This window comes from Streptomyces sp. NPDC043896 (assembly GCF_056435605.1).
Genome location: NZ_JBWKEE010000029.1, coordinates 1 through 98174, shown reverse-complemented (window position 1 = coordinate 98174; position 98174 = coordinate 1). Strand labels below are relative to the sequence as shown.

Genomic DNA, 98174 nt, shown 5'->3' with positions numbered 1-98174 from the left:
CTTCGGGGCAGTGAACCGCCTCGCTGCGCTCGCCAGGGTTCGGCTTCGCCGAACCAGAGCCGGCCCTTCGGGCCGGGGTCCTGCGCTTCGCTCCGGACCTGTTCGGCTTTCGCTGCGCTCCAGCCGAACGGCCTGCCGCGCAGGCCTGAGTGACTCCGTTTCACGGAGTCCTGGCCTTCGGCCCGTTGGGCGGGTCCGCTCCGCTCCCCCACCCCGGGTCCTTCCGGCTTCGCCTTCAGGACCAGCCCGCTCCGCGGGCGCCGGCAGCAGTGTCCGTGGTGCCGGTTAGGTTCCCCTTTGACGGGGTCGGCAGCGAAGCCTCCAGCACTGGAAACCCAACGGCGGAAACCTCCCGGCCTGCACGGGGGCGGCCACGGCCTAACCGGCGACCGGGGACAAAGGGCCATTCAGACGCTTGCCGGCACCGGCCCCGTCACACTCAGAAGCCGCTTGAGGGCTGGCATAGGCTGTACAGGCCGCGGTGGGGGCAGGTAGCGCAGAGGTCGACGCTCCCCCTGCAAGGGGGATGACGTCGGTTCGAATCCGGCCCGCCCCACCGCGTGCTCTCAAGATGACACCGTTTCACCGGGTCAAAGCCTGCGGCCTGTTAGGCGGGCTTGCCCTCAGACCCAGTACCCGCCGCAGTTGGCGTCGCATTCGCAGGGTTGCGGTTCCACATCCGGTGCCAGGATCAGCGGGCCCAGCCTCCGTACGAGTTCCTCGTCGTTGAGGTGGCCTCCGAACCGGTCCCAGCTGGCGATGAACCGGCGGAGCCTGAGCCCGAGGTCGAAGACCGCTCCGAACGTCACGATCATGCAGAAGGAGATAGCGCCGTCACGGTCGACCGGATCACTGATACGGGTCTCCAGGTCGCCCTTCAGCCAGGTGAGCATCTCCAGCGTGGACGCGCCTGCGATCGCCTTCTGGCGCAGCGCCTGCTCGATCTCCCGCTGCTCGGCTCCGTAACCCATACCCCACCCCTTCGAAAGAACCAGCCCACAAAACAGTGATTCAAAATGGTGTTCGGCTTAAGACAGGAAAAGATGGCATGGTGCACCTCCGGTCCCGCGAGCGCGTGCCGGTGGACGTCACGTTCCAGGCAGGTTGACGAGGTACCCGTCGCGGGAGTTCCCACGCATGGTGCGCGCCAACTCGGAGATGTGTCGTGCCTGGGTGGCAGACAGTCGGCGCACCTCCCACAGCAGCGCCGCGGCGTCCACTGCCTCCGAGCTGGGAGGGCGTGGCACGTCGCTCAGAACAATGCCCGTCAGTGCGGCCAGTTCGTAGACATCGATCCCCAGTAGAGTGGCGAAGTCCGTCACCAAGTGGGGCGTCAGTTCCTTGCGCCCAGCCCCGATCACACCGTAAGTGGCCGCCGACAGGTACGTGGGCGTCACCACCGCCAGCGTCTTCGCCATGCCCATCCAGTCCAGATTCCGGTACTGGAGCATACGGATGGCCCAACTGCCCGGACCGTCGGCGAGCGGTGCGAGCCGCTTCGGGCGGAATCGGGAAAACCCTTCCTCCTGCGGCAGTGCACGGATGATCTTGAGGAGTTCACGTCGGCCCACCGCTGAAAGGTGCACCGCATCCGTCACGACGTACGGCACCCACCGGGCGGCTGCGGTGTCCAGCGGGGCCATGTCGTCCGGGACCTCCAGTCCCGCGAGGATGAACAGATCGACGGCATGGAAACCCAGCGCAGTCGCAAGGCACCGGAGCAGCCCCTCACCTGGGGTCTCCCCCGCGAGCACTGCGCGTACCTCGACGGTGGTAGACCCGGCCCGGTCGGCCAGCTCCTGCACAGTGAGCTTTCTACGGTCCAGCAGCCGCGCGAGCATCACGCCGAAACCAAGGTGCTCCGTCATCCCAACAGCCTACTCAGAAGCCCGTAATTCAGATACAAGGCGACCCGGCCGGCATACGCCCGCTCGGTATTGACCGACCGCCCTTGCTCCGCAGAGCGACAAGGAACGCAGTCGCCTCACTATGCAGCACCAAGGTGTCTGCCTCGGCAACCACCCACTGCTCTGAGCCCGTTGCCGGAGAGACCGACCGCTCCGCGATGAAGGGCTTCACGCGCCAAACACAACCACCACCCCCAGGACCCCCGCCCCGGCTTCAGACACAGACCGTCCCTGCAGGTGACAGCCGGAACAAACGTCCCTCACACCCAGCCACCTCTAGATAACCGACATCCAGACCGTGGACAGCGTGGCCCTGATCGACCCCAAGGGGTCCGCCGTTGACATCGTCCAGGCCATCGGCCGCGCCCTCCGGCAGAAACCCGGTGAAGGTAAGATGGCCACCCTGATCGTGCCGGTATTCCTGGCCGAGGATGAAGACCCGGAGGACATTCTTACCTCGAAGTCCTATGGCCCTCTCATTCGGGTATTGCAGGGGCTTCCGGCGCATGATGAACGCGCTGTGGAAATGCTCGCAACTCCACAGGAAGCACAGAAACGCACCGTAGCGCCGTCGCGTCCGATCGGCGACGCACCCAACGAGGGCACCGCAGAGGCCCGGCTGCTGCTCCGGTTCGCCGCCCCCCGCGACCCCGCGCTGATCGCGAAATGGATCAGCTACCAGGTCCTCGACACCGAACGCCAGGACTGACGCCGCGGCATCGAGGCCGCATGGCGGTACCGGGAACGGGAACAGCACCTGGAGGTGCCCTACGACCACGTCGAGGGTGCGCACCCGCTGGGGCGGTGGCTGTCCGACCAGCGCAGGGTGCTCCGCGCCGGGCAGATGACCGGTGAGCGCGCGGCCGAACTGAAGGAGTTGGGGATCGTGTGGGACACCGCCGACGCCGGCTTCGCGGAGAACCTCGCCGCCACGCGGGCCTACTACGAGCAGCACGGCACCCTGGCCGCGCCTCGACACGCGACCGCCCTGGACAAACCGGTCGGGCAGTGGCTGACCAACGTACGCCCGCCCGGCGGACTCGGCAAAGACCCCGTACGCGCCGAGCAGCGCGCCGCAGCCCTCGCCGCAATTGACAAGGACTGGAACCCGGGCGACGACGACCACGGGTGGACGGTGGACTGGCAGCGCCAGTACGCGGGCCTGCGCGCCCGCTCCTGGCGGGCGATGCACGCCTCGCGGGCATCGTTCCCCGGGTGACGGCACGGCGAGGACATCGGCCGGTGGCTCGCCACACAGCGCCGCGACTCCCACCGGCTCAACGAAGAACAGCAGCGCCGCCTCGCCGAACTCGGAGTGAAGCCCGCACGGGCCGCACGGGCCAGCACAGCGGCCGCGAAGAGCAACACGACCACAGGGTCCCGACGCGGCGCAGCCGCCTTCCATACCGGCATCCAGGCCCTCACCCAGTACCTCACGCGGGAAGGCAACGGGCTGCCCGGCCGCGCCCACGTCGAGCACCTCCCCGACGGAACCCAACACCGCACCGGAATCTGGATCGCCAACCAAAAACAACGCCGCAACCGACTCCACCCCGACCAACTCGAAGCGCTCGCCCACCTCGGGGTCCAGTGGGCGCAAAGCTGTCGTGAAGGCCGGGAGAACAGCCCGAGGACGGACCTTCCTCCCGGCTCCGGGACGTCATCACCCGGAGGTCGGTGAGGCGCTCCTTCCCGGAGGAGCGGGCTCCGGCTCGGGGGCGGATGCCGAGGAGCCGTCACCAAGGCCCAAGAGAAACGCCAGGACGCCCACTGAGCCCATTCCAACTTCGGGCAACTGCCGGTCAGGGCCCTGTCATGGGCATCTGATAGATCGTGCTCATGACGTTCATGGTGGTGGTCGAGGGGGATGCGGGCGGGTGGCACATCGATCGGAGTGCGCTGACCGAGGCGATCCGTGCGCGGTGGGCTGAGGTTGAGATCGATTCGTCGGCCCGTAGTGCAGTATGCAGTCTTGTCTGGGAGCTCGATACGGAGAACGGCCAGGGTGAGGCTTATCTCCACGAAGACGGAACCTGTCTGTACCTGGATGTGTGGGAGAAGGACGCGATCTGCTTGGCGATTGCCTTCCGCGCGCTGACCCCCATGCACCTTGACCTGGTGTTCTGCGATGAGGGCTACACCTTCGACGTGCGTGTGCTGGTCGGGACCACCGAGGCCGAGCTGACAGCCCTGGTGAATGCCGCCAGCTGAGCTCAGCCCACAGTAGCGAGGTGGAGGACCAGAACGGCCTTCACGGTGGCGGTACTACGGGTCGTGCTGCACCGGAGCTTCGCAGCAGGCGCCACTGCTTCAGGGCGGCTATGGCCTGCTCGCCCACCGCGCGAGTACGTGCATGGGACAGGTTGACGGCTCGTTGACCTGTAGAAAGCCGCTCCCACCGGCCGCGGAAGGGCACCCGGACCGTCCCGCCGGCGCCCTGGTAGCCCTTGCCTGCCCAGCAGGCCAAGCCCGCGCCGGTATGGGCGTCGATGATGCCGTGGGTACGGGCGGCCTTATGTCATGGACCGCGCCCGGGAGAGTGGGTGATGCCCACAGCAGCCGGCCATGCGGATCGGCGATGACCTGCACGTTTATGCCGTGCTTCTTGTGTTTCCCGGAATAGAACGGGCGGTCGGCGGCGATCCGGTCGATCGGCAGCAGCGTGCCGTCGAGGATCACGAACGCCTTGCGTGCCGCGGTCTTCATCGCGGCAGCCAGGTCCGGGGCGAGAGCAGCCAGAGCGTCGACGGCCTCGGCGACGTACCGGTAGGCGGTAGTGGTGCCGACACCGAACCCGGCCGCGAGCTGGGCATAGGTCTGCCCGCACCTCAGATGGGCCAGCGCCAGCAGAGCCTGACGGTCGGTGCTCAGATGTCGCCAGCGTGTGCCGCGACGCTGGCGGTGAGCCCGCAACTGAGCCGACAGGAAGCGCAGGGCGGAGGTAGATACGTCGATCCCGGACCGGTAGACAAGCATGCGAAGCCTCTGGTGGAGGTGGTTCTCTTGGTCGAAAACCCACCTACCAGGGGCTTCACTGCGCTGTCAGCCCAACCAACCATCCCGGGAGCGAGGTTGGAGAAGGCTCACTGGCACCAAGACACCAATTCACACCGGTAACGGCGCAGAGGCCATTCAAAGCCCCTGCGCCGTCAAGTTCAGTTCACCACAACATAGCCGTCCCAGGTGTCAATGAAGTTGCCCCCCATGCCCTTCGCCTCCAGGTAGACACCAACGTAGTAGCCAGGAGACAGGCTGACACCGACTCCGTCCTTATTCGGAATGTACCGTTCAGGACCGATGACGGCGCCGTTCGCACAGTTCTTGATACGGACGTACATGGGCGGCCCGTCGATCTTCTGCACGTCGTACCGACCGTGGGTCGTCACGCACTGCAAGGACTTGCGCCACGTGCCAACCTGCAGGACTGCGCCATCCACTCCCACGTAGGTGATAGCGGCCGCTGGTGATGCGGTCAGCAGTACCGCCCCGAGAGCGGCCGGCACAGCTCCCAGTACGAACCTCTTGAAGGCAGGCTTCATATCTCCCCTTTGGGTTGGTGGGTGCCGGACCCACTGTCGTGGAAGACCGGACAACATGAACAGTGGAGGTTCAAGACAAAAGCTGGCCGGATGGCACCTCGACTGGTTATTGAAGGAAGATCTGTGCGCGTTGAGGGTCAAGCACAGGAATGAAAAATCCAGAGCACCTGAGGTAGCGCCACGCTGGGTGGACGGTTTACCGAAAAGCAACGAAGATTCGATATCTGCTCACAGCAGAATCTCGCGATAGGCGGTGATTCCGGTAAGCTTGAGAGGCGAGAAAGTGCCGGAAATCCAACTTAAGGCGCACCAGATTGCCCAGCGTTCGGAATTCCGAAAGTGGGCGGGATTCTATTCAAGGTCATCTGTTCCCCCGCAGGGCGCCCGAGGCACGATCGTCTCCGCAACCGGCTCGGGAAAGACGATCACCGCCGCCTCGTGTGCACCGGAGTCCTTCCCCGGAGGCCGATTCCTCGTCACCCTCCCCACTCTGGACCTGCTCATGCAGACCGCCCAGGCGTGGCGCCTGGTGGGCCACCGGGCCCCGATGATCGCGGTGTGCTCGCTGGAGAACGACCCGGTCCTCAACGAGCTCGGGGTCCGCACCCCCACGAACCCGATCCAGCTGGCCCTGTGGGCCGCCTCCGGGCCGATCGTCGTCTTCGCCACGTACGCCTCCCTGGTCGACCTCAAGGACATCGACGCACCCGAGGGACAGCGGAAGGTTCGCGGCCCGCTGGAAGCCGCTCTGGCGGGCGGGGAGCGCCTCTACGGGCAGCAGACGGCGGGCTTCGACCTCGCCATCGTCGACGAGGCCCACGGCACCGCCGGCGACCTCGGACGCCCCTGGGCAGCCATCCACGACAACGCCCGCATCCCGGCAGACTTCCGGCTCTACCTGACCGCGACCCCACGGATCCTGGCCGCGGCCCGGCCGCAGAAGGGCACGGAGGGCCAGGAGCCGGAGATCGCGAGCATGGCCGACCACCCCGACGGCACCTACGGCGCGTGGCTGGCCGAGCTGGGGCTGAGCGACAGCATCGAGCGGGGGATCCTCGCCGGGTTCGAGATCGACGTCATGGAGATCCGGGATCCGTCGCCTGTTCTCGGGGAGTCCGAGAAGGCGCAGCGGTGCCCGCGCCTGGCCCTGCTGCAGGCCGCACTTCTGGAGCACGCCGCGGCGTACAACCTGCGTACGGTCATGACCTTCCACCAGAAGGTCGAGGAAGCCGCCGCGTTCGCCGAGAAGCTGCCGCAGACGGCCGCCGAGCTGTGCGCCACGGACGCCTCCGACGCCGACCTGGCCGCCGCCGAGCAGCTGCCGAAGTCCTCGATCGACGCCGAGTTCTACGAGCTGGAGGCCGGCCGTCACGTCCCGCCGGACCGGGTCTGGTCGGCATGGCTGTGCGGGGACCACCTCGTCACCGAGCGCCGCGAGGTCCTGCGCCAGTTCGCAGGCGGCATCAACGCGAACAACCAGAACATCGGCCGGGCCCTGCGGCTCAACGAGGACGGCTCCACGAAGATCGCCCGGATTATCGTGCCCATCTTCCTGGAGCCCGGCGAGGACCCGACCGACATGGCCGCCAGCGCCAGCTTCCGCCCTCTTGTATCCGTCCTCAAAGGCCTCCGCAACCATGACGACCGCCTCGTTGAACAGCTCGCTTCCCGCGCCCTGACGAGCGGCAAACGCAAGGCCCACCTCCGGCGCGACGAGGACGGGCGGATCATCGAGGCCGGCGGCGAAGGTGAGGGCGAGGACCAGGAGGGCGGCGCCGACGCGGCGGCCGAGCCGGCGCTGCTGCACTTCTCCAGCCCGCGGGACGCCGCCACCATCGCAGCGTTCCTGCGCACCCGCGTCTACCGACCCGAATCCCTGGTGTGGCTGGAGGGCTACCAGGCCCTCCTCCGGTGGCGGGCCGAGAACAAGATCGTCGGCCTGCACGCCGTCCCGTACGACACCGAGGTCGAGGTCGGCGTCACCAAGGCGTTCCCCCTCGGCCGGTGGGTGCACCAGCAGCGCAAGGCCCTGCGCACCGGCGAGCTCGAGGACCGGCGCAAGGAGCTGCTGGACGCCCCGGAGGCCGGGATGGTCTGGAGCCCGGCGAGGAGGCGTGGGAGGCCAAGCTCGCCGTGCTGAGGTCGTACCGGCGCACTACGGGGCACCTAGCGCCCCGGCAGGACGCCGTGTGGGGAGAGGACGACGAGATGGTGCCCATCGGCCAGAACATGGCCAACCTCCGCCGCAAGGGCACCAAGAACGGCCTCGGGAAGGACGAGGACACCGCCACGACCCGGGCCGCGCAACTCGCCGCGATCGACAAGGACTGGAACTGCCCCTGGCCACTCGACTGGCAACGCCACCAGCGCGTCCTGGCCGACCTGGTCGACGCCGACGGACAGCTGCCCGACATCGCCCCCGGCGTCCTGTGGGACGGCGACGACATCGGCCGCTGGCTCCAGCAGCAGAAGCAGCCCGCCACCTGGGCGCGGCTGCTGCCCGAGCAGCAGACACGGCTGACCGCACTGGGCGTCCAACCCGACCAGCCGCCGCCCCCGGCCCCGGCCGCCGGGCGCACGACGAAGGGGCCGAGCAAGGCGCAGCAGACGTTCCAGCGAGGCCTGGCGGCGCTCACGCAGTGGGTCGAGCGAGAAGGCGCCCACCGGCCGGTCCCCCGCGCCCACAGCGAGGAGATCGCGGTCGAAGGCGAAGTGGAGCCGGTGACCGTGAAGCTCGGCGTATGGATCTCCAACACCAAGAGCCGGCGCGACAAGCTCACCACCGTCCAACTCGCCGCCCTCACACAGCTAGGGGTGGACTGGGCGTGACAGGTTGAGCCGGCTCCTCGTTGAGCGGGCAGGTCAGCAAAATGGAGGCCCCGGGACACCGTCCGCGCGGGTAGGGCGCACGTGTTCAGGGACGGGTGGCCGTGCTCCGCTCAGTGAGCGAGTCGGGTTGCCCCGCTTGGGACTGAGCGTGGGACCGGGTGGGTGCGCCGAAGGGATGGTGAGATCAGGGTTGCGGGTGGGCACGCCAGGCGCGTGAGAGAGCTTCAAGATCGCTTTGGCGTTCAGCGAAGAGGTCCTGGGGGCGTTTGAGGTGGCAGTCCAGGAAGTGGGTGTCGTCGCGGAAGGGGGTGAAGCCGATGCGGGACCAGGTCTGCGCGAGCTTGACCTCAGCATCACGGCGTTCCGTCTTGGACAGCTTGCGGCCGTCGGCCGGTGCCGGCTGACAGACGACCGCCGCGCACCCTTCGGACAAGCGGCGGATGGCCGCCCCGGCGAGGGCCGGCCCGAGGCCGAACCCGCGCCAGGCCGGCTCCAGGACGACGCGGTCCATGACGAGTAGATCGCCAACCGGGTGCGCGAGCACTTCCTCGAAGTCGGGGTCCCACTCACCGGTGTCGCGGTCCAAAACCGCAAGGCCGATGTGGGCCAGGTCGCCGGTGTAGTCGTCCATGGCGTGCCAGGGATGGCCGGAATCGAACATCCGCACCCTCACGAACGACATCCGGCCCACCGGCACATCCTCGAACTCCTCGGACGCATCATCGTCGCCATCAACCCAGGCCTCCGCCTCAGCGGCCAGGGCGTCCGCGTCAATGCGCGCGTGGACCGTCCATACCTCCCGCGTCTCCTCGAAGTCGTACGGAACGGCGGGATGTTCGTGGTGATAGGTCAGGGTGATGAGCGACGGGTCGGCGGGAAGCAGGGAGACATCAGGCAGCACGGTCGTCACTCCGCGACCGTAGCGCCACGAACCGTCACCGCGCTAGAGAACAACGACACGGCTGACCCCACCGGCTGGGGTTCGCCCTCGAGGCGGACGTCGGATCGCGAGGTCGACCACCCCTCGGCCCTCGCAGGCTTAAGCAGCCAGGCAGCCGTCGCCTGCAAGCGCCGGCCTCCACCCGTACCCCTCGACCAGCGCGCGGGACCTGGCCGTCGAAGAAGGTCCCGCATCATCCGATCCCACCCCCAGGCGCATACCGCACCTGACCCCGCAGCCCGAGCCCGGCCTGCGAATCTGCACCAAGGCTCCACCCGGCAGGTCGCCGCCGTCCTGGGCGTGTCCCAGCGGACCGTCCAGCGCTGGGTGACCCCCAAGCCTGGAAGCCAAGGACGCCCGAACCCCGGCCACGAGCAGAAGATCGCGGAACTCGTACGGGCCCGCTGGCAGCCACTGATCCGTGCGTGCCGCCGGGCCGCAGCGGAGGCCGGTGGTGTGGTCGTCCATACCCGGGCCCGGTTCGGGTTCGAAGCCGGTGGCGGCAGCTCCGACGATCCGCGGTTGCGGCGTGTCACCGGGCGCCTGAACGGGGCGGTGACACAGCAGATCCTCGCCGCCATCGACTTCATCGAGTTCGCCCTCCAGTGACGTGTGGAGGCCGGGTCTGCGGCAGGTCGTCAGTGAGCCGAAGCACCAGAGTTGACACCAAGGCCGGTGTGTTGTCACTCGGGGACGTCTGCCGGCGATGGCAGCGGGTTGGGCCGGCGCCCGCCTGCGCAGGCCAGGACTTCTGTCGCCGAGGAGTTCAGGAAGATCGTGAACACCGACGACCTGTCCGCAGAGTCAATGACACCGGTACGGACAAGCTCTTCCCCAGCCTGCCGCAGGATGTCGACAGAGGCGGCAAGACCTCGATCGCGTGGCCGCGCCGGGCAGCTGAGCGGATCCGAAGCCCGAACACGCCCGCGGCTGCCGATACATGAGCCAACAAGGACAGCCCGTGAGCATGACCGCAGCCTCCGCGGCGGGAGGGATGGAGCATCTCGGCGTCCCGGGCCGACAACACGGCGGCGGCGCCTTGGCCCGCGTCAGCAGACCGGGCGCAGCCCAGGACCGGCCGCCTCGCCCGCTGCGGCGGGCCCGCCGGAGTCCATGCCCAGGTGGGTGCGCGCGTTGTACTGCGTGATGGATTCGCCGGCGTCGGCCGTCTGCGGGGAAGCAGACGGGGGGCACGATCTGGAGCACGTCGAGGTGCTCGCCGGGTGCTGGCTGCCAACGTGCCTGACGGCCCCAGGGAGGGCTTCCCTGCCCCGCCGGAAGGGTAGGCGGCTACAGGGGGCGGGCCGGCGTTGCCGCTGGGAGGTGATGGGGCGCAGGGTGGGAGGCGCCCGGTGGACCTCATGAAAGGTAGTGCGGGCGATGGCCAGACCCGTGTGGACGGGGTCTTGCGGTTCGGGGCTCGTCACTTCTGATACACCGCCTACCGCGAGCGCCTGCTCGCTGAGCACGGCGTTCGATGGGACGACAACGCCTCAGTCGGCCTCACCTGTCCTGTTGCCACTCGACACAGGCCAGTCGGAGTGGCACCACCATCGGGGTCGTGCCAGGATTGAGAGAATCGACCAGGCCCTCAACAGCGCGGCGGTGCCATATGCCCATAGGGGCGCTGCTCCCCATGTGAAACCGTCAGGCAGTGAATCCGAACCCCGAATCCCACACCATTGCTGTGCGCGTTTTCAGCAGCCCTGTGCGTAGGCACTTCGGCCTTGCTCACCGTTCTCGTCCTCCCGGGGAAGTTCTGCGCACGTTCAGATGCTCGATGAAATCGGCGCCCTGCTGACACCGCAGCCCCCCGTCCCAGCCCGCCGTACAGCAATGTGTCGCTTCGCGGCGAGTGTCGACGTATCAGGACACCTGGCCATGCGAGGTGGAGTGATGAAGATCCAACGCTCCCGTCCGGATTCGAACGGGATCACTCGGCATTTGGCGTCGCGAGCAGCGCACCGCCAAGGACGACGGAGGCGGTCGCACCCGATGGCGCTGGCCGCGACGCTTGTCGCGGGGCTGCTTGTCGCGGGGAGTACGTCCGCAGAAGGAGCGTCCTCGGGCCCTGGCGAGCAGGCCGCGCCTGCCGGCGCTCGGGCCGCTGTGATCGTGCCGGACAGCTTCAGCCCCGTAGTCGTCACACCGATCAGCAATCCGACGTCTCCCTGGCTGGGCAGCGACCAGAAGTACCACGTCTCGTACGACTTGCAGTTGACCAACGCCTCGCGGCTGCCGGCCACGCTCACCAAGATGCAGGTGGTCGACGCCAAACGACCTGACACTGTTGTCGCCACCCTCTCCACTCGCCAACTGGTCGATCCCGAATGCGAGTACGGAGCCTGCAATCTGCTGCGGACGCTGCCCTCGTCGAACGCGACCGACACCGTCATGCCTCCCGGCCAGTCCCGAGCCCTGATGGTGGACCTGACCTTCGACTCGCTGGACCAGGCGCCCGCCGAGGTCATGCACCGGCTGTTCCTGACCGGGCAGGCCGTGCCCCCGGCCACCAAGCCGAGCCCGGTCAACTACCTAGCCGCGCCGTACAACATCTCCTCCGGCAAGCCGCGGATCATCGCACCCCCGCTCAAGGGGGACGACTGGGTCGCCCTGAACAGTTGCTGCGGCACCGGCGGGTCGCACCGCATCGCGCTCAACTCTCTGAACGGCAAACTGGCCAACTCCCAGCGCTTCGCCATCGACTGGATGAAACTCACCGACGACGGCAAGTTCTACAGCGGCGACAAGACGAAGAACGAGAGCTACGCCAGCTACGGCGAGGCGGTGTACGCGGTCGCCGACGGCACCGTGAGTTCGACGCTCGACACGGTCGAGGCGGGCACCCCCGGCATCCTGCCCGCCAACGACCCCGTTCTCGGACCGAAGATCACCGTCCAGAACGTGGACGGCAACAACATCATCCAGGACCTCGGCGATGGCGTCTGGGCCATGTACGCGCACCTGATCAAGGGCAGTCTGCTGGTCAAGCCGGGGGATACGGTCAAGAAGGGCCAGAAGATCGCGGAGCTGGGCAACACCGGCAACTCCAACGCTCCTCACCTGCACTTCCAACTGATGGACGACCCGTCACTGCTGCAGGCCGACGCCGTCCCCTACGTCATCGACCGCTTCACTTACCTGGGCCAGATCCCCTTCACGACCTGGGTGGCCACTGACAACTACCTGAGCGGCACCTTCCTGCAGGGCAGGCTGCCCGAGGCACAGTCCCGCACCGATGAGCTACCGCTCGTGCTGGCAGTCGTCGACTTCCCCGATACGTGAGGACGCGCTGGGCCTCTGGGACTGTTCGATGATCAGGCGGCAAGATGATGGCGGAGGGAGAGCTCACCGAAGGTGGCGACAGCCAGTGATCGTTTTGACGTGTGGGTGAAGGGCCCGTCGTTCTTCGACGAGCCCTTCACCGTTCTGGTCACGAGTGTGGGGGGCGCCGAGTTGATTGTGCGGGTCGGTTCGCGATTGGCGGCTCGCGCTGCCTCAAAGCTCTTCAGTACGTTCATGCAGCTCATCTCGCAGGGTCACAAAGTCGTGCTCCAGCATCGTGATGCGTCGCTGTAGCCGGTCGATATCGCCCCGGGCGCCGAGCCCGGGCTCCGCGCAGACACTCTCGCCGAGCTGAGACGACAGGCATTTCTCCAGTTGCCGAACCCGTCGGTGAGACGTTTGTTGGCTTCGAGTGCGTTCGCGAGGTCGGTGCGGAGTGAGGTCCGGCTGACCGTGGCCATCCGTCCGTTCTCGGCGGGGACGCTTGGGGCGACGTGTATGCGTTCCGGCAGGTCGCGGTGACGACAGAGGAACGTCCGGTCGACCCGTTCCATGCTCGGCTGCATGCAGCGCGACGACGGGTGGGACTACAACGCCTCCGTCGGCCTTGTCTGGCCCTGCACAGCTCAGCCCCGGGTTCTTGAAGGGCTTGGCGCCCCTGTCCGCTCCGGCCAACGTGCAGCGCCACGTGCCCGGTCGGGAGGGTGAACGACGCGGGCGCGGGGCCTGGCCGGTGCGCTGGTCGTGCGCCCCCGTAACGTCCGCCTGGTCTCGCGCCCCCCTGAGTCCCCGGGCGGCCGCTTCCGCCAGGGCATGCGGTGGGTGCGGAGCGGGCTACTTCGCGGGAAGTGCGGCAGCGGCTTTCTGCCCCAGTTGCAGCCAGTCGTCCAGGACGTGGTCGTCGAGAACGGATGAATCCCGACGACGTCGCGGCCTCAGGCCGCCGGTGGAGCCGGTACCAGCTGCCGGGCCGTTCCTCGTCCACCCGCTCCACGACCATGTGGGCATTGCCCCGCCGCAGCCTGGTCAGCATCATTCCGATGGCGTGCTTGGTGGCGCGCTTCATCACGTGGCCGCTCTTGTTGGCCGCAATCAGCACGAGGGGATCATCCAACAGGAGACTGACACCGCCCGTGAGCCCCTGACCAGGGCGGTCAAGGTTCGATGGTACGAACCGTGCAGTGGTCAAACCTCCTGGCAATCAGTCAAGGATCGGTGGCACAGGACAGGATGACCTGTAGCAGCGAAGTCAGTCGGCCTGATCGTCCTGACCTGCGTGGACCATGTCCCGTAATGGGCGGTGCCCCCTTGCCGAGCCCGGATCGGACCGTGTCAGTGGCCGGTGACAGGATCGAGGGGTGCCGATCAAGGGACACGACGTCGGCCCGTTGGCGCTGGGCGAGTCACTGCTGGACCATCCGGGCTTCTGGTCGAACTACCTGCTGGCGATGTGCAGCGACGGGGGGTGTCCCGAGCGCCCGTTTCCAGAGTGGTTCGGGGGCGACGGCGCCGATGCCGATGCCCTGTCCGAGATCCTCTTCGATCCCGGACGCTGGCCGGTGTTCAGGGTGCTGGCAGAAGACGGCCCCGGAGCCGTGGTGATCTACCGCAACCTGGACGGCGACTACGGCACCGACTACCTCCTCACCCATCCGGGCAGAAGCTACGCCGAGCAGATCGCCAGCTGGGACGGAGACTTCTCGGGCACTGGGCTGACATGGCACGAACTGGACCGGATCGCCGACAGCGCGTCTGTTGCAACCGAAGGCGTCCAGGACGCGGCCACCCGCTTCCTGCTGCTGCTTCCCCTCCTCACCGACCCGGACGTGCCGGAAACAGTTCACGATGTCGAATCATCCTGGATAGCGCCGTTCTCCGGGCTGAGCCCTCGCGCCTTCGGCAGGCTGGTGACCGTTCTGCGGTACCAGGGTGCGGACGCGGCCCCCAGGGCCGGCCGTGGAGCCTGCCGCTGGAGGACCGGGTCCTGCTGGTCGCGGCCTGCCGGCGAACGAACCTCACCCTGAGGCAACTCGCCCCGCTGTTCGGGGTGTCGAAGTCGGCGGCGGACCGCATCATCGACCCCCTGGGGCCGATGCTTGCTCTCGGAACGGAGCAACCCCGGCGCCGGCGCCCGGGGGACGGCCGGGCGCGGTGTGGGGGACAAGGGCCCGGGGTGCGGCGGAGGCTGCGAGCGGCAGCCGACCGCAGCACAGCCGGACGCGGCGGGCGGGCCGCGCCACGCGAACCGGCGACGGGACACAACACCGGCCGGACACGGGAGCCGCCCAGCCCGGCATCCGCCACGGGGCAGTCCACAGCACGCGGCTGCGGCCTGGGAGCCGTGATGGCCCGGACGCGGCGGAGCGGAGGGCCGACGACCGCGACCACGCACCGCGCGGCGCAGCCCCGACGGCACGCGACGGAGCTCGCGAACAGGCGGACACGGCAGGGCGGTCGGCACCCTGATGGGCGCGGTACGGGACGACAAGGGCGAGATGACCCGCGCGACGGCCACCGCCGACCGCGAATCCGGGCGCCGCACTGAGCCTGGCCTGGGGCTTCAGCACCGACGGGTTCGGCACGTGGCTGTGGTGCCGCCTGGGCACGGTCGCCTGAGCCCGACGCGGGCGATCGACCGGAATCGGTCGGGTACCACCGGCGTTTCGGTCAACTACCGTAAGGGCTCGCTCGGTTGAGGTGACCTGCGGCACAATGACCGTCCGGTGACGACGCATGGGGGCTGCGTGACGTCTGCGAGGGGGAAACGCGGCAGTGACCGCAGGGTCGTCGCCGCCGTGCTCGTGTTCTGCGCGCTCGCCGCCGTGGCCCTGACCTCTCTGGGGCCGCCCCGCGACACCACGCTGCTGCGGTTGGACGCGAGCGCCGCCTGGCTGGTCACCGACGAGCAGGGCCTGCTCACCGCCGTGGACGGGGTCACCGCCCGGCCCGTCACCCAGATCCGCGTCCCGGACGCGGCCGGCAGCCGGATGGAGGTCGTACGCGGCGACACGGTCACCGTACTCGTGACACGCCGGCCCGAGGAGCTCACCGCGACCGCGACCGTGGTGGACGAGCCGCACCTCGCCCTCACGTCGGCACAGCGGCTGTACGCCACGACCTCCACCGTCCTGGTCTCCGGCACGGCCGCCTACACCGTCGACCACGCCAGGGGCGCGATGACCCCCTTGAAGGACACCGGACCCGAACCGGCGCGCGAGGGCGCCCTGAACCCCGGGGGCCCGATCGGGCAAGCGGCGCCGGACGGGCGGGGCGGGGCCTGGCTCCACCTGCCCGACGGCCACGAGGTGCTGCACGTCGACCGGGCCGGGCGCACCGTGCGGCGCATCGGCGTGCCGGGCACCGCCGAGGACGTCACGGTGGTGGCGCGCGAGGGGCGGGCCGTCGCCGTCAACCGCTCCGCGCCGTCCTTCGTCGTCCTGTCCGACGCGGGCGGGGCTCGGGAGGTGCCCGTCCCCGTCGAGGCCGGAGAGGCCGTCGCGGAGGCGGGTCTCGGTGCGGACGGCCGGCTGCACCTGGTGCTCTCGCCGACGAACACCCTGCTGACCCTGGACCCCGGGACCGGGCGGTCCCTGCACCGGGTCCGGCTCCTCGACGGCGCGGCCCGCCGCTGGGGTCCCCCGGTCGAGCAGGGCGGAACCGTGTGGGTTCCCGACCGGGACGGCGCACAGGTGCTGGCCCACGATCCCGCGTCGGGGCGCACCTCGGTCGAGGCCCGCCTCTCCCGCTCCCCCGCACCGGACCTGACGGTCTTCGTCCAGGGCGACCGGGTGTGGGCCGACGATCCGGGCGGGCCGCAGGCCGTGGTGTCGTACGCGGGCACCACCCGCGTCTTCCGCAAGTTCCCGGAACCGGAGCCGGAGCGGACCACGCCGGAGCCGTCGCCCACACCCACACCCAGCCCCAGCCCCACGCCCCGCCCCACGCCGAAGCCCACCCCCAGCATTCCGCCGAGCCCGAGCCCGAGTGCGACTCCCGAGGGCGACGTCCTGCGGCCGAGTCTGCTCACCACCCTGAAGACCCGGGCCCGGACAGTCCGGTTCTCCTCCGACGGCAACACGCTCGCCGTCTCCGACGGAACCCAGATCGGCCTGTGGCGCAGGCAGGGCGACACGTACCGCCTGCTGAGCAGCTTCCGGCCTTCGTCACCGGACGCGACGGCGGGCGAGACCTACGGCATGGACTTCTCCCGGGACTTCCGCTCCGTGCACGTCCTGAGCTCGATCGGCATGTCCCGCTACGACCTCACGGACCCCACGAAGCCCCGGCGCGCCTGGTACTCGTACCTCAACGGCGCGGCCGACGTGCCGTCCTCCAGCAGTCTGGACTCCACCGGGACCCTGTGGGCGGTCGCCACCTGGAACTCCTTCACCCGCGAGGGCAGCGATCTGAGGCTGTTCGACGTGAGCGATCCCGGCACCGCGCGCTACATCGAACACGGCCAGGACCTCGGCGGCAAGGACATCGCCCTGGGCTCGGTGGTCTTCAGCCCGAGGGCGCCCCTGCTCCTCGTACCCACCTGGCAGTTGGCGTCCGATTCCTGGTCGCTGCGGTTCGTGGACCTCACCGATCGGCGCAACGCGCGCGTGGTCAGCATTCCCGTGACGAGGACCCCGTCCCCGCAGTTCACCGCCGACGGGACGCGCGTCCTGGCGGCGGGCACGCGTACGTCCCTGTCCCTGTGGGACGTGCGCGACCCGGCCCATCCGAAGGAACGGGCACTGCCCGAGATCACGCCCGTCTCGGCCGCCGCCCTGTCCCCCGACGGGCACACGGTGGCCGTGTCGTCGAACGGTTCCGTCACCCTGTGGCGGCTCGACGAATCCACCGGCACGCGCAAGGTCGGCTCCCTGCCGGGCGACGACGTCACCCTGCTCGGATTCGGCCCGGACGGGCGGACCCTGGCCGTACGCGAAGAGGGGAACGTGCAACTGTGGAGGATCGGTTGACCGGGTCGGTGCCGGGTGGCGGCGCCGAGGACTTCCGGGGGTTCCGGGGCCGCTTCGAGCTCGTCGCGCAGGCCGTGGACCAGACACTGAGCGGGAAGCGCGAGGTCGTCCGGCTGGCGCTGGCCTGCCTGCTGGCCGAGGGCCACCTGCTGATCGAGGACGTGCCCGGCGTGGGAAAGACCTCGCTCGCGCGAGCCCTCGCGACGGCGTTCGGCGTGTCCAGCAGCAGGATCCAGTTCACACCGGACCTGATGCCGTCCGACGTCACGGGCGTCGAGGTCCACCAGGGCGGCGGCAGCTTCGTGTTCCGTCCCGGCCCGGTCTTCGCCCACGTCGTGGTCTGCGACGAGATCAACCGGGCCTCGCCCAAGGCACAGGCGGCGCTGCTGGAGGTGATGCAGGAACAGCAGGTCTCGGTGGCCGGGCAGGCCCGCCCCGTACCGCGTCCCTTCATGGTGGTGGCCACGCAGAACCCGATCGATTTCGAGGGCACCTACCCGCTGCCCGAGGCCCAGCTGGACCGCTTCATGATGCGGCTGCGCATCGGCCGACCCGATCTGGACGCGGAGAGCGCGATCCTCGCCCGCGACGACCGGACGACGCGCACGACAGGGGGTCCGGAGCCCGTCTTCGACGACCGGGTGCTGACCTCCATGGTGGAGACCGCGCGCCGGGTGCGGGTGGACCCCGCCGTGCACCGCTACGTGGCCCTCCTGCTGCGCGAGACCCGCTCGGACGCCCACGCCGCGGACGTGCGGCTCGGTGCCAGCACCCGGGGCGGGCTCGCCCTGCTGCGGGCCGCGCGGGTCCATGCCCTCGCCCAGGGCCGGCAGGGGGTGACACCGGACGACGTGAAGGCGCTCGCCGGGCCCGTACTGGCCCACCGGCTGGTGCTGACCGACCGGGCCCTCCTGGACGGCCTCACCGGCGAGGACGTCCTGCGCCGCGCCCTGGCCACCGTGGCGGTACCCCGGTGATCACCGCCCGTGGCGCGGGGGTCCTCGGCGTCTGCCTCCTCCTGCCGGCCTGCGCGTGGCTGCTGGACACGCCCGCGCTGGCGGCCCCGGCGGTCGGCGGGCTGCTCACCCTCGGCGCCGCCGCCCTGCTGGTGCGCGCCGCCGCCGCGAACGGCGGCCCGGCCAGGCTGGACAGGGCGACCGTGACACGCGGGGAGCGGGCCACGCTGACGGTGGACCGGCCGGCGGTCCCCCGCTGGATCCCGCTGACCTGCGAGCTCCTGGCCGGGCCGGGTACCTCGGCGGAGTCCGGTCCGGGGCCGACGAGCGGCGACGACGGGGCGCTCGCCGTCCGGTTGGCCACGGAGCACCACGGGGTCCTCGTGCTCGGGCCCTCGGTGCTGCGCGTCCGCGACCCGCTGGCCCTGTTCGGCCGCGACAGTCGGGCCGGCGGCACGCGGACCCTGCGGGTGCTGCCGCGGATCCTGCCCGTGCCCGGTCCGGGGGCGGGGCACACCCGCAGCGCCCAGGTCACGGGGCGGGCGCTCGCGCCGCGCGAGGGCTCGGAGTTCCACGCGCTGCGCGAGTACCGCCCGGGGGACGACGTACGGCGCGTGCACTGGGCGAGCAGCGCGCGCACCGCGACGCTGCTGGTGCGCCAGGACACCTCCGTCGAGGAACCCACCCGTTACCTGTGGCTCGACACCCGGGCCGGCTGCTATCCGGACCGGGCGGCGTTCGAGGAGGCCGTGGACACGGCGGCCTCGCTCGCCGTCGACGCCGGCCGCCGGGGGCACGCCCTGCGGCTGTGGACGAGTGACGGGGCGGTGCTGGACGCCGCCCCCGGCCCCTCCGGCCCGGCCCGTCCGCTGGAGTTCCTGACCGAGGTGACCCCGACCGGGGGCTTCCCCGGGCGGGACGGCCCCGAGGCCGGCGCCGGCGCGGCCCTGCCGACCGGCCTGTCCCGCGGCCCCTACCGGGTCCCCGCCCAGGGCCTGTTGACGGTGGTGACGGGCGAGTCCGCGTCCGGTCATCCGCTGCCCACACCGACGCGGCGCGGCTGCGCGGTCCTCGCGCTGCACCTGGGCGCCGCCGCTCCGGGCTCCGACCCGTCCGGTGCCGGACCGGTGCCGGGGGCCGCGCCGGTGCGTCACCGGCACGCGCGGGACGCGGAGCAGGCCCTGCTGCTGTGGGCCGCTGCGGCGCGCACTTCCCGGAGTCGTGTGTGAGCGGGACGTGCGCGCGCGCTGCGGGTCGGGGGCTGCCCGCCTGTGCGGCGGCGGTCGTCGCCGGCTCCGTCTTTCACCGGGCGTTCGGGTACGAGGCCCTCGCGCTGCCGTTGGCGGTGGCGGCCGTGCTGCCCGTCGCGCTGGTGGTGCTGGCCGCCGGGGGGCGCGGGCGACTGCCGGTGGAGGTCTCGCTGCCGCTGTCGGCGGGGCTGTGCCTGGTGGCGGGCTCCGTGACGCTGCACGGTTTCGCCCTGCCGGACGGGGTGTGGTCCTCACTCGGCGCGATGCCGCGTACGGCCGTCGAGGGGTGGGCCGTCTTCCTCGACGTACCGCTGCCGGCCCCGGCCGACCCGGTGCTGCTGACCGTGCCGTTCACCGCGACGTGGACGGCCGCGGCCTCGGGGGCGGAGCTGGCCGTCCGCGCCCGGCGGGTCCCCGCCTCGACGGTGCCGGGGCTCGCGCTGCTCGTGGTGGCGGCCGCGATGTGCCTGCCCGGACGCGGATCGCTGTCCGGGCAGGTCGTCGCGATCGGCGCGGTGGTCGCCGGCACGTTGCCCCGCCGGCTCGTGACCCCCCGTACGGCGTGGATCGTCCTGGGGCCGGTGGCCGTCACCGCCGCTGCCGCCGTCGCCCTGTCGGCGCTGTGGCCGGGCGGCCGGCCCCCGTACGATCCGCGCGAGCACCGGCCGACCGTCGAGGAGTCGGAGGCCGTCAGCAGTCCGTTGGCCCAGTACACGCAGTGGGAACAGCGGCCGGACGAAGCGCTGTTCACCGTGGAACGCGGCCCCGCAGGCCCCTCGTCCGCCGGCCCGGCCGACGGCATGGAGCGCTGGCGGCTGGCCTCTCTCACCGACTACGACGGCCGCCGGTGGAGCCCGCACGACGTCTTCACCCCTGTCTTCGGCCCCCTGCCCGCCGATCCGGCCCTGGCGGAGGGCGCCTCGGGGCGGGGCGAGGGCGGCCGGCCCGCCTCGACCGTGATCCGGAACCTGACGGGTCGGCTGCTGCCCGTGCCCGACGCCGCGCTGACCGTGCGCCCGGACGGCGACCGCCTGCTGTTCAACCGGTTCGAGCGCACGGCGCTCGCCGCTACGGCCCTCGCGCCCGACGTCCGCTACCGCACCACCGGGGCCGCGGCCCCCGCGGTCACCCCCGCCGACGCGGCCGGGCTGGCCCCCGCGTCCGGCCCGCCGCAGGCCCTGGACGTACCGGGATCCGTCCCCCCGGCACTGCGCGAGCTGGCCGATCGGGCCCGAGGCGCGGCGAGCACCCCGTACGGGCGGGCCCAGGCCCTCGCCTCCGAACTGTCGCGCGAGTACCGGCGGGTGGCGAAGGCCCCGTTGAACCAGCCGATCGCCTCCCTCACCCGGTTCCTGACCGACCGTCGGGGGTCGGCCGTGGACTTCGCGGCCGCCTACGCCCTCGCCGCCCGCCTCGAAGGCCTGCCCTGCCGGATCGTCGTCGGGTTCCGCGTCCAGGGCGGAGCGGGTCCGCACACCGTGCACGGCCGGGACGCGGTCCTGTGGACCGAGGTCGCCTTCGAGGGCGTCGGCTGGCTGCCGTTCGAGCCCGTGGCCGCGACGACCCCGCTCGCCGAGGAGGACGTACGCCCCGAACCGAGTCCGGTCGCGCCCCGACCGGTGCCCTCGCCGTCGCTCTCGCCCGCGCCCGGCCCGTCGGGCACGGCCCCTTCCCCCGCGGTGACACCGCCCGGGGCGGCTCGGGGGCTCGGCCCGGCGTCCGACGCCACCTGGGGCACGTGGGTGATGGTGGCCGCGGCGGCACTCGTCGCGGGCGGGGTGGCGGGCCGGATCTGGTGGGTCCTGGTACAGCCGGTGCTGCGCCGTCGCGCCGGACGCCGTACGGGCACGCCCGCGCAGCGGGTGCTCGCCGCCTGGCAGGACGCCCTGCACGCCTTCGACACGGCGGGCGCCGCGCCACCCGTCCCCTCCCACACCCTGGTGGAATCCGCCCGGCTGCTGTCGAGCGCCGAGCCGGTGGCCGCCGTCCGCGCCTCCGCCGCCTCCCTGGCCCGGCTCGCCACCCGCGCCCGGTTCTGCGAGCCGACCGCCGCCGAGACGACGGCCGGGGCCCCGTTCGAGGCGATGGGGCCGCAGGACGCCGAACTGGCCTGGCTGTCGGCCGAGTCGATACGCGACGCGCTGCGCCCCGGACGCCTGCTGTGGCTGCTGGTCTCGGCCACCCGCGTCCTGCTGCCGAGGAACCTGTCGGCCCGGGCCCTGCCCGCACGGGCGCTGCCCGCACGGGCGCCGGCCGCACCGGCGCGGGCCGTCCGTCCCCGAACCGAGGAGGAACGCGTTGAGCACCGTTGACCTCGGGCTGGCCGCCGAGGGCTGCCACGTCCTGCTGATCGGCAGCGGGTTCAGCCCCGCCCCGGACGCCCTGCCGCCCGTCCCCGCCGTGCACCGGACCCTGACCGACCTGGCCGCCGCCCTGCGCGAACACTGCGGGGTCGCGCCCGGGCGGATGACGGTGCTGGAGGACCCGCCGGACCCGGAGACCTTCGCCCGCGCGGTGCTGGAGGCCGCCCGCGCCGCCCACGACACCCTGCTGCTGTACTACGTGGGCCACGGCCTGGTCGGCCGTCGCAACGAGCTGCGCCTGTGCACCCGCGCCACCACGGGGGACCACGACACCCTCCCGTACAACACGCTCTCCTTCGGCCAGGTCCTGGACCTGGTCCGCAGGCACAAGCCGGGGCGGCTCATCACCGTCCTGGACTGCTGCCACGGCGGTCGCGCCGCGGACGTCCCCTTCACCGGGCTGAACCGCCACTACCTGCTGCCCGCCGCCGCCCGCGACGAGGTGGCCCTCGCACCGCCGCACGCCGCGCACACCACGTTCACCGGTGAACTGCTCGCCCTGCTCGACGAGGGCGATCCGGGGGCCTCGGCCCATCTCACCCTGGAGGACGTGCGGCGCCGACTGGCCGGGCGCGGGCTGGAGCCCCGCGTCCAGCAGGACAGCACCACCGGCTGGTTCGCGCTGGCCCGCAACAGGGCCTTCGTGCCCGGACACGAGAGCGCGCCCCGGCCGCCGGACACGGGGATCTGCCCCTACCCCGGTCTCGCCGCGTTCCACGAGTCGAACCGGCGCTGGTTCCACGGCCGCGAACAGGTGAGCGCGGACCTCGTGACGGCCCTCACCGCCCCCGACCGGCCCGGCCTGCCGTTGATCCTGCTCGGCGTCTCCGGCGTCGGCAAGTCCTCGCTCCTGCGCGCCGGCCTCCTGCCCGCCCTGCGCCGCGACGCCCGCGACGCCCGCGACGCCGACACGCCCCTCGGCTGGGAGCCCGTACTCCTCGCCCCGACGGCCCACCCCCTCGACGCGCTGGCGCAGGCCCTGACCGGCCCGACGCGGCTGCCCGTCGGGCCCCTCGGAAGGCTGCTCGTGGACGAACCCCACGCGGTGGCCGACCTGTCGAGCCGCCCCGGAGCCGGACTCGCCCTCATCGTGGACCAGTTCGAGGAGACGTTCAACCTCTGCGAGGACGAACAGGAGCGCACCGCGTTCATCCGCGCGCTCACCGCGCTCGCCGCCGTCGGCGGCTCACCGGGGACGCGGACCCCCCTGACCGTCCTGCTCGCCCTCACCGCACACTCCTTCGCCGCCTGCGCCGAACGGCCCGAACTCGTGCGGGCGGTGACGGAGCGCCAGTTCGTCGTGCCGCCCCTGTCACCCCGCGAGATCCGGGCCGCCGTCACCGAACCCGCCCGGCAGGAGAACCTGCGTATCGAACCGGGCCTGGTCGACCTCATCCTCACCGACCTCGGCCACGGCCTCGACCCCGCGGGCCCGGAGCGCACCGCCACCGTCGGCACCGGCCTCGTCCACCTCGCCCAGGCCCTCACGGCGACCTGGGAGCGACGCGTCGACGGCGTGCTGACCGTCGGGGGCTACCGGGCCTCGGGCGGCATCGCCGGCGCCGTCACCCAATCCGCCGACGAGGTCCTGCGCGGCCTCGATCCGAACCAACGGCTCGTCGCCCAGCAACTGCTGCTGCGCACGATCCGTCCGGGCCGCCCCCTGGAGGGCGTGCCGCCCTTCCGCCAGGCCGTGGACCGCGACACGCTCGTACGGGAACTGGGCGACAGCCACACACCGCCCCTCCTGGACCTGCTGCTGCGCGCCGGCCTCCTCACCCAGCACGGGCAAGCCGTGCAACCCGCCCACGAGGCCCTGCTCCAGAGCTGGCCCCTCATGCGCAGGTGGCTGGCCGACGACCCCGAATGGCGTTCGCGGCACGCCCAGTTGACGGACGCGGCGGCGGCCTGGCGGGCCGCCGGCGAGCACGAGGCGGACCTCTACCGGGGCCACACACTCGCCCGGGCCCTGGAGCTGACCGCGGACCGGACACGGCTGGAGGTCGGTGCGGAGGCCCTGCGGTTCCTCGACGCCTCGGTGCGCAGCCAGCGCTCGGCCACCCGCCGTGCCCGCACCGGACGCCGTCTGCTGCTGCTCGGAGCGACGACGTCCGCCGTCGTGCTCGCGGCGGCGTCCGTGCTGGGCTGGGTGGCCCACCGGGCACAGGAGCGGGCCACGGCCGACGCGGGGGCCGGACGGTCCAGGCAGTTGGCCGCGTCGGCGCTGGCGCTGCGCCATGTCGATCCGCTGCTGGCGGGACGGCTGGCCGTGGAGGCGGAGGGCAGCGCCCACACCGACGAGTCGTGGGCGGCGCTGATCGCGAACTCCGGCCTGCGGCCGACGCGTTCCGCCGGCGACGGGCCGGACCTGCCGGCCGCGACCTCGCTCGCCGTGGCGCCCGACCGCCCCCTGGTGGTCCTGGCCTCGGATGACCGGGCCCAGGTGTGGGACATCGACGCCGGCAGGTCCGTCGCCGCGCTGAGTCCCCGGAGTCCCATCGCGGACGTGGCCTTCTCCCCCGACGGGCGTTGGATCGTCGTGGCCGCCGGCGCCCTGTTGTTCTGGGACGCCGCACGGCCCGGTCCGGACCCCGTCCGTCGGCTGGAGGTGCCCGGCGGAGTCGGGGGCGGCATCAGCTTCTCCCACGATTCCGCCACCGTCGCCCTCACCGGCGAGGGCTCCACCCGTCTGGTGTCCGTCGACCCGGCGCGGCCGGACCGGGTACGGACGCTCACCGGCGAGAGGGTCGGCTACGGCGCCGGCGGCAGGGTGCTCGCCGGTCAGGACGGGCAGGGGCGGTTGGTGGTGCGCCGGGTGGCCCAGGACGGCACGGAGGGCGCCGTCCAGGTGCTGCCGGGCTCGTCGGGCCCGTACGTGGGCCTGCCCGGCGTCACGCCCGACGGGAACAACCTGGCCGCGGCACGGAAGGACGGCACGACCGAGGTGTGGTCGTTGTCGGGGGAACCGCGCCGCACGCGGACCGTCTCCGCGGGTCCCGGACCCGCCTCGCCCGCGCTGTCGCCCGACGGCCGGCTGCTGGCCGTGGCCCGTACCGAGGGAGTCCAGGTCTGGGACGTCCACGAGCCCGCCCCGACGCTGCTGGGTCAGACCGCCGGGCAGGGCGCGGCGCGGCTGATCACCTTCCTGCGGGACGGGGACCGGTTCCTGGTCTCGGACGCGGCCTCGGCGCGGCTGTGGGACACTCGGGCCCTGCGTCAGCCGGGCGCCGTCGGCGCGGCTCCGGTGGAGTCCGCGGCCGCGGTGGCGTACCGGCCGGACGGGCAGGCCCTGGCCGTGGGCGGCGGGGACGGGGCGGTCTCGGTGCGGACGGTGACCGGCGAGGCCGTGCCGCTTCCCGCCGGTCTCGCGGCGGCGTACGGACAGCGGGTGCGGGACCTGGCCTTCGCTGCGGACGGGCGCACCCTGATGGTGGTCCGGGGGCGGGGGGTCGAGTTGTGGGACTCCCTCGACGCGGGGGCCGCAGGACCGGTGGCCGTGTTGCCGGGGGGGCGCGCGGCCGTCGCCTTCGGCGCCGCGCGCCTGTCCGTACGGACCGGGAAGGAGACCGTCGAGTGGTGGGACATCCGCGCGCCCGCCCGTCCCGTGCTGCTGTCGTCGGCTCCGGACACGGGGGCGCGCGATGCTCCGGTGGCCCTCGTTCCCGACGGTCGTACGGGGTTCACCGGCACCTGGTGGGATCTCACCGACCCCACGTCACCCCGTGCCCCCGACAAGAACGGGTCGTCGCCGCCGGCGGACTCCGTCCTGGTGGCCGGCCCCGACGGCGCGTTGGCCGTCGGCGGCGACCTCGCGCGGGTCGCCGTGTTCCCCCGGGCGGGCAAGGAGACCTGGACCGGTCCCGGGATCCCCGCCCTCGTCCCGACGGCGCTCGCCCTCTCCCCCGACGGCGCCCTGGCCGCGACCGGCGACGACGAGGGCACCGTCCGGCTGTGGCGACGCTCCGACGGCGGGCAGTGGCGGGCGCTGGCGGAACTGCCCCGGCGGACCGGCCGGGTGACGGCCCTCGCGCTGTCCGCGTCGGACGGGCTCGCGGTCGGCGTCGCGGACGGACCGGTGCTCGTCTCCGACCTGTCCCGCAGGGCCCTCGTCACGGCCCTGTGCGCCACACCGGTCCCGACGGGGGACGAGGCCGAGGCCCGCTGGCTCGGCTACGGGGGCCGCGGCACCTTGGGCTCCGCCTGCGGCCCCACAGGGTAGCCAGACCTCGCGAACGCACACGTACCACGACACACACACGACACCGGAGGATCGACATGAGGATCAGCTTCACCTCGGACGCGCCCGCCGACTCGGTGGAGGCCGACGACTGGCGCGATCTCGCGGCCATGCTCGACGCCGAGCCGACCCTGGGACGCGTCGAGGAACTGCACGTACCGATCCGGCCGGGCACCCTGGGCGGAGACCTGTACGGGCTGATCGCCGAGGTGGGCGCGGCGGGGCTGCTCGCGCTCGGCGCCGTGGTGCAGTCCTGGATCGGGCTGCGGGCAACGCGCTTCTCGGTGTCCTGGGAGAAGGACCGCGAGGGCGGGCGCACCGTGATCACGGTGGACGGTACGAACGCCTCGGGGGCCGAGTCGGCGCGGGAGCTGCTCGACGAGATCGCCCGCGCCGTCGAACAGGACGAGAACTCCCGCCGTCCGCTTCCGCCCGCCCCGGGTCCCGACGGAACGACCGATCCCCGGCCCCTCCCGGGGTCCGACACCTGATCCGAGCACTACGGCCGACGCCGTCACCACGACAGGGGCCCCGCCGGCGGCGGGGCCCCTGCCCGTGCCGGCAGGATGACCGCATGGTGGCCGGCAACCCTCCCAGGCGACGGATGCCGGGCCGGCACCCACGGCCCGGACGAACTCCTCCTCGCGGACACCCGGCGGGAGCTTCGTGTGGACGAGGTCGAGCGGTACCTCCGCCGCGAGTTCCGCGTCGGTGGCCGTTCGTGGGTCCAGGTCGACGTGGAGGAACTCTCCCCTCTCCGGGTCCTTGCGCGCCTCCGCGTGGTCGAGGATGACGCCGGGGAGCAGCGCCAGCATCCGGCGCACGTCCGCGACCGTGCGCGGCTCCGCCCCCACGTACACCTCCCGGTACTCCCGGCCCAGCAGCCCGCGCAGCCGCCGCGCACGCGCGTACGCCTCTCATGGGCCCCAGAGACCGGAAGACGCGTCTGATGCGACGCCTTCGGCGGCGATCGCGGGCTGAGGGCGCACGTTGGCTCCACAGGGAGACCAAGAGGCCTCCGTCACGTCAGCAGGGGACGCCAGCGGTCGGCCGACTCCGTCATGTCACCGATGACCCGTTCCAGGAACGATCCGCCCCTGACCAGCCGCTGCCCCACGGGGCTGTCCGGCCCGAACGCCTCCGCCGCCGCCATCGAGGCGTGTGCCGCTTCGAGCGTCTGCCGCGCGCTGATCACGATCGAGTTGTACCAGGCCTCGTCGTCGACCACGTAGACATCGCGACGCCGCTGCGGATCGCGCTCACGCCTGACGTACCCGTACTGGACCAGGAGGTTCACGGCCACGGAGACGGAAGCCGGACTGACCTGCAGTCTGCTGGTCAGCTCCGCCGCGGTGCGCCTGCCGTCCTCGGAGAGCAGCAGGTCGACGTGCACGCGCGCGGTCATCCTCGGCATCCCGGACCTGACCGCCAGCTCGACGATCTCGTCCTCCGCCGCGCCGCCGGACGACCGGTCCGCGGTTGGGGGTGCCGGTGCGGCCCGCCGCGCCCGCTGGACCGTTGCCTGATGGGCCTGTTGGGGCCGGTAGCCGGCCGGTCCGCCGTTGCGTGAGACCTCCCGGCTGATCGTCGAGGTCGGACGTTCGAGCCGCCTGGCGATCTCCGCATAGGACAGGCCGTCGGCGAGTCCGGCCGCGATGCGCTGGCGCTCCTGCTGGGTCAACCGTCCTCCTGGCATGGCGCCAGTATTGCCTTCGCTCCCATTCATTGCAATGCCGCGTTGCATTCGAGAGCAGACCATTGCATCAATTTGCCGCCATTTACCTGCTGTTATGGATTCAGTTGATTGACCCAGCCATGAATGCAACGTAGCTTTCAAGAGTCGTCAAACGCGTCATATCGCGAGATGAGGAGTGGGTCATGAGCGAGTCCGTCCACACGGTCGCGGCGATGCCGGCAGCACGCGGGGCGGGCTGCCCCTTCGATCCTCCGGCAGAGCTGACCGATGCCCAGCGGCACGGCCCCATCAGCCGCTTCACCCACCCCGGCGGGAAGCCCGGCTGGCTGATCACCGGATACGACCTGGTCCGATCGGTCCTGGCCGACCCCCGGTTCAGCTCGCGCAAGGAGCTGATGAACGTGGTCGACTTCGAGCTTCCCCCGGCACCGCCCGGCGAGTTCCTCCTGATGGACGATCCGCAGCACAGCCGCTACCGGAAGCCGCTGGTGGGCAAGTTCACCGTACGACGCATGCGGCTGCTCACCGAGCGCATCGAGCAGATCACCACCGAGTGCCTGGACGCCATGGAGAAGTCCGGGCCGTCGGCGGACCTGGTGACCGCGTTCGCCAAGCCCATCCCCACCATCGTGATCTGCGAGATCCTGGGCGTGCCGTACGCGGACCGCGCCTCCTTCCAGGAGCAGATCGACGCGTTCATGGGCGGGGAGGTGAGCGACGAGGAGCTGATCGCCGCATACACCGCGACCCAGGAGTACCTCGCACAGCTGGTGGCGGCCAAACGCGCGAACCCCACCGACGACGTGCTCAGCGAGCTTACGGACAGCGACCTGACCGATGAGGAGCTGAAGGGGATCAGCCTCATCCTGCTGGCGGCAGGCTTCGACACCACCGCCAACATGCTGTCCCTCGGCACCTTCGCGCTGCTGCAGAACCCGGCGCAACTGGCCGCGCTGCGCGAGGACCCCTCGCTCACCGACGGGGCGGTCGAGGAGCTGCTGCGCTACCTCAGCGTCGCCAAGACCTTCCACCGGACGGCGCTGGAGGACGTCGAGGTCGGCGGCCAGATCGTCGAGGCCGGCACGACGGTCGTCCTGTCGATCAACACCGCCAACCGCGACGCCGAACGCTTCGCCGGCGCCGACGCGCTCGACATCCGGCGGCCGTACGACGGGCACCTGGCCTTCAGCCACGGAATCCACCAGTGCCTGGGCCAGCAACTGGCCCGCGTCGAGATGCGAGTGGCCTTCCGCGCCCTGATCGAACGCTTCCCCACGCTGCGCCTGGCCGTACCGGCCGGCGAAGTCCGTCTGCGCCCGGAGACCGCCGACATCTACGGGGTCAAGAGCCTCCCGGTCACCTGGGACGAGAAGTGAGCACGACCCGCCTGAGCATCGACCGCGAGCGCTGCATCGGCGCCGGGATGTGCGCCATGACCGCCCCGGAAGTGTTCGACCAGGACGCCGATGACGGGCTGGTGGTCCTGCTGCGGGCCGAGCACGACCGGCCGGACGCCGACGTGCCACCGGCCGTACGGATGGCTGTCGGCATGTGCCCCTCCGGGGCGATCACCCTCAAGGAACCGGCAGCCGGGAGCGGTTGAGGGGGCCGGACGCCGTCCTCATGAGCGGGACCGGCCGAGCCCGGTTTCACCCCATCCCGGTAGCGCCGGCCGCCGGCCTGAGTCCCAGGGCCCGGCAGTCCGTCCGGGTGGAGGGCATCGGCTCAGCCGGTCCACTGAGTGGGAGGACGGAAGGACGAGGTCCATCGCCGCGATGCGGCTGCTCGGCAATGTCCGTGACCCGGTCCGCGGATCGGGAAGTCAGCTCGCGCAGTGCCAACGAGCCTCCGCGATACATGCCCGGCAACGCGAGGAACGGCTGACCGCACTGGGCGGGCGCAGCGGGTGGAATGAGAAGGCGCCCACCGGCCGGTCCGGCGCGTCCACGGTGAACCGACCGGCACGCGGTCGCCGTCACGAGTCGGTGGCCTTGCCGAGCCGGGTCTCCGGCACGGTCCCGGGACGCTGCCGCGGGCCGAGCGGGCCTCGGCGAAGCTCGCGGCCGAGGTGCAAGGGCCGCTCAGTCGGGCAGCGCGACGGTCAAGTCCACTTCGACGAGCTGCCCTGCGAAGCCCAGCTGCGCAACCCCCAACAGCGTGCTGGCGGACGTGAAGGCAGGACCGAGGGCGGAAGCGGTAAGCCGGTGCCAGGCAAGGCCCAGGTCCTCCCGGTCATCGCTCCGCACGTAGATCACCGAACGCACCACGTACTGGGGCTGAGCATCCACCGCCGCGAGGGCAGCGAGCCCGTTCACGACGACCTGATCGATCTGCTCGACGAGGGAGCCCGCGCCGACGAGAGAACCGCCCTGGTCGAGGGGACACTGCCCCGCCAGATAGGCCGTTCGGCCGGCCTCCACCACGGTGATGTGGTGGTAGCCCGGCGTCTCGTGCAACTGATCGGGGTTGATACGGCTGATCCTCGCTGTCATGCCGCAAGTCTGACCGACCTGCCCCCGACACGCACCGAAATTCTGGCCCTCCGCACGACCGTCCGGCACCGCGCGAGGTGGAAGAGGGGTTGGTCCGCAGGGTGCTGTCGACCTCGTCGAGGTCGACGGAGACGGCCCGCCGGGAGGTGTCGTAGTTGACGGCGGCGTTGTTGACGAGGACGTCGAGGCGCCCGGACTGCGCTTCGACGCTACGGGTGAGGGCGCGGACGTCGTCGTCCTCGGTGACGTCCAGCCGGCATGGCAGGTGAGAGCCGTGTGAGTCCGACGAGGACCATGGTCGTCCCGGGTGACGGCCGGGCATGGGCGGCGCGGACCAGATAGCGTCCCGGTTCCAGGTCGATGCGCAGCCGGTCGGGGCCGCCGAGATCGGCATCGGGCTCTGGAACGCCGGGCTGAGGGGAGTCCAGGAGGACCACGGGCCCTGGAACCTGCCAGAGCAGCTCCGACTCCCACGCCCCGGCCTCAAGCGCCGGTGCGACGCCGTCGAGGACTGCTGCCTCCGAGTCGGCGCCGATCCAGGACACGAGGCAGCCGTGCTCCGGCGCGTAGGTGGTGGACCACGGTTCCCCGAGGACCAGGGCCTCCGCGTGCCCGACGGGGATCACGCCGAGGTAGCCCTCTACCTCGCAGGCCCTGGCGTAGTCGTCATCGCCGGTGGCCGACTCGAAGTCGCATCCCTGCCAGGACGGCAGGACCAGTTCGGGTACCAGGATGAGCGGCCCTCCCCCGGAACCGATCCACTCGCGTGCCTCACTGCCGTCTCCGATCATGCGGGAAAGCTACATCGGGGCGGTGACGGCGGACGGCTCACCCCGTGGCGCCGGGCGGGCGGTCCGGCGGCCCGGGTCCCGGGGAGTCGGGCCGCGAGGGCTTCACGGACTCCGCGGGAGCGCCGGGACCCGGCGGTGTCGCAGGAGCCGTGGGGTCCGGGTCCGGGGCCGGTGTCGCGGTCGCGGTCGCGCCGGCGTCCGACCCCGGCGCGGGCGCTGCGTCGGCCGGGTGGGCGCGGAGGTGCACGACCATCGTGTTCGCGACGGCCACCAGCGGGACGGCGACGACGGCTCCGCCGATACCGGCGATCAGCCCGCCGCACGCCACGGACAGCGCCACGGCCAGGGGGTGGATCCGGACGGCCCGCCCCAGGATGAACGGCTGGAGGATGTGCCCCTCTATCTGCTGGACGAGGAGCACCACCAGCAGCGTCATCAGCGCGGTGAAGACGCCTTGGGTCACCAGCGCGACGATCACGGCGAGCGCGCCGGAGGCTATGGCGCCGATCAGTGGGACGAACGAGGCCAGGAAGATCACCACGGCGATGGGGACGGCGAGCGGAACTCCGAGGAAGTGGATTCCGACGCCGATGAACACCGCGTCGATCAGGGCGACGACCAGCGTCCCGCGGATGTAGGCGGTGAGCGTCCGCCAGGCCGGCGGGCCGGCTCCGGCGACCGCGGGCCGCACCGCGACCGGCACCAGCCTCAGGGTCCACTCCCAGACGCGCCTGCCGTCGTAGAGCAGGAACAGCGTGACGAACATCGCCAGGAGCATGCCGGCGATGACCTCGACCAGCACGGTCACCCCCTGCAGGCCGGTGGAGGTGATCTCGCTGGTGCTGCTGCCGATCGCGTCGCTGAGACGTTCGGTGATGTCGCTGATCTGCTGCTCGGTCACGTGGAACGGGCTGTCGAGGAGCCACCGTTTCAGCTCCGCGATGCCCTCCTGGAGCCGTTCGGACAGGCTGTCCAGATTGTCGAGCACCTGCCATACGACGAACCAGCCCATGAGCCCGAGTACGAGGAACCCCCAGAGGGCCGTGACGACGGTGGCGGGCCCCCGGGGCAGGCCCCAGTGGTGCAGCCGGGCGACCGTCGGCTGGAGCAGCGCGGTGATCAGCAGGCCGGCGGCGAAGGCCAGCGCGACCAGCCGGACGGAACCGATCACCCGCATCACCACCCACAGGGCGGCGGCGAGCACCAGGAACCGCCAGGCGGCCTCGGCCGCGACCCGCATGCCCCAGGGCACCGCACGGGCCGGATCCGGCGCGCGGGAGCGGGCGAGGCGGCCCCGTGCCGCGCGCTCCCGCTCGGCCGCCTCTTCGGCGTCACGACGGGCCAGTTCCCGCGCCCGGCGTTCACCCAGCGCCGTGGCAGCGGCTCTCGCGCGGCCGAACGCGTCACGGATCCCGGGCATCCGGCCTCCCTCCGTCCTCCGTCCTCCGTCCTCCTGCCGCCTGCCCCGTTACGGGGTGCTCAGACGGCCGGGGCGCGGGTGGCCCGGCATGGTCCGGGACCGAGCCTGGCCCGGAGAGGGGGCCGCAGGGGGCACCCGGCGAGCCGGCGGGGCCGGCGTCCCCCGGCCGCGCTCACGACGCGATCGTCCGATGAGCCGCTGTGAGGGCGTCCGTCGCGATAGCTTCGTCCACGCTCGACCTGCTCGGCCCCGCGCGGAGACTTCCGTCTCCGGACCACGCGACGGCGATCAGCTGGTGCGGAGAACGGAGCCCGGTGCGGACCACGACGGACAGCTGCGACATCGTCATCGTCGGTGCCGGCGCGGCCGGGCTCTCGCTGGCCTGGCGGCTGCTCGACCCGCCGCCGGGTGTCCGGCCTCCCGACGTCGTCCTCGTCGACGCTCCGCCCGGGCCGCTCCGCCCTCCCGAACGCACCTGGTGCTACTGGGAGGCCGGCGCGGGTGACTACGAGCCGCTGCTCACCGCCAGCTGGCGGCGGCTGCGCGTACGCGCTCCCGACGGCGGCGAGGCCGCCCGCGACCTCGGCGAGCTGCGGTACAAGATGCTGCGCTCGGGCGATTTCGAGCAGGGCATCGGGCCGCGGCTGGCCGGGTTGCGCCGGGTGGCGGGAGTGGCCGAGCGCATCGACGACGGGCCGGACGGCGCGGTCCTGACGTACACCACCGACCGCGGTGGCGTGCGCACGCTCAGGGCCCGCTGGATCCACGACTCCCGGCCCCCGGCGGCCGCGCCCGCCGCGCGCAGCGCGCTGTTGCAGCACTTCCGGGGGTGGTTCGTGCACTGCGAACGGCCCTCCTTCGACGCCGGCACGGTCGAGTTGATGGACTTCCGCACACCGCAGCCGGAGCGGGGGCTGTCCTTCGGGTACGTACTGCCCACCAGTCGCCACGCGGCGCTGGTCGAGTACACCGAGTTCAGCCGCTCGACCCTGACCGTGGACGCGTACGAGAGGGCGCTGCGCGACTACACCGGCCGGGTGCTGGGGCTGGGTGCCTTCCGGGTGCTCGGCACGGAACAGGGTGCCATCCCGATGAGCGACGGCCGGTACGAGCGGCGGCCCGGGCGGCACGTCTTCCGCATCGGTGCGGCGGGGGGAGCCGTCCGCCCCTCCACCGGCTACGCCTTCGCCGCCATCCAGCGGCAGGCCCGCGCCGTGGCCGACGCCGTGCACGCCGGCCGGACTCCCGTTCCGCCGCCGGCCCATCCGGCCAGGGCCCTCGCCATGGACGCCGTCCTGCTCCGTGCTCTGGACACCGGCCGGGTCGACGGGCCCGACTTCTTCACCCGCCTCTTCCGCCGCGTGCCCGCCGAGCGGCTGCTCCGGTTCCTCGACGGCACGACCCGTCCGGTCGAGGAGCTCTCCATCGGCGTACGCACCCCGGTCCTCGCCATGCTCCGCACCGCCGTCGAGCTGCCCCTGCTCGCCCGGCGTCCCGAACGCGACCTTGAGGAGAGCCCATGAGCCCCGATGACCGTGCGGCTTCCGCCCGCCGCGGCCGCGATCGCCGGGCCGTCGTTTTGCACGGGCACCCCGGCGCTGCCAGGGCCGTGGGGCGGCGGCCCCGGTGCGCGGTCGTCGGCGGGGGCATCGCGGGTATCGCCGCCGCCACCGTGCTGGCCGAGCGAGGGGTCCACGTCACCCTCTACGAGCGCGAGGCGGCCCTCGGCGGGCGACTGGCCGGGTGGCCCACGGAACTCGCGGACGGGTCGTCCGTCACCATGAGCCGCGGCTTCCACGCCTTCTTCCGCCAGTACTACAACCTGCGGGGGCTGCTCAGGCGGGTCGATCCCGCTCTCGACCGGCTGCGCCCCCTGGCCGACTACCCGCTGGTGCACGGCTCGGGGCTGCGGGACGGCTTCGCCCGGGTCCCGCGGACACCTCCGTGGAGCGCCGTGGCCTTCGCCGCCCTCAGCCCCAGCTTCAAGCCGCGGGAGATGCTCGGGATGAACCCCCGGGCGGCCCTTCCCCTGTTCGACGTGCGGGCGGCGGAGGTCCACCGGCGGTACGAGGGCGTCAGCGCGCTCGGACTCCTGGACCGCATCCGCTTTCCCGCCGCGGCCCGGCACCTCGCCTTCGAGGTGTTCTCCCGCAGCTTCTTCGCCGATCCGGCGGAGCTGTCGGCCGCCGAACTCGCCCTGATGTTCCACATCTACTTCCTCGGTTCGTCCGAGGGCCTCCTCTTCGACGTGCCCGACGAGCCCTACCCGCAGGCCCTGTGGGATCCACTGGCCCGGTACCTGGAGGGCCACGGTGCGGACATCCGTACCGCCACGTCCGTGTCCGCCGTCGAGCCCGCCCCGCACGGGGGGCACCTGGTGTGCACGGGGCACGGGAGCGAGCACGCCGACGCGGTGGTGCTGGCGCTGGACACCGCGGGTCTGCGGGACCTGGCAGCCGCCTCGCCCGGTCTGTGCGACGGGGCGTGGCGCGCCCGGGTCGGCCGGCTCCGCACCTCCCCGCCCTTCCTCGTGTCCCGGCTCTGGCTCGACCGTCCCGTCGCCGCGGGCCGTCCCGGTTTCCTCGGCACCAGCGGCTACGGGCCCCTGGACAACGTCAGCGTGCTGAACTCCTGGGAGGGCGAGGCGGCGCGCTGGGCCGCGAAGAGCGGTGGCTGCGTGGTCGAACTCCACGCCTACGCGGCGGATCCGGCGGCCGAGCCGCAGCGGCTCGCGCGCGCCCTCGTCGAGCAGCTGCACCGCGTCTACCCGGAGACCTCGGCCGCGCGGATCGTCGACCGGCGGGACCTGTGGCGGCAGGACTGCCCGCTCTTCGCCGTCGGCGGCCATGCGGACCGGCCCACGGTGGAGACCACCGACCCGACCGTCACCGTCGCCGGGGACCTCGTGGCCACCGCCCTGCCGGTGGCGCTCATGGAGCGGGCCGCGACCACCGGGTTCCTCGCGGCCAACGTCCACCTGCGGCGGTGGGGCCTGCGCGGGCAGACCCTGTGGAGCGTCCCGGACCGGGGCCGGTCCGCCCCGCTGCGGCTGCTGGCCCGTCGGCTCGGCGCGGACTAGGCCGTCTCCTCAGCCGGGGAAGCGGCCGCTGCTGCGCAGGGTGAAGCGGCGTTCGGCGTACGCCAGGTCGTCGCGCCACAAGCGCCCGGCGGCCGTACGCACGGCGGGGCGCAGCAGCGGTGCCAGAACCCGCGCCGCCGCGAATCCCCGCCGGTCCGAGGCGGCTACGACGGCCTCGACCACGGCGGTCCGTGGCCGTGGCGTGCCCGGTTCGGTCAGGGGTGTCGCGTGTGTCTCCACCACGGACCCCTCCCCTTCCCCGGCGATGATCCGCATGACGACGGTCCGCGGGTCCGGCGCGCTGAACGCCGCCCGGACCGGGATCACGACCCGGCCGGCCAGTTTGAACGACACGTCGGCGACCAGGGCGTCGTCCGGGCCTGCCGGGCCGTCGCCGGGAGGCTCCAGGACGGTCAGGTCCACGAAGGAGTAGGGGTGGAGCCAGCCGCCGTGCCAGGGGTCGAGGCGGTTGGCCACCACGTCCTGCGGCTCGCACGCCCCCGCTCCCGTGTACACCGCCGTCACCGCCGCCTCCAGCGGGGGCCGGGGCGGGACGGGCGGGTGTTCGGTGGGAGGCTCGCCGCCCGCGAGGTCCAGGCGGACCCACAGCAGCACGCCGTCGTCGTGCACCGGCCACGGCGACCATCCGGCGAAGGGGCGGCCGTCCAGGGCCAGGCCGTGCCAGTGGCAGACGATCCGGCCGCACCGTACGGCGCTGTCCTTGAGCGGAGCCCCGAGGTGGGGGCATTCCCCGGGCCCGGCGTGGGGCACGCGGTCCGCGTCGCGCCAGAGCACGACCTCCGTCCCGGCGACGGTCCGTCCGAGGGGACGCCGGGTGGTCAGCTCGGTGCTGGCCCCGACGACGAACCAGTTCCCCGAGGGGCGGGCCAGGGCGCGTTCGAGCGCCCCGGCGATCAGGGCCGGCTTCGCATCGCGCCACGTCGGGCGCTGGCGCTCCCAGGGAACGGGGTCGCGGCGCAGCCGCAGCGGAACGGCCTTCCTGCGTCCGGCGCGTCCGCGCTCCGCGTCAGCCGTCCTGTCGTCGGGGGTCATTCCGGCTCCCGTCTCCCGCGCGCCGTGATGCGGGTCTGCTGTCATCTGGGATCCCTCGTCGGCGCAGGTCCGCCGGCCGGCGTACGTGTACGTGTACGCGCGCGGGTGCGCGCGGTGAGGGCGGCGGCCAGTCCGCGCAGGGCGACGGCCGTCCTTCTGCGCCGGCCCACCACGCTGCGGCGGTGGACGACCGCGTAGCCGTCCTTCTCGACGGCATCCAGGATGTCGCGGTAGAGCACGAACGCGGTGCGCACGCACGGCGCGGTCAGCGGATCGAGCCTGTCGATCCCGGGTTCGGCCGCACGGTAGACCTCTCTCGTCAGAGCCGCGGCGGACCGCAGCGCCGAGGTGATCCGCGGGTCCCGGTGCCCGGTCCGCCTGCTCCATGTCAGCAGGTCCCGGTCGACCCCGTGTGCGGAGAGCAGGTCCTGGGGCAGGTAGACCCGTCCCCGGTCGAGGTCCTCGCCCACGTCCCGGATGAAGTTCGTCAGCTGGAAGGCCACTCCGAGCTCGGCGGCGTACGGTTCGGCTTCGGCGCGCGGTACGACGGTGCCGAGCACCGGCGTCATCTGCAGCCCGATGACGGCGGCCGATCCGTGCATGTAGGCCCGCAGGTCGGCGTAGGCCGGGTACTCGCCGACGGACAGGTCGCTGCGCATCGAGGCGAGGAAGTCGGAGAAGTGGCGGGCTTCGATGCCGTACCGGGCGCGGGTGTCGGCCGCCGCCCGGACGACCGGTTCGCCGGGGTCTTCCCCCCGGACGGCGCGCAGCCATTGCCGCTCCAGCGCGTCCAGGGCGGCGCGCCGCGCGCTCGCGGGGGCCGTCGTCCCCAGGTCGTCGACGATGTCGTCGGCGTGGCGGGCGAAGCCGTAGAGGGCGTGCACGGCGGCGCGCCGGTCCACCGGGAGCAGCCGTGTGGCGAGGAAGTACGTCTTGCCGTGCCGGGCGTTCAGCCGCCGGCTGGCCGTGTAGGCGGCGCGGAGCGAGGGGTCGGTGATGCCCGCCGCGTCCAGCTCGCGTGCCGTCATCGGGCCGGTCCGGTGCCGGCCACGCGGGCGGCCGCGAGTTTCCCGGAGAGCAGCACCGTGGGGACGCCGACGCCGGGGGTGGTCCCGCATCCGGCGAGGACGGCGTTCTCCGTGCCGCTGACGAGGTTCCGCGGCCGGAAGGGGCCGGTCTGGGCGAGGGTGTGGGCGACGGAGAAGGGGGTTCCGGCGGCGTGTCCCATCGCCGTCCAGTCGGCCGGGGTGACCAGGCTCTCCCGCTCGATCGACGCTCCCAGTCCGGCAAGTCCCCGGCGTTCGAGTTCCCGCAGCAGGTCGTCGCGGTAGCGGGAACCGAGTTCGCCCCAGTGGGCCGCCGTGGGACCGGTCCGTGTGTTGGGACACGGGGCGAGGACGTAGTGCAGGTGGCGGCCCGGGGGTGCGAGCGAGGGATCGGTGGTGGTGGGCCGGGTGATCAGGAGCGAGGGGTCGCTCATCAGCCGCCCGCTGCTGGTCAGTTCTTCGAAGACGGCACCCCAGGCCCGGCCGAACGACAGGGTGTGGTGGGCCAGTTGGGGCCAGGTGCGGTCGGTTCCCGCGTGCAGCACCACCGCGCTGGGAGCGTGTCGCAGCCGCAGCGGCCGGCGGGGCGTCCTGCCCAGCAGCGCGTAGGAGACCGGCAGGTCCGGCGTCAGGACGACCGCGTCGCACGGAATGCGGTCGTGTGCGGTGACCACGGCGGTGACGCGGCCCCCGCCGCGCTCCAGCCGGGTGACGGCCTCCCCGTGGCGGAACACCACGCCCGCCCGGGCCGCCGCCGCGGCCATGGCCACGGGGACGGCGTGCATCCCGCCGCGCGGGAAGTACACCCCGGCGACCGTGTCCATGTAGGCGATCACCGCGTAGGCGGCCAGCGCGCGCGACGGGGAGAGGCCGGCGTACAGGGCCTGGAAGGAGAAGACGCGGCGCAGCCGCTCGTCCGACAGGAACCGGCCGACGGCCCGGTCCAGGCGTCCGAAGCCGCCGAGCGCCGCCAGCCGTGCCAGGTCCGGGTGGAGGAGCCGGACGGGCGAGTCGAAGTTGGCGTCGATGAACCGGCGGATCTGTACGTCGTACAGCTCCGTCATCCACCTGCGCAGCCTCCGGTACCCGAGGGCTTCCCGGGCTCCCGCGAAGGAGGCGATCTCGGCCTCCATGGCGTCGCCGTCGGTGTGGACGTCCAGGCGGGTGCCATCGGCGAACAGCGCCCGGTAGGCGGGGTGCAGGGGAACCAGCTCGACGTGGTCGTACAGCGAGCTGCCGACGGCCCGGAAGGCCTCGTCGAGGATGTCCGGCATGGTCAGGACGGTGGGGCCGGTGTCCACCCGGTAGCCGCCGAGCGCGAGTCGGCCGGCGCGTCCGCCGGGCTCCGGGTCGCGCTCGACGACCGTCACCCGCCGGCCCCGGCCGGCCAGGTGCAGTGCGGCGGCCAGGCCCGCGAGGCCCGCGCCCACGACGACGACGTGGTCCGTGGGACCGGTCACGGTCTTCAACGCTTCTCCCCTGTCAGGACGGCATCGCCGCTTTCCGTCGCGGTCCCCGGTGCCGACGGCCTCCCGGGGGCGGTTTCGAGACCGCAGGCAGCGCGCATCAGGTGGCCGATCCGGTCCGCCGCCCGCGGCGTCAGCCCGGCTCCGGCGACGGCGGCGGTGGCGCGGGCGCAGAGTTCCTCGACGCGCCGTGCGGCCTCGTCGCGCGCCCCGCACGAGACGAGGAGGTCCAGTACCCGGTCGAGGTCGGCCGGTGTGGCGGCCGGCGCGCCCGTCACCTCGTCCAGCAGGCGCACCCCCGCATGGTCGCCGGCGCGCACGCACCGTTCCCGTGCGACGGTGAGCAGGAAGGTCGCCTTCCCTTCGAGGATGTCCTCGCCGACCGGCTTCCCGGTGGCCGCGGGATCGCCGAAGGCCCCCCGCGCGTCGTCGTACAGCTGGAACGCCAGGCCCGCCGACCGTCCCGCCTCCCGAAGCCCCTGCGCCGTCGGCTCGGGAGCGCCCGCGAGCACCGCACCCAGCGCGAGGGGGTGCCCCACCGTGTACAGCGCCGTCTTCAGGACGGCCGTGCGCACGGCGAGGGTCGTCGACCTGGCGAGTGTGGCCTGGGCCCGCAGGTCGAGGTACTGGCCCGCCACCATCTCCGTACGCATCACCCGCCACACCTCGGAGGCGCGTACCTCGGCCGGCGCGCCTCGGACGGCCTGCCGGAACGCGTCGTCCGACCAGGCCAGGGCCAGGTCGCCGGCGAGCACGGCGGCCGCCCCGCCGAACGTGCCGCACGGCAGGTCGCGTCCGCCCGTCCCGTACTGGCCGTCCAGCCGGACGTGCAGGGCGGGGCGGCCGCGGCGCAGGGGGGAGCCGTCCATGACGTCGTCGTGGATCAGCGCGCAGCTCTGGAGCAGTTCGAGCGCCGCCGCGACCCCCAGGGCCTGCTGCGTCTGGCGGGCCCCACCGCCGCAACCGCGCAGGGCCCACCACACGAATTCCGAGCGGAGCCTGCTGCCTCCCTGGGCGAAGTCCGCCACCCTGCGTGCGATGTCCGCGGCGAAGACGGCATCCGTCGTCGCCGCCTCCGCGAGGCGCCGCTCCAGCACCCCGCCGAGGTGCGCGCCGACGGCCGCGGGCACGTCCTGGTCGACGTCGAGCGGATCAGGTGGGCGCATCGCATCTCCCCTTGCCGGCGGTACGGCCGTAGTGGCTCATGGGAGATTCCGTACCGCCCGCGTCTCCGGATGCACCATTTCTTGGGCCATGCGGCCCACAGGCCGTCCGGAAGGGCGGGAGGAACCGGCCGCGCCGAGCCGCTTCCGCCGGTGCGGGGGCGAAGCTGAGGGAGGAAGTCGTCACCCGGCGGGAGGTACAGGTCATGGCCGTGCTGAGAGATGCCGAGCTGGCGGGGGCCTTCGACCACGCGTCCGGCTCCTATGACCGTATGGTCGCGGCGAGCCCCGGCTACCACCGGCACCTGCGGCGTTCCGCGCGCCGGCTCGCCCTCCCCGGGCGCGGCGCGGGCCGTACGGTCCTGGACCTCGGCTGCGGCACCGGCGCCTCCACCGCGGCGCTGCTGCGCGCCGCGCCCCTGGCGGCCGTGACCGGGGTCGACGCCTCCGCCGGCATGCTCGCCCGGGCCCGCGGCAAGTCCTGGCCCGGCCGGGTGTCCTTCGTCCACGCCGCTGTCGAGGGCATGGCCGAGGCCGGAGTCACCGGGCCCTACGACGCGGTCTTCGCGGCGTACCTCTTCCGCAACGTCGCGGATCCCGACGCCGTGCTCCGCCGGACGCGTGAGGTGCTGCGCCCGGGCGGCCGGCTCGCCGTCCACGAGTACGCGCTCAGCGGGCGGGCCGTCGACCGCGCCGTGTGGTCGGCGGTCATGGCCACCGTGGTGCTGCCGTGGGGCCGGCGCCACGGCGACGCGGCGCTCTATCGCCACCTGTGGCGCAGCGTGCTCGACTTCGACACGGCCGACGTGTTCGCCCGCCGGCTGCGCCGCGCCGGATTCACCGACGTCCGCGTGCTGCCCCAGCCGGGCTGGCAGACCGGCATCACCCACACCTTCGTCGCCACGAGCCCCTGAACATCCCGAACGTGCGGGTGGCCCGCTCCCTCCGTGGGAGTGGGCCACCCGTACGCGGAACGAGGCCTGCCGCACTACCAGCGATACCAGCGGCCGCTGCCGCCCTTCGGGCGGGCGACGAACCCGATCAGCCACAGCACCAGCACCGCGATCGCGATCCACCAGAGGATCTTCACGGCGAAACCGGCACCGAACAGGAGCAGTACGAGCAGGAGAACGAGAAGCAGGGGAACCATGGTCATCAACCTCCGCAGCAGCGCATGCCCTGCCACTGGCCACCCATGCGCCTGGCCGCTGTTCGTTTCTCATTACCGGCCCGCCGGCTGGGGCCCGCGCCGGAGACGACCGTGTCCGAGGCGACTCGGGGGTCAGCTACGGGGCAGCCCCGATCGGGTCACTGACCGAAAGCTCCATCTGAGGTTCCCTGGCGGGCTGTTGCCGCAGTTCCGCCTGGCCGAACAGAAGTGCGTAGCCGTCGGGGAGCCGGCGGAGGATGCGGGCGAGGAGGCCGGGGCCGGTGAGGCGGGTGACGACCGCGAGTACGGCGCCGGTGTCCCAGCGGGCCATGGCCGGGGTGGTGTCGCTGCGCGCGGCCAGGTCTTTGACGAAGCCCCAGCCGGTGAGCTGTTCGGTTGCGGGGATCTGGGCGGTCAGGGCGAGGGCGGCTTCGACGGGCAGGCATTGTGCGAGGTCGACGCGTTCGTCGCCGACGAGCTGCCGGCCGAGGGCGGCGAGGACGGTGCGGACGGCTTCCTCGGCGCGTTCGCGGGTGGGGTAGGCGCCTTCGTAGCGCACGCGTTCCAGCATCTGCTCGAACGTCATGGCGGGCTGGGCCCGGTTCGATCGAGGCTGGTCGTACATGGTGCTGCGGTCCTTTCTCGGCGTAGGTCTCGGGGGGCGGGCGGCGAGCTCGGCCCGTACGGTGCCGGCCGGGTGTGCGCCCGGCAGGGCCGGACGACGCCGGCCGTGCGTTCGGCTTCCTCCCGGGTTCGGTGCTCGCCGTGTTCCTCGACGCGCTCCAGGAACGCCTCCTGGCGCATCGGCATCTCGGCGCCACCTCCGGGGAGGGGCGAGGGGCGGGCGCGGAGGGCGGGGTGCCGGAGGGGGAATCGGGGTTCCCCGCCCTCCGCCGCCGGTGGCGGGCTGCTCAGCCCGAGATCTGCCGGCGGCCGGAATCGCCGCCGATGCTGATCTTCCGCGGCTTGGCGCGTTCGGCGATCGGGATCCGCAGGGTGAGGACACCCGCGTCGTAATCGGCTTCGATGCGCTCGGTGTCGAGGGTGTCGGCCAGCATGATCTGGCGGGAGAAGACACCCAGGGGCCGCTCGGAGAGCTCCATCTGCACGCCGTCGGCCTTCTCCGCGGGCCGGCGCTCGGCCTTGACCGTCAGCATGTTCCGCTCGACGTCGATGTCGATCGCCTCGGTGCTGACACCGGGAAGGTCGAAGGCGATCACGTAGACGTCACCCTGGCGGTAGGCGTCCATCGGCATCACGGACGGCTTCGACCACGTCCCGGACGCGCCGGAGAGCTGCTGAACGATCCGGTCCATCTCGCGGAACGGGTCAGTGCGCATCAACATCGCGAAACACCTCCAGTTGGTTCAGGCAGGAACTGCCAATGCGCTTCAACGTGCCACTGTTGTAACATGTCATCGAAACGATGACAAGCAGGATGTCGCCTAGAGGATGACGCGAACGGAGACCGTCGTGAACGAGGCCGCAGAACCGAACCCGCCCGTCACCTTCCTCGCCGCCGCCGCGGCGCTGGAGGCCATAAGCCAGGCCGTCAAAGACGCGCAGCGACCGTCGGCGGGCGCGCCCGCGACGACCGGGGACAGGGGCCCGCACCCGGCCTTGGCCGCACTGCTGACGCTGCGCGAGGTACGCGAGCAGCTCGCCGGCTGGGAAACCGGCCTGATCGAGACCGCCCGTGGTCAGGGCGCCAGCTGGGCCGACCTGGCAGGGCCCCTCGGGGTCGCCAGCCGCCAGGCCGCCGAACGCCGCTACCTGCGGCTGCGCCCCGGCAAGGCCGGCAGCACCGGCGAGGAACGCGTCCAGGCCACCCGCGACACGCGCGCCGCCGACCGCAGCGTGAACGCCTGGGCCCGCGACAACGCCGCCGACCTGCGCCGCCTGGCCGGACAGATCACCGCCCTCACCGGCCTCCCGGCCGGCGCCGAGAGCGCGATCGGCGACCTGAACCTGGCCCTCGCCGACAACGACGCCGCCCGGCTCGTCGGCCCGCTGGCCGAGACCCGGAGCCACCTGAGGTCCGAGGACGCCGCGCTCGCCGAACGCGTCGACGACATGACCCGGCACACCGACCGGCTCCGCCAGGACAGCCGCGACCGGCGCGGCACGTGAAGCGGCGGGGTCAGGCCGACGGGAAGGACGGCCTGGACGGGGCCGTGGTCCGCGGAGGCTCCGCCGCGGTACCGCCGGCCGGGGTGACGGGGCGCAGGGCGGGGTCGTGGCCGGGGCCGGGGCCGGGGCCGGGGCTGGGGCCGTGGCCGGGGCCGTGCCATTCCAGGACCACGACGGTGGCGTCGTCGGTGAGCCTGTCGCCGTGGTGGTCCAGGACGGCGCGCATGAGGCGGCGCAGCGTCTCGGGGACGGGGAGGCCGTCCGCGTGGTGGCGGATGAGGAAGTCGGTGAAGTGGTTCAGTCCGAACTGCAGGCCGCCGGCATCGCGGGCTTCGGTGACGCCGTCGGTGTAGAGGACGAGACGGTCGCCGGGTTCGAGCTGTTCGCGGCACAGGGTGACGGGCAGGCCGAGCTCGGTGCCCAGCGGGTGCGCCGGCGGGCAGTCCAGGGCGGTGACCCAGCGGCCGCCGCGGATCAGGACCGGGGGCAGGTGGCCTCGGTTGATCCAGCGCAGCTCGCCGGTGGCCGTGTCGAGATCGGCCAGGACCGCGGTGACGAAGGTGTCGTGGTGGAAGTGGTCGACCAGGGTGTGCTCGACGCTTTCGGTGGTGGCCACCAGGCCGGTGCCCTGGCGGCGGTGGTTGCGGCAGGCGGTCACGGCGAGGTTCGCGGCCAGTGCGGCGTGGCTGTCGTGGCCCATGGCGTCGAATACCGCCAGGTGGACGTGGTCCGCGGCGACGGCGTAGTCGAAGGCGTCTCCGCCGACCTTGTAGGCCGGCTCCATCACGGCGGACACCACCACGTCCTGGTTGGCGAAGGCCCGCGGCGGCATCAGGTTCCACTGCAGCTCGGCGGCCACGTTCATCGCCTCGGTGCGCGACAGGCGGGCGGCGGCGTCGCTGCCGAGGCTCTTGCCGGCCACCAGCATGCCCACCAGCGAGGCCACCACGCTCAAGTCCTCCACCGAGGCCCCGTCGCCCAGGTCGGCGTGCAGGACACCGAGGCGCTCGGTGCCGTTCAGCAGCGGCACCCACCAGCGGCCCCGCTCCCCGTCCCCGCCGTGCGACGGGCGTACGGAGGCGAAGGCGCGGCCGGGCAGGGTGCCCTCCACCGCGAGCGTTTCACCGCCTTCGGCGGCGTCGGGTCCACGCCCGGTGAACTCCCTCAGGACCTGCTGTCGCAGATCGGCCAGGTAGATCCGCGCATCCCCCATCCCGGCCTGCCCGGCCCGCCGGGCGACCAGAGGCGGCAGTTCGTCGAAGCCGACCAGACGGCTGTCACCGAGCAGGCCGGTCAGTACTCCCAGCAGGCGCTCCGCCTCCACTCGGCCACCTCCTCCACCGGCAGCGCCGCACTCCCTTCCAGCATCCGGCCCACCACCCCCGCGCGGCCACTCCGGAGCGCCCCGGGCCACGCGTCCCGTCCACACGGGCTCTCAGCCCCGCGACCGGGCATGGCCTGGGCCCGCCGGGAACGCGCCGCCGGGCGGCCCGGCCGGGGCAGCGGCGGGAAGGACGTCGCGGCGGTGGGAAGATGGCGAGGTGACGGCAACAACCAGTGACATCGAGAACGCGGCCGGCGTCCTGCGCGCCGGGGGCCTGGTGGCCCTCCCGACCGAGACCGTCTACGGTCTGGGCGCCAACGCCGAGGATCCCGCTGCCATCTCGCGGATCTTCCAGGCCAAGGGGCGTCCGCCCACGCATCCGCTGATCGTCCACCTCGGCGGCGCGGACCAGCTGGACGACTGGGTGAAGGAGGTGCCCGCGCCGGCGCGGTTGCTGGCGGCACGCCTGTGGCCCGGGCCGTTGACGCTGGTCCTGCGGCGTGGCCACCGGGTGCCGCTGGAGGCGACGGGTGGGCTGGAGACGGTGGCGGTACGGGTGCCCGACCATCCCGTGGCGCTCGCGCTGCTGGCGGCGTTCGGTGGCGGCGTCACGGCGCCGTCCGCCAACCGCTTCGGCTCGGTCAGCCCCACCACGGCCGATCACGTCCGTGCCGAGCTGGGTGACAAGGTCGACTTCGTCCTGGACGGCGGTGCCTGCACGGTCGGCCTCGAGTCGACCATCGTCGACGTCACGGGGGATGTCCCGGTCATCCTGCGGCCCGGAGGGGTCACCCGCGAGGATCTCGAAGCGGTGCTCGGGTACCCGCCGGCGGTCCCTTCCACCAGCCGTGTCCGGGTGCCCGGCCAGCATCCGTCCCACTACGCCCCCCGTGCCCGCGTCGTCCTCGTCGAACCGGAGAAGGTCGTCGCGGAAGCCGAGCTCGCGCAGGAGCTGGGGCACCGGGTCGGCGTCCTCCTCCCGCCCTCCGCCGCCGACAGCTCGGTGAGGGCGCACGCGGTGGTGGCACTGCCCGCCTCGACCGCCGCCTACGGTCGCGGTTTGTACGGTTTCCTGCGCCGGCTCGACCATCAGGGCTGCGACCTCATCATCGCCTCGCTGCCGGCAGAGGAAGGGCTGGGGCTGGCCATCGCCAACCGGCTCCGGCGTGCCGCGGGTCCGCGTCCCGCCGTGTGAAGGCGGCCCGGCGCCGTGTGATCCCGCCTCGGCGCCGGCCGTGGTGGTCAGGACGCGCTGTCCGCCGCTTCCAGGCCGCGGGTGGTGACGAGCTGCGCGCTGCCGTCGGCCAGGCGGTAGGACATCCCCACCACACCGAGCCGGCCGGCGGCCACGGCCTCTGCCAGGAGTCGGGAGCGTTCCAGCAGCAGGTCCACGGTGTGCTCGATGTGCTCGGCCAGGATCTCCTCGGCACTCTCGCGTCCGGCGGCGCGGGCGGCCAGCACGCTCGGGGTCACGCGCTCGACCACGTCCCGGACGAAGCCGCCCGGCGTCCGGCCGTCTTCGAGGGCTGAGCAGGCCGCGGCGACCGCGCCGCACGAGTCGTGGCCCAGGACCACGACCAGCGGCGCGTTCAGCACGCTGACGCCGAACTCGATCGAACCCAGGACCTCGGTACCGGCGACGTGCCCGGCGGTCCGGACCACGAACAGATCGCCCAGACCGCGGTCGAAGATGATCTCGGCGGCCAGGCGGGAGTCGGAGCAGCCGAACAGCACGGCGAACGGGCGCTGAGACGGCGCGGTCTCGGTACGGCGGACGGCGTCCTGGTTCGGGTGCTCCGGCGTACCCGCCACGAAGCGCTGGTTCCCCGACAGCAGCAGGTCGAACGCGTCCCGGGGCGTCGGAGTCTTGATCTCTGTCATGGTCGGCAGCCTACGAGCCGGCGCCGTCCCCCGCACCGCCTGCCCTCCCGTCCCCGTCCCGCGCCGGGGGTGTCGGACGCCGATGGCGGCCGCTCGGGGACCCGGACCCGGACCGGGCCTCCGTACTCCGGCGCAGGCCGGGCATGACCGGCGCCCGGTCCGGGCAGGCGCCGTGTCCAGCCGCAAGCGCGCACAGGACCCGGAGGGGACCATGGACGACCCCCAGCCACGTCACCACCGGTATCAAGGCACCGGGGCGGCGGCCCGCGCCCGCGACGAACTCCGGAGCTTCATGGACGAAGCCACGGCGCACGGACACCCGATACCCCAGCCGGTCCAGGACGCGGCCCTCCTGGTCGCCACCGAGCTCGTGACCAACGCCCTGCGCCACACCGACGGCCCCTGCACCCTCGACCTCGCCTGGGCCGGCGACGGCATCGACATCGACGTCACCGACACCAGCCCCGCCCCTCCCAGGCGGCGCGACGCCGACCCGGCCGGCGGCGGCGGGCACGGGTGGCCGGCGATCCAGCGGCTCGCCACGGAGGTGGGCATCCGGCCCGCCCGAGGAGGCGGCAAAACCATCCACACCCACCTCACAGCCGGCCCATAGCCCCCGCCCCGCAGCACAGCCCTCAGCCGCAGCCGCAGCCGCAGCCGCAGCCACAGATCACATCGAGCGGGGCACGGCCAGTGCGACTTCGCAGCCTGCGCTCGCGACCTCCGCCCCAGGAGAGCGCGGGCGAGTGCGGCCGCTGCGACCGCGGCCGCGCCGAGGCCGTATGAGGGCCGGTCGTCGCCCCGCCGACGGGCCCGGGGGCCGCTGTGGTCAGCGGGCGCCGGGGGATACGGCAGGCCGGGGTGCACGGGGAGGCATGCACCCGGCCCGGCCGTGCCTGCGGCGGGACGACGGAGCGGTGCCGTGACGGCGGCCCGCAGGCGGCCGCCCCAGGGGGAAGGGGTGCCGCCTGCGGTCACCAGTCGCGAAGAGTCCGCCAGCCGGTGAGGCGTGCCGCCGTCACCAGCGCGTGTGTCCCCGATCCATGGCTCCAAACCCCGTCCCCGCGACACGGCTCGCGCCCGGCCGCGGGCGGGAGTTGTGGGGTCAGACGCTGCCGCGCCAGCCACCTGTCGCGTTGCCACGGTCCTCGATGAAGTGCTTGAACCGCTTGAGGTCGCCCTTGACCTGACGGTCGACGAAGCCGAGCTTGTCGCCGATGTTCTCCGCCATCCCCTCGGGGTCGAAGTCCATCATCAGGGTGACCTCGGTATGGGAGGGGTCGATCGGGCGGAAGGTGACCAGACCCGACTGCTCCGTCTCACCCCCGACGGTGACCCAGGCGACCTTGTTGTCGGGGACCTGCTCGGTGATCTCCGCGTCGAACTCGCGCTGCACCCCGCCGATCTTCGTCACCCAGTGGGTGAGCGTGTCCGTACGCTGCTCGATGTGCTCGACCCCGTCCATGAACTCGGGGAACGACTCGAACTGCGTCCACTGGTTGTAGGCGGTGGTGACCGGGACGTTGACCTCGATCGATTCCCTGACCTGCGACATGACCGAACCTCCGTGGGTGGGTGGAGCCCGCCCGGGCCGGGCAGGCGGTGGAGAAGACTCCTGATGCCTTCCCCGCCGCCGCGCCTGCCCCTGCCCGGCCCGCTCACACCACCCTCTGGAACACGGCCGGCGGGCGAGTCGCCGCAACCGGCCCCCGCCCACTTGCACAACGGTCGCGGCCGCCGTAGGGCTCGGGCTCGGCCACGATCAGCCGCGGGTCAGGGACGTACGGCGGGCCGGCGAACACCCCACCCGCACCAGGAGCGGTGCCCGCGAAGTCGGCCCACGCCGCGCGGCGGGCCGCCCACCGCAGCCCTACGGCACCAGCTGACAGAACACCACTAGTACGCGCCACCGCGGAAGAACAGGCTGCCCTGGTGACGAGGACGATCGCCCCGCGGATGGGCCGCGTCCGAGCGGTGGGCCGCGGTGGCGTGCTCCGCGTCCGCCAGGGTGCGCAGCACGTTCAGGGCCGCCAGCACGGCCGACCGGTTGCCGGCCCGCTTCATCCAGGCCGGCAGCCGCGGGATCATCGCCAGGGTCGGGCTGAGGTTGCCGCGCTCGCGCAGCCGGGCCCCCACGTAGCCGGACAGCTCCTCGACATGGGCCTCGTTGTACGCCCACAGTACCCGCCCGGCGCACCGGGCCTGCAGCCACAGCGGAAGCCGGAAGAAGGGGTCCTCGGTGCCGCCGATCACCGCCCCGGCCAGACCCTTGCCGCGGAGCTCGGCGGTCCACTCCCGCACCGCCCCGCACCCCGCGCACGCCATCCGGCGCGGCATGACCAGCAGCTCGCTGAACCAGCGCGGCGCGGCGAGGTCCGGCCGCGGCACGACACTGGCGCGGCCGCCGCATCGCGGACAGACCACGAGGATGCGGTCGGTGAACCGCACCAGCCAGACGTGCCGGTCGCGGTGGCGGACGGGTGCCCCGGAATCCTCGCTCATGCCGCCACCCTCTCAGCCGCCCCGCCGGAGAGTGCCCCCGGGGGCCCGCGGCCCGGAGGGCAACGCGGCATCCGCGAGCGCGAAGGAACGGCGCCCCGGAACTGCGCCTCCGAACTGCGGCTCGTGGGAGCGTGGTGTGGGTGAGCGGCCAGGCGGCCGGATGCCCGGCGGAGTACACCGCGCGAGGCAAGTCGGTTCGCGTCCAAAACGGGTTGCCGGCTCACCCGCGGGACGGCGATCATCCTGGGGTTTGCCCCCGATCACCGGAGACACATGACCACCGAACTGTCCAAGGCCTGGGAACTCTTCGAGTCCGGCGACCCCCGAGAAGCGATGCGAACGCTGCGGATCGCCTCCGAAGAGCTGGCGTCCGCGGAGATCGCCCCGCTGGTGGCCGAGCTGGCCGAAGGCGCCGGGTTCACGGACCTCGCCGAGGCCTCGGCAGAACTGGCGGCTCGGCCCGCGGACGCCGAGCGGCTGTACCGGTTCGGCTACGCCTGCGTGGAGCGCGGGGTCCCCGCCCTGGCCGTTCCCGCGCTGAGAGAGGCCCTGCGCCTGAGCTTGGCGCCGGCCGCCGCGCCCGAGCGCACCGGGTTGTTCCGCCGCAGGTCCGGGGCTCGGTCCGAGGCGCGGCTCGCGCCCCGGCGGGTGCTGCTGGAGCTGGTGACGTCACTGGAACGGGTCGAGCGGCACGCCGAAGCAGTGGCGCTGCTGCGCGAGCACGACTCCCTCATGGACGACTGGCCGGACCGCTACCTGACGGTCTACAACGCGCTGATGGCCGGTCAGACCGACGTGGCGAGGCAGGTGTTCGACGGCCTTTCGACGCCCGAGGGCGTCTGGGCGGGGCCGGGCCGACGGGTCGGCCGGATGCTCGACCGTGCCGCGATCCTGCCGCCGGCGGGCTTCCAGGACTTGCGCGGCTGGCACTACGTGCTGACGGGCGGGCTGCTCCTCACCCTCTCCCCCCACGGTTTCGACCAGGGCATGACCGGCCGCTGGGCGTACCTGCAGGACGACTTCGATTCCTGCCGGCACGGCCTGGAGCGGCTGCGGACGGTCCTGGACGCGACCGGCCGCAAGCCCGCGTCGGTCGGCCTGCTGCCAGACCGCGGCAGCCGGGCGCTCGGCCTGGCGGCGGCCCGCTTGCTCGGCGTGCCGGCCTCCCCTTACCGGCCCGGCACTCCTGACGTGCTGGTGGTCGCGTACGACCTGACCGCGTGCGATCCCGACAGCGTCGCCGCGCTGTCCGAGCGGGCGGCGGGCGAGCTGCTCTTCGAGCACGCCACCTGCTGGACCGAAACGCCCGACGCGACGGCTGACGTCTGCACCTTGCTGGTGCAGCGCGTGATCCCTCCCTGGGAACCCGGCCTGCGGCTCGGCGATGACGGCCGGGCGGAGCGAGCGGAGCCCGACGGCCGGACGGCCGAGGAGCTGGCCGACGCGATCCTGGCGGCCGATCCCGCCCCGTCCGAGGGTGACGGGCGGACACCGGACGACCCGGATACGGCACTGGCCGCGTTCGCCACTCGCGCGGCAGCGCTCTGGGCGGACGGCCCTCGGGAGCGGATCCCCTCCTCGGGCCCGGTGCGCAGCGGCCGTTTCGCCTGATGGCGGATTCGCAGGGCAGTCATTCCCACCCGGGCGCGGGCCTCGCGGGCCCGCGCCCGGAGCGGTGCCCGTAAAGGACCGCGTGATCGTTCCGGTCCTGACGGGGCCGCGCCTCGCGTCCACTTCGAGGCAGGCGATTCGGGGGCACCCCTCAACGTCGAGGGGTGCGCTACGGTGGATTCACCAGTCGTGATTCCACCGTGGAGGCAGTCGTGAGCGAGTCACCGTGGACCATCGAACGGATCCGCGACGCACTCGGCAGCCCCGCCCTCGCCCAGCGGTTCCTCACTGAGATCAACCGGGCGCCCGCACACGAACTCCTCGGTGTCTTCGCCAAGTGGGAGCGCATCGCCAAGAACACCTTGCTCGCCGTCGAACGCGCTCACGAACTGGCCCAGTTCGACGAGCGCGGCGAAGGTCTCCCGGGCGAGTGGACCGACGCCACCGCCCGGGTTCTCGACGAGACCGGGGCCGCGCGCGGCGCCGCCTGAGCTGACAGTATTCAGGTGTGTACGCACTGAAAGTGGATCTCGCCGCAGAGGCCGTCTGGGACGCCCTCCCGCCGCAGGCCGGCGACAACCTCGGCAGAGCCCTGGCGCTCGCCTGCGAACGGCCCCACGACGCGACACACCCTTACGGCGTTGACGACAAAGTCGTCCGGCAGATCATCACACCCGAAGTCCGGGCGATCCTCCTCGTAGGACACAACACCCGGACCGTCACCGTCCTCCAGCTCGACTACCTCGCCTGACGACGGGGCACCCAGCCCTACGCGGTTCCAGGCCGAGGGCCTGGGAGGAGAGGGCCGCGCCCGGAAGGGTCCGGCGGCACAGGGCCCGCCGCGCCGAGGAATCACGGAGGATCGATTCGCCGGCCGGAGCCCCCCTAGGGTCGTGCCCGCAACGCCCGACCCGCCTTCCCGGAAAGGGGCCCCCTCCCCCATGAAGCTCCGCACCACCGCCGCAGCCGCCCTGACCGCCTTCGCCCTGGTCCTGTCGCTGCCCGGTTCGGCCCTCGCCGCCGTGGGCTACTTCCACTACAAGTACGTCGACGGGTACGGGCAGGAGCAGCACGTCACCCTGCACGATCCGCACAGCGGCAAGTGCGTCAACCTCCACGCCGTCAGCGACGACGACGAGCAGCCCGGCTACGGCCCCCACAACGACACGGACTCCGCCGTGGTCGTCTACGCCGGCGCCAACTGCGAGGGCCCGGAGTGGAAGCTGCGCGCGCACGGCAACCCGGCGCGCGACGACCTCCTGGTCCGGTCCGTGCGCTTCGCGGTCAACCCCGGTTAGCGGCCGCGGCGTTCGAACCCGGTGAGGCCCGGGGGCGGGCAACCGCCCCCGGGTTCGAGCCGGTTCGGCCGGACGGGCGCGTGGCCGGTGCCGGAGTCGTCGCGGAACGTGCGGGGTCCGCCGCACCGCACGGGGCCGGGAACGCGCGCCGCCAGGTTTCTTGCGGTGCAAGGTACTCGCCGACTATCTTGTACCGCATGACAAAGGAACTGTCCGCGGCCGGCGACCAGCGGCGCAGTCAGCTCCTGCGCGGCGTGCTGGACCTGTGCCTGCTCTCGCTGATCGCCGAACGGCCCAGGTACGGCTTCGAGTTCGCCGAGGCGCTCGCCGCCGGCGGGCTGGAGCTGGTCAGCGAAGGCAGCATCTATCCGCTGCTCGCACGGATGGAGCGGGCCGGGCTCATCTCCTCCTACCGGGCTCCGTCCCCGAGCGGCGGCGCTCCGCGCAAGTACTACCGCCTGACCGAGGCCGGGCACGCCGAGCTGAGCGGCGGCCGCGCCGACTGGCTCGCGTTCGCGGGGCAGGTGGGCCGCATCCTGACCGCCACGGAAACCACGGGGGAAACCGCGCCATGACGAACACGCAGATCCTCGCCGCCTGCCGCAGCAACTGGGAGTACCGGGGCATCGACGACGCCTCGGTGAGGGAGATGCTCGACGAGCTCTCCGCGCACCTGGAGGACGCGCGGGCGGCCGGCCGCACGCCGCAGGACGTCGTCGGCCACGACGTCCGTACGTTCGCCGCCGCATGGGCGCGGGCCCGCGCCCCGCTCCCGCGCCGGGTGCTGCGCACCGCGTCCCTGGGGTGCTTCGCCCTCGGCTGCGTCCTGCTGCTCTCGTACCTGCCCCGCTGGACCACCAGCCTGGACCTGACCCCCGGCTACCTCGCCTTCTGGACGGTGCTCGGCACGGCCACCGTCGCCTGGGAGCTGCGGCGCGGCAGCCTCGGCATACGCCGGAGCTGGGCGGTCGGCCTCGCCGCCGCGCTGCCCGCGGCGTTCCTCACCGACCGGCTTGCCGGGGACGCCGTGCTGTTCGAGCTGCCCCTGTGGGCGGCACCGGTCCTGCTGCTGCCCGGACTGCCGTACGCCGTCGCCGACGCGCGGGTCAAGAAGAGCGGGCGGGTCTGAGCGCGGGCCCGCCCAACGGGCGGGTCCCACCGGTCACGACGGGAAGCGCTTCGCCATCGCGGCCGTGATCGCGTCCGGTGCGTGCTCCTGGATGAAGTGGCGTGCGTGGGGCAGCTCGACCACCTCCAGATCGGTGAAGGCGGCACGCATCCGCGGGATGGAGGCCCTCGGACGGAACGCCATGTCCCGCATTCCCCAGACCAGCAGGGCCGGCTTGTCGCCGAGCAGGGCGGGCACGTCCCGGGCGAGCCGCTCCAGCAGCGGGCGTGCGGCACGGATCTGCCCGGGCGTCGCGGCGAGTCCGCGCCGGGCTTCCGCGGTGGGCTGGACCGCGCGGTAGTGGTCGGCCTCGGCCTTGGTGAGCTTGCGCCCCAGCTCTGCGAGCAGAACGCGCTCGACGAGGAGGTTCCGGTCGAGTATGCGCCGCTGCATCGGACGGCTGCCCATGATCGCGCTGAACGCCCGGTTCGCCATCGCTTCGATCGGCCAGAACGCGGTGTTGCCCAGCACGATCCCCCGCACCCGGTCCGCGCGGGTGGTGACCGCGCCCAGCCCGATGGGTCCGCCCCAGTCGTGGCCCATCACGACGAAGTCGTCGAGCCGCAGGTGATCGATCAGCTCGCCGAGCACCGCGGTGTGCTCCGCGACGGTGTAGCCGAAACCCGCAGGGCGTTCGGACAGCCCGAAGCCCAGGTGGTCGACGGCGACACACCGGTACCGGCCGCGCAGGTCCTTCACGATGTGGCGGTAGAGGAAGCTCCACGCCGGGGCGCCGTGGCAGAACAGGATGGTTGGCCCGCTCCCTTCGTCGACGTAGTGGACGCGGCCGGCCGACGAGTCGAACCAACGCGACGTGAAGGGGTATAAGTTCCCGTCGGGAATGAAATCGATCAGCATGGAGCCCTCCCTCGGACGCAGGGCTCCATGGTGTCCCGGTCCCCACCCGCGCGGCAACGACCGGAGTCGTGCTCGGTCTGCGCGGACCGAAGCCCTGCGCCGGCTCGGGCGGCTGTGCGGCCCGCCGTTCCGGGCTCCCGGAACCGGACCCGCCGGGCGGTGGTCAGACGCCGACGTACTGGTGGAGGAACCAGGTGTTGCCCCAGGGGTCCTCGAAGACCGCGACCTTGACCGGGCCGGTCTGGCGCGCGGGAGCGGCGACGGTGCCGCCGTCCCTCTCCACGGCGGCGAGGGTGGCGTCGACGCTCGTGAGAACCCCCAGGACGTAGGGCCGGCCCGGCGGCACGGGCGCGGTCATCACCTGAAGGCACAGCCCGTTCATCAGTGGCGGTATCACGGCCCCGGCCGCCGCCCCCACGTGCGGGGCCATCGCCTCGACGCTGTGCCGCGTCAGGCGCGCGGCGACGTCCCGCAGCTCCGGGCGGCGCGGGGCGGCCAGGTAGAGCTCGAACTCCACCACCGCCTGGGTGCGCCCCTCGCCCAGGCAGGCCATGACGCCGTCGGCGAGCGTCTCGGCCAGCTGCTCGGGACCGTCCTGCGCGTGCTCGGCGGACCAGGCGGCCATGGTGGCGGCGAAACGGTCGGCGCCACGCTCCAGCGCGACCCTGATCAGCGCTTCGCGGTCCTTGAAGTGGTACGTCGTCGAGCTGAGTGACACCTCGGCGCGCTCGGCGACGGCCCTGTGGCTGAGCCCCTCCAGCCCCCGTTCGGCGATCAGCTCATCGGGCACCTCCCTACTCATCGGTACGGAGGTCCGTAACGTTCAGCCCACCGGGAAGCGTCCGGCCCTCGCGGACGCCGGAGCCGTGGGCCGTCCCCCGCCCGGGCGGACGGCTAGCGGAGGTCCTCCGGGTGGGGCTCCGTGGCGTACGGGTTCGGCTCTCCCTCCGCGAGCACGGCCACGAACGGCTCGCCCTCCCCCGCGAAGGTGTACGCGCCGCCCTCGATGCGCCCGATCAGGCCCTGGGTCCACGCCGCTTCGCTGTCGGCCGAGTGGAGCCACATGTTCATGATCTCGCCGATGTGGCCGAGCTGCCACGGCCCGTCCTCCGGCGTGTAGTACTCGGTGACCGAGGACCGCCACTGCCGAAGCCGCTCGATCCGTTCCCTGAGGAGCGCGACGGCCTCGTCCCGGGGCAGGTCGACGATGAACCCGACGCCGGCCGAGAGTACGTCCATCTTCTGGTCGTACGAGGTCAGTGCCTGGCGCAGCAGGGTGAGGTACTCCTCGGTCCCCTGGTCGGTGATCTCGTACTCGACGCGCGGGGGGCCGCCGGCGGTGCTGGGCGCGACCTCGTGGGCGAGGAGGAGTCCTTGTTTCGCCATCTGCTTGAGCGCGTGGTAGATCGAGCCCGGCTTGGCGTTGGACCATTCGTGGGCGCCCCAGAACTCCAGGTCGTTGCGCACCTGGTAGCCGTGTGCCCGTCCGTGCTGGCGGACCGCGCCGAGGACCAGCAGCCGGATCGCTGACATGGGCGTCTCCCTTCAAGACAACTTTGACTAGCCTAGTGCCCTACGAGTGCGGCGGGCCCGGCGCCGGACGCACCCTCTTACGTAATCAAGTTTGACCAATTGCCTCGGAGGCCTTACCGTGGAGCAAGTAGTCAAGTTTGACCAGATGGGGGGAGTGGCGTGTCCGAACGGGATCCGGCGATCATGGTCGAAGGCCTGCGGAAGAAGTTCGGGGACAAACAGGCCGTCGACGGCCTCGATCTCACCGTCGGGACCGGGACCGTCCAGGGGATCCTGGGCCCGAACGGCGCCGGCAAGACCACAGCGGTGCGCATCATGTCCACGCTGCTGCGCCCCGACGAGGGACGCGTCGAGGTGGCGGGCGTGGACGCGTTGGCCCGGCCCGGCGAGGTGCGCTCGCGCATCGGGCTGCTCGGCCAGAACGCCGCGGTGGACGAGGAACTCAGCGGCCGCCAGAACCTGGAGATGTTCGGCCGCCTCCACCACCTCGGCGCGCGTCGCGCCGGCGACCGCGCCGATGAGCTCCTCGCCCGGTTCGGGCTCGCCGGCACCGGCGGCAAGGCAGTCGGGCACTACAGCGGCGGCATGCGGCGCCGGCTCGACCTCGCGGCGTCCCTGATCTCCCGGCCGCAGGTGCTCTTCCTGGACGAGCCGACGACCGGACTCGACCCCCGCGGCCGCACGGAGGTGTGGAACGCCGTCCGCTCACTGGTGGACGGCGGCACGACCGTCCTGCTGACCACCCAGTACCTGGAGGAGGCCGACCAACTGGCCGACCGGATCGCGGTGATCGACCACGGGAAGGTCATCGCGCAGGGCACGGCGGACGAGCTCAAGTCCATGACGGGCGGCGACCGCATCGACGTGGTCCTGCGTGACGCGGCCCAGCTGGCGCTCGCGGCTGCGCTGCTGCCCGGTGACGCGGTGGTGGACGAGGACCGGCGGCTGGCCAGTGCCCCGGTCACCGACCGGATGCGCGCCCTGAGCGAGACCGTACGGGCCCTGGAGGCGGCCGGCATCGAGGCGCAGGACGTCGCGGTGCGCCGGCCGACGCTCGACGAGGTCTTCATCCACCTGACCGGAGAGGAGGCCGCATGAGTGCGACGTCCGCTGTGGGCACGGCGTACGGCAGCGCCGGATCCAGGCTGCGCTGGGCGGCCGCCGACTCGTGGACGATGACCAGGCGGGAGCTGGCCCACTGGGCGCGCCGGCCGGGTCAGGTGGCGGTCGGGCTGGTCTTCCCGGTGATGATGCTGATGATGTTCGGCTATCTGATCGGCGGCGGACGCGGCCTGGACGGGGACTTCACCTCCTACCTGGTGCCGGGCATGCTCGCCATGACGATGGCCTTCGGCCTTGACGCGACGATGCTCTCGGTCACCCAGGACCTGGGCAAGGGGGTCATCGACCGGTTCCGGTCCATGCCGATGTACTCCGGCGCGGTCCTGGTCGGCCGGAGCGCCGCCGACATGCTCCAGTCGACGGTCGGCCTCGGTGTGATGATCGCGGTCGGCTACGCGATCGGATGGCGCTGGCACCACGGATTCGCCTCGTTCCTGGCGGCGGTGGGGCTCCTGCTGCTGCTCCGGTTCGCGATGCTCTGGGTCGGCATCCACCTGGCGCTGGTCGCGGGCAGGCCAGAACTGGTGCAGGCCGTGCAGATCCTCGTCTGGCCGGTCACCTTCCTGTCCAACGCCATCGCCGCGCCCCAGTCGATGCCCGCCTGGCTGGGCGCGATCGTGGAATGGAACCCGCTGTCGGCGACGTGCACGGCAGTGCGCGCCCTGTTCGGCAACCCGGGTGCCTCAGGCGGCGGTTCCTGGGCCGCCACCCACGCGGAACTCCTCGCGATCGCCTGGCCGGCAACCCTGATCGCGGTGTTCTTCCCGCTGGCGGTCAACCGCTTCCGGGACCTGAGCCGCTGACCCTCCACGCGAACCGCCCCGAACCGTCCACCGCTTCGTCCACGAACCGAGGGAGTACCGTGACCGAGCCCATGCCCACCCCCGCGACCGAATCCGCTTCCGCTTCCGGTGACGCCGTGCCCCCGCTTCCGCCGCTCGCCGTCCAGGCCGAGCGCCTGATCGAGCTCGGGGTACCCCAGATCGCCGGGATCTCCGCCGCCGAGGTGCGGGCCTTCGCCCAGCGCGGCGGAGAGGACGTCCTGCTCGCCGTCCACCCGGACCGGGCCCCCGCGTCCGCCCTCGCTCCGCTGCTCCGGCGCCGGGACAAGCCCGGCTTCGTCGTCTCCGACATGCATGACGTCGACCGGTTCACCCCCCACGAAGTGCGGCTGCCCGACGCGCCCCTCTACCTCGTCAGCGCGCCCGACCGGGGGGACCGCATGGCCAACTGGAGCCCGGAGGAGGCACTGCCGGCCCTCAGCGAGGAGGGCCGCACCCCGCTCCTGCTCACCGAGGGCATCCACTGGGTGCTCCAGCAGCCCGCCGCGCTGGAGCGCAACCGCTGCTTCATGACCATCGGCTCACGGCTGCGCAAGGCCAACGGCACCTTCGACGCCCGCACCCCGGCGATCTGGATCAGCAACGGCACCGGAAGGGACGGCCGCGAGCGGCGCGACGCCCCCAAGGTCGGCTGGTGCTGGTGGAACAACCGCCACACCTGGCTGGGCTTCGCCTCCGCCACCGGTCGGCGGCCCTGACCGGGGACCGTCGCCGCGACGGGGCGGCGGCGTGACGGCGCCCCGCACCGCGGCAACCCGATCGGGTCCGGATCGCCGTGGTGCGGGGTGCGTGTGGACACCATGGGGGCGGCCGGCGGAACACGTGCATCCGCACGGCCGGCCCAGGAGGAAGTAGAGGTGAGACAGGCCGTGGCTCCTGCCCGGTGGCGGCGGTGGTTCCGACGGTGTGGGCGACGCCCGGCCCTGTGGGCAGCCGGAGACGCCAAGCCCGTATGACCGGTGGCATCGCCGGCCGCCCGAGGCGGGGTGGCACCGCCCGGAGTCGTCCACATGAGGGAGATGGGTCATGAGGCGGGAGGGACTGCGCCCCGGCAGGACCGGGGTGATCGTGGTCGGAGCGGGCGCGTCAGGGCTCGCCTGCACCGCCGATCTGCTGGCCGCGGGCGTCGATGTCACCTTGCTGGAAGCCCAGGACGCGGTCGGCGGCCGTATGCGCACCGACCGCGTCTCCGGCTTCGTCGCAGACCGCGGGTTCCAGGTGCTGAGCACCTCCTACCCCCAGGTGAAACGGCGGATCGGGCTCAGAGCCCTGCGCCTGAGGCCTTTCACGCCCGGCGTCCTCGTGCGTACCGAGGGTGGTCGGCTGCGCCGGTTCACCGACCCCACGCGGCAGCCCTTCCAGAGCCTGCACCTCCTGCCGGGCGGGCTTGCCTCGGCCCGTGACCTGACCGCGCTCGCCCGTCTGACGGCGCGAGACGTACTCGTGCCGCCCCGCCGGCTGCGAGCGGTCCCGGAGCAGACCACGCTCACGGCACTGGCCGGCGCGGGAATCTCCGGTGATCTGGTCGAGGCCTTTCTGCGGCCCTTCCTGGCCGGGGTGTTCCTGGAGGACGCGCTGGAGACCTCCTCGCGGTTCTTCCACTTCGTCTGGCGCAGCATGCTCCGGAGCACTCTGTGTCTGCCGGCGGACGGTATCGGCGCCGTTCCCGCTCAGCTCGCCGGGCGCCTCCCCGCCGGTGTGCTGGAGTTGGGAACACCGGTGGCCCGCGTCATCGACGGCGGTGTGGTCCTGGCCGACGGCACGCCGCGAGAGGCCCGGGCCGTCGTCGTCGCCACCGGCCAGCGGGCGGCGGCCGGGCTGCTGCCCGGGCTGGCGATCCCCGACGGACGGACCGTCACCACCGTCTATCACGCCGCCGCCGAGTCGCCCCTGCGCGAACCGACCCTGCTCCTGGACGCGCGGCGCCGGTTCCTCAACACCTGCGTGCTCACCGAGGTCCATGCCGGCTACTCCCCCGACGGCCGGGCGCTGATCAGCACATCGGTCCTGGGCACCCTCGACCCTGCCCGGGAGGGATCGCTCCGGGCCGCTCTCGCCGAGGCATACGGCGCCAGAGCCGACACCTGGGAGCCGGTGCACCGATGCACCGTCCCCGACGCGCTTCCCGCCATGCCACCGCCCTTGCCGCTGATCAGGACCAGCCGGTTCGGACCGGGCAGGTACGTGTGCGGGGACCACAGGGCCACCGGCTCGCTCCAGGGCGCGCTGGCTTCCGGTGCCAGAGCCGCCCGCGAGGTCCTGGCCGATCTGCTCGGCGAGGCCCGCCCGTGACCGGGTCCGGGCCCGTGCCGGACGCGGGACGCCAGTGGCGGGTCGCTCCGGATGGCGGGCAGGTGCGTGCGCGCCGGTGCGGCCACATCGACGAGTCCTGGCCCCCAGCCGTGCCCCTGGCGGTGACGGGCTGTGCGGCGTGCCTGGCCGCGGGCCGCCGGGACTGGGTCCACCTGCGCATCTGCCTGCGGTGCGGGCACAACGGCTGCTGTGACAGCTCCCCCGGAGCGCACGCCCACGAGCACGCCGCCGCGACGGGCCATCCCGTCGCGGTCGCCGCGGAGCAGCCGTGGGCGTGGTGTTACGCCGACGAGGTGTACCTGCTCCCCGCTTCCGAATCCTGGCGGGCGGGAGGGAGCCCGTCGTGAACACCCATTGAACGCGGCGGGCGGGGGCAGAGGGGGAAGCCGTGGCATGCCCCCGATACGCTGGCCGGATGGCGGGCGAGGGTGAGCACACGGGGGACGGAGTCCCGGAGGGCGAAGTCGATGTGAGCCTGCAGGCTTTCGCCGTGCAGCTTCGGCGGCTGAACGGGGAGACCAACCGGCTGGTTCACGGTTTCGCACAGGGCCACGACCTGCATCCCACGGACGTCCAGGCCCTCTCGGTGATCTTGGACAGTTCCGAGCCGCTCACCCCCGGGCGCCTTCGTGAACACCTCGGCCTGACCTCGGGCGCGATCACCGCCTGTCTCGACCGGCTGGAGCGCGCCGGCCACATCACCCGCTCCCGGGCCAGCAGTGACCGGCGCGTGGTGCACGTGCGCTACGCCGAAGGGGCCAGGGCGGCCGCCCGTTCCTACTTCAGGCCCCTGGCGGCCGCCACCGAGACGGCCCGTGGGCAGTTCACCACCGCGGAACTCGCCGTCGTGCTCCGCTTCCTGACAGCCGTCAACCAGGAGCTCGGCGAGATCAAGCCGCCCGGGCGCTGAGCGCCCCGGGTGCATCCGAAGCGCACCCGCTGGGCGAAGCATGGACGTCGGCGGTGACCCCTCGCGCAGAGCACCCGGGGACCCCTCGCGCAGAGCACCCGGGTCGGCATGGTCTAAATTTATTTCAATCATTGAGATTCTTCACCAGTGAAAGATGCTGGACCGACGGGAGTGTCATGCCCACGCGCGCATCACGGCTCATCCGATGGCTCGTCCCCATCGCCCTCGCCCTCGTCTGGCTGCTCGTCGGAGGCGGGCTGGGCCCGTACGCGGGCAAGCTGGGCGAGGTGGCCACCAACGACCAGGCCGCCTTCCTGCCCCGCAGTGCCGAGTCCACTCACGTCATCCGGGCCCAGGAGGCGTTTCGGCAACGGGAAAGCCTGCCGGCTGTCATCGTGTGGACCTCCACGACCTCCGGCGGCCGGCTGGTACCCGCGCAGCAGGCCGACGCCACCAGGGCTCTCGCAGGCCTCGCGGACTCCGGTGCCATGGCAGCTGCGCCCTCGCCCGCCGTGCCGTCGGCGGACGGCGAAGCGCTGCAGGCGGTGGTCCAGCTCAAGCCCGACCTCGGCGACCAGCTGCCGCGGACGCTGGAGCGGATCACGGCAGCGGCCGAACAGGTTCCCGGCACCGCCGTCCGGGTGGGCGGGCCGGCAGCGACACAGGCCGACCTTTCCGACGCCTTCGCCGGCATCGACGGACTGCTGCTCGCGGTCGCCCTGGCCGCCGTCCTGATCATTCTCCTCCTGGTCTACCGCAGCCTCCTGCTCCCCTTCGTGATCATCACGGGAGCCGTGTTCTCCCTCGGCCTGGCCTGCGCCATCGTCTACGCACTGGCCGATCGGGGCATCGTCCGGGTCGACGGCCAGGTCCAGGGCATCCTGTCCATCCTCGTGATCGGCGCGGCCACCGACTACGCGCTGCTGCTCACCGCCCGGTATCGCGAGGAACTGCGCGTGCGCGGGGACCGCTTCGCCGCGGTGCGCACGGCCCTGCGCAGGTCCGTCGGTCCCATCACCGCCAGCGCGGCCACCGTCGCGCTGGGCCTGCTCGCCCTCCTGCTGAGCGACCTCACCAACAACCGCGCCCTCGGCCCCGTCGGCGCCATCGGCATCCTGTGCGCCGTGCTGAGCACCCTCACCTTCCTTCCCGCCGTCCTCGTCCTCCTCGGGCGCGCCGCCTACTGGCCCGCCAAGATCCGTCCCACGGGCGAGAAGGCTGCCGGTCAGGGCATCTGGGAGAAGGTGGCGCGCCTGGTGGACCGCGCGGCGCGCAGAACGTGGGCTCTCAGCCTGGCCGCGCTCGTGGCCTGCGCCGCCTTCGCCCCCACGCTGAACGCCAAGGGTGTCCCCCTGGACGAGATCTTCGTCAACGACGCTCCCTCGGTGGCCGCCCAGCAGACCCTCGGCCGGCACTTCCCCGGCGGGTCCGGCAACCCGGCCGTCGTGATCGCCAAGGCCGATCGGCTCGGCCAGGTCCGACGGGCGGCCGAGGGCACCGCGGGCATCGCCACCGTGATCCCGGCAAGCACATCTGGAGCGCCCGGGGCAGCCCCTCTGGTCGCGGACGACAAGGCCCTCCTCCGCGTCACCCTGGAAGCGCCGGCCGACAGCGCCGCCGCGCGGGAGACCGTCGTCCGGCTCCGGCAGGCCGTCCACTCCGTCCCCGGCGCCGACGCGATCGTCGGCGGCTACACCGCCCAGCTGTACGACACCCAGCGCACCGCCGAACGGGACCTCGTCGTCATCATCCCGGTCGTCCTCGCCATCATCCTGGTCATTCTCGTCGGGCTGCTGCGCTCGGTACTGATGCCCCTGATCCTCGTCGCCACGGTCGCCCTGAGCTTCCTGGCCACCCTGGGGATCTCCGCGGTGGTGTTCCAGCAGTTCCTCGGATTCAGCGGAACCGATTCCTCGGTGCCCCTCTACGGTTTCGTCTTCCTCGTGGCCCTCGGTGTCGACTACAACATCTTCCTGATGTCCCGTGTGAGAGAGGAATCGCTGCGGTACGGCACCCGCCAGGGAGTACTGCGGGGCTTGGTCGCCACGGGCGGCGTCATCACCTCCGCGGGAGTCGTCCTCGCCGCGACCTTCGCGGCGCTGGGTGTCATCCCGCTGGCCTTCATGCTCCAGATCGCCTTCATCGTCTCCTTCGGAGTCCTCCTCGACACCCTCGTCGTGCGCTCCCTGCTGGTCCCGGCACTGGTCCACGACATCGGCCCGAACGCGTGGTGGCCGGGCCGGCTGACCCGCGTCCCGGACGGGGCTGCGGGGAGCGGCCGGGCGGAGTGATCCACCGGCACCGGTGTCTCCCGGCACGTTTCGTGTGTTCTGACGGCAACCGGCCCGGCATGTGAAAGAGAAGCAAGGAGGGAAGGGAAAGGCCCGCCAGGGACGAGTCCCGCAGGGCCTGTCTCCATGAGGAGGAAGTCATGACCGTCCATCGCCGCCCCCGCCGCTTCGAACTCGCGGCCGTCGCATGCGCACTGCCCCTCGCACTGGGTGCCGCCGGTCCGGCGTTCGCCGGTGCCCTGCCGGCCGACCCCTTCGGGCCGGCCTGCGCGTCGCTCCCGGCAGAAGGCCCCGGCAGCCTCGCCGCCATGGCCGAGGAGCCCGTCGCCACCGCGGCCTCGCACAACCCGGCCCTGTCGACGCTCGTCGCGGCCGTCAAGAAGGCCGGCCTGGTCGACACCCTGAACAACGCCGAGGACATCACGGTCTTCGCGCCCACCAACGAGGCGTTCGCGAAGATCCCCAAGGCCGACCTGGACAAGATCCTCGCGGACAAGGCCGAGCTCACGAAGCTCCTCACCTACCACGCGGTGGGTGAGAAGATCACTCCGGCCCAACTCGACGGCGGCACCTTCAAGACGCTCGAAGGCAGCGATCTGACCACGGCCGGATCCGGGGAGGACGTCACCGTGAACGGCGAGGCGAAGATCGTCTGCGGCGACGTCCCGACCGCCAACGCCACGGTCAACATCATCGACACCGTTCTCAAGCCGGCGTGACGCACGGCCGCAGGCGCGTTCCGCCTGATCGCCGTGCGGCGTGCGGTGGTGGCATGGAGTTACGGCGAGCCCTCGCCCGGCTTCGGGGCCATCCGGGGACACTTCGCCCCGGTCATGGAAGGGGACGGGCCCCGTGCGGGTGCAGGCGGTCGGTGAGGAAGGTGAGGATCTCGTCGCGTGCTCGGACCGTGGGGTGGCCCGCCTCGTCGACGAGATGGGCGGTGACGACGCTGTGCGGCGTGCCGACCAGGCCGGCGAAGAAGGGCGGCGGCGCCGGGTTGGCGGCGGTGTCCGGGAGGACGCGGCCGTCGAAGGCTTCGCCGAGCAGGGCCCGGTAGGCGGCGAAGCGCTGCCCCGTGCACCAGCGGTCGCCCTCGAAGCGGTAGGCGAGGACGGTGAGTTCGTCGCGGTCGAGGCGGTCGCGCACCGCTCGGGCGTCCGCCGGGTCGAGTTCGATCCCGCCGGGGTCGTCGAGCGGCAGCGACGGGTGGTTGACCACCGGGGCGATGACGGCGGGCTCCAAGGCCATGGTGAGGGCGAAGTTCCCCGTGAAGCACAGGCCGATCGCCCCCACGCCCGGCCCGCCGCACTCCGAGTGGGCCTGGCGTGCCAGGCCGCGCAGCCAGAGCGTCACCGGGCTGGTGCCGCCGCCGGCGAAGGCGCGGAACTCCGCGCTGACGCATGCGCGGCGGACGACCTCCCGGCCGCCCTCGACCGTGGGGAAGGCGCCGTCCCTCCCGAACAGGGAGGGCACGTGGACGGTGAAGCCCGCGTCCCTCACCCACCGCGCCAGCCGCAGCACGTCGGGGCTGATGCCCGGCATCTCGGGCAGCACCACGACCGCCGGACCGGACCCGGCCACGTACACCGCCTTCTCCACCCCCTCCACGGCCACGGTCCGGCGGGTGAAGTCGGCGAGGGGATCGTCTGCGGTCATGGGGCCAGCCTGACGCGGAACCGGCCGCCGGGTGAGGGGCCCGATCGCCGGGATCGGAGGCGATCTCGCCATACCCTGTGGGGAGGTGGGACGGGGCGAGGGGCGGCGGGCGGTACGGGTGAACGCGGAACACGGGCAGCCTGCGGCGGGCGGGGACGGGACGGGGGAACTGCGGGTCGGGGTCCTGGCGTACCCGGGCTGCTTCGCGTCCGAAGTGTTCGGCGTGCCGGACCTGTTGACGATGGCCGGGCACGTCGCCGGGCCGGGCGCGCCCGGCTACCGGGTGTCGGTCGTCTCGCCCCGCCGCCGGGTCACGGCCTCGGGCGGCGCGAGTCTGGACGTACGGCCCCTGCGCGAGGTCGACGTCCTCGTGGTCCCCGGGTTCGAGCTGCCCGCGGGCACCGATCTCGACGCCCTGCTCGGCCGGCTGACGCCGGAGACCGCGGCGATCCGGGCTCAGGCCGCCTCCGGCACCGCGGTCGTCTCCCTGTGCGTCGGCGCGTTCCTGCTCGCCGAGGCGGGCCTCCTGGACCGGCGCCGGGCCACCACCTCCTGGCTGCACGCCGGGGAACTGGCCCGGCGCTGTCCCGGAGCGGACGTGCGGCCCCAGGAGCTGGTCGTCACCGACACGGGCGTGACGACCACGGCCGCCTTCAGCGCGATGTACGACTTCGCGCTGGACCTGGTCCGGCGGCACCAGGGCGCCCGCGTGGCCCGGACCACAGCCCGCGTCGCGCTCCTCGACGACGTGCGGGCCTCCCAGACCCCGTACGTCGATACCCGGCTCCTGCCGCAGCCCGGCCGGGAGTTCTCGCAGCGGGTCATGCGGCGGCTCGACCAGAACCTCGCCGAGCGCTACGACCTCGCCGCCCTCGCGGACGCCTTCCAGGTCAGCACCCGCACGCTGCTGCGCCGCTTCGCCGAGGAGACCGGGCACAGCCCGCTGGCCCATCTCCAGGCCGCCCGGGTCCGCCGGGCCCGCCACCTGCTGGAGTCCACCGACCGCACCGTCGCCGCGGTCGCGGCGGCCGTCGGATACCAGGACCCGGGCACCTTCGCCGCGCTCTTCGCCCGTCACACCGGCCACCGCCCGAGCGCCTACCGGAGCGCGTTCCGCCGGCGTCGCGGCGGTGCGGCGGGCGCCCGGTAGACGGGAGGCGGTACCTCCCGAGCGGTCGTCGTACCGTCCTCCCGGCATCCTCTCCGAACTGCGCCGGGCCCGTAAGCGGGATATCAAGGAGCGTGAAGGTGAGCGTGAGAACCGGCGTTCGCCCCCCGCACAGCCGAGGAGTACGTCTCGTGGAGTTCGAGGTCAATGGCGCCCGGCGCGTGGTGGACGTGGACGACGACCCGGCCGCCGTGGAGGTGCTGCGCGACCGGCTCGGGATGACCGGCACCAAGCTGGTCTGCGGGGGCGGGGTGTGCGGGGCGTGCACGATCCAGGTCGACGGTGACCCCCGGGTGTCCTGCCTGACGCCGGCCGTCCTGCTGTCCGGCCGGCGGGTGACCACGGTGGAGGGCCTGTCCGGCCATCCGGTGGCCCGTGCCTTCGCCGGCGAGGACGCCCTCCAGTGCGGCTACTGCACCCCGGGGTTCGTCGTCGAGGCGGCGGCGTTCTTCGAGCGGTGGCGGGCGGAGCACGGACGCGTCCGCCCGGGGCGGGAGCGGATCTCCGCGGCGCTGTCGGGCCACCTGTGCCGCTGCGGCGCGTACGAGGCGATCATCGGCGCGGTGGCCGCGGCCTGCGCGGGCGACTACGACGCGGAGCCGGCCGCCGGGCCGGAGCCCGCGGTCCCGCGCGTCGAGGCCCCGGAGAAGGCGAACGGATCGGCCCGCTACACCACGGACCACCGCCCCGGGGGACTGCTGGAGGGGGTGATCATCCGTTCCCCGCACGCGCACGCGCACGTGCGGTCCCTGGAGGCCGGTGACGTGCCGGTGGTGCCGATGCTGCCGCCCGACGGCATCGTGCGCTACGTGGGCCAGCCCGTGGCCGCCGTCGCCGGACCGGACCGGGCCGGCGCTCTGGCGGCGGCCGCGCGGGTGCGGGTGGACTACGAGGTGCTGCCCGCGGCCCTGGACGTCCGGCAGGTCCGGGCGGGCGAGGGCCCGCTCGTCTACGAGGACAAGGCGGCGCGCGGCCGGGCCCCAGGATCGGGTGAGACCCCCCAGCTGGTTCCCGCCCGCTGGCGGGGCAACCTGCGGGGCCCGTCGGCCATGAGCAGGCGTCCCGCCACGGCCGTACGCCGCATCCTGGAGGCCCGCACCCGCAGCCCCGAGCGGCTGGTGGAGGCGGTGTTCACGACCGCCGCGCAGACGCACACCCCGCTGGAGCCGCACGCCTGCCTGGCCCGGTGGGTGGACGGGACCCTCCATCTGGAGGTGTCCACGCAGTCGGTGAAGCAGGTGGCGGTGCTCGCCGCCGAGCGGTTCGGCTTGCCCGCCGACCGGGTGGTGGCGAAGGCCGTCCACGTGGGTGGCGGCTTCGGCTGCAAGATGGGGCTGACGTCCGACATCGTCGCCGCGGTCGGGCTGGCCCGGCTGCACGACGCGCCCGTCCGGGTGGTGCTGGACCGGGACGAGGAGATGACCGACGGCGGGTACCGGCCCGGCACCCGGATCCGGCTGGCGATGGCCGCGGACGCCGGCGGCAGGCTGAGCGCGCTGGCGATGGACGCGGACACCGACGGCGGGATCGCGGTCGGGGGCACCGTGGCCGCCCTGGCCCGGTTCGTGTACGGCAAGGCCCCACGCCGGCTGCGCGACTTCGACACGGTCACCCACCGGCCCCCGGGCGCTCCGTTCCGCGGCCCGGGCGGACCCACGATGTGCTGGGCCCTGGAGCAGGCCGTCGACGAGATGGCCCACCGGCTCGGCGAGGACCCGATCGCCCTGCGGCGCCGCTGGGACGGCAATCCCAAGCGGCACGCCCTGTACGACTGGGCCGCCGCCCTGCCCGTCTGGACGTCGGGGCCGCGCGGCGGCACCGGGCGGTTCCGCCGGGGTGTCGGCGTAGCGGCGGCCAACTGGCTCTACTTCCTCGATCCCGCCACCGAGGTCGAACTCACCGTCGAGGACGGGGTCGTCGTCGCCCGCTGCGCGGTGCAGGACATGGGCACGGGATCGCGGACCGTGCTGCACCGGGCCGTCGCCGAGGGTCTCGGCGTTCCGGAGGACCGGGTGCGCGCGGAGGTCGGCCGCAGCGACGCCGTCCACGGCCCGACCTCCGGCGGCAGCCGTACGACGCCTTCCCTCGTGCCCGCCGCCGCGGACGCCGCCCGGCGGCTGCGCGAGGCGCTCGGCGGCGGTGACGTCACCGCCCGCCTGGACACGGCGCACGGCCAGCGGGTGACCGGCCGCCGCCCCCGCGACCGCCGGGGCTTCGTGACCCCCTTCGGGCTCACCACGGGCGGCGTGGCGATCGGCCGTGGCTTCACCGGATCGGTGCAGGTCGCCGAGGTCGAGGTGGACACGCGCCTCGGCCGGATCCGTCCGCTGCGGGTGTGGAGCGGCATCGCCGCGGGCCGCGTCCACGAAGAGCGGCTGGCCCGCAGCCAGTGCGAGGGCGCCGTCGTCCAGGGCATCGGTTACGCCCTGTACGAGGAACGGCGCACCGACCCGGTCACCGGCCGGGTGCTGACGGAGAACCTGGAGGACTACCGCGTGCCCGGTATCGGAGACACCCCCGAGATCACCGTCCACTTCCACCAGGAGGGCTTCGACCACGTCCCCGGCGGCGGTGTCGGTCTCGGCGAGATCGCGACCCTGCCCACCGCGGCGTGCCTGGCCAACGCGGTCCACGACGCGACCGGCCGGCGCCCGTACGACATGCCCATCCGGCCCGACCGGATCCTGGAAGGACCGGTCTCATGAGCAGCGGATCCGCCCTGTCCGACCTTTCGGCCGCCGTCCTGGCGCGTGGCGGGGAGCTGCGCGCCGGCGGCACCGACACCACCGCCCGGCAGCGCACCGGCATCTCCCCCGGGCCGTTCACCGACCTCGGCGGAGCCGGGGAGATGCACGGCATCACGCCGCTGCCCGGGGGCGGGCTGCGGATCGGCGCCCTGACCACCCTCGCCGCGCTGGCCGCCGATCCGCGCGTGCGCGACGGCTGGCCGGCGCTGGCGCCCGCGGCCGGGACCGCGGCCACCCCGCAGATCCGCGCCGCCGGAACGCTGGGGGGCAACCTCCTCCAGCGCAACCGCTGCTGGTACTACCGCAATCCGCACGTCGGCTGCTTCCAGAAGGGCGGGAACGACTGCCCCGCGCGCCGGGGCGACCACCATTTCGGGGTGGTGTGCGGGGACGGCCCGTGCGTCACCCCGCACCCGTCGACCCTGGCGGTGGCCCTGCTCGCCTATGACGCGCAGGCCGAGGTCCACGGCGAATCGCCGCGCGACGTGGCCGCGCTGTACGGGGACGGCGACCGCCTCTTCCGCTCCGACCATCTGCTCGCCCCGGGGCAGATCCTGACGGCGGTCCGTCTGCCCGCCCCGTGGCCGGGCGAGCGCGCCGGCTACCACCGGGCCATCAGCCGGGCCCACGCCGAGTGGCCCCTGGTCGAGGCGTCGGTACGACTGGTGCTCGACGGCGGCACGGTCACGCACACCGCCGTCGCGGCGGGCGGGGTGGCGCGCGTACCGCTGCGGCTGCCCGAGGTGGAGGCCCGTCTGCTCGGCCGGGACGCCCGCCCCGAGGTCCTCGCCGCGGCTGCCGCGACGGTGCTCGACCGGTGCAGGCCCCTGCCGCTGACCGGCTACAAGGCCACGCTGTTCCGGGACACGGTCCTCGAAGCCCTGGAGCGGGCCGCCGCGCCCGCGGGCGGCTGAGGGACCGGCTGTCGCGGCGGTTCCCGGAACTCCCCTGGGACAGTGGGGGTGTCGGTCGCGGCCGGGGCTGGACGGACGGACCGGCACGGCCGCCCTCCGGGAGTGCCGCCCCGGCCGGGCACCCGCACCGGTCCACCCGCCGGCGCCGCTCGTCAGGGGGCGTCGACGAGGACCCGGCCGTCGGTCGGTACGGCTGCCGCGAGTCCGTTCGCGTACGCGTTCTGCACGCGGGACCGCTCGGTCGCGTTGGGAACGGCGTTGGTGCAGGCCGTCCCCGCGCTGGACCCGGACATCAACTGGGAGCACGGCCCCGGCTTGGTGTCCGGGAGGCCCAGGCTGTGGCCCAGCTCGTGCGCGGCGATGCGCGTCTTGTCGTACCCCTGGCTCACGGCCTGCGCGCCGAGTTCTACTCGCACCTGGCGTCCCGGGCGGACCGGGCCGAGGGTGGCCTGCGGCCAGCCGGTGGTGGCCACGATGACGATCTCGGCCCGGACCCCGGGCGCGGCCTCCACCAGCCGTACGTTGCTGACGCTCGCGTTCCAGGAAGCGACCCCCGCGGCGATGGCGGCTTCCCAGCCGCCGGCCCGGCTGTCGTCATAACGGAGCGTCACTACCGCTGCTGCGGCGTCCGGCAGGGGCGCGGGGGCCGCGGTCGCGGCGGTCGCCGTCACGAGGACCAGCGCGGCGGCGGAGGTTGCGGCTTTCAGCCAGGTGCCCAGGGACATGGTCGTCTGCCTTCGTGTGTGGGGGACCCGGCCCCTCGGCGGAGCCGGGGCACTGGAGAGGCGGCCACCGCCCGTCTGTGGCCCAGACGTTCGGACGGCCGCCCCTCCCGAGCCCTAAGAAGGTAGCCCCGCGCTCCACCAACCCGTCATGCACCTGCCAGCCATTTCCGCCGGGCACTCCGGCCGGTGCCCGGTCAGCGGGCGGCACTTCACCGATCCGTTCCGGATCGGGCCCCGCCCTCCCGGGCGGGGCCGCTACCGCGCCCCCTCCGCAGGACCGGGACCGGGACACGGCGCCGCCGGCGCCGGTGGACCTGGAGTTCGCCGCCCGGCCGCTCCTTGAGGCGGCACGCCTGTTCGACGATGCCGCCGGTGTGGTCAGCGCCGGCCGGCTCTCGGGGTCGTGCCCCGGCTACGGGAACGCGGGCCGGGGGGTGTCAGGCCGCGGCGTGGGCCGATACGTCGAGGCCGCGGGCGGTGACCACGTGCGCGGTACCGTCGGCCAGCCGGTAGGACAGGCCCACCACGGCCGTCCGGCCCTCTTCCACGGCCTCGGCCAGGGTGCGGGAGCGCTCCACGAGGAGGTCGACGGTGTGCCGGATGTGCTCGCGGATGAAGTCGGAGTCGTCGGTGTGCCCGGCCGCCTGGGCGGCGAGCACGCTGGGGGTGACGCGCTCGATCACATCGCGTACGTACCCGGGTGCGGTGGCGCCGTCCTGGACGGCGGAGCGGGTGGCCGCGACGGCGCCGCAGGCGTCGTGGCCGAGCACGACGACCAGCGGGGCCCCGAGCACGCTGGCGCCGTACTCGATGCTGCCGAGGACCTCGGGGCCCATGACGTGCCCGGCGGTACGGACCACGAACAGGTCGCCCAGACCGCGGTCGAAGATGATCTCGGCTGCCAGCCGGGAGTCGGCGCAGCCGAAGACCACGGCGAAGGGGTTCTGTGCCGGCGCGACCTCGGTGCGGCGCGCGGCGTCCTGGTTGGGGTGCTCCACCGTACCGGCGACGAACCGCAGGTTGCCGGCAAGCAGCATGTCGAAGGCCTCGGAGGGCGTAAGGGGCTGGGTGTCGGTCATGGTCGCAGGGTACGGCCTCCGCTTCGCCGGCCCGCGCCCGCCCCACCCACCCTCTGCTCCGTGGCGTCGGACCGGCTTCCGGGCGCCGGCGGGCGCGGGCCGTCTCGCCGCCCGGAACGCGGGGGTATCGGCCCCGGGTGTGCCCGGCGTACTCCTCACGGCCGGGTTCACGGCACGGAGAGCACTCCTTCCGCGGATGGGGTGGCTGTGGCAGCGAGGTAGGTGATGCGGAGGGTGCCGGTGGCGGGTTCGCGGTCGACGAGCGTCTCGACGCCGTAGACCGACTCGATGAGGGGCGGGGTCAGCACGGATTCCGGCGTTCCGGCGGCGGCCAGCTCTCCGTGGTCGAGAACGACGACGTGGTCGCAGTAGCGGGCGGCGAGGTTGAGGTCGTGCAGGGCGATCACGCAGGTGACGTCCAGCGATGTCAGCAGGTCGAGGAGTTCGAGCTGGTGGCGGATGTCGAGGTGGTTGGTGGGTTCGTCGAGGAGGATCTCCTGGGGCTCCTGTGCGAGGGCACGGGCGAGTTGGGTGCGCTGTTTCTCCCCTCCGGAGAGGGTGTGCCAGCTCCGGTGCTGCTTGTGGGTGAGGTCGGTCCGTTCCAGCGCCGCGTCGACGACGTGCCGGTCGTGCCGGGTGAGCGCGTCGAACCGGCCGCGGAACGGTGTGCGGCCGAGTTCGACCACCTGGCGGACGTTGACCTGGTGGTGCGCGGACACGTCCTGTTCGACGACGGCGAGCCGTCGGGCCAGCAGCCGGCGGCCGAGCGTGTCCAGGTCCGTGCCGTCGTAGCGGACGGTTCCGGTGTCGGGGCGGCGCAGTCCGGCGAGGAGGCGCAGCAGGGTCGACTTGCCGGAGCCGTTGGGGCCGAGGAGGCCGACGATCTTTCCGTCGGGGGCCGCCATCTCGATGTCGTCGAGCAGCCGGTGGCCCTTCACGGACCAGGAGAGCCGGGTGGTGGTGATGCGGCCCATCAGGACTCCAGACGCTTCAGGACCAGGGCGAAGGCGGGTGCGCCGAGGAGGGCGGTGATGACGCCGGCCGGCAGTTCGTGCGGGGAGAACGCCGTGCGCGCGAACACGTCCACCCAGATGAGGAACACCGCGCCGGCGATCGCGGACAGGGGGAGCAGGGCGCGGTGCACGGGCCCGGTCAGGACGCGGACGGCGTGGGGGACGAGCAGCCCGATGAAGCCGATCGCGCCGGAGGCCGCCACGGCCGCGGCCGTGATGACCGAGGTGAGCACCATCAGCCAGACGCGGGCCGCGGTGACGTTGATCCCCAGGGCGGCGGCGGAGTCCCACCCGAAGGTGAAGGCGTCCAGGGCGGGCGCGAAGAACTGCACGGCCGCCACCCCGATCAGGATGATCACGACGGTGACGGTCACCCCCTCCCACCGGGCACCCCCGAGGGTGCCGAGCAGCCAGTAGGTGAAGCCGCGGGTGGAGTTCGCGTCTCCGCTGACCATGAGGATGACCGAGGTGACCGCGGCGAAGAACTGGGACACGAGTACGCCGGTGAGCACGACGCGGGAAGGGCTGGCGACGCGCCCCCCGCCGAGCAGGAGCAGCAGCAGGCCGAAGGAGACCAGGCCGCCGGTGAAGGCTCCGGTCGAGAGGCTGACGCTGCCGCCGATGCCCAGCAGGAGCACGGCGACCGCACCGGTGGACGCGCCGGAGGAGACTCCCAGGAGGTAGGGGTCGGCCAGGGGGTTCCTGGTGACCGCTTGCAGGACCGTGCCGGAGACCGCCAGGGCCGTGCCGACGGCGGCGGCCAGCAGCACCCGCGGGAAGCGGGACTCCCAGATCAAGGCGTCCAGCAGCCCCGGCAGGGGCGGGGTGGGGGCGAGGCCGCCCAGACCGGTGTGCCGCAGGATCGTCGACACGACGTCCATGGGCCGGATGCCGGCGCTCCCGAAGAGCGTCGCGGCGACGACCGACACCAGGAGCGCGGCCACGGCCAGGAGGAAGAGCGCCATCGTCGAGGGGCGCCGCCGGCGCACCGGAACCTTCTCACCGCCGGTGATCGGGCTTCCGGTGCGCGCGGCGGTCCTGTGAGAACTCGTCGTCATGGTGGTGGCCGGTTCACCCGAGCTTGTTCAGGCCGTCGACCAGCGCGGGTACGGCGGACGCGCTGCCGTAGCCGGGGTCCATGTGACTGCCGGGGATGGTGATGAACCGGTCGTTCCGGACGGCGGCGAGCTTCGCGGTGAGGGGGTCCTTCTTGAGGAGGTCGATCTTCTCCTTGGCGGTGTCGTTGGGTTCGCCCCGGGTCAGGTCGGCCAGGATGATGACGTCGGGATCGCGGGCGGCGACCTCGTCCCAGCTCACCTCCGCCCACTTGGTCTTGGCGTCGGCGAAGACGTTCCGGACGCCGACGAGTTCCGAGATGTGCTGCGGCAGGCCACCGGGGCCCGCCGCCCAGGGAGTGCCTTCGTAGGTGGAGTAGAACCACATGACCTTCAGCGGGGTGTCCCGCTTCCTGACCGAGGCCACCGCCTTGTCCACCACGGCCTGCTGTTCGGCCGCCAGCTTCTCGCCGGCCTCGGGCACGTCCATGATCCTGGCGAGCCTGCGGTACTCGTCGAACATCATCGTGAAGTTCGCACCGGCCACGCTTTCGTGGAACGAGCAGTCGAACTCGGTCAGATAGGTCGGCACGCCCAGGCCGTGCAGCTGCTTGCGGTCACCGGACTGTTCCGCGGTGAACATGCTCGCGAAGGAGCCGTAGACGAAGTCCGGCTGCGCTTCCAGCAGCTTCTCGTACTTGATCTCCTGCCCGCGCGCGGACAGGAGCGGGATCTTCCCGTACCGCTCGGCGATCGCGGCCGGCGTCTTCTCGACCTCGTAGCCCGTTCCGGCGATCCGGTCCCCCACCCCCAGGTGGATGAGGATCTCGGCGGCGGTCTGGTTCAGCGTGACGACCTTCTTCGGCGCGGCCTTGTAGGTCACGTCGGTTCCACAGTTCTCGAGGGTGAACGGGTAGGCGGTCGCGTGCTTCGCCTTCGGCTTCTCCCCGCTCTTCCCGTCGGCATCGGGCGAACCGCCGCCGGCGCACCCCGCGGCGGCGAGCGCCGCCAGAGCCGTGAAGATTGTGGTAATCATTTTCGTTTTCATTAAGTGGACGATATCACTTTCGGAGGAGAGGGCAGAAGGGCCTGGCGGCGAACGCCGCACAGGGGAAGGGCAGTCGGGCGTGACAGCCGGGAGGGGCAGGCTCCGCGCGGGGGCGGCGGCGTGGGCTACCGCAGCATCGCGGCCAGCCGGTGGACGACCTGCTCGTCGTACAGCGCGTTGGCCGCCATCCAGTCGTCGTTGAACACGGTGTCCAGGTACTTGTCGCCGCCGTCGCAGACCAGCACGACGATGGTGGCCCCGGGCCCGGTCTCCCGCGCCCGTTCCAAGGCCTTGTAGACCACTCCGCCCGCCGAACCGCCGATCAGGATGCCGAAGTGCCTGGCCAGGTAGCGGCAGGTCTCGAAGGCTTCCGAGTCGCCCACCTTCACCCCCTGGTCGAACAGCGCGTAGTCGACGACCCCGCCGATCTCCGAGCCTTCGGGCGTACCGGTGCCCGACTGGTGGTACGGCGCGCCCTGCCCGCCGAAGACGACGGACCCCACCGGCTCGACGCCGATGATCTTCAGGTCCGGGATGCGTTCCCGCAGGACACGGCCGGTGCCGCAGAGCGAACCACCGGTGCCGACGGCCCCGTACAGGTAGTCGATGCCGTCGCCCAGGTCGTCGTGGAGTTCGCGGGCGAGGGGCCGGTAGCCGTTGGGGTTCCCCTCGTTGCGGTGCTGCGCGGTCCAGTACGCGCCCTGTTCGGCGGCGAGCCGCTCGGCCACGGTGTCGCGTTCGGCGGTGGCCAGGCCCTCCGCCTCGCCGGCGACGTTGAGGATCTCGGCGCCGTAGGCGCGCATGCCGCGCAGCTTGTCCGCACTGGAATGGTTGTCCACCACGGCGGTGAACTTGTAGCCGCGTTCGGCGGCTATCAGCGCCAGGCCGAGCCCGGTGTTGCCGGAGGTGGACTCGACCAGCCACCCGCCCGGGGAGAGCAGCCCCGCTTCCTCCGCCTCGTCCACCATGTTCCGGGCCATCCGGATCTTGGCCGTTCCGGTGGGGTTGAACTGCTCCAGCTTCAGCAGGACGGTCGCCGAACCGTCCGCGACCGACAGCTTCAGCAGGGGCGTGCGCCCGATGAGCTCGGACATCTTGCTCTTGATCACGGCTTGCCCTTCGCGCAGATCTCCGTCAGGCACCGGACGAAGACGTCATTGTCTTCGGGGGTCGACAGAGAGGCTCGGATGTAGGTCTCGTATCCCGGCTCGCGCCACGCCTTGACGATGATTCCGGCGCGGTGCAGCTCCTGGGCGACCCGGTCGGAGGGGTGACCGGTGTCGATGAAGAGGAAGTTGGTCGAGGACGGGGCGACGCGCAGTCCCGCGCCTCGCAACCGGCCGGCGACCCTGGCGATCTCCAGGCCGGTCCGGCGGACCGTGTCGGCCAGGTGCGCGTGGTCGCCCAGGGCGGCGACGGCGGCGTCCTGCGCCGGCCCGTTGACGTTGTACGGGGTACGGACCCGGTCCAGTGCCCGGACCAGTGCGGCGTCGGAGGCGATGCCGTATCCGACCCGGAGGCCGGCCAGGCCGTAGGCCTTGGAGAAGGTCCGCAGCACGATCCACGGCCGGTCCAGCCCGCGCAGGGCCTCCAGCCCGTCGGGGTACTCCGGGTCGGTGCGGGCGAACTCGCCGTACGCCTCGTCGAGCACCAGCAGGGCCGACTCCGGGGTGCCGGCCACGACGCGCCGCAGTTGGCCGGCGTCGAGCACCGCGCCGGTGGGGTTGCAGGGGTTGGCGAGGAAGACGAGCTTCGGTCCCGCGGCCAGCGCGGCACGCCAGGCAGCCTCGTCGAAGGCGAACTCGGCGGTGACCGGCACCTTGCGCACCTCGGCACCCATGGCACGGGGGAAGATCTCGTGCAGGCTGAACCCGGGTGCCTGGGTGACCACCAGGTCACCGGGCCCGAGTACGGCATGGCACAGCAGCTCCAGGATGTTCTCCGAACCGTTGCCGAGCACGACGCGTTCGGCGGGCACGTCCAGCCTCCTGCCGATGGCCTCGGTCAGCCGCTTGCCCGTGGGGTCGGGATAGCGGGCGACACCACCGGCCAGGGCCAGCCGCAGGGCTTCGGCGACCGCGGGAGAGATGCCGTACGGGCTCTCGCTGTTGGAGAGTTTGATCACGGGACGGCCGCCGCTGAGGGCGGCCACCTCGTCGGGGTCGGCGCCGGGATCGTAGCCGGGCAGGCCCGCGACTTCCCCACGGATCAGGGATGCCGAGGCGACCGGTGCGAGGACGGGGTTCATGACGGCTCCTTTTCGGGGACGGGTGTGCCTGCCGCCGGCCGTTGGAGCCGGCCGACGCCGCGCAGGAAGGCGATCAGCAGGAGGGCTGCGGTGGCCGCGAGGCCGATGGTCTGGCCGGTCCAGACGCCCACGACGCCCTGGCCGGCGGTCACCCCGAGCAGATAGCCCGCGGGCAGCCCGATCAGCCAGTACCCGACGAGGGAGATCCGGAACGGTCCGGCGGTGTCGCCGATGCCGCGCAGGATGCCGTTGCCGATGTTCTGCGTGGCGTCGAATACCTGCATGAGGGCGGCGATCAGCAGTCCGGTCACGGTCAGCGCGATGACGTCCGCGTTGCCGGCGTGCTCGGCCGAGACGAAGAGCGACACGATCGGCTCCGGGATCGCCAGGTACACGACGGCGATCACCAGGGTCGTGAGCACGCCCCAGGCCGTGCCCAGGAGTCCCGTTCTGCGCACCGTGCGGTAGTCACCGGCGCCGCGGGCCTCGCTGATGTGGATCGACGCCGCGTGCGACAGGCCGGCGGAGATCATGAAGACGATGTAGACGATCTGGTTCAGCACCGTCTGGGCCGCCAGGGCGTTGACGCCCAGGGAACCGATGACCAGCGTGAGCACGCTGAAGAATCCGGCTTCCGAGGCGTAGGTTCCCGAGATCGGCAGGCCGAGGCGCCAGACGGACCGCACGGCCTCCCCCGACCAGCGACGCGCGTGGGGCGAGGTGAGGTACGGGCGCAGGACGCCGTCGCGCAGGATCACCGCGACGAACGCCAGGAAGGACAGCAGGAACACCGTGACGGTGGCGATCGCGACGCCGGCGAAACCGAACGCCGGAAGGCCGAACTTCCCGTACATCAGGATGTGGTTCAGGCCTATCGTCACGCCGATCGAGGCCAGTGTGATGGCCAGCAGCGGGCCGGGCCGCCTGAGGCCGGTGGTGAAGTGCCGCAGGTTCTGGAACCACAGGCAGGGCAGCATGCCCGGCGCCAGGATCATCAGGAACTCGCCGGCCTTGTCCACCACCGCCGGGTCCTGGCCCAGCAGGACGAGCAGCGGGCCGATCAGCAGGAGTGCCGCGCAGAACACCACACCGCACACGGTCGCCCAGAAGAACCCCGCGAACAGCAGGGCTCCGATCCGTTCCCGGTCGTCGCGGACCCGGGCCTCGGCCACGAGGTTGCCGACGCCCGTGACCAGGCCGGTCCCGGTGGTGCGCAACTGGTTGAACAGCGCGATGGCCAGACCGGCGGCGGCGATCTCCAGGGCTCCGAGCCTGCCGAGCATCACGATGTCCACCGTCGTCAGCGCGACGTAGGCGAAGTTGGTCAGGACCAGGGGAAGCGCGAGCCCCAGCAGCGCCCGCGAGTTCCCGGCCCACCAGGCGGCGTCGTTCCTCGCCGTGCCGGTCGTTTCGGTGCTCACCAGAAGTTGACCTTTTCCCCGCGCCCGCCCGCCAGCGCGAGATCGGCTATGTACCGGCCCAGCGCGGCGTCGGTGACGGCCATGCCGCTGTTGTAGGCGAAGACCACGTCGTCCGGATCTCGTCGGGCGGGTGCCCGGCCGAGCAGGATGTCCGGCAACTGGGCGTCCACCCGCGGCAGGCTGCCGTCCGTGGCCCGCAGGTCGTCGCAGGTGGCATGCATCTGGGCGGTGTCGGTGGCGATCCGGTAGTCCGCGCCGTGGCACACGTCGGCGTGCACGCCGTACCCGAGCAGCACGGCGACCGAACCCGGCTTCATCCACTCGCGCCGGACCTCCCGCGTGACGGACAGGCCGGCGGCGCCGATCACGATGTCCGCCCCGCCGGCGGCCTCCCGGAGGTCTTCCACGACCTCCACCTCGCGGCCCGCGACGCTGTCCTGGACGGCGCGCAGACCGTCGGGGTAGGTGCCGAACACCTGAAGACGCTCAAGCCGCGGCATGGCCGCGACGAGCATCGGCAGCGCCATCCGGCCCTGGACGCCGGTGCCGACGACCAGGGCGCTCCGGGCGTCGGGGCAGGCCGCGCGGGCGAACAGCGCGGTGGTGGCCGAGGAGCGCAGGGGGCCGAGCTTCACCACGTCCATCAGCGCGATGGGAGCCCCGGTCGTGTCGTCGACGAGGAAGACGAACGAGTGGAAGCGGTAGCCGTCCCGGCTGCGGCGCGGGTCGAACTCGTAGACCGCCTTGAAGCAGACGGTGCCGCTGCCGGCGTCCCTGGCCACCATGGAGTAGCTCAGGGAGCGGTGACCGGGACCGTCGATGATGGTCTTGACGGGATTGTCCGAGCCGCCTTCGCGCAGCGCGCGGTAGGCCTGTTCGACGACCGCGATCACCTGCCGGTGGTCGATGTCCAGCCCCTCTTGGTGCGACTGCGGCAACAGCCACAGCTGTCCCGGCGGGGCGTATGTCTCTGTCATACGGGTTCCTTCGTTCGAGGGCGTGTCAGATTCCGTCCAGGCGCCAGCTCGGCGGGCCCCCGCCGTCGCGGAGCCGGAGCACGGCCTTCAAGGGCAGTGCGGCGTCGTGGAACGGTGATTCGTTGGAGTCCATCTGGTACCCGGCGGTGTTGAGGTAGACCAGGTGGTCACCGGGCTGCACGGGCCGCGGGAAGCCGATCTTCCGCCAGGTGATCAAGTCGCTTTCCAGGCAGGTCGATCCCGCGACACAGGCCGGGAACGTCTCGTCGGCGATGGGCCGGGCGGACACCAGCAGCGGGTCGGGCAGGTAGTCACTGTTGAACCACTGTTCGGAGAGGCTGAAACTGCTGCCTGCGACGGTGACGATCGCGTACCCGTCGCTCTCCCGCCGGTCGTCGACCTGCTGTACCCGGTACATGGTGAACCCGGCCTGGTCCAGCAGGGCCCTGCCGGGCTCGACGACGAACCGGATGCCGTGGCGCCGCGCCCTGGCCGACAGGCTCCGCTCCCCCGCGACCGGGTGCGCCATGATCGCGCGCACTGCCTGGGCGGCGGTCTGTCCCCCGTAGGGATAGAAGTCCTGGAACCTCTTGGCCGCGTGGTAGTGGGCCGGCTCGTTCTGCTGGAGGAACTCCTTCCAGAGTTGCGGCTCGACGTAGCGCGTCGGCAGCCCGCCGCCGATGTTCACGAGTTCGGCGGAGAGCGAGCCGCGCCGTCTCGCGTCCAGACAGTGCTCGATCATCTCGTTCGCCGCCTGCGCGCGTTCCGCGCAGGAGTAGCCGTTCAGGTGGAACGAGAACCCGCGCAGGGTGATGTGGTCGGCGAGTTCCCCGCACAGACCGACGGCGGCCTCTCGTTCGGCGGCGGACAGCCCGAACCGGCTCTCCGGCTGACTCGCCGTCCGCGACCTGAGCAGCACACCGGCCTGCCGTCGTGCGCGTCGCGCGGCGGCGGCGAGCCGGCGGAGTTCACTGACCGAGTCGACGGCGACCAGGCAGCCGTGCTGCACGGCGAGGGAGTGCAGCGTGTCGTCCTTCTCCGGGCCGGAGATCCCGATCCGGTGTCCGGGTACTCCACCGGCCAGGGCCTTGACCAGTTCGGGGGTGCTGGCGACGTCGATTCCGGCACCGAGGGCGGCGGCCGACGTGACGTAACAGGCCGCCTTGTTCGCCTTCTTGGCGAACAGGATGTCGGCGGTGGCTCCCGCCTCGGCGAACGCGCGCCTCAGGGAGAGGACGTTCTGCTCGAAGACCTCGGGCAGCACGACGTGCAGTGGGGAGCCCAGGCCGTCCAGGAGTTGGGCCAGCAGGGCGCGGTGGTCCGCCAGGAGCGTGGAGACCGTGGGATGTCGGAGGGCGGGGAGCGCGAAGGGCCGGAGTCCGGTCACCGAGCGCTCCAGCACCTGTTGCGAGATGAGCACCCCGTACTTCTATACGAAGATGACACTCATTTTCAACAACGGCTCATGGGGAGCCCCTCGGCTGTCGGGTGCAAAAAGGGAGCAATCGGCACGGACCGGGTATCCCGTCCGGGATCTTCTCCGGCTGCGGCGCGAGCGGGCCGCCCTGGGCGCACCCGTACGAGCCGGAACCGCCGGGCACGCCGACCGGTCAGCGCAGGTCAAGGCGCATGAGCACCCGGGGATGCCCGGCCAGCACCGATGTGGTGTCGGCGGCGTGGGTGAATCCGGCGCGTTCGAAGTTCTTCCGGATCCCGGCGTACGCCATCGTCGTGTCCACGCGGGCGCCCTCGTTGTCGAGGGGGTACGCCTCGATCGCCGGCGCGCCGTGGGAGCGGGCGAACTCGGCCGCGCCGGCGATCAGGGCGTGCGAGATCCCCTGCTTGCGGTGACCGGGCCTTACGCGGATGCACCACAGCGACCACACCGGCAGGTCGTCGACGTGCGGGATGGTGCGGCTGCGGGCGAAGGAGGTGTCCGATCGGGGCGCCACGGCGGCCCAGCCGACCGGCTCGTCGCCGTCGTAGGCGATCACGCCCGGCGGGATCTGCCCGCGGCACAGCTCGCCGACGTACTCGCCACGGGCCGGCCCGCGGAGCTCGTTGTTGAGCTTGGACGGGATCCGGTAGCTCAGGCACCAGCAGACGTTGGCACCGGCGGACTTCGGGCCGACCAGGGTCCGCACGTCTTCGAACACCGATGCCGGACGCACTTCGATGGTCATGGCACCACCATGTCACGAGGTACGTGACGACGTGGGTCAGCCCGGGTGATCACTGATGCCGGCCGCCCCCGGGGCGGGGAGGGCGTGGCCGGCTGTCACGCCCTCCCCGCAGCGGGCCTCCGCAGCGGGCCGCCCTCGTGCCGGTGCGGCCCGGACCGTCAGGTCACCACTCCGGAAGGCGCGGCGTGCGCGGCGGGACCGTGCGCCGGCTGCCCGTCGCCTCGAAGGCCGCGGCGAGGGTCAGGAGCGCGTTGTCGTCGTAGGCGCGGCCTGCGAAGGTCAGTCCGACGGGCATGCCGGTGTCCGTCATGGTGCCCATCGGCACGGTCACCGTCGGGATGCCGAGGTGGCGCGGGACCAGGTTGCCGTTGGCGACCCAGACGCCGTTGCGCCAGCCGAGGTCGGCGGACGCCACGTTCACGTCCATGTCCGCGGGGCCCACGTCGGCGACCGCGGGGAAGACCACCGCGTCCAGGCCCAGCCCGTCCATCCACAGCTCCAGGTCGACGCGGCGCGTCTCCTCGAGTCCGCGCAGCCCCTGCTCCAGGTGGGGCATGTCGGTGAGCGACGCGTACGGGCGCTCGCGCACGAGGCGCGGGTAGTCGCCGATCGTGTCGTCGAAGCCGTCGTAGCGGTCGGGCAGTTCGCCGTCCTGCTTGGGCCAGATGCGGGTGCCGTCGACCTCGGCCAGGGTGGCGAGCGCCGGGTCGCCGTTGGCCCGCAGGAAGTCGTCCCAGGCCCAGGCGGACAGGTCCTCGATCTCGAAGGTGAGGAAGTCGCGGCTGACCAGTCCCCGGGTGAGCAGCGAAGGCGCCCCGGGGCGGTCGGACTCGTAGTGGGACACGACGGGGAAGTCGACCTCGACGACCTCGGCGCCGGCGGCCTCCAGGTCGCGGCGCGCGGCTTCCCACAGCGTGATCACCGAGGGCCTGGTGTCGATGCGCTGCCCGGTCTGACCGCCGATTCCGCCGTCGGGGTTCGTGCCGGCGCCGGGGTCGGCGTTGATGTACATCCGGGGCACGCCGACGCGCTTGCCGGCGAGGACCCGGCGGGCGGCCGGAGCGTCGGCGGGCGCGAGGGCCGGGTAGGAGGCGGGCCGTACCTGCGACGCGGAGGGCAGCGCCACCCAGGGCTGCGCACGCCACAGGTCCCCGCGCGTGTGGAGGTCGTCGGCGACGATGACGTCGAGCAGTTCGAGGAGGTCGGCCATGGTGCGGGTGTGCGGGACGACGACGTCCATGGTCGGCACCAGCGGCCAGTTGCCGCGGACCGAGATCACGCCGCGGCTGGGGGTGTAGGCGCACAGGGCGTTGTTCGAGGCCGGGGCGCGGCCCGAGGACCAGGTCTCCTCGCCGAGGCCGAACGCGCCGAAGGACGCCGCCGTCGCCGTGCCGGAGCCGTTGGAGGAGCCGGATCCGTAGGCGCTGGTGAGCCAGTCGGCGCTGTACGGGCTTTCCGCGCGGCCGTACACGCCGCGCTGCATGCCGCCGTTGGCCATGGGCGGCATGTTGGTCAGGCCGATGAGGACCGCCCCGCCCGCGCGCAGCCGCTCGATGGCGAAGGCGTCGTGCTGGGCGACGAGGTGCTCGAACGCCGGGGAGCCGGAGGCGGCCGTGAGCCCCTTCGCGAGGTAGCTGTCCTTCGCGGTGTACGGGATCCCGTCGAGGGGGCCGAGCGTCTCGCCGCGGGCGCGGCGCGCGTCGGAGGCCTCCGCTTCGCGGCGGGCGTGCGGGTTCATCACGACCATCGCGTTCAGGGCGGTGGCCGTGCCGGGCCGGTCGTAGGCGTCGATCCGCGCGAGGTAGGCGTCGAGAAGGCCGGCCGCGGTGGTCTCGCCCTTCTCCAGCGCGGCGCGCAGGTCGGCGATACAGGTCTCCACGACATCGAATCCGCGCGTCATGTGGGTGTCTCCTCGGGTGGGTCGTACGGGCGGGGCCGCCGGCCGTCGGGGCGGCCGCGCACAGACGGCCGTCACACTCCCCATCGTCCTGACTAGATTTTCAGTCTAGATCAGCGCTCTAATTTGTGGAACCTAGACTTGTGGCCTGGATTTCCGGAACCGAAAGTGAGCCCATGCCGACGTCAGAGACCGGGCCCTCCCCGTCCGACCGCCTACGCCCCCCGGAGGGCGTGACCGGGACGCCGGGCGACGGGGCCGGCGCCGCCTCCCGGCCCGTGGTCCGGGCCCCGGTCGACCGGAAGCGTCAGCCGAGCGGTGACGGGGCACGGGGGCGGGCGATGCGGGCGGCCATCGCCGTGATCGCCGAGAAGGGCACGGCGGCCGTGCGGATGTCGGACATCGCGGCGCGGGCGGACATGAGCACCGGGCACATCCTCTACCACTTCGGCAAGAAGGACCGGCTGCTGCTCGAAGTCCTCGCATGGAGCCAGGCGGACCTCTGGACCCGGTTCCAGCAGGCCGCCGACCGGGCCGGGTCCCCGGCCGAGAAGCTGGACCTGTTCGTCCGCTTCTACCTGCCCCGCCACCAGGGCGACGAACGCTACGCGCTGTGGACGCAGGTACTGGCCCAGCGCCACGACGAAGCCGGCCGGCAGGTCCTCGCGGGGCTGCTGGACGGCTGGGACGAACGCCTGGAGGCCATCCTGCGCGAGGGCCGGGACCTGGGACAGTTCGCCGACGTGGATCTTCCCGAGTTCACCATCCGGGCCGTTGCCATGCTCAGCGGGCTCTCCGAGGACGTGATGCTCGGACGGTCCCGGTGGCAGCACGCCTCCGCGCACGCGTTCGCCCTGGCCGCCCTCGAACGCGAACTGCGCCCCGCCGCCGGGGCGTGACGAGGCCCGGAGCCGGCGTGCCCGGCGAGCGCGGGCCGGCCAGAGGCTCCGGGCGACGGGCGCCGGGCGCCGCAGCCGTGCGGCAGCTCAGCGCAGCGCGGCGAGGACCCGGCTGTTGCCGTACTGCCAGACCGTGCCGACGTGGGCGAAGCCGGCCGCCCGCAGCAGGGCGACGTGGCCGGACACGTGCAGTGTGTTGCCGGCGCAGGGCGGATGGGAGGCGGCGTCCTCCCGGCCGAGAAGGGATGCCAGCTCAGGGTCGGCGGCCACTCCGGACCACCAGGACTGCCAGTCCTCGTGGACGAACGCCAGGTGCCGTTCGGAGTGCCGGCGGCCGATGTCCAGGGCGAGGGCGCGGATCCGTCCGGAGTCCGGGCCGATGTGGTCCCCGTTCACCAGCACACCGCCCGGTCGGAGCCGTTCCGCGAGGTCGCCGTAAACGGCTCGCAGGGTGTCCGGGGACAGGTAGTGCAGGGCGGTGGCGGAGACGACCGCGTCCACCGGCCGGTCCAGACCGAGCGCCTCCAGCCAGCCCGGTGCGCCGATCAGGGCCTGGACGTGGCGCAGCCGGGGGCCGTAGTGGGCCCGGCCGAGCTCCAGCAGCAGCGGATCGGCGTCGACGGCGACCACTTCCGTGCCGGGCAGCCGCTCGGCCAGGCGCGCTCCGAGGGCGCCCGGCCCGCTGCCCAGATCGAGGACGAGGCGATCCGGCCGGTCCGCCGTGACGTGCTCGACCACGTCCGCGATGACGGTGAACCGCTCCTCGCGGTCGACCGCGTACCGCTGCTGCTGGCACTCCCAGCGCTCCACCCATCGCGCGGCCGTCGCTGCACTCAAACTCATAGTGAAAATCATTGCAGTTTGGCGAGTGCTTCCAGCAGCTTCTCCACCTCTTCGAGTGTGTTGTACACGTGCAGGCTCACACGTACCGAGGCCTCCGGTATCCTCCGCCCGGCCTGGCAGTGGTCGTCCGAGCGCACCATGAAGCCCTCGCTGAAGAGGACGAACCCCAGGTCCTGGGGGCGGATGCCGTGGTGCCGGAAGGTGACGATGCTGCCGCGCTTCTGCACCGGGGAGCCGGCCGCGAGGCTCGTCGGGCAGCCGAGGACCTCGTACGCCGGCATGCGGCTCAGCCCGTCGGTCAGCACGGCCGCCAGGGATGCCGTCCAGCGGCCGATGCGGCCGACATCGGCGGCGTCCAGCCAGTCGAGTGCGGCGCCCAGGCTGGCGATGCCGACGGTGTTGGGCGTGCCCGGCCAGCCGCCGGGGACGAACGCGGGCCCGCGCGCGCCCCGGGCCCACACCGCGCCGGTACCGGGCAGGGCGAGCGTCTTGTGCCCGGAGAAGACCAGGAAGTCCACGTCCAGGTCGGCGAGTGACACCGGCTGGTGGCCGACGCTCTGCGCGGCGTCCAGACAGATGGGCACGTGGTCGCCGACCGCCTCGCGGACGCGGTGCACGTTCATGTCGGTGCCGTAGACGTGGTGCACGTGGGTGGTGGCGACGAAGCGGGTGCGCGGGCCGGCCAGCCGGGCCAGGGCCCGGGGGTCGTAGTCCCCGGAGCCCGCCTGGCAGGGAAGTTCGCGCACCGTGATGCGGATCCGCCGGCGGGCCAGCAGGTCCCGGGCCTCCAGCCAGGGCGCGAGATTGGCCTGGTGGTCGCCGAAGGGGACGATGATCTCGTCGCCGTCCTCCAGCAGGCCGGGCAGCCAGTCCCGGGCGATGGTGCGCAGCCCTTCCGAGGCCCCGCTCGTGAAGTGGACCGACGACGTGTCGGGCGCGGGGTCGCCCAGGAAGGCCTTGACCCGGTCACGGGTGCCCTCCACCAGGGCCGTGGTGGCGTTGGCCCAGGGGTAGGAACCACGGCCGGAGTTGGCGTTCGTCCGCGTCAGGTAGGCCTGTACGGCGTCCAGTACGGCCTGTGGCTTCTGTGCGGTGGCGGCACTGTCGAGGTACACGGGCACGGCGCGGCCGGTGAGGATCGGGAACTGGGCGCGCAGGGGCGGCTGCCAGTCCGACAGCCCGCGCAGTTCCCGCCAGGGGTCGGTCATGTCAGTCACGCACCAGAGGAGCGCCCGCGTCGCGCCAGGCGATGATGCCGCCTGCGAGGCTCCGTACGTCCGGGTGCCCCATCCGCGTGAGCAGGGCCGCGTAGCGCAGCGACTGCTCGCCGACCGGGCAGGCCAGCAGCACCGGCCGGCTCGCGCTGAACGGAAGCCCACCGCGGACGAGCTCGGCGAAGATCTCGTCCACGATGTTGACCGACCCGTCGATGTGCAGGGCGGCGAACGCGAAGGGGCCGCGCAGGTCCACCACCAGCGGCTGCCCCGACTCGCTCCATGTGCGCGCGTCGGCCACGTCCATGGTCCGTGCCGCGGAAAGTTCCGCCTCGCTGACAGTGGCCACGGTGTTGCGCACCGCCGGGCGGCCCAGCAGCTCGGGCCGGCGCTGACGCACGTAGCTCAGGTAGCTCTCGGTCCGGTCGCACACGATGAAGACCGCGCTCCGGCGCTCTTCGAGCTGGTCGTCCACGGCGCGCAGATGACGGACGGCTCCGTGGTAGGCGGCCCCGCCGGTGGGCCCGGAGAGCAGTCCACAGCGGCGCAGGAGGACCAGCATCCCGTCGATCGCCTCGTCCGCGCCGACCGTTTCGACGGCGTCGTACGTGGCCGGGTCGAACAGGCCGACTTCCTGTACCTCGTCGGCCGTGCGGATCCCGGGGATGAAGTCGGACTTCGCACCCACCAGGCCGATGACCCGCACCCGGGGGTCGTGGGCGCGCAGGGTGCGGGCGACGCCGCTGGAGGAGCCGGCGGTGCCGACGCAGGCGATGAAGAAGTCCGGGGCGCGGCCGTCCAGATCGGCGATGATCTCCGGGCCGGTGCCATGGGCGTGCGCGTCGGCGTTCAGCGGGTTGAAGTACTGGTCGGTGTGCAGATGGGCGCTGCCGGGGAGGCTCAGCTGCCGGTGGAAGAGGGTCAGCGGATCGGACGTGTCGGTGGGGTCGAGGCATTCGCTCTGGCCGGGCAGCTCCTCGATCTGCGCGCCCAGCAGGAGCAGCAGGTCCTTGATCTCGGGGACGCGCATGCGGTTGGTGACGCTTTTGAACGGCAGCCCGTACAGGCCCGCGATCAGGGCCAGCGCCTTGGCCGTGTTCCCGCTGGAGAGCTCGACCACCGTCTCCCCGCGGGCCGCCGCCCCGGCCAGCCGGTGGCGGGCCATGTTCCAGGCGGCCCGGTCCTTCAGCGAGCCGAAGGGGTTGAGCATCTCCAGCTTGGCGTAGAGATCGATGTTCCTCAGTCCGTGCACATCCGGATCGATGCGCACCAGCGGAGTGTTGCCGATGGCCTCGGTGATGCTCTCGTACCTCACGCCCTTCGTCCCCCCGTCATGTGACCGGCCAGTACTGCTCGTCGAGGCACCAGCTCCAGGCTTCGCCTTCCGTCCCCTCCTCTCCCCGGTCCGTTCCCCCGGATCTGACGGCGATCTTGCGGGCCACGGGCTGCCGTTGGGCCCGGGTGGCGGTGAAGTCCATGCAGTAGCCGGCGGTGTTGGGGAAGGCCAGCAGGTCGCCGGGGCTCGGCAGGCGGGGCAGGAAGACGGTCCGTCGGGTGACCAGGTCGGCCTCCAGGCACAGGTTGCCCATGAGGTGGACGCCGACCGGACCGGAACGTCCCGGCCGGCCGCCGTCACGGGGGACGAGGACCGGGTCCACCAGGACTCCGTGGTCCTCCAGGCCGACATCGCCGGCGTTCAGCGCGAGCCGCACGTGCGGTACCGCCGTGCCGCCGTCGGCCCGGACCTCCAGCACCCGGCCCAGGGTGAGCCCGCACTGGTCGGTGAGGGCGCGGCCCGGTTCGGCGTACACGTCGCACAGGCTCTCCAGCAGCAGGGTGCCCAGCGGGCGGCCCAGGCCGGGTGCCGGGCGGGAGAGCAGCGCGTCGAGGTATCCGGGTCCGGCCACCGCCCTGTACGCGGGGTAGAGGGCGAGGGCCCCCTTGAGGGTGCCGTTCTCCGTCCGCAGGCCGTAGCCGTGCCCGCCCCAGGTCAGGGGTGCGCGCTGGCCCAGTACGGCCTCCGTGAGGGCCGTCGTGTAGAGCTCCCACTCCTGCGCGTGGGCCAGGTAGCCGAGACCGAAGCCGCCGCCTACGTCGATGTAGCGGGGCTGGAAGCCCCGTACCCGCATGTCCTCCACTGCCCGCAGGCAGCCCTCCAGGGCCGCCGCCTTCTCGTCCAGGCTCGTCGTGTCCAGGTGGTAGCCCACGCCGACCGGCTCCAGGGCGTCCTGACACTTCTCCAGGAGGTCGAGGAGCGGGGAAAGGGCCTTGACCGAGGTGCCGAAGCGGCTGCGGCGCGAAAGGGTCCTGGCTCCGGCGGTCTCGAACTCCGACAGCCGCAGGACGACGCGCAGGCGGGGCAGGCCGTGGGAACGCACCAGCCGCGCCGCCTGCTCCAGCTCGGCGGGGCCGTCCGCGTTGAGCACGGCTCCGCACCGGGCGGCGAGCCAGAGGAAGGAGGTGTCCTTGGGGCCGGTGGCCATGATCCGCTCCGGTGCGAAGCCGGAAGCGAGGGCGTGCTGCAGCTCTCCCAGGGACGCGGCGTCGAGACCGGCGTCGGTGGCGGCCAGCTGCCTGACCAGAGAGCTGGAGCCGGTGGCCTTGTGCGCGAAGTACACCCGGCCGGAGAGCCGGTGCCGGGTGAGGACCGCGCGGAACTCCTGCGCGTTCCGCTCGATCGACTCGGGCAGGAGGACGTTGAGCGGCGACCCGAGGGCGTCGACGAGGGCGTGCAGCAAGCGCTCTTGCCGCAGCAGCGACGCGGGGGCCTCGGCGAGACGCGGCGTGAGGTACAAGGGGGCATCGCTCATCCTGGCCATCCCTCCCCACGAGGACTGCGAACCCGCCTCCGCGACCATTCGTACGGCTCTGCCCATCATCGCGCCCTCTGCTCCGCATCTCCAGGGTGCGTCGGCCGCCTGCCGGGGGGATGGCCGGATCCGTACCCTTCAGAGGCTCAGCTGCATCAGGACGTCGTCCCGGTCGTCACCGGGCGCGACCCGCAGTGCGCCCGGCCACCGGCCCACCTCCACCCAGCCCAGGCCGAGGTAGAACTTCTCCAGTCCGCATCCGGAACGCACGCTGAGCTGGAGGCGCTCCAGCCCCATCTCCGTACGGGCGAGGACCGCGACCCGCTCCATCAGAGCCGTGCCGATGCCGAGCCGGCGGAAGCTCGGATGCGACTGCACGTGATTGACGACGCCGCAGTGCGCGATCAGAGGATGCGGATCACGCCGGAGCACCAGCCAGCCGGCGAGCGTTCCCTCGGACATGGCGACGAGCAGGCGGCACAGCGCCGGATCGAGGCCGTCGATGAGGCGGTCCAGTGTGGGCATCACGTCCTGCGGGCGGAGGGGCGGCATGGGGAAGGTGGGCGCGATGACCGCTCCCCCGTCGTTCGCCACGTCCGCCCAGCAGTCGGCCAGCCGGCGCCGGAGGGACGGGGACACGGCGGCGGGCCGGGTGATCTGCCGGAGCTCGGGCGGCGTGCGGTGCGACATGACGGCCAGCGTCTCAGATCTCCGTGGGCCGCGGCGTGGCATCTTCGCTCCCCCGGCCCGGTGTCCCAGCCGCACGTGTCAGCCCAGGCCGTGTCCGAAGGGGGGTGCCGGCGGGCCGTGCCGTCACCGGGGCTCCGCGTACCCCACCCCCGACGGACAGCTTCCCGGGCCGGTGCCGCCTCGTCGTCCTGGTCACCCGGTCAATGGAGGCACCCATGCTCAGGACAATCCCCGAGTGACCGCGATGATCGAGGGGGGCGGGCCGGCCGTGACGCGTCGCACCGGTCTGGCCGAGCGGCTCAACCAGGGGAAGGACGGATCCGTCACCCCTGCGTCCTACTCCTCACGCCGGCCCGGCCGGCACCGCCTCCACACCGACGTGATCCTCTTGCCCGGGCGACCGGCCGGCTACGCCGGAGCAGTGGAGGGGGCGTGGGCCGCGGGGACGGACGACCCGCTCAGGTGCGGCCGGTCCCGCGCGGCGACCTCCCCGATCGGGCCGGCGGCACGGAGGACCACGTCGAGGACGCGGTCCGGTTCGGCGGCGTAGCAGTGCGCGAACCAGGCCATGTTGGCCTCGACGACCGCCCAGCCCCCGTCGGCGAGGCGGCCGATGTCCAGGCACACCGCGCTGGGCAGAGCGGCGCCCGTGGCTTCGAGGACGGTGCGGCCGAAGGCACGGGCGCCGGCGTCCAGCGGCGCCGGGTCGAGGCGTCCGTGGACGGCGTACCGGCTGCCGGTGACTGCTTCGCCGTCGAGGACGAACAACCGGTATTCGGCGGTGAACTCCACGACCCCGCTCACCAGCACCGGTGTGGAACCGTCGAGCCCGGCCGGCAGTGCCGTCCCGTCCTCGTGTATGGCGGCGGGCAGCAGGTCGATCTTCGCCGAGGGCGGCTTCACGAAGGCCCGCTCCCGCAGCGCCCTGGCCTCGGCGAGGGTGGTGAGCCGTACGGAGCGCCGCAGGAGGGAGTGCGGCAGGTGCGTCAGCCAGTCGTCGGCCGGTTCGAGCAACCCGATGCCCAGGGGGCCCACGAGGCGTGCTGCCGCGAGGGGGCCTCCGTACCAGTGCGCCCGGTGCCCGACGGCGAGCGCCGGCCGCTCGACCACGTCGTGGCCGCGCCAGGCCGCCGCCCGCGCGATGAGCTCGGCGGTCGAGGTGCGGGGCGCGGACAGGAGAAGGACACGCGGGTCACGGGCTTCCATCCGGCAAGCCTAAGGGCCCCGGCCCCGCGGGGGACGGGTCAGGTCCGGGGGGCGATCTCCTCGAGGTCGTCGACGGTGCCGGACATGACGGCCCGGATGTGTGCGGTGAGGTGCTCCGCGGGCCAGTCCCACCAGGCGAGGGCGAGGAGCCGGGCGATGTCGTCGTCGTTGTGGCGGGTGCGGATGAGCCGGGCCGGGTTGCCGCCCACGATGCCGTAGTCGGGGACGTCGTCCACGACTACGGCTCCGGAGGCGATGACCGCGCCGTGCCCGATGCGGACCCCGGGCATGACCATGGTGTCGTAGCCGAACCAGACGTCGTTGCCGACCACGGTGTCGCCCCTGCCCGGCAGCCCGGTGAGGAGGTCGAAGTGCTCGGCCCAGGAGCCGCCCATGATGGGGAAGGGGAAGGTCGAGGGTCCGTCCATCCGGTGGTTCGCGCCGTTCATGATGAACCGCGTCCCGGTGCCCAGCGCGCAGAACTTCCCGATGACCAGTTTCTCGGGACCGTAGTGGTAGAGGACGTTGCGGGTCTCGAACGCGGTCGGGTCGTCGGGGTCGTCGTAGTAGGAGTACTCCCCGACCTCGATCAGCGGCGAGGTCACGAGCGGCTTGAGCAGGACCACCCGCGGCTGGTCGGGGAACGGGTGGAGCACCGTCGGGTCTGCGGGAAGGCGGTTCATCGAAGTCGCTCTCGGTCGGCGGCAGCTGGCCCGAGCCCCATTCTGCGCCTGCCGCACGGCTGCTCCGGCCGCGTGCCGCCGTGTCGGCCCACCCCGGTGGCGCCGGGCGCCCCGGGCTCACGCTTCGGGATCGTTCAGCCGCCTGATCTGCGCCAGTTCGTCCTCGGTGAAGTCGGGTCCGGCCGCGGCGAGGACCTTCTGCAGCACGGCGCTCTTGCCCGCCAGGTAGGCCGGCATGTCCATCCGCGGATCCGCCGCGAGGGCCAGCTTCACGGCGCCGTACTCCTCGCGCAGATCGGCCCGGCGGCGCAGGACCTCCCGGACGGCGAGGTGGTTGCGGACGTTGAGGGTGCCGCGGGTGCACACGTACACGTGGCGGGCCGGGTCCTCGTCCGGCGCACGGAACGCCTCACGGCCGGCGACTCCCAGGTCCCCGCGATGGACGTACCCGATGGCCTCCAGCGCCCGCACGGCCGCGGGCACCTGCTCACGCGGCACGATCACGTCCACGTCGAGCACGGGCTTGGCCGCGAGGCCGGGCACCGAGGTCGACCCGACGTGCTCCACCACGGCCTGGGGTACGGACCCCAGAGCGGCACGCAGCGTACGCGCGAGCCGCTCGAAGCGGACGGGCCAGTCATCGGAGTAGGGCACCACGGTGATCGTCATGGCGCCATTCTCCAGGCCCCTGAGCAGCCGCCGGTATCGGCTCGTGCCGTCTCCCGGGCGCCGCCGCCGATCACCCGCTTCGCGCCGCAAAACGCATTGAGTCGAGACGAATCGTCTGGTTATGGTTGGGGCATGGCTTTCCTCTTCTTCGTCTGAGTCCGGGCACGGCCCCCGCCGCCGTTTCTGCTGCCCGTGGACCCTACGCATGCCCAGGGAAAGTCCCATGCGCGACCGCGCCCACACCGCCCTGTCCGTCCCGTCCGCCGCCGTCCCCGCCGTGGCGCAGCTGTCCGTCAAGGCCGTCACCAAGTCCTACGGCACCCGGACCGTTCTCGACCAGGTGTCCTTCACCGTCCGGCCGGGTGAGAAGGCCGCCGTCATCGGTGAGAACGGCTCCGGCAAGTCCACCTTGCTGCGGCTGCTCGCCACGGCCGAGGCGCCGGATGCCGGGGAGATCACCGTTCGCTTTCCCGGCGGAACCGGCCACCTCGCCCAGACGCAGGAGCTTGAACCGGACCGCACCGTGCAGGACGCGGTGGACCTCGCTCTGACCGAACTGCGCGATATGGAGCGAAGGCTCCGTGCCGCGGAGGAGTCCCTCGCCGACGCGCCGGACGAAGACCTTGCCGCGTACGGCGAGCTGCTGACCGCCTACGAGGAACGCGGCGGCTACGAGGCGGACGCCCGTATGGATGCCGCCATGTACGGGCTCGGGCTGGCCCGGATCACCCGGGAACGCCTGCTCGGCTCCCTGTCCGGCGGTGAGCGGGCGCGCCTCGCGCTCGCGTGCGTCCTGGCCTCCGCCCCCGAACTGCTGCTCCTGGACGAGCCGACGAACCACCTCGACGCGGCGGCCGCGCGCTGGCTGGAGGAACACGTGCGCGCGCACCGCGGCACCGTCGTCGCGGTCACCCACGACCGCGGGTTCCTGGAACGCGTCGCCACCACGGTCCTGGAGGTCGACCGGGACGAGCGCACCGTGCGCCGGTACGGCGACGGCTGGGCCGGGTACCGCGCCGCGAAGGCCGCCGCCCGGCGCGGAGCGGAGCAGCGGTACGCGGACTGGGCCGAGGAGGTGGCCCGTACGGAGGAGCTGCTGGAGGCCGCGGGCAGGAGGCTGGCCGCCACCGGCCGCGACCCGAAGCAGGGCTTCGGCAAGCACCGCCGCTCCAGCGAGGCGAAGCTCGGCGGGCGGGTGCGCTCGGTGCGGGAGCGCCTGCACTGGCTGCGGCGCAACCCGGTGGCGGAGCCGCCCGTACCGCTCAGGTTCACGACCGTGCCGCCGTCGGCGGCCGGGGACCCGGTTCGGGGCGCGCTCGCCGAGCTCGACGACGTACGGGTCGGGGAACGGCTGCGCCTGGACGGGCTCCTGAAGATCGAGCCCGGAGGGCGCCTCCTCGTCACGGGCGGCAACGGCGCGGGCAAGACGACGCTGCTCCGCGTCCTGGCGGGTGACCTGCGACCGGACGCGGGCACGGTGCGCCGCCCCGCCCGGATCGGCTACCTCGCGCAGGAGCTGCCCGCGCACGCCACGCGGCTGACGCTGCTCGCCGCGTTCGCCACGGGGCGGCCCGGGACGCCGGACGAGTACGCCGAACAGCTCCTGTCCCTGGGCCTGTTCCGGGAACAGGACCTGCACGTCCCGGTTGCCACACTGTCCGTGGGACAGCGGCGGCGGCTGCAGATCGCGACCCTGGTGACCCGGCCCGCGGACCTCCTCGTCCTCGACGAGCCGACCAACCACATCGCACTCGACCTGGTCGAGGACCTTCAGGCGGCGCTCGCGGCGTACCCGGGTGCCGTGGTCGCGGTCTCGCACGACCGCGGCTTCCGTGCGCGCTTCGAAGCCGACCGGCTGGAACTGCACGCCGGCCGCAGACGCTGACCCGCCGGCAGGGCGGCGCGCCCTGCCGCCAGCCTCAGCGCGTGTCAGTCGTCCCGGCCCTGCCAGGTGGTCACGCAGGCCTCGTTCCCCTCCGCGTCGGCGAGCACCCAGAACGCGGGGGCACGGGTCGCGGATACGAGGCGGCCCCCTGCCGCCAGCGCGGCCCCGATCCGCCGGGGTGCCTCGTCATGGGGAACGCAGATGTCGAAGTGGATGCGATTGCGCTGCGGACGCGGCCGGTCCATCTGCTGGAACCAGATCGCCGGGCCCTGCCCGACGGGGTCGACGAGCGGATCCTGCGGCCCTTCGGCGCCGGCCTCGTCGGCGTAACCCAGTACGGCCTTCCAGAACGGCCGGATCCCGGCGATGTCCAGCGCGTCGATCCCGATCTCCAGGAGCTGGACCGACCGCGCTGCGCCCGTTCCGACCTCGGGCTCCGTCGTCGGCGACCCGGTCTCACCGGCGACGGCGGAGATCCGGCGCGCGAGTTCGACGTCCCGGGTGGTGACCGCCGCGTGGTCGGGCGACTGCAGGGTGAACACGACCCGTTCGGGGCGGGCATCGACCCGGAGGTGCCGATCCGCGTGGCTGCCGCACACCGCGACGGCGTCCGCCGCCAGGGCGATCGCCCGGGCCAGCGAGCCGACCGGGACCGACGTCCGCAACGCGCCCAGCAAGAAGCGCCAGCCGAGGTCGTGCACGGCCTCCGAGGCTTCCCGCCCGCTCAACGTCCGCTCCATGCCCGCATCCTCGCAGCCCATGGTCAGATCCGTCCGGGAACGGCGGCCACCGGCCGGCGGAAACACGCTCCGCCGGGGTCAGCCGCCGCAGACGCACCCGGCGGGGGAGTTCGCCGCGGCCTGGGCCTGCGTCAGGCCCACGGCCTGCTCGTCGGCGGTTCCGCAGCACTCGCCCCGGGCACCGGCGGCGCTCTTGCCGAGGGTGTCGGCGTCGGCCTTGACGACGTAGACCTCCCACGGCTCCTTGCCCGGGCCGGTGACCCAGACCTTGTCCTGGAGGGCGTAGCAGCATGAGGTGTCGTTCTCCTCGAACGTCGCCAAGCCCGCACCCTTGAGGCGGGCGGTGGCCGCGGTGACCTCATCGGTGGAGGTGACCTCGACGCCGAGGTGGTCGAGGCGGGTGTCCTCGCCGGCCTCGCCCTCGATGAGGACGAGCTTGAGCGGGGGCTCGGTGACGGCGAAGTTGACGTAGCCGTCGCGGCGCTTGGCGGGCTCGGTGCCGAACAGCTTGGCGTAGAAGGCGGTCGAGGCTTCGAGGTCGGCCACGCGCAGGGCGAGCTGGACACGGGACATGACGGTCTCCCATCGGATTTCCTGTTTCGACAGTTGTCAATACATTCGATACTGCGGCTGGAATCGACAGCTGTCAATATTGAGGGATGTCGAAACAAGTGGGGCCGCTGCCGGTGCTCGGGCAGGACGACGATGCGGCGTGGGCCGGGTCCGCCCCCGCCGACACGGTGAACCCGGCGGTGGTCGAGGCCATGCGGAGGCCGGCATCGACATCTCGGCCGAGAGCCCGAAGGTCCTCACCACCGAGGCGGTGCGGTCTGCGGACGTGGTGATCACCATGGGCTGCGGGGACGGCGTGCCGCACGCTCACCGCCGTCACGGCTGGGCCAGCTCCCGGAAGAGCTGGTTGATCCTGTCCCGGTCGGCGATCAGCGGAAGGGTGTCGAAGTACAGCTCCCACTCGCCGCCCGGGCCGAAGCGCTCCACGATGCCGAAACGTACGGTGCCGCCCTGCGCGGTGGTGGCGGTGCCGTGCCATTCGACGTACGTGGTGGTGCGGCCGAAGGCGACCTGACCCGCCCGGAACCGGACGTCGGCGGTGCCGAAGAAGCGCTCCAGGTACGCCTTCTTCCCGGCCCCCGTCCGGAGCGGGGCTTCCAGCCCCGGACCCGAGAGCTTGGCGTTGCCCAGGCGCCCCACGAGCCCAGCCGCGTCCTCGCCGTTCCACATGGCCAGCCGCTCCCGTATCTCGTCGGCACGGAACGGCTCGGCGCCCCGGCCCCCCTTCGCCGGGGCGGGGTCGGCGGCCCTGTCGGCCACCGGGTCGCCCACACCGTCGAACAGGGCCTTCGGGGCGGTCGGGACCGTGTCGCGGAACAGGGCGTGGCGGTCGTAGTAGCGGCGCGCCTGGAGGGTCTTGCCGTCGTCGGCGAGGAGGTTGCGGGCGATCTGCGGGTAGGCGATCTTACGGCCCTTGAGGGTGACCTCGTTCCACTGGCCGAACATCACCGTACTGCCGTCGGCCACGACATCGGTCCCCCGGTAGCGCAGGTCCGGGACGAGGCCGAGCGACCCGGTGATGGACGTGCCGATGGCGTTCCGGCCGCGCTGGGCATCACCACCGGCCTCCCAGAGCGAAGCGTCCTCGTCGAAGATGTCGAGGTATGCCCGCACGCGCGGGTGGGTCAGGTCGCCCAGGGCGGGCGGGGTGCCCGTGGGCATCTCACCGAAGGCGATCTGGCGCCGCATGAACGCGCAGGCGTTCGGGGTGATCCGGCCCTCCAGCCGCTCGGCCTTCGCGCGGACCTCGGGGCAGTCGCCCGAGGCGGACGTGCCGGCCCCCGACAGCGCCGCCACCGACGGGGAGATACCCACGGCGAGCACCAACACGGCCGTACCGACCGCACCACTCCGACCCCTCAACCCGAACATGTCCCGTACCTCTTCTTCCCGTTGCCGCTTGCGTCTGACAACCATGCGGGTCGGGTTCGCGGGTGCGCGATTACCTTGGAGGTAACGGGCCGCGGTTCACGGCGTACGCGCCGCCGCGACGAGATGGACGGCGGTACTCCGCAGACCTGGTCCGAGGGCCGGGAGGACCCGGCCCTCGCGGGCGGGAACCGGTGTGCGGGCTGCCGGCGAAGGGGCGAGGGCCGTGAGGCGGACACCCTGCCCGTTCTAGTCGGTCGGGGCCGAGGGCCGCGGCACCACCTTGATGTTGAAGGTGTGGGCGCCGAGGCCCTGCGCGATGCCCGTGAAGAGCAGGGCGAAGTGCTCCTGCCCCCGCGCGGTGGTGATGCCGCCGATGTCCAGCTGCGAGGACTCCGGCCAGCCGAGGTCGCAGAGCAGTCGGCCGGTGGTCCGCTTGGCCTCGGCGTCGTCACCCGAGAGGAAGACGGTGGTCGAGTCGCCGAGCACGTCCGGGTCGGTCATCACGGTGCAGTCCATGGTGCACAGCGTCTTCACGACGGGGGTCAGGGGGAACGCCTCCTGGATCTGCTCGCCCAGGCTGCTGTTGGGGTGGGAGAGCTCGGTGTAGTCGTCGGAGAGACCGACCCCGACGTCGATGAGCAGCGTGCCGGCCAGGGCCGGGGCCCCGATGGAGCGGAGCAGTTCCATGGAGGCGTCGCCCGGTGTGGCGTTGACGAGCACGTCCGCCTGGGCGGCCGTCTCGTGGAGGCCCGTGACGGGGAAGCCGAGGTCCCCCCGTTCCCCGGGCCTGCGGGACCCGAGGACCACCTCGTGCCCTGCGGCGCTCCAACCGCGGGCTAGGGCTCGTGCGACGTTTCCGGTTCCAAGAATTCCTAAGCGCATGGAAGGACGCTAACCCCCGTACGGGCCCCGGCAGATCGGTCCACAGGACCGGATCGCACTCGGACCGCGGACCTAGGGCCTGTCGTCAAACTTCCGTCTGCCCCGCGACGCCTGGCACGCGCTCTCGCCGCACCGGGCGGAAGCCCGAGTACGTCCAGTACGAGGG

86 protein-coding genes, 1 tRNA gene and 5 pseudogenes are annotated in these 98174 nt (G+C 72.6%); 42 read left to right on the top strand and 50 right to left on the bottom strand.

Annotation, left to right across the window (positions count from 1 at the left end; genetic code table 11):
* The first annotated feature begins 484 nt into the window (after positions 1-484).
* Positions 485-556 (top strand) — tRNA-Cys (locus AC069X_RS32645).
* 67 nt (positions 557-623) lie between these two features.
* On the opposite strand, the gene AC069X_RS32640 is transcribed toward AC069X_RS32645, so the two are convergent.
* Together AC069X_RS32640 and AC069X_RS32635 are read right to left on the bottom strand one after the other, a co-directional pair.
* Complete coding sequence (locus tag AC069X_RS32640) at positions 624-971, bottom strand: hypothetical protein (protein ID WP_478734332.1); 348 nt, start codon at positions 969-971, stop codon at positions 624-626.
* 117 nt (positions 972-1088) lie between these two features.
* Entirely contained in the window at positions 1089-1868 is a 780-nt protein-coding gene (locus tag AC069X_RS32635) for a hypothetical protein (protein WP_478734330.1), read from the bottom strand.
* Between the two features lie 346 nt (positions 1869-2214).
* Between AC069X_RS32635 and AC069X_RS32630 the strand changes: the two genes are divergently transcribed.
* The 3 genes from AC069X_RS32630 to AC069X_RS32620 all read left to right on the top strand — a co-directional run bounded on the left by AC069X_RS32630 (position 2215) and on the right by AC069X_RS32620 (position 4118).
* A complete protein-coding gene (locus AC069X_RS32630) occupies positions 2215-2616 on the top strand; it encodes a hypothetical protein (protein ID WP_478734328.1) in 402 nt (133 codons plus the stop codon).
* Positions 2617-2625: 9 nt separating this feature from the next.
* Complete coding sequence (locus AC069X_RS32625; RefSeq protein WP_478734344.1) at positions 2626-3126, top strand: helicase associated domain-containing protein; 501 nt, start codon at positions 2626-2628, stop codon at positions 3124-3126.
* A 620-nt stretch (positions 3127-3746) separates the two neighbouring features.
* Positions 3747-4118 carry a hypothetical protein gene (locus AC069X_RS32620; RefSeq protein ID WP_478734326.1) on the top strand — a complete coding sequence of 124 codons (372 nt, stop codon included), beginning with the start codon at positions 3747-3749 and terminating at the stop codon, positions 4116-4118.
* Between the two features lie 2 nt (positions 4119-4120).
* Here AC069X_RS32620 and AC069X_RS32615 read toward each other — a convergent pair.
* Together AC069X_RS32615 and AC069X_RS32610 are read right to left on the bottom strand one after the other, a co-directional pair.
* Positions 4121-4883: pseudogene (locus AC069X_RS32615) on the bottom strand (transposase family protein).
* Between the two features lie 179 nt (positions 4884-5062).
* A complete protein-coding gene (locus AC069X_RS32610; protein ID WP_478734324.1) occupies positions 5063-5446 on the bottom strand; it encodes a hypothetical protein in 384 nt (127 codons plus the stop codon).
* Between the two features lie 283 nt (positions 5447-5729).
* Between AC069X_RS32610 and AC069X_RS32605 the strand changes: the two are divergent.
* Positions 5730-8275 (top strand): annotated as a pseudogene (locus AC069X_RS32605) (helicase associated domain-containing protein).
* A gap of 184 nt (positions 8276-8459) precedes the next feature.
* Here AC069X_RS32605 and AC069X_RS32600 read toward each other — a convergent pair.
* Positions 8460-9185, bottom strand: coding sequence for a hypothetical protein (locus AC069X_RS32600; protein WP_478734322.1), 726 nt, complete (start codon positions 9183-9185; stop codon positions 8460-8462).
* Between AC069X_RS32600 and tpg the strand changes: the two genes are divergently transcribed.
* Together tpg and AC069X_RS32590 are read left to right on the top strand one after the other, a co-directional pair.
* The gene (gene tpg, locus AC069X_RS32595) at positions 9108-9824 is read left to right on the top strand and encodes a telomere-protecting terminal protein Tpg (RefSeq protein WP_478734320.1); all 717 of its coding nucleotides are present in this window, start codon (positions 9108-9110) and stop codon (positions 9822-9824) included. The genes AC069X_RS32600 and tpg overlap by 78 nt on opposite strands.
* A gap of 1608 nt (positions 9825-11432) precedes the next feature.
* On the top strand, positions 11433-12500 hold the full coding sequence (locus tag AC069X_RS32590) for a M23 family metallopeptidase (protein WP_478734318.1): 1068 nt from the start codon (positions 11433-11435) through the stop codon (positions 12498-12500).
* A gap of 32 nt (positions 12501-12532) precedes the next feature.
* Here the strand turns inward: AC069X_RS32590 and AC069X_RS32585 are convergent, their stop codons facing one another.
* Positions 12533-12736 (bottom strand): hypothetical protein, encoded by a 204-nt coding sequence (locus tag AC069X_RS32585; protein ID WP_478734316.1) that lies wholly within the window; start codon positions 12734-12736, stop codon positions 12533-12535.
* 1590 nt (positions 12737-14326) lie between these two features.
* On the opposite strand from AC069X_RS32585, the pseudogene AC069X_RS32580 reads away from it, so the two are divergent.
* The 7 genes and pseudogenes from AC069X_RS32580 to AC069X_RS32550 form a co-directional block, all read left to right on the top strand.
* A pseudogene (locus AC069X_RS32580) lies at positions 14327-14628 on the top strand (helix-turn-helix domain-containing protein); the annotation flags it as partial.
* Positions 14629-15244: 616 nt separating this feature from the next.
* Positions 15245-17467, top strand: a complete 2223-nt coding sequence (locus AC069X_RS32575) for a hypothetical protein (protein WP_478734314.1) — start codon at positions 15245-15247, stop codon at positions 17465-17467.
* On the top strand, positions 17464-18444 hold the full coding sequence (locus AC069X_RS32570; RefSeq protein WP_478734312.1) for an AAA family ATPase: 981 nt from the start codon (positions 17464-17466) through the stop codon (positions 18442-18444). Before AC069X_RS32575 ends, AC069X_RS32570 begins: the two co-directional genes overlap by 4 nt.
* Positions 18441-19652 carry a DUF58 domain-containing protein gene (locus tag AC069X_RS32565; protein ID WP_478734310.1) on the top strand — a complete coding sequence of 404 codons (1212 nt, stop codon included), beginning with the start codon at positions 18441-18443 and terminating at the stop codon, positions 19650-19652. The genes AC069X_RS32570 and AC069X_RS32565 overlap by 4 nt, the downstream gene beginning before the upstream one ends.
* The gene (locus AC069X_RS32560) at positions 19649-21985 is read left to right on the top strand and encodes a transglutaminase-like domain-containing protein (protein WP_478734308.1); all 2337 of its coding nucleotides are present in this window, start codon (positions 19649-19651) and stop codon (positions 21983-21985) included. Before AC069X_RS32565 ends, AC069X_RS32560 begins: the two co-directional genes overlap by 4 nt.
* A complete protein-coding gene (locus AC069X_RS32555; RefSeq protein ID WP_478734306.1) occupies positions 21972-26255 on the top strand; it encodes a caspase, EACC1-associated type in 4284 nt (1427 codons plus the stop codon). The genes AC069X_RS32560 and AC069X_RS32555 overlap by 14 nt, the downstream gene beginning before the upstream one ends.
* 56 nt (positions 26256-26311) lie before the next feature.
* Positions 26312-26764 carry an effector-associated constant component EACC1 gene (locus AC069X_RS32550; protein WP_478734304.1) on the top strand — a complete coding sequence of 151 codons (453 nt, stop codon included), beginning with the start codon at positions 26312-26314 and terminating at the stop codon, positions 26762-26764.
* A gap of 530 nt (positions 26765-27294) precedes the next feature.
* On the opposite strand, the gene AC069X_RS32545 is transcribed toward AC069X_RS32550, so the two are convergent.
* Positions 27295-27969 carry a GbsR/MarR family transcriptional regulator gene (locus AC069X_RS32545; RefSeq protein WP_478734302.1) on the bottom strand — a complete coding sequence of 225 codons (675 nt, stop codon included), beginning with the start codon at positions 27967-27969 and terminating at the stop codon, positions 27295-27297.
* Between the two features lie 182 nt (positions 27970-28151).
* Here AC069X_RS32545 and AC069X_RS32540 point away from each other — a divergent pair, with 182 nt between their 5' ends.
* The gene (locus AC069X_RS32540; protein WP_478734300.1) at positions 28152-29345 is read left to right on the top strand and encodes a cytochrome P450; all 1194 of its coding nucleotides are present in this window, start codon (positions 28152-28154) and stop codon (positions 29343-29345) included.
* Positions 29342-29572, top strand: coding sequence for a ferredoxin (locus tag AC069X_RS32535; protein ID WP_478734298.1), 231 nt, complete (start codon positions 29342-29344; stop codon positions 29570-29572). The genes AC069X_RS32540 and AC069X_RS32535 overlap by 4 nt, the downstream gene beginning before the upstream one ends.
* A 478-nt stretch (positions 29573-30050) precedes the next feature.
* Here the strand turns inward: AC069X_RS32535 and AC069X_RS32530 are convergent, their stop codons facing one another.
* The 4 genes and pseudogenes from AC069X_RS32530 to AC069X_RS32515 form a co-directional block, all read right to left on the bottom strand.
* Complete coding sequence (locus AC069X_RS32530; RefSeq protein WP_478734296.1) at positions 30051-30461, bottom strand: RidA family protein; 411 nt, start codon at positions 30459-30461, stop codon at positions 30051-30053.
* Between the two features lie 130 nt (positions 30462-30591).
* Positions 30592-30714: pseudogene (locus tag AC069X_RS32525) on the bottom strand (SDR family oxidoreductase); the annotation flags it as partial.
* Positions 30671-31252, bottom strand: a complete 582-nt coding sequence (locus tag AC069X_RS32520; RefSeq protein ID WP_478734294.1) for an Imm21 family immunity protein — start codon at positions 31250-31252, stop codon at positions 30671-30673. The pseudogene AC069X_RS32525 and the gene AC069X_RS32520, both read right to left, overlap by 44 nt.
* A 37-nt stretch (positions 31253-31289) precedes the next feature.
* Entirely contained in the window at positions 31290-32672 is a 1383-nt protein-coding gene (locus AC069X_RS32515) for an AI-2E family transporter (protein WP_478734292.1), read from the bottom strand.
* 314 nt (positions 32673-32986) lie between these two features.
* Here AC069X_RS32515 and AC069X_RS32510 point away from each other — a divergent pair, with 314 nt between their 5' ends.
* Together AC069X_RS32510 and AC069X_RS32505 are read left to right on the top strand one after the other, a co-directional pair.
* Positions 32987-34195, top strand: a complete 1209-nt coding sequence (locus AC069X_RS32510; RefSeq protein ID WP_478734290.1) for a lycopene cyclase family protein — start codon at positions 32987-32989, stop codon at positions 34193-34195.
* Positions 34192-35751: an FAD-dependent oxidoreductase gene (locus tag AC069X_RS32505; RefSeq protein WP_478734288.1), complete on the top strand. Its 1560-nt coding sequence runs from the start codon at positions 34192-34194 to the stop codon at positions 35749-35751. The genes AC069X_RS32510 and AC069X_RS32505 overlap by 4 nt, the downstream gene beginning before the upstream one ends.
* A gap of 9 nt (positions 35752-35760) precedes the next feature.
* On the opposite strand, the gene AC069X_RS32500 is transcribed toward AC069X_RS32505, so the two are convergent.
* The 4 genes from AC069X_RS32500 to AC069X_RS32485 are packed head-to-tail and all read right to left on the bottom strand — an operon-like array spanning position 35761 to position 40482.
* Complete coding sequence (locus AC069X_RS32500; protein ID WP_478734286.1) at positions 35761-36804, bottom strand: DUF5914 domain-containing Rieske (2Fe-2S) protein; 1044 nt, start codon at positions 36802-36804, stop codon at positions 35761-35763.
* A 41-nt stretch (positions 36805-36845) separates the two neighbouring features.
* The gene (locus AC069X_RS32495) at positions 36846-37832 is read right to left on the bottom strand and encodes a phytoene/squalene synthase family protein (protein ID WP_478734284.1); all 987 of its coding nucleotides are present in this window, start codon (positions 37830-37832) and stop codon (positions 36846-36848) included.
* Positions 37829-39319: a phytoene desaturase family protein gene (gene crtI, locus AC069X_RS32490; RefSeq protein WP_478734282.1), complete on the bottom strand. Its 1491-nt coding sequence runs from the start codon at positions 39317-39319 to the stop codon at positions 37829-37831. The genes AC069X_RS32495 and crtI overlap by 4 nt, the downstream gene beginning before the upstream one ends.
* Complete coding sequence (locus AC069X_RS32485; protein WP_478734280.1) at positions 39316-40482, bottom strand: polyprenyl synthetase family protein; 1167 nt, start codon at positions 40480-40482, stop codon at positions 39316-39318. The genes crtI and AC069X_RS32485 overlap by 4 nt, the downstream gene beginning before the upstream one ends.
* A 203-nt stretch (positions 40483-40685) precedes the next feature.
* On the opposite strand from AC069X_RS32485, the gene AC069X_RS32480 reads away from it, so the two are divergent.
* Positions 40686-41393: a class I SAM-dependent methyltransferase gene (locus AC069X_RS32480; protein ID WP_478734278.1), complete on the top strand. Its 708-nt coding sequence runs from the start codon at positions 40686-40688 to the stop codon at positions 41391-41393.
* A 74-nt stretch (positions 41394-41467) separates the two neighbouring features.
* On the opposite strand, the gene AC069X_RS32475 is transcribed toward AC069X_RS32480, so the two are convergent.
* The 3 genes from AC069X_RS32475 to AC069X_RS32465 form a co-directional block, all read right to left on the bottom strand.
* On the bottom strand, positions 41468-41629 hold the full coding sequence (locus tag AC069X_RS32475) for a hydrophobic protein (protein WP_478734342.1): 162 nt from the start codon (positions 41627-41629) through the stop codon (positions 41468-41470).
* A 136-nt stretch (positions 41630-41765) separates the two neighbouring features.
* The gene (locus tag AC069X_RS32470; RefSeq protein WP_478734276.1) at positions 41766-42254 is read right to left on the bottom strand and encodes a DUF2267 domain-containing protein; all 489 of its coding nucleotides are present in this window, start codon (positions 42252-42254) and stop codon (positions 41766-41768) included.
* Positions 42255-42540: 286 nt separating this feature from the next.
* Positions 42541-42975 carry an Hsp20/alpha crystallin family protein gene (locus AC069X_RS32465; RefSeq protein WP_478734274.1) on the bottom strand — a complete coding sequence of 145 codons (435 nt, stop codon included), beginning with the start codon at positions 42973-42975 and terminating at the stop codon, positions 42541-42543.
* A 127-nt stretch (positions 42976-43102) separates the two neighbouring features.
* Between AC069X_RS32465 and AC069X_RS32460 the strand changes: the two genes are divergently transcribed.
* Positions 43103-43759 carry an HSP18 transcriptional regulator gene (locus AC069X_RS32460; RefSeq protein ID WP_478734272.1) on the top strand — a complete coding sequence of 219 codons (657 nt, stop codon included), beginning with the start codon at positions 43103-43105 and terminating at the stop codon, positions 43757-43759.
* 10 nt (positions 43760-43769) lie between these two features.
* Here AC069X_RS32460 and AC069X_RS32455 read toward each other — a convergent pair whose 3' ends face one another.
* On the bottom strand, positions 43770-45083 hold the full coding sequence (locus AC069X_RS32455; protein ID WP_478734270.1) for a PP2C family protein-serine/threonine phosphatase: 1314 nt from the start codon (positions 45081-45083) through the stop codon (positions 43770-43772).
* Between the two features lie 217 nt (positions 45084-45300).
* Here AC069X_RS32455 and AC069X_RS32450 point away from each other — a divergent pair, with 217 nt between their 5' ends.
* Positions 45301-46278 (top strand): L-threonylcarbamoyladenylate synthase, encoded by a 978-nt coding sequence (locus AC069X_RS32450; protein WP_478734268.1) that lies wholly within the window; start codon positions 45301-45303, stop codon positions 46276-46278.
* Positions 46279-46325: 47 nt separating this feature from the next.
* On the opposite strand, the gene AC069X_RS32445 is transcribed toward AC069X_RS32450, so the two are convergent.
* Positions 46326-46964 carry a carbonic anhydrase gene (locus AC069X_RS32445; RefSeq protein ID WP_478734266.1) on the bottom strand — a complete coding sequence of 213 codons (639 nt, stop codon included), beginning with the start codon at positions 46962-46964 and terminating at the stop codon, positions 46326-46328.
* Positions 46965-47175: 211 nt separating this feature from the next.
* Here AC069X_RS32445 and AC069X_RS32440 point away from each other — a divergent pair, with 211 nt between their 5' ends.
* Positions 47176-47577: an ATP-binding protein gene (locus tag AC069X_RS32440; RefSeq protein ID WP_478734264.1), complete on the top strand. Its 402-nt coding sequence runs from the start codon at positions 47176-47178 to the stop codon at positions 47575-47577.
* A gap of 492 nt (positions 47578-48069) precedes the next feature.
* Here the strand turns inward: AC069X_RS32440 and AC069X_RS32435 are convergent, their stop codons facing one another.
* Together AC069X_RS32435 and AC069X_RS32430 are read right to left on the bottom strand one after the other, a co-directional pair.
* Positions 48070-48519, bottom strand: coding sequence for an SRPBCC family protein (locus AC069X_RS32435; protein WP_478734262.1), 450 nt, complete (start codon positions 48517-48519; stop codon positions 48070-48072).
* A 341-nt stretch (positions 48520-48860) separates the two neighbouring features.
* On the bottom strand, positions 48861-49466 hold the full coding sequence (locus tag AC069X_RS32430; protein WP_478734260.1) for a hypothetical protein: 606 nt from the start codon (positions 49464-49466) through the stop codon (positions 48861-48863).
* 273 nt (positions 49467-49739) lie between these two features.
* Here AC069X_RS32430 and AC069X_RS32425 point away from each other — a divergent pair, with 273 nt between their 5' ends.
* The 6 genes from AC069X_RS32425 to AC069X_RS32400 all read left to right on the top strand — a co-directional run bounded on the left by AC069X_RS32425 (position 49740) and on the right by AC069X_RS32400 (position 53504).
* On the top strand, positions 49740-51077 hold the full coding sequence (locus tag AC069X_RS32425; RefSeq protein ID WP_478734258.1) for a hypothetical protein: 1338 nt from the start codon (positions 49740-49742) through the stop codon (positions 51075-51077).
* Positions 51078-51289: 212 nt separating this feature from the next.
* Entirely contained in the window at positions 51290-51568 is a 279-nt protein-coding gene (locus AC069X_RS32420; RefSeq protein ID WP_478734256.1) for a hypothetical protein, read from the top strand.
* Between the two features lie 32 nt (positions 51569-51600).
* A complete protein-coding gene (locus tag AC069X_RS32415; protein ID WP_478734254.1) occupies positions 51601-51828 on the top strand; it encodes a hypothetical protein in 228 nt (75 codons plus the stop codon).
* A gap of 190 nt (positions 51829-52018) precedes the next feature.
* A complete protein-coding gene (locus AC069X_RS32410; RefSeq protein WP_478734253.1) occupies positions 52019-52375 on the top strand; it encodes a hypothetical protein in 357 nt (118 codons plus the stop codon).
* A gap of 197 nt (positions 52376-52572) precedes the next feature.
* Positions 52573-52950: a PadR family transcriptional regulator gene (locus AC069X_RS32405; RefSeq protein WP_478734251.1), complete on the top strand. Its 378-nt coding sequence runs from the start codon at positions 52573-52575 to the stop codon at positions 52948-52950.
* Entirely contained in the window at positions 52947-53504 is a 558-nt protein-coding gene (locus tag AC069X_RS32400; protein WP_478734249.1) for a hypothetical protein, read from the top strand. The genes AC069X_RS32405 and AC069X_RS32400 overlap by 4 nt, the downstream gene beginning before the upstream one ends.
* Before the next feature lie 33 nt (positions 53505-53537).
* Here AC069X_RS32400 and AC069X_RS32395 read toward each other — a convergent pair whose 3' ends face one another.
* From AC069X_RS32395 to AC069X_RS32385, 3 genes are all read right to left on the bottom strand, one after another.
* The gene (locus AC069X_RS32395; RefSeq protein WP_478734247.1) at positions 53538-54401 is read right to left on the bottom strand and encodes a haloalkane dehalogenase; all 864 of its coding nucleotides are present in this window, start codon (positions 54399-54401) and stop codon (positions 53538-53540) included.
* A 163-nt stretch (positions 54402-54564) separates the two neighbouring features.
* The gene (locus AC069X_RS32390) at positions 54565-55191 is read right to left on the bottom strand and encodes a TetR family transcriptional regulator (RefSeq protein ID WP_478734245.1); all 627 of its coding nucleotides are present in this window, start codon (positions 55189-55191) and stop codon (positions 54565-54567) included.
* 104 nt (positions 55192-55295) lie between these two features.
* The gene (locus AC069X_RS32385) at positions 55296-55934 is read right to left on the bottom strand and encodes a PadR family transcriptional regulator (RefSeq protein ID WP_478734243.1); all 639 of its coding nucleotides are present in this window, start codon (positions 55932-55934) and stop codon (positions 55296-55298) included.
* 183 nt (positions 55935-56117) lie between these two features.
* Here AC069X_RS32385 and AC069X_RS32380 point away from each other — a divergent pair, with 183 nt between their 5' ends.
* The 8 genes from AC069X_RS32380 (at position 56118) to AC069X_RS32345 (ending at position 64131) form a co-directional block, all read left to right on the top strand.
* Positions 56118-57032 carry an ATP-binding cassette domain-containing protein gene (locus AC069X_RS32380; RefSeq protein ID WP_478734340.1) on the top strand — a complete coding sequence of 305 codons (915 nt, stop codon included), beginning with the start codon at positions 56118-56120 and terminating at the stop codon, positions 57030-57032.
* Positions 57029-57859, top strand: a complete 831-nt coding sequence (locus AC069X_RS32375) for an ABC transporter permease (protein ID WP_478734241.1) — start codon at positions 57029-57031, stop codon at positions 57857-57859. The genes AC069X_RS32380 and AC069X_RS32375 overlap by 4 nt, the downstream gene beginning before the upstream one ends.
* Positions 57860-57930: 71 nt before the next feature.
* The gene (locus AC069X_RS32370) at positions 57931-58596 is read left to right on the top strand and encodes a DUF5701 family protein (protein ID WP_478734338.1); all 666 of its coding nucleotides are present in this window, start codon (positions 57931-57933) and stop codon (positions 58594-58596) included.
* Between the two features lie 328 nt (positions 58597-58924).
* Positions 58925-60190 (top strand): NAD(P)/FAD-dependent oxidoreductase, encoded by a 1266-nt coding sequence (locus tag AC069X_RS32365; RefSeq protein WP_478734239.1) that lies wholly within the window; start codon positions 58925-58927, stop codon positions 60188-60190.
* 62 nt (positions 60191-60252) lie between these two features.
* Positions 60253-60558 (top strand): UBP-type zinc finger domain-containing protein, encoded by a 306-nt coding sequence (locus AC069X_RS32360; RefSeq protein WP_478734237.1) that lies wholly within the window; start codon positions 60253-60255, stop codon positions 60556-60558.
* A 68-nt stretch (positions 60559-60626) separates the two neighbouring features.
* On the top strand, positions 60627-61121 hold the full coding sequence (locus AC069X_RS32355; RefSeq protein ID WP_478734235.1) for a MarR family winged helix-turn-helix transcriptional regulator: 495 nt from the start codon (positions 60627-60629) through the stop codon (positions 61119-61121).
* 176 nt (positions 61122-61297) lie between these two features.
* Positions 61298-63412, top strand: a complete 2115-nt coding sequence (locus AC069X_RS32350; protein ID WP_478734233.1) for an MMPL family transporter — start codon at positions 61298-61300, stop codon at positions 63410-63412.
* Between the two features lie 140 nt (positions 63413-63552).
* Positions 63553-64131 (top strand): fasciclin domain-containing protein, encoded by a 579-nt coding sequence (locus AC069X_RS32345; protein ID WP_478734231.1) that lies wholly within the window; start codon positions 63553-63555, stop codon positions 64129-64131.
* Between the two features lie 112 nt (positions 64132-64243).
* On the opposite strand, the gene AC069X_RS32340 is transcribed toward AC069X_RS32345, so the two are convergent.
* Positions 64244-65068: a dienelactone hydrolase family protein gene (locus AC069X_RS32340; protein ID WP_478734229.1), complete on the bottom strand. Its 825-nt coding sequence runs from the start codon at positions 65066-65068 to the stop codon at positions 64244-64246.
* 85 nt (positions 65069-65153) lie between these two features.
* Between AC069X_RS32340 and AC069X_RS32335 the strand changes: the two genes are divergently transcribed.
* The 3 genes from AC069X_RS32335 (at position 65154) to AC069X_RS32325 (ending at position 69897) form a co-directional block, all read left to right on the top strand.
* A complete protein-coding gene (locus tag AC069X_RS32335; RefSeq protein ID WP_478734227.1) occupies positions 65154-66218 on the top strand; it encodes a GlxA family transcriptional regulator in 1065 nt (354 codons plus the stop codon).
* 149 nt (positions 66219-66367) lie between these two features.
* Positions 66368-68941, top strand: a complete 2574-nt coding sequence (locus AC069X_RS32330; protein ID WP_478734225.1) for a molybdopterin-dependent oxidoreductase — start codon at positions 66368-66370, stop codon at positions 68939-68941.
* On the top strand, positions 68938-69897 hold the full coding sequence (locus AC069X_RS32325) for an FAD binding domain-containing protein (protein ID WP_478734223.1): 960 nt from the start codon (positions 68938-68940) through the stop codon (positions 69895-69897). The genes AC069X_RS32330 and AC069X_RS32325 overlap by 4 nt, the downstream gene beginning before the upstream one ends.
* Positions 69898-70049: 152 nt before the next feature.
* Here AC069X_RS32325 and AC069X_RS32320 read toward each other — a convergent pair whose 3' ends face one another.
* The 12 genes from AC069X_RS32320 to AC069X_RS32265 all read right to left on the bottom strand — a co-directional run bounded on the left by AC069X_RS32320 (position 70050) and on the right by AC069X_RS32265 (position 83546).
* Positions 70050-70622, bottom strand: a complete 573-nt coding sequence (locus AC069X_RS32320; protein WP_478734221.1) for a snapalysin family zinc-dependent metalloprotease — start codon at positions 70620-70622, stop codon at positions 70050-70052.
* Between the two features lie 437 nt (positions 70623-71059).
* A complete protein-coding gene (locus AC069X_RS32315; protein ID WP_478734219.1) occupies positions 71060-71701 on the bottom strand; it encodes a carbonic anhydrase in 642 nt (213 codons plus the stop codon).
* Between the two features lie 167 nt (positions 71702-71868).
* Positions 71869-72675: an ABC transporter ATP-binding protein gene (locus AC069X_RS32310; protein WP_478734217.1), complete on the bottom strand. Its 807-nt coding sequence runs from the start codon at positions 72673-72675 to the stop codon at positions 71869-71871.
* Positions 72675-73703 carry a FecCD family ABC transporter permease gene (locus AC069X_RS32305; RefSeq protein ID WP_478734336.1) on the bottom strand — a complete coding sequence of 343 codons (1029 nt, stop codon included), beginning with the start codon at positions 73701-73703 and terminating at the stop codon, positions 72675-72677. The genes AC069X_RS32310 and AC069X_RS32305 overlap by 1 nt, the downstream gene beginning before the upstream one ends.
* Positions 73704-73785: 82 nt before the next feature.
* Entirely contained in the window at positions 73786-74805 is a 1020-nt protein-coding gene (locus AC069X_RS32300; protein ID WP_478734215.1) for an ABC transporter substrate-binding protein, read from the bottom strand.
* A 137-nt stretch (positions 74806-74942) separates the two neighbouring features.
* Positions 74943-75926 (bottom strand): PLP-dependent cysteine synthase family protein, encoded by a 984-nt coding sequence (locus AC069X_RS32295; RefSeq protein WP_478734213.1) that lies wholly within the window; start codon positions 75924-75926, stop codon positions 74943-74945.
* Entirely contained in the window at positions 75923-77065 is a 1143-nt protein-coding gene (gene hisC, locus AC069X_RS32290) for a histidinol-phosphate transaminase (RefSeq protein ID WP_478734211.1), read from the bottom strand. The genes AC069X_RS32295 and hisC overlap by 4 nt, the downstream gene beginning before the upstream one ends.
* A complete protein-coding gene (locus AC069X_RS32285; RefSeq protein ID WP_478734209.1) occupies positions 77062-78486 on the bottom strand; it encodes an MATE family efflux transporter in 1425 nt (474 codons plus the stop codon). Before AC069X_RS32285 ends, hisC begins: the two co-directional genes overlap by 4 nt.
* Positions 78483-79463 (bottom strand): ornithine cyclodeaminase, encoded by a 981-nt coding sequence (locus tag AC069X_RS32280; RefSeq protein WP_478734207.1) that lies wholly within the window; start codon positions 79461-79463, stop codon positions 78483-78485. The genes AC069X_RS32285 and AC069X_RS32280 overlap by 4 nt, the downstream gene beginning before the upstream one ends.
* Positions 79464-79488: 25 nt before the next feature.
* Complete coding sequence (locus tag AC069X_RS32275; RefSeq protein ID WP_478734205.1) at positions 79489-80883, bottom strand: alanine racemase; 1395 nt, start codon at positions 80881-80883, stop codon at positions 79489-79491.
* A 190-nt stretch (positions 80884-81073) separates the two neighbouring features.
* Positions 81074-81646 (bottom strand): GNAT family N-acetyltransferase, encoded by a 573-nt coding sequence (locus tag AC069X_RS32270; protein WP_478734203.1) that lies wholly within the window; start codon positions 81644-81646, stop codon positions 81074-81076.
* 163 nt (positions 81647-81809) lie between these two features.
* The gene (locus AC069X_RS32265) at positions 81810-83546 is read right to left on the bottom strand and encodes an amidase (RefSeq protein ID WP_478734202.1); all 1737 of its coding nucleotides are present in this window, start codon (positions 83544-83546) and stop codon (positions 81810-81812) included.
* A 173-nt stretch (positions 83547-83719) separates the two neighbouring features.
* Here AC069X_RS32265 and AC069X_RS32260 point away from each other — a divergent pair, with 173 nt between their 5' ends.
* A complete protein-coding gene (locus AC069X_RS32260; protein ID WP_478734200.1) occupies positions 83720-84442 on the top strand; it encodes a TetR/AcrR family transcriptional regulator in 723 nt (240 codons plus the stop codon).
* A gap of 87 nt (positions 84443-84529) precedes the next feature.
* Here the strand turns inward: AC069X_RS32260 and AC069X_RS32255 are convergent, their stop codons facing one another.
* From AC069X_RS32255 to AC069X_RS32220, 8 genes are all read right to left on the bottom strand, one after another.
* Positions 84530-85285: a class I SAM-dependent methyltransferase gene (locus AC069X_RS32255; protein ID WP_478734198.1), complete on the bottom strand. Its 756-nt coding sequence runs from the start codon at positions 85283-85285 to the stop codon at positions 84530-84532.
* Between the two features lie 8 nt (positions 85286-85293).
* Positions 85294-86493: an aminotransferase class V-fold PLP-dependent enzyme gene (locus tag AC069X_RS32250; protein WP_478734334.1), complete on the bottom strand. Its 1200-nt coding sequence runs from the start codon at positions 86491-86493 to the stop codon at positions 85294-85296.
* A gap of 1 nt (position 86494) precedes the next feature.
* A complete protein-coding gene (locus AC069X_RS32245; protein ID WP_478734196.1) occupies positions 86495-87814 on the bottom strand; it encodes a pyridoxal-phosphate dependent enzyme in 1320 nt (439 codons plus the stop codon).
* 16 nt (positions 87815-87830) lie between these two features.
* A complete protein-coding gene (locus AC069X_RS32240) occupies positions 87831-89309 on the bottom strand; it encodes a type III PLP-dependent enzyme domain-containing protein (protein ID WP_478734194.1) in 1479 nt (492 codons plus the stop codon).
* Positions 89310-89447: 138 nt separating this feature from the next.
* Positions 89448-89999 (bottom strand): N-acetyltransferase family protein, encoded by a 552-nt coding sequence (locus AC069X_RS32235; protein ID WP_478734192.1) that lies wholly within the window; start codon positions 89997-89999, stop codon positions 89448-89450.
* A 408-nt stretch (positions 90000-90407) separates the two neighbouring features.
* The gene (locus AC069X_RS32230) at positions 90408-91205 is read right to left on the bottom strand and encodes an ATP-grasp domain-containing protein (protein WP_478734190.1); all 798 of its coding nucleotides are present in this window, start codon (positions 91203-91205) and stop codon (positions 90408-90410) included.
* Between the two features lie 38 nt (positions 91206-91243).
* On the bottom strand, positions 91244-91888 hold the full coding sequence (locus AC069X_RS32225) for a CatB-related O-acetyltransferase (RefSeq protein ID WP_478734188.1): 645 nt from the start codon (positions 91886-91888) through the stop codon (positions 91244-91246).
* 117 nt (positions 91889-92005) lie between these two features.
* Positions 92006-92557 carry a GrpB family protein gene (locus AC069X_RS32220; RefSeq protein ID WP_478734186.1) on the bottom strand — a complete coding sequence of 184 codons (552 nt, stop codon included), beginning with the start codon at positions 92555-92557 and terminating at the stop codon, positions 92006-92008.
* A 223-nt stretch (positions 92558-92780) separates the two neighbouring features.
* On the opposite strand from AC069X_RS32220, the gene abc-f reads away from it, so the two are divergent.
* On the top strand, positions 92781-94442 hold the full coding sequence (abc-f, locus tag AC069X_RS32215; protein ID WP_478734184.1) for a ribosomal protection-like ABC-F family protein: 1662 nt from the start codon (positions 92781-92783) through the stop codon (positions 94440-94442).
* A gap of 44 nt (positions 94443-94486) precedes the next feature.
* Here the strand turns inward: abc-f and AC069X_RS32210 are convergent, their stop codons facing one another.
* Complete coding sequence (locus AC069X_RS32210) at positions 94487-95182, bottom strand: VOC family protein (protein WP_478734183.1); 696 nt, start codon at positions 95180-95182, stop codon at positions 94487-94489.
* A 78-nt stretch (positions 95183-95260) separates the two neighbouring features.
* Entirely contained in the window at positions 95261-95755 is a 495-nt protein-coding gene (locus tag AC069X_RS32205) for an ArsI/CadI family heavy metal resistance metalloenzyme (RefSeq protein WP_478734181.1), read from the bottom strand.
* Between the two features lie 86 nt (positions 95756-95841).
* Between AC069X_RS32205 and AC069X_RS32200 the strand changes: the two are divergent.
* A pseudogene (locus tag AC069X_RS32200) lies at positions 95842-96056 on the top strand (arsenate reductase/protein-tyrosine-phosphatase family protein); the annotation flags it as partial.
* A 14-nt stretch (positions 96057-96070) separates the two neighbouring features.
* Here the strand turns inward: AC069X_RS32200 and AC069X_RS32195 are convergent.
* Together AC069X_RS32195 and AC069X_RS32190 are read right to left on the bottom strand one after the other, a co-directional pair.
* The gene (locus AC069X_RS32195; RefSeq protein WP_478734179.1) at positions 96071-97078 is read right to left on the bottom strand and encodes a nuclear transport factor 2-like protein; all 1008 of its coding nucleotides are present in this window, start codon (positions 97076-97078) and stop codon (positions 96071-96073) included.
* A gap of 294 nt (positions 97079-97372) precedes the next feature.
* Positions 97373-98008: an NADPH-dependent F420 reductase gene (locus tag AC069X_RS32190; RefSeq protein ID WP_478734177.1), complete on the bottom strand. Its 636-nt coding sequence runs from the start codon at positions 98006-98008 to the stop codon at positions 97373-97375.
* Positions 98009-98174 lie beyond the last annotated feature (166 nt).

Bases quoted from the DNA above. Each gene is read 5' to 3' on its own strand.
- AC069X_RS32610 (WP_478734324.1), bottom strand. From the start codon at position 5,446: ATGAAGCCTGCCTTCAAGAGGTTCGTACTGGGAGCTGTGCCGGCCGCT.
- AC069X_RS32210 (WP_478734183.1), bottom strand. From the start codon at position 95,182: ATGGAGCGGACGTTGAGCGGGCGGGAAGCCTCGGAGGCCGTGCACGAC.
- AC069X_RS32355 (WP_478734235.1), top strand. From the start codon at position 60,627: ATGGCGGGCGAGGGTGAGCACACGGGGGACGGAGTCCCGGAGGGCGAA.
- AC069X_RS32250 (WP_478734334.1), bottom strand. From the start codon at position 86,493: ATGACCGACCCCTGGCGGGAACTGCGCGGGCTGTCGGACTGGCAGCCG.
- AC069X_RS32320 (WP_478734221.1), bottom strand. From the start codon at position 70,622: ATGTCCCTGGGCACCTGGCTGAAAGCCGCAACCTCCGCCGCCGCGCTG.
- AC069X_RS32425 (WP_478734258.1), top strand. From the start codon at position 49,740: ATGACCACCGAACTGTCCAAGGCCTGGGAACTCTTCGAGTCCGGCGAC.
- AC069X_RS32635 (WP_478734330.1), bottom strand. From the start codon at position 1,868: ATGACGGAGCACCTTGGTTTCGGCGTGATGCTCGCGCGGCTGCTGGAC.
- AC069X_RS32345 (WP_478734231.1), top strand. From the start codon at position 63,553: ATGACCGTCCATCGCCGCCCCCGCCGCTTCGAACTCGCGGCCGTCGCA.
- AC069X_RS32340 (WP_478734229.1), bottom strand. From the start codon at position 65,068: ATGACCGCAGACGATCCCCTCGCCGACTTCACCCGCCGGACCGTGGCC.
- tpg (WP_478734320.1), top strand. From the start codon at position 9,108: ATGTTCGTGGTGATAGGTCAGGGTGATGAGCGACGGGTCGGCGGGAAG.
- AC069X_RS32440 (WP_478734264.1), top strand. From the start codon at position 47,176: ATGGACGACCCCCAGCCACGTCACCACCGGTATCAAGGCACCGGGGCG.
- AC069X_RS32375 (WP_478734241.1), top strand. From the start codon at position 57,029: ATGAGTGCGACGTCCGCTGTGGGCACGGCGTACGGCAGCGCCGGATCC.
- AC069X_RS32435 (WP_478734262.1), bottom strand. From the start codon at position 48,519: ATGTCGCAGGTCAGGGAATCGATCGAGGTCAACGTCCCGGTCACCACC.
- AC069X_RS32400 (WP_478734249.1), top strand. From the start codon at position 52,947: ATGACGAACACGCAGATCCTCGCCGCCTGCCGCAGCAACTGGGAGTAC.
- AC069X_RS32190 (WP_478734177.1), bottom strand. From the start codon at position 98,008: ATGCGCTTAGGAATTCTTGGAACCGGAAACGTCGCACGAGCCCTAGCC.
- AC069X_RS32475 (WP_478734342.1), bottom strand. From the start codon at position 41,629: ATGGTTCCCCTGCTTCTCGTTCTCCTGCTCGTACTGCTCCTGTTCGGT.
- AC069X_RS32430 (WP_478734260.1), bottom strand. From the start codon at position 49,466: ATGAGCGAGGATTCCGGGGCACCCGTCCGCCACCGCGACCGGCACGTC.
- AC069X_RS32505 (WP_478734288.1), top strand. From the start codon at position 34,192: ATGAGCCCCGATGACCGTGCGGCTTCCGCCCGCCGCGGCCGCGATCGC.
- AC069X_RS32235 (WP_478734192.1), bottom strand. From the start codon at position 89,999: ATGTCGCACCGCACGCCGCCCGAGCTCCGGCAGATCACCCGGCCCGCC.
- AC069X_RS32205 (WP_478734181.1), bottom strand. From the start codon at position 95,755: ATGTCCCGTGTCCAGCTCGCCCTGCGCGTGGCCGACCTCGAAGCCTCG.
- AC069X_RS32405 (WP_478734251.1), top strand. From the start codon at position 52,573: ATGACAAAGGAACTGTCCGCGGCCGGCGACCAGCGGCGCAGTCAGCTC.
- AC069X_RS32545 (WP_478734302.1), bottom strand. From the start codon at position 27,969: ATGCCAGGAGGACGGTTGACCCAGCAGGAGCGCCAGCGCATCGCGGCC.
- AC069X_RS32300 (WP_478734215.1), bottom strand. From the start codon at position 74,805: ATGATTACCACAATCTTCACGGCTCTGGCGGCGCTCGCCGCCGCGGGG.
- AC069X_RS32530 (WP_478734296.1), bottom strand. From the start codon at position 30,461: ATGACAGCGAGGATCAGCCGTATCAACCCCGATCAGTTGCACGAGACG.
- AC069X_RS32365 (WP_478734239.1), top strand. From the start codon at position 58,925: ATGAGGCGGGAGGGACTGCGCCCCGGCAGGACCGGGGTGATCGTGGTC.
- AC069X_RS32270 (WP_478734203.1), bottom strand. From the start codon at position 81,646: ATGACCATCGAAGTGCGTCCGGCATCGGTGTTCGAAGACGTGCGGACC.
- AC069X_RS32240 (WP_478734194.1), bottom strand. From the start codon at position 89,309: ATGAGCGATGCCCCCTTGTACCTCACGCCGCGTCTCGCCGAGGCCCCC.
- AC069X_RS32410 (WP_478734253.1), top strand. From the start codon at position 52,019: ATGAAGCTCCGCACCACCGCCGCAGCCGCCCTGACCGCCTTCGCCCTG.
- AC069X_RS32380 (WP_478734340.1), top strand. From the start codon at position 56,118: ATGGTCGAAGGCCTGCGGAAGAAGTTCGGGGACAAACAGGCCGTCGAC.
- AC069X_RS32495 (WP_478734284.1), bottom strand. From the start codon at position 37,832: ATGACGGCACGCGAGCTGGACGCGGCGGGCATCACCGACCCCTCGCTC.
- AC069X_RS32325 (WP_478734223.1), top strand. From the start codon at position 68,938: ATGAGCAGCGGATCCGCCCTGTCCGACCTTTCGGCCGCCGTCCTGGCG.
- AC069X_RS32395 (WP_478734247.1), bottom strand. From the start codon at position 54,401: ATGCTGATCGATTTCATTCCCGACGGGAACTTATACCCCTTCACGTCG.
- AC069X_RS32480 (WP_478734278.1), top strand. From the start codon at position 40,686: ATGGCCGTGCTGAGAGATGCCGAGCTGGCGGGGGCCTTCGACCACGCG.
- AC069X_RS32280 (WP_478734207.1), bottom strand. From the start codon at position 79,463: ATGACAGAGACATACGCCCCGCCGGGACAGCTGTGGCTGTTGCCGCAG.
- AC069X_RS32470 (WP_478734276.1), bottom strand. From the start codon at position 42,254: ATGTACGACCAGCCTCGATCGAACCGGGCCCAGCCCGCCATGACGTTC.
- AC069X_RS32225 (WP_478734188.1), bottom strand. From the start codon at position 91,888: ATGAACCGCCTTCCCGCAGACCCGACGGTGCTCCACCCGTTCCCCGAC.
- AC069X_RS32255 (WP_478734198.1), bottom strand. From the start codon at position 85,285: ATGAGTTTGAGTGCAGCGACGGCCGCGCGATGGGTGGAGCGCTGGGAG.
- abc-f (WP_478734184.1), top strand. From the start codon at position 92,781: ATGCGCGACCGCGCCCACACCGCCCTGTCCGTCCCGTCCGCCGCCGTC.
- AC069X_RS32485 (WP_478734280.1), bottom strand. From the start codon at position 40,482: ATGCGCCCACCTGATCCGCTCGACGTCGACCAGGACGTGCCCGCGGCC.
- AC069X_RS32540 (WP_478734300.1), top strand. From the start codon at position 28,152: ATGAGCGAGTCCGTCCACACGGTCGCGGCGATGCCGGCAGCACGCGGG.
- AC069X_RS32515 (WP_478734292.1), bottom strand. From the start codon at position 32,672: ATGCCCGGGATCCGTGACGCGTTCGGCCGCGCGAGAGCCGCTGCCACG.
- AC069X_RS32315 (WP_478734219.1), bottom strand. From the start codon at position 71,701: ATGACCGACACCCAGCCCCTTACGCCCTCCGAGGCCTTCGACATGCTG.
- AC069X_RS32220 (WP_478734186.1), bottom strand. From the start codon at position 92,557: ATGACGATCACCGTGGTGCCCTACTCCGATGACTGGCCCGTCCGCTTC.
- AC069X_RS32260 (WP_478734200.1), top strand. From the start codon at position 83,720: ATGCCGACGTCAGAGACCGGGCCCTCCCCGTCCGACCGCCTACGCCCC.
- AC069X_RS32230 (WP_478734190.1), bottom strand. From the start codon at position 91,205: ATGGAAGCCCGTGACCCGCGTGTCCTTCTCCTGTCCGCGCCCCGCACC.
- AC069X_RS32465 (WP_478734274.1), bottom strand. From the start codon at position 42,975: ATGTTGATGCGCACTGACCCGTTCCGCGAGATGGACCGGATCGTTCAG.
- AC069X_RS32640 (WP_478734332.1), bottom strand. From the start codon at position 971: ATGGGTTACGGAGCCGAGCAGCGGGAGATCGAGCAGGCGCTGCGCCAG.
- AC069X_RS32520 (WP_478734294.1), bottom strand. From the start codon at position 31,252: ATGATCGGAGACGGCAGTGAGGCACGCGAGTGGATCGGTTCCGGGGGA.
- AC069X_RS32620 (WP_478734326.1), top strand. From the start codon at position 3,747: ATGACGTTCATGGTGGTGGTCGAGGGGGATGCGGGCGGGTGGCACATC.
- hisC (WP_478734211.1), bottom strand. From the start codon at position 77,065: ATGAACCCCGTCCTCGCACCGGTCGCCTCGGCATCCCTGATCCGTGGG.
- AC069X_RS32370 (WP_478734338.1), top strand. From the start codon at position 57,931: ATGCCCACCCCCGCGACCGAATCCGCTTCCGCTTCCGGTGACGCCGTG.
- AC069X_RS32500 (WP_478734286.1), bottom strand. From the start codon at position 36,804: ATGACCCCCGACGACAGGACGGCTGACGCGGAGCGCGGACGCGCCGGA.
- AC069X_RS32350 (WP_478734233.1), top strand. From the start codon at position 61,298: ATGCCCACGCGCGCATCACGGCTCATCCGATGGCTCGTCCCCATCGCC.
- AC069X_RS32265 (WP_478734202.1), bottom strand. From the start codon at position 83,546: ATGACGCGCGGATTCGATGTCGTGGAGACCTGTATCGCCGACCTGCGC.
- AC069X_RS32445 (WP_478734266.1), bottom strand. From the start codon at position 46,964: ATGACAGAGATCAAGACTCCGACGCCCCGGGACGCGTTCGACCTGCTG.
- AC069X_RS32385 (WP_478734243.1), bottom strand. From the start codon at position 55,934: ATGTCAGCGATCCGGCTGCTGGTCCTCGGCGCGGTCCGCCAGCACGGA.
- AC069X_RS32550 (WP_478734304.1), top strand. From the start codon at position 26,312: ATGAGGATCAGCTTCACCTCGGACGCGCCCGCCGACTCGGTGGAGGCC.
- AC069X_RS32310 (WP_478734217.1), bottom strand. From the start codon at position 72,675: ATGGGCCGCATCACCACCACCCGGCTCTCCTGGTCCGTGAAGGGCCAC.
- AC069X_RS32585 (WP_478734316.1), bottom strand. From the start codon at position 12,736: ATGAACGTACTGAAGAGCTTTGAGGCAGCGCGAGCCGCCAATCGCGAA.